The sequence below is a fragment of the Pseudomonas sp. C11 genome (genome assembly GCF_034683865.1).
GTDB lineage: Bacteria > Pseudomonadota > Gammaproteobacteria > Pseudomonadales > Pseudomonadaceae > Aquipseudomonas.
Genome location: NZ_JAWIIP010000008.1, coordinates 1 through 115343 on the forward strand (window position 1 = coordinate 1; position 115343 = coordinate 115343).

The window sequence follows — 115343 nt, forward strand, 5'->3', positions numbered from 1 at the left end:
GAGGAGTCCTCTGCCAGGTTAAAAACTGTTACCCATGTGCTTGAACCGATTTGTCACCTATGTGGGTGAGTCGTACCCAAAGCGTTTTTGCTTACTTTTTTGGCGTTTGAAAAAAGTGAGTCGCCGTAAGGGCGAAACCGTACTCTCAGGCGATAGAGAGGCGGCGTCGGAGTACGCGGCTCAATAAAAACAAAAGCACCCTCTCCCCTAGCCCCTCTCCCATAAATGGGAGAGGGGAATTGATCGTGATCCTTCGGCGATATCAGCGGGTCTTCGAGGCTGCCGAGATTTTCGCGGCTGAAGCCGCTCCTACAGATTTGGTTGGCTTCGGGTCGCGGCTCAAGCCCCTCCTACAAGACCGTGGCGATACCAGCGGCCTTGCCTTCACGTCCCCGCAATCAACCGCTCGACGATCTGCCGTAGCTCAGGATGCTCCGGCACCTGAATGCCAAATTCCTCGCGCAACACCCTCAGCACCTCATCGACACTCTGCAGCTGCACTCGCTCACTCGCCTGCCTTAGGCGGTGGATGGCGAAGCTCCCATTGTTCAGCGTCTTGCGCAGGCCGGGCCCGGTGCGGGCGGCGATCATCTGGCCGAGGAAGGGCGAATCCGGGTGGGTGCACACGTACCAGTTGCCCACCACGTAGTCGATATCCGCCACCTGCTGCAGGTCGAACACGTACATCGCCCGCCAGGTGTCAGCCACCAATGCACGCAGGGTGTAGGTGCCGTCCACCAAGGTCAGGCGATAGGGCTCGTGCGGTGTGGCCTGCTCCGCGTCGCTGTCGAGCAGCAGCGGGCCGGTCGGCACCATGCCGCCGAAGCCGACGTCGCTGATGTAGCGCACGCCATCGATGGTCACCAGCACCAGCATGTGGGTGCGCGCCGGCAGAGCATCTTCCGGGCCGCCCATGACCACGCGGCCGGTCAGCCCGCGCGCGTCGAAGCCCAGCGCCTGCAACAGCAGCAGATAAAGACGGTTGAGTTCGAAGCAGTAGCCGCCACGGCCCTGACGCAGCAGCTTGTCCTGGATCGCAGCGGGGTCGACCTCCACCGGCACGCGCAGCATGCAGGCCAAGGTTTCGAAGGGAAATTCGGCGGTGTGTCGCGCCTGCAGTTCACGCAGGGTATCGAGGGTCGCTGGCGGCGCCGACGAGTAACCCAGGCGTCCGAGGTAGGTGTGCAGGTCCAGCATGAATGGCTCGGTCATCGTGCTTCTCCCTTTCTCACTGCGGGCTTTTGTACCAGAGGTATAGGGATAGGCGATATGCAACGAGCCGCAGGGCGTGTTCGAATCAGCGCTTTCGGTTTGCGGCGGCCGGCACACACAAATCCGCGCAGATGCGCCAATCTATCGCTCACCGCCCGAGCTTGCCGAGGACTCCATGATGCACCTTCGCCTTTTCTGCACCTTCTCCCTGTTACTCACCCTGAGCGGCTGCGGCGCCGGTGAGACGGCCGCCACCGCCACACTCCAGGCGGAGCAGGCCAAACAGGCCCAGCAGCAGATGGAGCAGCTCAAGCAACAGATCGACCAGGCCAATGCGGCGAACACTCAGCGTCTGCAGGAGGCCATCGATCAGGCGCAGTAAACGGCGTCTCCAGCGGAGCGCTGCTTGCAACGAGCAACGCGCCACTGACAACAAAAAGGCCGATCTCTTGATCGGCCTTTTCGTTCAACGCAGCAGCTCACTCAGCCATTGCTGGGGAAGGCGAACTGCGCCGCCTCGTGGCTCTTGCGTGCCGGCCAGCGCTGGGTGATGGCCTTCTTGCGGGTGTAGAAGCGCACGCCATCCGGGCCGTAGGCATGCAGGTCGCCGAACAGCGAGCGCTTCCAGCCGCCGAAGCTGTGGTAGCTCACCGGCACCGGCAGCGGCACGTTGACGCCGACCATGCCCACTTCGATCTCGTCGCAGAACAGGCGCGCCGCTTCACCGTCGCGGGTGAAGATGCAGGTGCCGTTGCCGTACTCGTGATCGTTGATCAGTTGCATGGCTTCTTCCAGGCTGCCGACGCGGACGATGCACAGCACCGGGCCGAAGATTTCGTCGGTGTAGATGGTCATCTCCGGGGTCACCTTGTCGAACAGGGTGCCGCCGACGAAGAAGCCATTCTCGTTACCCGGTACCACCAGGCCGCGACCGTCGACCACCAGCTTTGCGCCCTGCGCCACGCCGGCGTCGATATAGCCCTTGACCTTGTCGCGCGCAGCAGCGGTGACCAGCGGGCCCATGTCCAGGCCGCAGGAGGTGCCGGCACCGATCTTCAGCGCCTGGATCTGCGGGACGATCTTCTCGACCAGCGCATCGGCGATCTGGTCGCCCACGCACACGGCAACCGAGATGGCCATGCAGCGCTCGCCGCAGGAGCCATAGGCCGCGCCCATCAGCGCGCTAACGGCGTTGTCCAGGTCGGCATCGGGCATCAGTACGGCGTGGTTCTTGGCGCCACCCAGGGCCTGCACACGTTTGCCGCGCTTGGTGCCTTCGCTGTAGATGTACTCGGCAATCGGCGTCGAGCCGACGAAGCTCAGGGCTTTGACCTCGGGCGCTTCGATCAGGCCGTCGACCGCGTCCTTGTCGCCGTTGACCACGTTCAGCACGCCCTTGGGCAGGCCGGCCTGGTTCAGCAGCTCGGCGATGAACAGGGTAGAGCTGGGGTCACGCTCGGACGGCTTGAGGATGAAGCAGTTGCCGCAGACGATGGCCAGCGGGTACATCCACAGCGGCACCATGGCCGGAAAGTTGAACGGGGTGATGCCGGCGACCACGCCGACCGGCTGCAGGTCAGTCCAGGCGTCGATGTTCGGGCCAACGTTGCGGCTGTATTCGCCCTTGAGAATTTCCGGGGCGGCGCAGGCGAACTCGACGTTCTCGATGCCGCGCTTGAGTTCGCCGATGGCGTCTTCGATGGTCTTGCCGTGCTCGGCGCTGATCAGCGCGGCGATTTCGTTCTCGTTCTGCTCCAGCAGTTGCTTGAAGCGGAACATGATCTGCGCGCGCTTGGCCGGCGGGGTGTTGCGCCAGGCCGGGAAAGCGGCCTTGGCGGCGTCGATGGCCAGTTGCAGGGTGGCGCGGTCGGCCAGGCCGACCTGGGTGGTGGAGTCGCCGGTGGACGGGTTGAATACCGGAGCGGTGCGGCCGGTGCCAGCAACCAGTTCGCCGTTGATCAGGTGCTTGATTGTGCTCATTAGGTGCTCTGCTCGCTAAAACGGAAAAGGGTTGGCGTTACCAGGGCCACCTGCGCGGCCCTGGGTTCATGATGTTTTCAACTCGATCTCGATGAAGGCCACTTCGTGATCGCATGGATTGATGACGTTGTGCTCGGTGCCGATCTGCCGGGTGTAGCTCTGGCCTAGCACCAGTGGCGCACGCCGCTCGCCTTCAGGCGTCTCCAGCAGCAGTTCGCCGTTGGTGACCGGCACCACGACGTACTCCATACCGTGGCGATGCCAGCCAGTCTCGGCACCGGGGGCGAAGCGCCACTCGGTGACGACGACCTTGTCGGTATCGAGCTGAACCGTGGCGACAGCCTTCGCGCGCTCGCTCATCAGGCGATCCCGTTGAGGGCGTCGCCAACGGCGTTGAACACGCGGTCGAGGTCTTCGATCTTGGCGTTGAAGGTCGGGCCGAACTGCAGGGTGTCGCCGCCGAAGCGCACGTAGAAGCCAGCCTTCCACAGGGCGATACCCGCCTCGTACGGGCGGATCACCGCATCGCCGTCACGCGGGGCGATTTGCAGCGCACCGGCCAGGCCGCAGTTGCGGATGTCGACGATGTGCTTGGCGCCTTTCAGGCCATGCAGCGCCGCTTCGAATTTCGGTGCCAGCTCGGCGGCCTGCTGGATCAGGTTCTCACGCTTGAGCAACTCCAGCGTCGCCAGGCCGGCGGCGCAGGCGACCGGGTGCGCCGAGTAGGTGTAGCCGTGGGTGAACTCGATCATGTGCTCCGGCGACGGCTGCTGCATGAAGGTGGTGTAGACCTCGCTGCTGGCGATCACTGCGCCCAACGGGATGGCGCCGTTGGTGATCTGCTTGGCGACGTTCATCAGATCCGGAGTGACGCCGAAGTATTCCGCACCGCTCCACTTGCCCATGCGGCCGAAGCCGGTGATCACTTCGTCGAAGATCAGCAGGATGTTGTGCTGGGTGCAGATTTCGCGCAGGCGCTGCAGGTAGCCCACCGGCGGCACGATGGCGCCCGCCGAGCCGGACATCGGCTCGACGATGACGGCAGCGATGTTGGACGCGTCGTGCAGTTCGATCAGCTTGAGCAGCTCGTTGGCCAGTTCCACGCCGCCGGTTTCGGCCATGCCCTTGGTGAAGGCCAGGTGCGGCTGCAGGGTGTGCGGCAGGTGGTCGGCGTCCATGAACTGGCCATACATCTTGCGGTTGCCACCAATGCCGCCGAGCGAGGTACCGGCGATGTTGACGCCGTGGTAGCCACGGGCGCGGCCGATGAACTTGGTCTTGGCCGGCTGGCCTTTGAGGCGCCAGTAGGCCTTGGCCATTTTCACGGCGGTGTCGGCGCACTCGGAGCCGGAGCCGGTGAAGAATACGTGGTTGAGTTCGCCCGGCATCAGGTCGGCGATCTGCTCGGCCAGCTTGAACGACAGCGGATGACCATGCTGGAAGCCCGGCGAGTAATCGAGGGTGCCGAGCTGCTTGGCCACGGCTTCCTGGATTTCCTTGCGTGAGTGGCCGGCGCCGCAGGTCCACAGGCCGGACAGGCTGTCGTAGACCTTGCGCCCGGTATCGTCGGTCAGCCAGTTGCCTTCGGCGGCCACGATCAAACGTGGGTCGCGCTGGAAGGCGCGGTTGGCGGAGAACGGCATCCAGTGCGCATCCAGCTTGAGCTGGCTGGCCAGGGACGGGGTTGCGGTCTGCGGCATGTTCATCGGGGTGGCCTCGGCAGTGGCGGCGTGATCGGGAGCTTTGTGGGAGGGGCTTTAGCCGCGACTGTCGCCGCTGAAGCGCCTCCCACAGATACAGCGTCTGTTGCCAGCAAAGGTGCCACGGGCATAGAGTCAGTAAAACAGTACTCTTCTTATCTTCAGTTCAAGGTTCACTAAACAAATGAGCAGCCGCCGTCCCGATCCGCTGGCCCAGGTCAGCGACTTTGAAATCCGCCTGCTCAAGCTGTTTCGCAGCGTGGTGGAATGCGGCGGTTTTTCCGCCGCCGAGAGCGCATTGGGGATCGGCCGCTCGGCCATCAGCCAGCAGATGAGCGATCTGGAGCAGCGCCTCGGCCTGCGCCTGTGCCAGCGTGGCCGCGCCGGTTTCGCCCTGACCGAGGAAGGCCGCGAGGTGTACCAGAGCACCCTGCAACTGCTGGCGGCGCTGGAGAGTTTTCGCACCGAGGTCAACGGCCTGCACCAGCACCTGCGCGGTGAGCTGAACATCGGCCTCACCGACAACCTGGTGACCATCCCGCACATGCGCATCACCAATGCCCTGGCGCGGCTCAAGGTGCAGGGGCCGGACGTGCGCATCAATATCCGCATGACGCCACCCTCGGAGGTGGAGCAAGGCGTGCTCGACGGCCGCCTGCACATCGGCGTGGTGCCGCAGGTCGGCGCCCTCTCCGGCCTGGAGTACCAGGCGCTGTACGATGAGCGCTCGTTGCTTTACTGCGCGGTCGGCCATCCACTGTTCTACGTCGACGACCAGCAGCTTGAAGACGAACGACTGAACGCCCAGGAGGCCATCGCCCCGACCTTCCGCCTGCCGCCCGAGGTGCAGAGCCACTATCAGGCGCTGAACTGCACGGCCAGCGCCTCGGATCGCGAAGGCATGGCCTTCCTTATCCTCACCGGGCGCTATATCGGCTACCTGCCCGATCATTACGCCCAGGCCTGGGTGCAGCAGGGGCGCCTGCGTGCACTCAAGGCCAGCAGCCGCTATTACGACATCAACCTGGCGGCGGTGACGCGCAAGGGGCGACGCGCACACCTGGTGCTAGAGAGCTTTCTCGAGACCTTGGCCGAGGCCTGACATGCGCACCAGCGCAGGGCAACGCGCTGCAAAAAAGTGCAGCGCGCCTGACAAGGCCGCTGCCGCATACAAAAGCGCGGTAGATCGTATCCAAAGCATCCCGCGCATTGCGCCGCATCGACAGAAAAACTGATCACCTGGACAGCTTCTTGCATTCCGCCGTCAGCCGCTGCCACCGGCAGCCCGACTCGACTCCCTGCCCCCTCCCGCAGGCCCACCACGAGAATGCCATGAGTACCCAAGACACTCCCCACTCCGACCTGATCTATGGCCTGGATGATCGCCCGGCGCCGCTGCCGGCGTTTTTCGCCGCGCTGCAGCATGTGCTGGCCTGCTTCGTCGGCATCGTCACGCCGACGCTGATCATCGGTGCCGTGCTCGGCCTGCAGGAGCAACTGCCCTACCTGATCAGCATGGGTTTGATGGTGTCCGGGGTCGGCACACTGATCCAGGCGCGCCGCCCCTTCGGCGTCGGCGCCGGGATGATCTGCGTGCAGGGCACCAGCTTCGCCTTCCTCAGTGCCGTGCTGGCGGCAGGCATGCTGGTCAAGGCTCGCGGCGGCAGCCCGGACGAGATTCTGGCGATGATTTTCGGCGTATGTTTCTTCGGCGCCTTCATCGAGATGGTGCTGAGCCGCTTCATTGGCCGCTTGCAGCGTATCGTCACGCCGCTGGTGACCGGCATCGTCATCACCATCATCGGCATCAGCCTGATCAAGGTCGGCATCACCGACCTCGGCGGCGGCGCCAAGGCCGAGCACTTTGGTGCGCCGGCCAATCTGGCGCTGGGCGCTTTGGTGCTGGTCAGCATCATCGTACTCAACCGCCTGAGCAATCCCTGGCTGCGCCTGTCGGCCATCATCATCGGCCTGCTGCTAGGCTCGCTGGTGGCCTGGCTGAGCGGCGTGCTGGTGCCCAAGGCGCTGCCGGAGCTGCCACTGATCAGCCTGCCGATCCCCTTTCGCTACGGTTTTGCCTTCGACTGGATGGCCTTCGTGCCGGTGGCGCTGATCTACCTGATCACCGCCATCGAAACCACAGGCGACCTGACCGCCAATTGCATGATCTCGCGCCAGCCGATCAAGGGCCCGCAGTACCTCGAACGCATCAAGGGCGGCGTGTTCGGCGATGGCGTCAGTTCGCTGATCGCCGCCGTGTTCAACACCTTCCCCAACACCACCTTCAGCCAGAACAACGGCGTGATCCAGCTCTCCGGCGTGGCCAGCCGGCATGTCGGCTACTACATCGGCGCGCTGCTGATCGTGCTCGGGTTGTTCCCCGTACTGGGCGCGGTACTGCAACAGATTCCCAAGCCGGTGCTGGGCGGCGCCACGCTGGTGATGTTCGGCACCGTGGCCGCCGCCGGCATCCGCATCCTCGCGCAGGCGCCGATGGATCGACGCAGCCTGCTGATCATGGCCACCAGCTTCGGCATTGGCCTGGGCATTTCCAGCCAGCCGAATCTGCTGAGCCAGATGCCCATCCTGGTGCAGAACGTGTTCGGCTCGGCCATCACCAGCGGCGGCCTGACCGCCATCCTGTTGAACCTGCTGCTGCCGCTGGAGCGCACCACAGCGCAGGCGTGATGGCGCCATGGTTGGTCAATCCAACGTCGCCGGATTAATGACGGCAAGCTTCTTGCTGGCAACTGGCCAGAGCGTCGTTCGCGGCGCTCGCCGTCATCCAGGCGGTGCCCGTCTCGTGGTCGGGCGCCGTCACGATTTCCCAGGTTTCCGAGGGGCCATGATGTTTTTCTTCAAACCGGTTCTGACCTTGATGAACCGCGCCCGCTACGCCCAGAAATTCCTGCTGATCTTCGCCGTGTTCATGTTGCCCTATTGCTGGCTGTCGACCAGCAAGCTGCTGGATGTCAGCCAGGTGCTGGAAGCCTCGCGCCATGAGCTGCAGGGCTTGCAGACACTGGAGCACTACCTGCCGGTCTACCGCCAGGCGCTGGAGATGGCCAGCATGCAGGTGGTCGGTTACGCCCGCATCAAGGACGACGCCAAGCAGGCCATCGAGCGCCAGACCCAAGCCTACCGGCAGCAGAGCCAGGCCCTCGACGCCTGGCTGCAGAACGGCCCGTTCGCCGACTTCGCCCTGGCCGACAGCGCCAACGGCGTAGAGCCGAACAAACAGATTTCGGTGCAGGGCCTGAGCTCGCAGATGATGGAGCATGGCCGCTTCCTCAACGTGCTGACCGCCAACATGCGTGAAATCGCCGCCGTTTCACGCCTGAGCCAGGACAGCGATCCGCGCGTCTACCGCAATCTCGACCTGCTGCTCAACGAGCTGCTGCCGTTGTACGAAACGCTCAATCAGACGCGCGCCTTCGCTGGCTACATGACGGCGTACGGCTTCCTCGAATCCTCATCGCGGCCGACCATCATCAATCAGCTCAGCAGCCTCTCGCTCTATGCCGACAAGGCCCAGGGCAAGGGCAATGCCCAGGCGCGCCAGCTGATCGGCGAGGCCGCCAGCGCCGCCGCCGAGCGCTACAAACGTGAGATCGTCGACACCTACACACGCAGCGGTTACTTCGACCAGAAAGCCGTCGAGCAATGGCTGCAGCGCTACGATGCCTATGCGCCACAGGCGGCCAGCCTCGACCAGGCCAGCCAGGTGCTGTTCGAGGAAACCACCGCGCTGCTGCAGGCCCGCGCCGACGCCAACCTGCGCGAGCTGCTGCTGTGGGCCGCCACCCTGACCCTGGTGGTGGCGCTGCTGCTGTACCTGTTCATCGGCTTCTACCTGTCGGTGCGCGGCGCCATCCGCGACCTGACCAGCGCCACCCGGCGCATGGCCGAAGGTGACCTACGCCAGCCGGTGAGCACCGCCGCCCGCGACGAACTGGGCGACTTGGCCAAGGACTTCAACGACATGCAGGCACGCATGCGCCAGCTCATCACCGAAGTGGTGCGCTTCTCGGAGACCACCCTGGGCAAGGCGCAGAGCGTTGCCGAAAGCGCCTCCACCAGCCAACGCAGTGTCGAACGACAGGCCAGCGAGCTGGAGCTGATCGCCACCTCGATGAGCGAGCTGGTGAGCAACGTGCAGGAGGTCAGCCAGAACTCCCACGTCACCGCCGACAAGGCCAACACCGCCGGCGAGAAGTGCCGCGAGGGTCGCGTGCAGGTCGATCACGCCGTGGCGCGGATCAACCAGCTATTCACCGAGATGGATGAATCCATCGGTGCCATCACCTCGGTGGAGAAGGAAAGCCTGGAGATCGTCAAGGCGGTCGACCTGATCAAGAGCGTCGCCGAGCAGACCAACCTGCTGGCGCTCAATGCCGCCATCGAGGCCGCGCGTGCCGGCGAGCAAGGCCGAGGTTTTGCCGTGGTCGCCGACGAGGTGCGCAGCCTGGCGATCCGCTCGCATGAGCTGACCGGCGAAATCGACCAGACCATCGGCCGCCTGCGCCAGCAGGTCGGCAATGCGGTGAAGACCATTCGCGGTAGCCACCAGAGCGCGGCGCAAAGCGTTGAGCAGGTGACGCTCACAGCGAATATCTTCGAAGCCATCACCGGTAGCATGGATCAGATCATCGATCACAATATCCAGATCGCGTCGGCCGCCGAGCAGCAGGCAGCGGTGGTACAGGGCGTGGAACAGAACACCCTGGAAATCAAGACGCTGAGCGAGAGCAACGCCCACGAGGCGCAGAGCACGGTACACGTCAGTGACGAGCTGAGCGGCATGACCCGTGACCTGCACGGGCTGATCGCTGCGTTCAGAGTCTGACGGCCGTAGAGTTTTCCTGCCCCAACGCTTGTCACCCATGCGGCGCTGGGGTATCAGTGCACTCGCACCGCCCCCTGATCAGTCCGGAAACGTCCATGACCTTTGAAGTCCACGCTCACACCGCCAACGGCAAACCTGCCGGTCGCATCCGCCAGAAGAACGAGGAGGCCATCATCAAGGCCGCCGAAGAAGAGTTCGCCCGGCACGGCTTCAAGGGCACCAGCATGAACACCATCGCGCAGAACGTCGGCCTGCCCAAGGCCAACCTGCACTACTACTTCAACAACAAGCTGGGGCTGTACCTGGCGGTGCTGAGCAACATCCTCGAACTGTGGGACAGCACCTTCAACAACCTGACCGCCGATGACGACCCGGCCGAAGCACTGGAGCGCTACATCCGCGCCAAGATGGAGTTCTCCCGCCGTCAGCCGAAGGCATCGCGCATCTTCGCCATGGAAGTGATCAGCGGCGGCGAATGCCTGTCGCAATACTTCAACCAGAACTACCTGGACTGGTTCCGTGGCCGCGCAGCCGTGTTCGAAGCCTGGATCGCCGCCGGCAAGATGGACGCCGTCGACCCCATGCACCTGATCTTCCTGCTGTGGAGCAGCACCCAGCACTACGCCGACTTCGCCTCGCAGATCTGCCGCGTCAAACAGTGCTCGCGCCTGACCAAGCAGGACTTCGAGGAAGCCGCCGACCAACTGGTGCACATCATCCTCAAGGGCTGCGGCCTGACGCCTGCAAACAAGGCTTCATAAGGGCGTCATATTCGCCCACTAGGCTGCCTCCACCTGTTGAGGAGAGCAGCCCTGATGGACAACAACCAAGAACTGACTGACCTGCAACGCCTGGTACTGAGCCGGCGTCGTTTCATCGGCACTGGCGCCCTGGCCGGCGCGGCCCTGTTCCTTGCCGGCAGCCCGCTGGGCCGCAGCGCCCTGGCCAATGCCATCAGCGCCAGCCCGCTGCTCGGCTTCGACAACATCGCCGCCAGCACCGCCGACACCATTACCCTGCCGCCAGGCTATCGCTTCGACGTGCTGATCAGTTGGGGCCAGCCGCTGCATGCCAACTCCACGCCCTATCGCGGCGACGGCAGCCATAACGCCAAGGAGCAACTCGGCCAGTTCGGCGAAAACAACGACGGCATGAGCTTCTTCCCCTGGCCCGGCGACACCAACCGCGCGCTGATGGCGATCAACAACGAATACTGCAACTACCAGTACCTGCTGCAGCACGGCAAACCGCCGCAGTCGCTGGAAGACGTGCGCAAGGCCCAGGCTGCCGTGGGCGTCACCGTCATCGAGGTCAAGCGCGACGCAAACGGCGCCTGGCACTTCGTCCAGGGCTCGCCGTACAACCGCCGCGTGCATGCCAACCTGGCCATGGAAATCAGCGGCCCGGCGCGTGGCCATGAGCTGATGAAGACCAAAGCCGATCCGTCCGGCATCGAAGTGCTCGGCACCTTCCAGAACTGCTCCAGCGGCATGACGCCCTGGGGCACCTACCTGACCTGTGAGGAGAACTTCACCGACTGCTTCGGCAGCACCGATGCCAAGCTGGCCCTGAGCCCGGCGCTCAAGCGCTACAGCGTCAACCTCGAAGGCGCCAGCGACAACCGTTGGCACCTGTTCGATGAGCGCTTCGACATCTCGCGCCATCCCAACGAGGTCAACCGCCACGGCTGGATCACCGAGATCGACCCGTTCGACCCGGACTCCAAGCCGATCAAGCGCACCGCGCTGGGCCGCTTCAAGCACGAGAACGCCGCCCTCACCGAGACCCGCGACGGTCGCGTAGTGGTCTACATGGGCGACGACGAGCGCGGCGAGTTCATCTACAAGTTCATCAGCCGTGACCGCCTCGACAAGCGCAACCCCAAAGCCAACCGCCACCTGCTCGACCATGGCGATCTGTACGTCGCCCACCTCGGCGGCGATGCCCAGCAGCCGCGTGGCGAAGGCAAATGGATCAAGCTCAGCTTCGGCGCCAACGGCCTGACCGCCGAGAACGGCTTCAGCGACCAGGGTGACGTGCTGATCCGCGCCCGCGCCGCCGGCAGCCATGTTGGCGCCACGCGCATGGATCGCCCGGAGTGGATCGCCATCAGCCCGAAAGATGGCCAGGTCTATTGCACCCTGACCAACAACGTCAAACGCGGCAACGAAGACCAGCCGGTGGACGGCGCCAACCCGCGCGCCAACAACGTCTACGGGCAAATCCTGCGCTGGCGTGAAGCCGGTGACGACGCCGCAGCCGAGCGCTTCACCTGGGATCTGTTCGTGGTCGCCGGCAACCCGGTGGTGCACCCCGGCACACCTAACGCCGGCTCGGCCAACGTCAACGCCGACAACATGTTCAACAGCCCCGATGGCCTCGGCTTCGACAAGGATGGCCGGCTGTGGGTGCTCACCGATGGCAACTACGGTGACAGCGGCGACTTCGCCGGCATGGGCAACAACCAGATGCTCTGCGCCGACCCGGTCAGCGGCGAGATCCGCCGCTTTCTGGTCGGCCCGCGCGGCTGCGAGATCACTGGCCTGGCCTTCAGCCCGGATCAACGCACGATGTTCGTCGGCGTGCAGCATCCAGGCGAAGACGGCAAGTCCAGCTTCCCGGATCACCGCGACGGCATGCGCCCGCGCTCCTCGGTGGTGATGATCCGCCGCGACGACGGTGGCGTGATCGGCGCCTGAAAGCGAGCGCAATGAATCAACGCCCGCCAGGCTTATACTGGCGGGCGTTTTCATTTGCAGACCCGGTTGCCATGCCCAGTACCCTGCTCGGCCCTTGCGAGTACCGCGAGGAAATCCGCAAGAGCCGCTTCCTCGCCCTCGCCGCCCCGGTGGCCAACGCCATCGGGGCTCAGGCCTTTATCGAACGTCACAGCGACCTGGCCGCCTCGCACAACTGCTGGGCGTGGAAGGTCGGCAACCAGTACCGCTTCAACGACGACGGCGAACCCGGCGGCACCGCAGGCCGGCCCATCCTCGCCGCCATCGAAGGGCAGGACTGCGACCAGGTGGCGGTGCTGGTGATCCGCTGGTACGGCGGCATCCAGCTCGGCACCGGCGGCCTGGCCCGCGCCTACGGCGGCAGCGCAGCCAAATGCCTGCAAGCCGGCGAGCGCCGCGAACTGATCGTGCGCCAGGCCTTCACCTGTCATTTGCAGTTCGCCGAACTGCCGCTGTTCAAGGCGCGCCTGCACGACTTCGACAGCCTGATCGAAGGCGAAGACTACGACGCCACCGGCGCCCGCCTGCACCTGGCCGTAGCGCCTACCGAGCGCGCAGAGCTGGAACGCTTGCTGGGCGATATCAGCCGTGGCCGCGAACAGTTGCACAGCCTATGAAGCGCCTCAGCCTCGTTCTGCTGCTGGCCCTGCCCCTGCTCGCACAGGCAGAGGTGGACGAACACCTGCAGTATCAGCACTACGACGTGCCGATTGCCTCTGATGACTCCCTGCGCCAGGCGATCAACCGGGCCTCGTCGATTCACCAGGCTGGACAGATCTACCACGCCTATAACGCCTGGAACGTACAGTGGCGGTTCTGGTGGTACGAAGAACGCGACGGACGCTGCCGTCTGACCCGCACGCACACCCAGCTCACGTCGCAAATCACCCTGCCCCGCCTCGCTGGCGGCGATGGGCAGCAGCGTCAGCGCTTCGCCCAATACCTGCAAGCCCTGCGCGAACACGAACTGGGCCATTACCGCATCGGCCAGGCCGCCGCTGCCGAAATCGACACAGCCCTGCTGGCAACGCCGGAGTACCCCAGTTGCGCCGAGCTGCAACGCCAGGCCAACCAACGCGCCAATACCATCCTGCAACAGCACATCGAACGGGAACGCCGCTACGACCGCGACACCGGCCACGGCCGCAGCCAAGGCGCCTGGCTGACGGAATGACACTGTAGGAGCGGCGCCCCGCCGCGAACCAGGGCTGGGGGCACTCGAAAAGCTTCGCCGCGACAGGGGATTGCCGTACCGGGCTTATCGGATCGTCATCCGCTATGCTCACCTGCTTTCTCACCCACCATGGAGCCCGACATGACTGCCTCCCGATCCATCCTGATCATTGGAGCCTCGCGCGGCCTCGGCCTTGGCCTGGCCAGTGAATTCGCCGCCCAGGGCTGGGCCGTGACCGCCACCGTGCGCAGCGCCGCGCAACAAGCGCCGCTGCAAGAACTCGGCGCGCGCGTGGAACAACTGGAAATGACCGACTCGGCCAGCCTGGAACAACTCGCCGGCCGCCTGAACGGTCAGTTATTCGACGTCATCTTCGTCAACGCCGGCGTCGCCGGCCCCGACCACCACAGCACCGCCCAGGCCACGGCCGAAGAAATGGGCCAGCTGTTCCTGACCAATGCCGTCGCCCCGCTGCGCGTGGCCGAACGCCTGCTACCGAACCTGAACGCCGAGCATGGGCTGATCGTGTTCATGAGCTCGATTCTCGGCAGCATCGAGACTGGCGCCGGCATGGGCATGCCGCTGTACGGCGCCAGCAAGGCCGCGCTGAACCACCTCGTGCAGTGCTTCGTGCGTGGCCAGGACAACCCGAAACTCGGTGTACTGCTGATGCACCCGGGCTGGGTACGCACCGACATGGGCGGCGCCAACGCCCCGCTGGATATCGACAGCAGCTGCAAGGGCATGGTGGAACAGATCAGCACCGCCGTCGGTCACCCGGGCCTGCGCTATCTCGACTACCAGGGCACTGCGCTGCCCTGGTAAGCATCGCCGCTCGATATCGGCCCGCGCCAGGCGGGCCGTACAGCTCTGCAGGAGAACAACAACGATGGAAGTAAATATCGGTAATGACCCGGAGTTGATCCGCTTGGCTCAAGGTATCCGCTATCAGGTCTTCACCTGTGAACAACGGATTCCCGAAGAGTTGGATCTTGATGGATTGGATGACACGTCCTTCCATGCGTTGGCAACAGAACAGGGTGAGCCTATTGCCACTGCCCGCCTAACGCTGAAAGAGAACGGGGCTTCTACCCTGGCCAGGGTGGCGGTCAGTGAGGCTTATCGGAGCGCAGGAGTTGCTTCGGCCGTTGTCCGGGCATTGATGCAGCATGCGCAAGAGATAGGCGCCACCTCCATTGAACTGCATGCCCACAGCCACCTGAAAAGCTATTACGAAAAGTTTGGGTTTGAGTTCATCAAGGAAGTTGAAATCGTCGGCGAACATCAACTCATTGAAATGCGGCGCCAACTCGCACGCACGTAGCGGCATAAGGCTATAGCTCCCAGGCACTAGTGTGAGGGCCATGCCGCCTCTCTACCGGGCCGGATAGGCTGTCGCCATTTCGCGCCAGCATGCGCAGCCAGAGAATCCGTATACTCTGCGTGCTTCAAACACTCGCCGGATGCGAGCCTCCCACCACCGTCAATCGGAACCAGGTCAATGGACAACCTGTATCAGCCTCCCAAAGCCGAACTGCTGGACGAACAATCGCCCTCCCGTAACGCCTTCTTCGTCACCTCAGAGAACAAACTCTACCTGCTGAATTTCGCCACCTTCGGCCTGTACTCCCTCTACTGGTTCTACAAGCAGTGGGACAGCCAACGCGCCGCGATGCTGCCGCAACACATCATGCCGGCGGCACGTTCGCTCTTTCAGATTTTCTACACCCACTCGCTGTGCCGCCTGATCAGCGAGCACCAGCGACGCCAGGGGCTGGGATCTTGGGATTATTCGGGCACTGCCTGGCTCTATGTCCTGTTGCTCTTCGTCACCAATGGCCTGTCACGGGTGGATATCCAGAACAGTGCTCTCGACCTGCTGCTATTGCTCGGCTGCGTAATGGCGCCAGCCTTTCCTCTGGCGCAGATCCAGCGACAGGCCAACCAGGCCAGCGGTGATGAGGATGGGCAGAGCAATGCACGGATCAGCGGCCAGAACCTGCTGTTCATCATTCCCTGCGCCTTGCTGTGGATACTGGCTGTGGTGGGCATCTTTATCTGACGCCCGAATACAGTCAGTGCAGTTTTAGGGTGGATTGAGCGCAGTAAAAACCCTCATGACCACACCACTTGGGTATCGCGGCGCTTAATCCAGGCGACCTGCCGCCGGAAGGTCAGTCGCCTGGCTGGGGCGTCGCGCACCACATAAGGCTTTAGAACTGCGAATCACGGCTGAAGCCGCGCCTACACGAGTGCCGCCCACAACGTAGTAGCCGCACGCGCAAATACGGTGCATCTGCCACTGCGCACGCAGGAGCGCGCACCAATGGTGGGCGCCAAAACACTCGTGGCCGTAGGCGAGCCTCGTGCCAGCGCATTTTCTGACTCCATGGCCAGGTTTTTGCTTTAGCCCCGCTCAGTTCTATTCATGAGCGTTTTCCATGTCTGCCTCACCCGACTCCCCACGCTTGCAGCTCACTGCCATCAGCAAGCAGTACCCCGGCTGCCTGGCCAACGACCGTATCGACCTGGCCATCGCCCCCGGCGAGATCCGCGCCCTGCTCGGCGAGAACGGCGCTGGCAAGAGCACGTTGATGAAGATCATCTACGGCGTCACGCAACCCAGCAGCGGCGAGATTCGCTGGCAGGGTCAGGCCTTGAAGATGCGTGACCCGGCCATGGCGCGCAGCCTGGGTATCGGCATGGTGTTCCAGCATTTCTCGCTGTTCGAGACGCTGACCGTGGCCGAGAACATCGCCCTGGCCATGGGCGCCGAGGCCGGTACGCCCAAGCAGCTTGAGCCGAAGATTCGCGAGGTGTCGCAGCGCTACGGCATGGCCCTGGAGCCAACCCGGTTGGTGCACAGCCTGTCCATCGGCGAACGCCAGCGGGTGGAGATCGTCCGTTGCCTGATGCAGGACATCCAACTGCTGATCCTCGACGAACCCACCTCGGTACTCACCCCGCAGGAGGCCGATGAGCTGTTCGTCACCCTGCGCCGCCTGGCCGCCGAGGGCTGCAGCATTCTGTTTATCAGCCACAAGCTGGGCGAGGTGCGCGCGCTGTGCCAGAGCGCCACGGTGCTGCGTGGCGGCCGGGTGTCCGGCCATTGCGTACCGGCCGAATGCTCGGATCTGGAGCTAGCGCGACTGATGGTCGGCGATGCCGAGGGGCTGGAGAGCACTTACCCGAAAGTCAGCGGCGGCCTGCCACGGCTGCGTGTCGATGACCTGAGTTGGCATAACCCCGATCCGTTCGGCTGCTCGCTGGAACGCATTCGTCTGGAGGTGCGCAGCGGCGAGATCGTCGGCATCGCCGGCGTGGCTGGCAATGGTCAGGACGAACTGCTCGCGCTGCTCAGCGGCGAAACGCGCCTGCCCCGTGGCGAGCGCGAGCGGGTCAGTCTGGATACCGCACCCGTGGCCAATCTGCACCCGGATGCGCGGCGTGGGCTGGGCCTGGCCTTCGTGCCCGCCGAACGCCTTGGCCATGGCGCGGTGCCGGAGATGAGCCTGGTGGACAACGCCCTGCTCACCGCCTTCGGCCAGGGCCTGGTCAAGGGTGGGCTGGTGCAACGCGGCAAGGTGCGGGCGCTGGCCGAGCAGATCATCCAGCGCTTCTCGGTAAAGACACCGGATGCCGACACCGCTGCACGCAGCCTGTCCGGCGGCAATCTGCAGAAATTTATCCTGGGCCGGGAAATCCTGCAGAACCCGAAACTGCTGGTGGCCGCGCACCCGACCTGGGGCGTGGACGTTGGCGCCGCTGCGGCCATCCACCGCGCGCTGATCGCCCTGCGCGATGCCGGCGCGGCGATTCTGGTGATCTCCGAAGACCTCGACGAGCTGTTCCAGATCAGCGACCGCATCGGCGCGCTGTGCAGCGGGCGGCTGTCGCCGCTGGCCGAGACCGCGCAGGTATCCACCGTGGAAGTCGGCCGCTGGATGGCCGGTGAATTCGATCAACCCGCCGCTGCTGCGGCCTGCTGACGGAGCCCGTCATGCTGTTATCCCTGGAACCGCGCGGCCAGGAGTCGCGCCCCATGCTCTGGCTGTCGCCGCTGTTGGCCGCCGTGCTGACGCTGCTCAGCGGCATGCTGCTGTTCACCCTGCTCGGCCATGACCCGCTGGAAACCCTGCACACCCTGCTCATCGCCCCGGTCAGTGACTGGTACGGTGTGTCCGAACTGCTGGTCAAGGCGCTGCCGATCCTGCTCTGCGCCCTGGGCCTGGCGGTCGCCTACCAGGCGCGTATCTGGAACATTGGCGCCGAAGGCCAACTGCTGATCGGCGCCCTGGCCGGCAGCGCCATGGCCCTACAACTGATCGACTGGGAAAGCCGCTGGGCGCTGGCCTGGGTAGTGCTGGCCGGCACCGCTGCCGGTGCGTCCTGGGCCGGGCTGACCGCCTGGCTGCGCACCCAATTCAATGCCAACGAAATCCTCACCAGCATCATGCTCAACTACATCGCGCTGAACCTGCTGCTGTTCTTCGTGCACGGCCCGCTGAAAGACCCCGCTGGTTTCAACTTCCCCGAGTCGGCGATGTTCGGCGATGCCAGCCGCCTGCCGCTGGTCAGCGAGGACGGGCGCCTGCACGGCGGTCTGTACCTGGCGCTGCTGGCCCTGGTGGCGGTGTGGGTGCTGCTGCACAAGAGCTTTCTCGGCTTCCAGATCAAGGTGTTGGGCCTGGACAGCCGCGCCGCTGGTTTCGTTGGTTTTCGCGAGAAGCGCCTGGTGTGGTTCGCCCTGCTGGTCAGCGGCGCGCTGGCCGGGCTGGCGGGTGTGGGCGAAGTGGCCGGGCCCATTGGCCAACTGGTGCCGCAGGTGTCGCCCGGCTACGGCTATGCGGCGATCACCGTGGCCTTTCTTGGCCGCCTCAATCCGCTCGGCATTGTCGCCGCAAGCCTGCTGATGGCGCTGCTCTACCTGGGCGGCGAGAACGCGCAGATGACGCTCAATCTGCCGCAGGCGATCACCCAACTGTTCCAGGGGATGATGCTGTTCTACCTGCTGGCCTGTGATGTGCTGATCCTGTATCGGCCACGGCTGAAGTGGAAATGGGCGAGGCGCGAGCGCCTCGCTGGAGCGACCACCTGACTGTGGGAGTGGCTGGGCGGTATTCCGCTGTAGCCGCGACAAAAGCTCGCCGCTGAAGCGCCTCCCACAAAGCGCATGAATGCAAAGGAATCCCTATGGATCTCGACCTGTTGACCAATATTTTCTACGCCATGGCCCGCACCGGCACGCCGCTGCTGCTGGTGGCCCTGGGCGAGCTGGTGTGCGAGAAGAGCGGCGTGCTCAACCTCGGCCAGGAGGGCATGATGCTGTTCGGCGCAGTGATCGGCTTTATCGTCGCCTTCAGCACCGGCAGCCTGTGGCTGGGCGTGCTGCTGGCGATTGTCGCCGGCATGCTGCTGTCGCTGCTGTTCGCCGCCGTGGCGCTGGGCTTCAATGCCAATCAGGTGGCCACCGGCCTGGCCCTGACCATCTTCGGCGTCGGCCTGTCCACCTTCGTCGGCGCCGCCTGGGTCGGCAAACCGCTGACCGGCTTCGAGCCCATCGTCATTCCGCTGCTGTCCGATATCCCGCTGATCGGGCGCATGCTGTTCGCCCAGGACGTGCTGATCTACCTGTCCTTCGCCCTGTTCGCCCTGATCGCCTGGGTGCTGCTGAAAAGCCGCATCGGCCTGATCATCCAGGCCGTTGGCGAGAACCCGGACGCCGCCAGCGCCATGGGTCTGCCGGTGCTGCGCGTGCGGACTCTGGCGGTGCTGTTCGGCGGCGCCATGGCGGGCCTGGCGGGCGGTTACCTGTCGCTGGCCTACACGCCGATGTGGGCGGAGAACATGACCGCCGGACGCGGCTGGATCGCCCTGGCGCTGGTGGTGTTCGCCAGTTGGCGCGTATTCCGTGTGCTGCTCGGCGCCTACCTGTTCGGCCTGGCCAGCATCCTCCACCTGGTGGCGCAGGGCATCGGCCTGTCGATTCCGTCGAACCTGCTGGCCATGCTGCCTTACGTCGCCACCATCGTGGTGCTGGTGCTGCTCTCGCGCGATGCGATCAAGACTCGGCTGTATGCACCGGTATCGCTGGGCCAGCCTTGGCAGCCGGGGCATTGAGAGAGAGGGACGGCGCCCTGACCGGCCACAACTGCGCCACGCCCCAGGACAATTCGAAGACCAGGAAGATCGCGATCAGTGGCGTTGCGCCGTGCATCAACGCGTAGATCTGCCAGGTGGAGAACAGCAGGCGACCGGCCGCGTCATAGCGACCGAACACTGCTTGCGGATCGCGAATACGCAGCACCGACCAGACGCAGATGATCGAGCCCATCAGGTTGCCCAGCAGCATATGCATCGGTTCGAAGGCCGGTAGCGCACCCGGCAGACCCAGGCCGTGGTGCAGGCTCTGCAACAGGCCATGCAGCGCCATGAAACTCCAAGGTGTGGCGAAGGGTGCGGCTACCAGCAGGTCGTACCAGCCACTGGCCCGTACCAGGCGGCGATAGTGTTCGGGGATCCACATGGGTGTTGCTCCAGTCATTGAAGGAGCGCCCAGGCTAAGGCCTGGAGTATGCTCCAAGGTCAACACCCCACCGAGCGAAAAGATGCGAATCGGAGAACTGGCCGAAGCCTGCGACGTGAGCCGCGACACCCTGCGCTTTTACGAGCAACGCGGATTGATCGCCGCACGGCGCACTGCCAACGGCTACCGCGACTACCCCGTCGAGATGGTGCAGCTGGTCACCTATATCAAGACCGCGCAGCGCCTGGGTTTCAGCCTCGGCGAGATCAGTCAGCATGTCGGCGACCTGTGGCAGACCAGCGACCCGGATCAGTCCGTGACCCAACTGCTGCAGGACAAGCTGGCACTGATCGAGCGCCGCATCGACGAACTGCAGCAATTGCGCAGCGAACTGCTGCAACGCCTGACCACCACCTGCCCGCTGCGCGCCTGACAGCGATTGCTTGCTGACCAAAAAGTCAGCTATCTTCCGCGCACGTCGATGCCGACGCACCTGGATCAGCAGACAGGGTCAACACTGAGCTGGCTTACCTGACATCAACCTCAGAGGAGCCTGCTCATGGCAGCTACCCGTATCTGGATCAAGACCCCCCTTGCCATCTTCACCGCCAATGACCTGGACGCTTCCGGCGGCGTGGTGATCGAGGATGGCCGCATCGTCGAAGTGCTCAGCAAAGGCCAGCAACCTGCCGCGCCCTGCCAGCAAGTATTCGACGCTCGCGAGCACGTGGTGCTGCCGGGCCTGATCAATACCCACCATCACTTCTACCAGACCCTCACCCGCGCCTGGGCACCGGTGGTCAACCAGCCGCTGTTCCCCTGGCTGAAGACGCTCTACCCGGTCTGGGCACGCCTCACCCCCGAGAAACTCGCCCTGGCCAGCAAGGTGGCGCTGGCCGAACTGTTGCTGTCCGGCTGCAGCACGGCCGCCGATCACCATTACCTGTTCCCCGGCGGCCTGGAGAACGCCATCGACGTGCAAGTCGAGGCGGTACGCGAACTGGGTATGCGCGCCATGCTCACCCGCGGTTCGATGAGCCTGGGCGAAGCGGACGGCGGCCTACCACCGCAGCAAACGGTGCAGCAGGGTGAGGTGATTCTGGCGGACAGCCAGCGCCTGATCGGCCAGTACCATGAACGTGGCGACGGCGCGCAGATCCAGATTGCCCTGGCGCCCTGCTCGCCCTTCTCGGTGACTCAGGAAATCATGCGCCAGAGCGCCGAACTGGCCGAGGCGCTGGACGTGCGCCTGCACACCCACCTGGCCGAAACCCTCGACGAGGAAGACTTCTGCCTGCAGCGCTTTGGCCTGCGCACCGTGGATTACCTGGACAGCGTCGGCTGGCTCGGCCCACGCACCTGGCTGGCCCATGGCATCCATTTCAACCCCGACGAGATCAACCGCCTGGGCGCTGCCGGCACCGGCATCTGTCATTGCCCCAGTTCCAACATGCGCCTGGCTTCGGGCATCTGCCCCAGTGTCGAACTGGAAGCCGCCGGTGCGCCGCTGGGCCTGGGCGTCGATGGCTCGGCCTCCAACGATGCCTCGAACATGATCCTCGAAGCGCGCCAGGCGCTGTATATCCAGCGCCTGCGCTACGGCGCCGAGCAGATTACCCCGCAGCGCGTGCTTGGCTGGGCCACGCGCGGTTCGGCGCGCCTCTTGGGGCGTAGCGATATCGGTGAGCTGGCGCTGGGCAAGCAGGCCGATCTGGCGCTGTTCAAGCTCGATGAGCTGCGCTTTTCCGGCAGTCACGACCCGCTTTCGGCGCTGCTGCTATGCGGTGCTGATCGTGCCGACCGGATGATGATTGGCGGCACCTGGCGCGTCATCGACGGGCAGATCGAAGGGCTGGACGTGGCAAAGCTGATCGCCGATCACCGGCAGGCGGCGCGCGAGCTGATCAACGGCTGACATCCGCTAACTGCCTGAGTCGCGGCTGAAGCCCCTCCCACAAAAGCCCATCCACCTATTGGCGCTGTTCTTGTAGGAGGGGCTTTAGCCACGACCGCCATTGACGAGTCTCTACGCACCACAACACGGCACGTCACAACACCACGCACCAATCCAGCTCCAGCATCGAGCCAGGCCATTAGCCAGAACGGCTGCAACACTCCTATCTGTCCTGTTGGTCAGCTTTTTGCAGTCATGGGGTCAGCCAACCAACAGCTACCCAAAACACAAGACTGGAGTTCCACCGACCATGTTCGAGAAGAGCAAGAAACCGCTGCTGCGCACCCTCGTCGCCGCCCTGGGCTTTGGCGCCATGCTCAGCGCCTCCGCCGCCGATCCGCTGAAGGTCGGCTTCGTCTATATCGGCCCCATCGGCGACCACGGCTGGACTTACCAGCACGAGCAGGGCCGGCAGATGCTGATCAAGGAAATGGGCGACAAGGTCAGCACCAGCTTCGTCGAGAACGTGCCGGAAGGCGCCGACGCCGAGCGGGTCATCCGCAACATGGCCAAGGGCGGTTTCGACCTGATCTTCACCACCTCCTTCGGCTACATGAACCCGACCATCAAGGTGGCCAAGCAATTCCCCAAGGTGACCTTCGAGCACGCCACCGGCTACAAGCAGGCCAAGAACGTCGGCACTTACCTGTCGCGCTCCTATGAAGGCCGCTACGTCGGCGGCTTCCTCGCGGCGAAGATGACCAAGACCAAGAAGGTCGGCTACATCGCCTCCTTCCCGATCCCCGAGGTGATCCGCGACATCAACGCCATCCAGCTCGCCTTGGATAAATACAACCCGGGCACCGAGATCAAGGTGGTGTGGGTCAACACCTGGTTCGATCCAGGCAAGGAATCCGACGCCGCCAACGCGCTGATCGACCAGGGCGTGGACGTGATGTTCCAGCACACCGACAGCCCGGCGCCAATCCAGACCGCCGAGCGCCGTGGTATCTATGCCGTGGGTTACGCCTCGGACATGGCCCACTTCGGGCCCAAGGCCGTGCTCACCTCCATCGTCAACGACTGGGGCCCGCACTACATCAAGTCCACCCAGGCGGTGCTCGACGGCACCTGGAAATCGCAGGACTTCTGGGGCGGCCTGGCCGAGGACACCATCGAACTGCCGATCAGCGATCTGGTACCGGCTGACGTGAAGAGCGAGGCAGAGCAGATCATCGCCGACATTCGCAGCGGCAAGTTCCACCCCTTCACCGGCCCGATCAAGGATCAGAGCGGCGCGGTGCGCATCGCCGATGGCGTGAGCGCGACCAATGCCGAGCTGGCCTCGATGAACTACTACGTGGAAAACGTGAAGGCCGAAATGCCGAAGTAAACGGTTGGCGGGTTGCACCCGCCCTACGGGCAGAACATTGTGGGAAGGGCTTTAGCCGCGATGATTTAGTCTGTAGGGCGGGTGCAACCCGCCACCAAGCCAATACCGATGCCGTCCCTGCTATTGGCAGAACCGCATCAAGGGGATCTCATCCGAGGTCTCTTTCCGCTGCCCTGGGTACGAGAAGACTCGCAGCAACGCCCACCCGAGGCTCAACATGAACGCATTACCCATCATCGATATAGCCCCGCTCTACAGTAACGACGCTTCGGCCTGGCCGGCCGTGGCCGAGCAGATCGACAACGCCTGCCGCACCTGGGGCTTTTTCTATATCGTCGGCCACCCCATCAGTGATGAGCGCATCGACGCCCTGCTCAGCGCCGCGAAAACCTTCTTCGCAATGCCCGCCGAGGAAAAACTCAAAATCGATATCACCCAGACCGCTCACCATCGCGGTTATGGTGCCATCGCCACCGAGCAGCTCGACCCGAGCAAGCCGAGCGACCTGAAGGAAACCTTCGACATGGGTTTCCATATGCCGGCTGATCACCCCGAGGTGCTGGCCGGCAAACCCTTGCGTGGGCCGAACCGTCACCCGGACACGCCCGGCTGGGCCGAGCTGATGGAAGCCCACTACGCCGACATGCAGGATCTGGCCAAGACTCTGCTGCGCGCCATGGCCATGGCGCTGGACATCGAGCACGATTTCTTCGACGCGCGCTTCCATGAGCCGATCAGCGTGCTGCGCATGATCCACTACCCGCCGCGCCACACCGCCAGCAGCAGTGATCAGCAAGGCGCTGGCGCGCACACCGATTATGGCTGCATCACCCTGCTCTATCAGGACGACGCCGGCGGCCTGCAAGTACGTGCGCGTAACGGCGAGTGGATCGACGCGCCGCCGATTGCCGGCAGCTTCGTGGTCAATATTGGCGACATGATGGCGCGCTGGAGCAACGACCGTTACACCTCAACGCCGCACCGGGTGATCAGTCCGCTGGGGGTGGATCGCTACTCCATGCCGTTCTTCGCCGAGCCGCATCCCGGCACCCTGATCGACTGCCTGCCGAACTGCTCCAGCGTCGACAACCCGGCCAAGTACACACCGGTGACCAGCGCCGAGTACCTGTTGTCGCGCTTCGCCGATACCTATGCCTATCGGCGCGAGGAGGCACAAGGCTGATTGCCGCGTAGGGTGGATGACGCCTTTTTCATCCACCGTTTCAGCATCGGAGCCTGCACATCGGTGGACATGAAAAGCGATGTCCACCCTACGCAGCCGGCCAGGTGGCGCAGCATGATCCTGTCCGAGCGGTTAAACTTTGCCGATCCCCAAGCCTGATAACGAGAACCCGACCATGCCCGAATGGCTCAACGCCCTGCCCAAGGCCGAACTGCACCTGCATCTGGAGGGCTCGCTGGAGCCCGAGCTGCTGTTCGCCCTGGCCGAACGCAACCAGATCGCCCTGCCCTGGGCTGACGTCGAGACCCTGCGCGCGGCCTATGCCTTCAACAACCTGCAGGAGTTTCTCGACCTGTATTACGCCGGCGCCAACGTGCTGCGTACCGAGCAGGATTTCTACGACCTGACCTGGGCCTACCTGCAACGTTGCAAGGCGCAGAACGTCATTCACGTCGAACCCTTCTTCGACCCACAAACCCACACCGACCGTGGCATTCCCTTCGAGGTGGTGCTGCGCGGCATCCAGCAGGCGCTGCGCGATGGCGAGCAGCAACTGGGCATCAGCCATGGGCTGATCCTCAGCTTCCTGCGCCACCTCCCCGAAGAAGAGGCATTCAAGACCCTGGAGCAGGCCATGCCGTTCCGCGATGCCTTCATCGGCGTCGGCCTCGACAGCTCGGAAAAGGGCTTCCCACCACGGCTGTTCGAGCGCGTGTTCGCCAAGGCGCGCAGCGAAGGCCTGCATTCCGTCGCGCATGCCGGTGAGGAAGGCCCGCCCGAGTACATCTGGGAAGCGCTGGATCTGCTCAAGATCGAGCGCATCGACCACGGCGTGCGCGCCATCGAGGACGAGCGGCTGATGCAACGCATCATCGACGAGCAGATTCCGCTGACCGTCTGCCCGCTGTCGAACATCAAGCTCTGCGTGTTCGAGCAGATGAGCCAGCACAACATCCTCGAAATGCTCGAGCGTGGCGTGAAGGTGACGGTGAACTCGGATGACCCGGCCTACTTCGGCGGCTATGTCGGCGAGAATTTCGCCGCCCTGCACGATCATCTGGGCATGACCGAAGCCCAGGCCAGGCGCCTGGCACAGAACAGCCTGGACGCACGCCTGGCCTGACCATCACCCGCGGCATACCACCGATCCATCTGTGGATTACAGAGGCATGCCGGCGGTGGCACAATAATGGCATCGACCACGCCGTTATCTGCCACTGCCGAGCAGCAGCATGCCTCCTAGCCTCACCCGTTTCACCCTCCTCTGGCTGTTTCTGCTGCCCTGCGCACTGTGCAGTGCGGAGCCTTTGCGCATCGTGACCGAGGAACTGCCGCCCTACAGCATGACAGTCAACGGCAAGCCGGGCGGCATGGCCACCGAAGTGGTGCAGGCCGTGCTCGATGAAATGGGCGAGCCCAGCAACATCCAGGTGATGCCCTGGGCAAGGGCCTATGACATCGCCCTCAACGGTCGCAACGTACTCATCTATTCACTGGCCCGCACGCCGGCTCGCGAACCGCTGTTCACCTGGGTGGAGCCCATCGCCTCGGGGCACTGGAAGCTCTACAGCCTGGATCCCAACCTGCGCCTGAATAGCCTCGACGAGGCACGCCGCTACCAGATCGCCACGGTGAAGGACGACGTCGGCGAGCAATTTCTTATCGATAACGGTTTCGAAATCGGCAAGAACCTGCAGTCGAGCAACCGCTACGACATCAACTACGAAAAGTTGCGCATGGGCCGGATCGACCTGTGGATCGTCAACGAAACCAACGCCAACTACATCGTCAAGCAACTGGGCCAGGATCCCGTCCAAACGCTGCACCCGGTACTCGATCTCGACAGCCTCGGCGGTAATGGCCTGAACATCGCCTTCAGCCGCAATACCGCGACCGAGACCGTCGCGCGCTTCCGCCAGGGGCTGGAGAAGGTGCGTGCCAGCGGCAAACTCCAGGCGATCTACGAGAAATGGCAATGAAGGAAGGCCTGATCGCTGCAGGGCAAGACTCGCTGGGTCGGCGCCTGGTGCTGGTCACCTTGCTGTTTTGCGTCCTGTTCATCCTGCTCAGCACCTCGCTGCGCACCTATCTGGCCTGGAACAGCAACCTGAACAGCATGCGCAGTGAGCTGCAACTGATCGATCAGGTCTTTCGCGCCACCCTGTCCAAGGCCATCTGGGAAATGGATCGCGACACCCTGCAGACTCAGCTCGACAGCGCGACCCGTGCCGAGGCCGTGGGGTTGATTGAGCTGCGCATCCTGCGCGAGGGGCGCCCGCCCGAGGTCATCCGTCACGAAGCACCGGGCTTCCGCGAGGATTCACGTGCCCCGGAACTGCAGCAAGTACTGACCTACTCCCCTTACCCCGGCGCCGAGGAACGTATCGGCGAGTTGTGCCTGGTCGGCCGCGAGTCCCGGCTGTGGGCGGAACTGATCGACGATGTCACCTCGATTCTGCTGGCCCAGTTGCTGCAAAGCCTGATGATCGCCGGGCTGATCACCTGGCTGTTCAATCGCTCGGTCACCGTCCACGTCCGTCATATCGCCCGGCATCTGAGCCAGCTTTCGCCCACCAGCCTGACGAAGCATCTGCGGCTGCTGCGCTCACCCCGTCATGCAGACGAACTGAGCATGCTGGAGAGCGGGATCAACGCACTGCAGGACAAGCTTGCCACCTACCTCGAACGGCAGAATCACGCCGAACAGGCGCTGGCCGCGCACCGCGACAGCCTGGCCGAGCAGGTCGAGGAACGTACCGCCGAACTGCGCGCCGCCAACGAGCGTCTGCACGACCTCAATCGTCGTGACCCGCTGACCGGCCTGGCCAACCGCCGTCACTTCGACGAAACCAAGGCGCTGGAACTGCGCCGCGCCCGTCGCCAGAGCCAGCCACTGTCCGTGCTGATGTGCGACGTCGACCACTTCAAGCTCTACAACGACAGCTATGGCCATGCCGCCGGTGATCGCTGCCTGTGCCAGATCGCCGACCTGCTCAGCAGCCTGTTCAGCCGCAGCGGCGAGCTGGTCACCCGCCTGGGGGGCGAGGAGTTCGTCATCCTGCTGCCCGGCGTCAACGCCGAACAGGCCCTGGAGTGTGCGCAGCGTCTGCAGGCAGCACTGGCCGAACTGCACATTGCCCACCGGGCATCCGAGACGGCGCAGCACGTGACCATGAGCATCGGCATCGCCCAGCTCGAGACCGAGCCGGATGACTTCGAAACGCTCATGCGCCGCGCCGACGACGCCCTCTACCGGGCCAAACGCCTGGGCCGCAACCGCATCATCTACTTCTGACCAAGGAGGCTGTCATGTCCCCATGCCGTGCCATCTGGATGACATTTGTGCTGGCGCTCAGCGCGACCGCGCAGGCGCAGGAAATACGCGCCGTCACCGAAGACAGCCGCTATGCGCAGATTGAGAATGGCCGGGTCGGCGGTCCGGCGACGGATGTGGTGGAGGCGACGCTGCAGGAGGCCGGGCTGGACTATCAGCTCTCGCTGTACCCCTGGGCGCGTGCCTATGACCTGGCGCAGCAGCAGCCCAATGTGCTGATCTACCTGATCGCCCGTACACCGGAACGCGAAGAGCGCTTCAAATGGGTCGGTGAGGTGATCCGCTACCAGTTCAACTTCTACAAGCTGCGCAGCCGCGAGGATATTCAGGTCAATTCGACGGACGATGCCCGACGCTATCTGGTCGGAGTGGTACGTGACGATGTGCGCCACGACCAGCTCATGGCTCAGGGTTTCACCAAGCTCGCGCTGGCGCCACAGAACCTCGACAACATGCGCCGTCTGGTCAATGGCCAGATCGAACTGCTGCCGTTGATCGAAGCCGACGCCCGGCGCTTGAGCGTGGAGGTCGGTAGCCAGTACAGCGACCTGGAAAAGCTCGCCACGCTGGATGTCGGCAGCGGCGGTTTGTACCTGGCCTACAGCCTGGCGACGGACGATGCCACCGTCGAGCGCACCCGCCAGGCTTTCGAACGCATCCGCAGCAGCGGTGAGCTGCAGCGCCTGATGGCGCCGGTTATGGCCTCGCCCGAAGCTCAGTGATCCAGTCGGCGGCGTTTGCCGGTGATCATCGACAACGGCAGGTTTTCACGTAGCCGGTGGCTCTCGTACAGGGCTGCAGCGATATGCAGGCCCACCAGGCCCATCAGGGCATTGGCGAAGAATGCGTGAATCTCTTGTGGCAGGTCGGCGCCCCAGAAGTAGTCGACCTCCTCCATCAGAAAGCCGGTCACGCCCAGGCCGAGCATCAACGCCATCATCAGGATCATCACCAGTGCGCCCAGGGGCGAATGGCCGAGGCGGTGGTAGGGCTCACCGGAAACCAGTGCGCGCAGGTGAGCCCCGACGCGCGTCGGAGTCGGCCAGAAATCCGCCCAGCGCGCTGCCGGCGTACCGACGAAGCCCCACACCAGACGAATCGCCAGCCAGGCCACGGCGTAGTAGCCGAACCAGCGATGCCAGTCCTCGCCTTCTTCGGTGAAGAAGTAGTTGGCCAGGAAAGCGCCGGCCAGGGACCAGTGGAACACACGCACCACTGGATCCCACAAGCGCACGGTCGAGGTGCTCATCAGCCTTCCACGTTGCTCTTGACCGGCTTGCCGCTGACCGGATCGAAGTAGATCTCGACCTTCTTGCCATCCTTGTCATGGCCGTAGATTTCGTAGCAGTTGCCGCCGGTGACCTTGAACTTCTTGATCTCGTAACCCTGGGCTTTCAGGTCAGCCTGGAACTTGTCCTGATCCTGCCACTGGGCCTTGTCGGCGGTGGTGCATTCGGTGGCGGCGAAGGTCAGTGGGCTGGCCAGGGCCAGAGACAGCAGAAGCAGTTTGCGCATGGTGGAGTCCTCTCGGGAGCAGGGAAAAGTGGGTCTGCGGGGACTACTTTCGCGCCGCAACCTTAAGGCCGTATTAGCACGCGAAAAAATCGTAGCCCGGATGCAATCCGGGGAGTTCCGCAGAGATCCCCTCTCCCCCAGCCCCTCTCCCATGAATGGGAGAGGGGAGCAACGGCACTGAAGCGTCAGAAGTCGAAATCGACCTTGGCCCAGAGCGTGCGGCCCGGCTCGTCGATGCGCGTGTCGGCGGGGAAGCCGAAGCCAGCGTCACCAGCCAGGTTGAGGTGCTCGGCGTAGTTCTTGTCGAGCAGGTTATCCACACCGGCACTGAGCTTGACCTGCTGGCTGACGCGGTAGGCAGCGTTGAGCGAGAGCACACCGAAGCCAGCGCTGTCACCGAAGTCCTGCCCCACCACGTTGCCGCGCCCTTCGGCGATGCGCCCCTGACCGTCGACCACACGCCACAGGGCGCCGACGCTCCAGTCATCGCGCGCATAGGTCAGGCCCAGGCGTGCTTCCAGCGGCGGCATCTGCGGCAAGGCTTCGCCATCGCTGCTGTTCTTGCCCCAGGCGTAGGCCAGGGTGGCGTCGGCCTTCCAGTTGGAAGCGAAGGCATAGGCCACACCCAACTCGCCACCCATGATGCGCGCGTCGACGTTGTCGGCCTGCGTGCTCATGCCACGGTAGTCGAACAGGATGTAATCGCGGATCTGCCCGGCATAGGCCGAGGCCCAGGCCTGCAGCTTGTCGTCCTGGTACTGGATGCCGATATCGAGCTGGGTGGTCTTCTCCGGCTCGATGCCAGCGAAGGCGTTATCCGCACCAGCCGGGCCATTGAGACCGGCGGAGAACAGTTCCCAGTAATCGGGGAAACGCTGCACATGGCCGATGCCGGCATAGACCGTGGTCGGCGAACCGGCCAGGTCATGCTCGTAACGCACGAAGCCGCTGGGCAGAGTATCGGCGCGGGTTTCATCTGCCGTCGGGTTGGCCGTGGTCATGCCCATCATGCTGGTGAAGCTTTGCCGGTAATCCTTGGCCGAAGAACGATCCAGGCGTGCACCGGAGACCAGCCGATCACGCTCGGCCAGGCTCCAGGTGGATTCGGCGAACACACCGTAGTTGTGCATCACCGCGTCCTTGTCCCAGGGGAAGCGATCCGCGTCGACATAGGGCATGCCCATCATGCCGCCGCTGGAGCTGCGCTGACGGTGTTCGCTGCGCTGCGCGTCGATGCCGGTGATCAATTCGACGTCGTCCCACTTCCAGGTCGCCGCCAGGCGTGCACCGAGGGTGCGACGGTCGACCTGCGCCGCCATCGGCCCGGCCATCATGCTGGTGGGATCCGGCACGCGCAGGCGGAAGTTGTCCATGATGTGGTCGGCGTAGTTGTAGTAGACCTTGGCCTCGAGCTTATCCAGCACGCCACCGAGGTTGCTGCGCTCGATGCGCAGGCCAAGGCTTTCGCGCTTGAACTGGGTGCCGTCCATACCACGGCCACCGTAGCGCGCTTCGCCATCGCCACGCCCAGCCGTAAGTTCGACCAGGGTATCGGCATCCGGCGTCCAGCCGAGGGCCACGTCGGTGTTCCACTTGTTCCAGCGTGAGGCGATGGTGTCGCCGTCACCGTTGTCGTAATCGTCCGACTGCGAGCGGTTGCCCATCACCCGCAGGTAGCCCTGCTCGCCGCCAACGGCGCCATCGATCAGGCGGTCGAAACGGCCGTTGGAGCCTGCCAGCACGCTGGCGTGCAGGCGCGCCCCCAGTTCGCCGAAGTGCTCCGGTTCGCGGTCGAAACGCACCACCCCAGCCGAGGCGCCAGGGCCCCAGATCACCGTCTGCGGGCCCTTGGTCACGGTCAGCCGATCATAGGTTTCCGGCGCGATGTAGGAACTGGGCGCATCCATCCGCCCGGGGCAGGCGCCGATCATCTGCCCACCATCGGTGAGCAGCAGCAGACGCGAACCGAACAGCCCGCGCAGCACCGGGTCGCTGTTGCTGCCACCGCTGCGGATGGCCGAGAAGCCAGGGATGGTCTTGAGATAGTCGGCCGCATCGCTGGCCGGCACCGGCTGGCGCGCGTCCTTGGGATCGGCCACCACGGTCAGCGGCGAGGCCTGCTGCACGGCGGTGATGACGGTGGGCGGCAGCTCGGCATCGGCCTCCTCGGCCATGACCGGTGCGATGACGCACAGACCACAGGCTACGGCGAAGGCCTGGCACCAGCGTAGGCGGTCAGCGGACAGGGTGAAACGAAACGATGCGGAGCCTTGGCCCCGGATAGCAGGAACGAACATGGCAATACCTGAAAGTTGGCAGTTGTTATGGGAGGAGAGCCAGGCCTTGAAGGCCATCTTTCAGGGATGCGGAGAGGCTCTTGGATTGAGCGAGGGCCAGAGCTGACGGCGATGAATGGTAAGTAGCAGGCCGGATAGCGGACGAAGCCCCTCCGCGCCCAGCAGTCCAAAGAGCCCGAAGAAGGCCGCCAGCAGGATGGCGCTGAAGCTGGAGGCGATGATGCAGCCGCCGCCCAGCAAGCTCATCACTACGGCAGCGCCGGTGTCGGACCGGGAGCCCGCGCTAGGCTCAGCGTCAAGGCCACAGAACGATGTATCCACCCCGCTGAGCTGCAGCCCGGCCATCTGCCCGTGGCCGATGGCACAGACGAGCGCGGCGAACAGCACGCTGAAATACAGCAGCCAGGCTGTGCAGACGCGTGGCGGACGCATCGTCATCAGCGCAACCGATCACGCTTCAGCAACGCCGGCAACACCTGCTGCAAGGCCTGCTCGCGCAATGGCCCGCGTACGAAAGCGACCTGCCGCCCCAACGGGTCGATCAACCCCAGGTTGCCGCTGTGATCGACGGTGTAATACTCGCGGCTGGTGTCGCCCGGGATGAACGGCAGACCGAGCGCCGACGAGGCTTTTTGCACCTGCGCCAGCTCGCCGGTCAGGCCGGTGAAAGTGGCATCGAAGTAGCCCAGGTATTGGCGCAGCCGCTCGGGGGTGTCGCGATCCGGGTCGACGCTGACCAGGGTCACCTGCAGGCGCTCACGCAGCGCCTCGGGTAGCGCCGCACGAATACGCTTGAGCTCGCTCAACGCGGTGGGGCAGATGTCCGGACAGAAGGTGTAGCCGAACAGCACCAGCGTCCATTTGCCCTGAAAGAAGGCCGGCGTGAACGGCTGCCCGCTAGCGGTCGTCAGGCTTACGTCCGGCAGCGCGCGGGGTGCCGGCAGCGGCACGATGCCTGCGGTGGTCAGCCGTGCGGCATCGTCTGCCGGGGCAAGCGACAGCGCAGCAGTGCCGCCGAGAGTCAGCATCAGCAGGCACAGCCCAGCCAGCATGGCACGACGGCTGACACGAAGAACGGCGAGAGCGTCTCGCCACGCGGCTGAGGCGCGCGAACCCTTTACTTGGACATCCACTCGATCACGGCCTTGTAGTCCTCTGCGGAGCAGTCCATGCACAGGCCGCGTGGCGGCATGGCGTTGAAGCCTTCGCTGACGTGCTTGACCAGGGTGTCACTGCCTTGCGCCAGGCGTGGTGCCCAGGCGGCGCTATCGCCTTTCTTTGGCGCTTGAGGCAACTGGCCGTTGTGGCACATGCCGCAAGCGCGGTTGAACACCGCCTCCGGTTCCTGAGCGGCCTGGGCCATGCCCACCAGACCGAGGGCAGCGACGAGCAGCGTAACTGTTTTCATGGTTCAGGCCTCGCGATCAAAACTGTTGTTCTTGTGTGGGCAGCCTGGCGCGCCAGGTGCAAGAAAACGGGCCCTCCCCTGCGGGAGAGCCGTCATCGAACGTGGTCGACAAAGTGGGCTTCGGGCTTAACCGTGGATGCCAGACGAAACTGCCCCAACCCGAAGTCCGCACATGCTATGGGGCCATCCCTGCCCTCTCAACTGCGACAACCCGCCACGCCGCGCCCGGGAAACCCGTGCTCATGGCGCCTGACTCAAGCTGTGGCGGTTTGTCGCAGCGTTTTATTCGGCAATCCGCAGCCAACGATGGAAACCCGCCACACCAGCGCGGCTCAGCGGCGACCAGGCGAAGTCGAAACGCGCCGGTGGCAGCACCTGAATGTCGTCATCCAGCACCGCGCCCGGATCCTTCCAGTCGATCAGCGTCAACGGCCGCACGCTGCAGGCCAGCAGGATGCCCTGCGCCAGGCTGGTGTCATGGGTGACCCAGCGCGCGGCGGCAGCCGACAGCAGGCTCTCCACCTGCGCGGTGGTGACGCGAGGCGCATAGTCGGAAGCCAGCAGCCAGCGGCAGACGCTGATGTGGAAGGTCCAGTCCTGCGCCGGCTGGTGACGGTAAGCCCAGATCATGAAGCTGCGGAACAGATTCAGCCCTTCCGGTGGGTCGAGCTTGAGCAGATTGGGGCACAGGTCGTAGAGCAGGTGCCAATAGGGCAACAGCCCGGAGTCCAGCGCGATGAAGGAGCGGGCGTTGCTCGGGTAATCGGGAAACAGCGCCTCGCCAGGTGCACGCCGACGCGGCGGCATGGCCTTGAGATGAGATGAACGCATGGGTTCAGCCTCCTGTTCATGTTCGGCCTCGATAGACGAGGCGACTGGAGCTCGACAAGCTCCGCCAGAGTTATCCGGCGAACAGGGGCGGTGCGCGTGATTGCACGGTGGGCAGGCGCAGCACAGGCGGCGCCTGCCAATGCAACAGCGGTGGCGCCACACCTGTGGCAGCCAAGGCGAACAGCGCCCAGTCCAGGCTGCCCAGCGCGGGGCTGTGGATCAGCAACGAGCAATAGGCGCAGGCATCCAGAGTGAAAGCCTGCGGCAGCGGCGCGGCAGGCGCATGCGTCTGCGCGGGGCCATCGTGGCAGGCCAGTTCAGCCAGCCACGACCAGTCCCGCGGCTCGGCGCGTAGCTGCGAAGCCAGCGGCGCCAGGGCGATCAGAACGAGTGCCAGCAACCCCAGTTGGGCGCCGAGCAATCGCCTACGTGCCGTGAAGGTCATCAGTGCTTGTGCGCGCCTTCGCCGTGTTCCATGCCGTGCTCATGCCCGGCTGGAGCTTCCTTCTGTACGGCCACTTGCACCTCCACAGTGCCGGCCTTCTCGAAGTTCAGGGTCATCGGGAAGCGCTCACCGTCCTTGGCCTGCTGCTTCAGGTTGAACAGCATGACGTGATAGCCCATGGGCTCGAACTTGACCTCGCCACCGGCGGGGATCACCACGTCCTGCACCTGCTGCATCTTCATCACGCCATCTGCGTGCACGTGCTCATGCAGCTCGGCCTTGCCGGCCACCGGCGTGCTGACGCCGAGCAGACGATCGGCCTCGCTGCCCTTGTTGTGCACCACGAAGTAAGCCGCAGCAGTCGGCGCCACAGGCGGCATCTCGCGCGACCAGGGGTGGTCGATATGCAGTTGGCCGACTTCATATTCATGCGCCTGGGCCAGCAGTGCCGGCAGCAGCAGGGTCAGGCCGAGCAGGGTTTTCTTCAGGGTCATGGGTGTTGCCTCCTTGTGGGAAAACGAAAACATCAGAAATCCAGGGTCAAACCGGCATACAGCGCACGGCCATCGCCGGGGGCGTGCAACGAATCATCGGCGCCGTCCGGGTCGTACCACACGTACTCGTAGTAGCGGTTGGTGACGTTCTTCATCTGCACGTCGACGCTGACCGTCTCGCTGACGCGGTATTCGGCGCCGAGGTTGAGCAGGGTGTAGCGACCATACTCGCCCTTGGTGTTGGTGCGTTCCAGGTAGTAGTCGCTTTGGCCGTTGACCCAGGCGCTCAGCTTGAGCTTGTCGCTGGCCTGATAATCGGCGCCCAGGGCGTAGAGATGATGGGGCACGTGATCCATCTCCTTGCCCTTGCTGGTGGGTAAGCGTGGTCCTGGCGTGAGGATTTCCGAGAACTGCCGCGAGTATGACAACCAGATGCGCGCTGGATCGCTCGGATACAGGTTGAGCTGCACGTCGTAACCACGTCGCAGGGTCTCGCCGACATTCTCCGTGTCGCCTGACGGAGCATTCAGACGGCGCTGCACTTCATCGGTCGCATGCTGTTCCCAGTAGGCTACACGGCCATCGAGCCAGGTTACCGGGTTGAACTTGATGCCGGTTTCCCACCCTTCGTTGATCGAAGGCTTGAGATCATCCTGCAGGCTGGCCAGTCGATAAGCCCCCGAACCGACACCTATCTGGAAGGTACGCCCCCAGTTGGCGTAGAAGCTGGCTTCCTTCCAGGGCGAGTAGACCAGGCTGAATTTCGGCTGTTTGATCGTGCCGAAGTCGTTGACGGTGGCGCGCTCACCGGAAAGCTGATCGTGGTAGTCGCCCTCGATACGGTCAACGCGATAGGCCGGGATCAGCTTGAGGCTTTCCCAGGGCTGAATCACGGTCTGCACATAAACACCGGTGGTGGTCAGGTCGAACACCTGATCACGTGTTTGCGCGGTGCGGACACGCTTATCCGTCAGGTAGCGCTCGCTGACCACCTCCTGACGCTGGATATCCGCACCACCTTCCAGGGCGAAGTCATACAGGCCCTTCACCTCGGGGCGCCAGGTCAGGCTGCTGATGGCACCGTACTGATCCTCGTCGTTGAAACGTTCCTGCTGGGACGAGGTGATCCAGTATTTAGTCCAGCGACGATCCTTGAAGTGGTTGTAGTAGGCCTTGCTCGACCAGGCCAGATCCTCGGCCACGTCCGTATCCAGGTGCAGACTGAGCTGATCCATGCTGCGCTCGCCCTTGTCGGTGGAGTTGTTGGCATAGGACTGGCGGGGATGATCATGCGCGTCGTCATGAGTCAGATAACCGGCCTCATCGGCATCGGTCTCGTAATGGCGGGCGATCAGCCCGGCGCGCCAGCCAGCATCGGCGGTGTAGAACCATTTGCCAGCGAAGCTCTGCCGCTCGGCATCGGCATGATCGCGATAGCCGCCGCTCTTCTGGTAGGCGACGAAGTAGTTCTGCGACCAGTTGCCCGACTCGATGCCCTTGACCGCCTGCAACTCCTGGGTGTCGAAGCTGCCGCTGCGCAAGCGCAGCTTGCCGTCGTTGCCACCGATGCGGGTGTTGATGCTGGCGTTACCGGCGATATTGTGCAGGCCGTAGCGCGGATCATTGGTGCCGCGCACCACCTCGATGTCCTCGATATCCAGCGGGAACACCATGTCGATGAACGGCATGTTGCCGTCATTGGTGTTGCTCGGGATGCCGTCGATCAACAGCTTCACCGCGTTGACCTCGCCCTCGCCGTTGAAGCCACGAAACGACAACTTGCCGGACGTGGTGCCCTGGTTGAACTGGGTCAGCATCACCCCCGGAACGCGGTTGAACAGCTCCCAGCTGTACTGCACGGGTTGTTTTTCCAGCACGTCGCTGCCGACGTAATCCACCGAACTGAGGATGCTCTGGCTCGACAGCGGGCCTTTTTCCTCACCGGAGATGGTCACGGTACCCAGCGCCAGGCCACTGTCGGCCAGAGCGGGAATGGCCTGCAGGCCGAGGGCCAGTGTGGCCAGATGAATCGAGCGTTGCAGCGTTTTTTTCGTCACTTGCATGTATTCAATTCCAGTTGCGGCCGCCCGCCTCGGCAGGCGCCGCCAAAATCGGTCACGGCCAGGTGTCCGAGTCGCACCCGGCCATATAAGAAGGTCAGGCCGACGGTGCGCTGGCTGTCGACTGGCGGCGCCACAGGCCGAGCAGCCCATCCAGCACCCAGACCAGCAGCAGCGAGGCGCCGACCAGGGGGAAGATCACGCCGAGCACGACCATCAGGCCGATGGCGGTCTTCCAGCGCGGCAGGTCGTGACGCAGCGGCGGCACGCCGAAGCGGCCAGCCGGGCGGCGTTTCCACCACAGCACCAGACCACTGATCGAGCTGAACAGGATCAGCAGGCAGATCGCCGCCATCAGCAACTGGTTGGGCAAGCCGAACATGCGCCCTTCATGGATCATCACGCCGGTCTCCACGGTTCTGGCGACCGGGCCGTAGTCCTTCCAGCGCACGTCGGCGAGCACCTCGCCGCTGTACTGATCGACATGCAGGGTGGCGTCGTTGCGTGGGTCGCTGGCGAACAGGGCGACGGTGTACACGCCCTGCTCACCCTTGGGCAGGGTGATGCTGTAGCCGGGCTGCACGCCCCGTGCCTCGGCGGTATCGACCACATGCTGCAGCAAGTGCCCGGTGCTGTTCATGGGCATCGCATGATCGCCATGACCAAGGTGCGCGGCATGCGCATCGGAAGCCGGTAGCGGCGCCGTTTCCACCGCCCAGGCCACGGTCTGCCGTGCGCTATTGTTGAGGCTACCGGTCAGTTGCCCGGACTTGGGCACGTCGTTCCACATGGCATCGGGAAACTTGTTCCACACCGCCGCGAACTGGTTGCCCCAGAAGCCGGTCCAGGTCATGCCGGTCATCAGCATCACCAGCAGAATGGCGCTGCCCCAGAAGCCGGTCACCGCGTGCAGGTCGCGCCACCACAGGCGCCCCCGCGCACTCAGGCGCGGCCAGAGGATGCCGGCGCCGCTGCGCCCTCGCGGCCACCACAGGTACAGACCGGAGATCACCAGGACGATGCCCCAGCCCGCCGCCAGCTCGATCAGGCGGTCACCGACGGTGCCGATCAGCAGGTCGCCGTGCAGCTTGCGCGTCGCCGCCTGCAGGTTCCACAGCGCATCCTGGGTGCCGAGCACGGTGCCGCGGTAGGGGTCGAGGAACAGGTTGAGTTCGCGGCCAGCCTCAGTGATGACGAACTGCGCACTGCGATCAGCGCCCTCCGGCGGCAGGTACTGCTTGATCGCGGCCTGCGGGTAAAGCTCGCGCACCCGCGCCAGTTGCTGGTCGGCGCTCAAACGCTGCTCGGCCACCGGTACCTGGCGCAGATCGGCGTACATCAGCTGGTCGAGCTGCGGCTTGAACAGGTAGATCAGCCCGGTGATCGACAACAGGATCAGGAACGGAATGACGAACAGCCCGGCATAGAAATGCCAGCGCCAGGCCAGGTTGTAGAACGAAGGTTGCGGGCGCACGGCTGCACCTGCGGGGGTGTCGGAACGCGACGACATGAAGCATCTCCCAAGTCGGCTGCGAATAGGCAGACGACGACTGCGCATGATGGAAACGCCCGCTTGCGGGCGAACGGATCAGGCAGTCAGCGGGGAAGCGCGAGGATTGGCAGGCGGCCAGCGATAGCGGGTAAGACGGGGAATGTGCAGCGTCGGCAGGGGCCGTACGCTGTCACTGGCGAGCAGGCCCAGCAGGCCGAAGAAGGCAGCGAGGATGATGGCGCTGAACAGGCTGCCCAGGGCGCAGCCGGTGCCGGTGGCCGGGTTCGGCGGGACGATGCCGGAACCATCGAGATCGGCGCCAGCACCGAAGTTGCCATCGAAGGAGCAGTACTGGCTATCCAGCCCGCTGAGCTGCATGCCGGCCATCTGGCCGTGGCTGATCGCACAGACGAACGCACTGAACAGGATGCTGAAGTACAGCAACCAGGCAGTCAGCGAGCGATGTGTGCGGGCCAGGTTCATGGGGCGCGACTCTAAACAGACGGTGGCGGCGCGACACTGCGGTCAATTGCCGCAGCGCTTCGAGACGGCAGTCTAGCAGAGCCCATCGGCCTTGCCTGCACAGCGCCATGGCGCCTCGGCCAGCAACACCTCACAGCGGCGCTGCAGGAACTCACGCAGCAGGTGCACCGCCTTGCTCAGTTGCGCCCGATGGGCACAGACCAGATACAACGGCGTCGGCTCGCCGAGCCAGTCCGGCAGCAGCACCTGCAGGCGCCCGGCGCGCACGTCCTCGGCCACGTCCAGCCAGGACTTGTACACCAGCCCCTGGCCTGCCACGGCCCAGCGCCGGGTCACATCGGCATCGTCGCAGACGCGGTTGCCCGCCGCCGTCACCAGCAGCTCGCGCTTGCCCTGACTGAAGCGCCAGCGCTCGTGCACGCGGCCGTGCAGCATGTAAAGCAGGCAGTTGTGCCGGGCCACCTCCTCCACCGTTTGCGGCGCACCATGCCGGGCCAGGTAATCGGGTGCGGCGCAGAGTACCCGGCGGTTGTCCGCCGCGACCGGCAACGCGACCAGGCTGGAATCCTCCGGGGCGCCGTAGCGCAGAGCGATGTCCACCGGCTCGCGAAACAGATCGGCCACGCGATCGGCCAGCAATAGGCGCAGGTGCAGTTGCGGGTGCGCCTCCTGAAAGGTGTCGAGCCACTGCAGCAGGGTGTTGCGGCCAAAATCCGAGGGGGCCGACAGTTGCAGGACGCCGCGAATGTCCTCCTGGCTGCCAGCCAGTTGCTGGCGCCCCTCTTCCAGGCTCTGCAGCGCGGCACGTGCATGCGCGAGGTACAGCTCGCCTTCCGGGGTCAGGCGCAGGCTGCGCGTCGAGCGCGCCAGCAGGCGCACCTGCAGTTGCTGCTCGAGGCGTTTGAGTGCGGCGCTGGCCACCGCAGGCGAGACGTCCAGCATCCGCGCTGCGGCAGAGAGGCTGCCGGATTCGGCGGTGCGAACGAAGAGTTGCAGGTCATCCAGGCGCAGCATGATTTTCAAATTCAAAGTGAAAGAGACTCTATTCCTACCCGCTTTTTCACCCTGGCGAAATAGCCGAGCATGGCCATACCTTACCTCCCTGGAGCTTTTGCCATGAAAGCCATCGCCTATTACCAGTCCCTGCCAGTCGATCATCCCGATGCCTTGCAGGACGTCCAATTGCCCGAACCCACGCCAGGCCCGCGCGATCTGCTGGTGGAGGTACACGCCATCTCGGTGAATCCGGTCGATACCAAGATCCGCCTGGGGGTCACTCCCGAGCCAGGCACGGCCAAGGTGCTGGGCTGGGACGCCGCCGGCGTGGTCAAGGCGGTCGGCAGCGAAGTCAGCCTGTTCAAGGCGGGTGATCGCGTGTTCTATGCCGGCGCCCTAGATCGCCCGGGCTCCAACAGCGAGCTGCATCTGGTCGATGAACGCATCGTCGGCAGCATGCCGCAGAGCCTGTCGTTCGCCGAAGCCGCTGCCCTGCCGCTGACCGCAATCACCGCCTGGGAGCTACTGTTCGAGCGCCTGCAAGTCCGCGAAGGCAACGCCAGCGCGGGTCAGAGCCTGCTGATCGTCGGCGCGGCCGGCGGCGTCGGCTCGATTCTCACGCAACTGGCACGACGCCTCACCGGCCTGACCGTGATCGGCACCGCCTCGCGCCCGGAAACCCAAGCCTGGGTACGCGAACTGGGCGCGCATCACGTGATCGACCACAGCAAGCCGCTGAGCGAGGAACTGGCGCGCATCGGCGTCGGCCAGGTGACCCATGTGGCCAGCCTGACCCAGACCGATCAGCACTTCGAGCAGTTGATCGAAGCCCTGCAGCCGCAGGGGCGCCTGGCCCTGATCGACGACCCGCTGCAGCCGCTGGATGTGATGAAGCTCAAGCGCAAGAGCCTGTCGCTGCACTGGGAGCTGATGTTCACCCGCTCGCTGTACCAGACCGCGGACATGATCGAGCAGAACCGCCTGTTGCAACGCGTGTCCAGCCTGGTCGACAGTGGCGTGCTGAAGACCACCCTGGGCGAACACTACGGGCGGATCGATGCGGCCAACCTGCGCCGTGCCCATGCGCTGCTGGAGAGTGGCAAGGCCAGGGGCAAGATCGTGCTGGAAGGTTTCTGAGAACCTATTCACGATCTGCTGCGCGTCGGCCATGCTGCGTTGAAACCAGCCTCAAAATGCTCATTTACAGCTCGTAAACTGTGCTTTTTCGCCTGATTTCGCCTTGCCTGGCTCTAGCTCGCGAGCTCGTGAACAGGTTCTGAGCCGCCAAACGCGGCGGACAGCGCCTACGCCGGTTCAAGCGAATGATCCGACCAGCGGTCGAGGCCGCAGCGGGCCTGGCGCTGCGGCGCATGGCGCGGTGCCTCTGGCGGCCACAAGTCGGCAAGGTTGATCCAGGTCAGGAAAGGGTCATCAACGCGATCTACCATGCAAGCTCTCCCAGCAGGCGCAGGAGCGCCTAGGAGGTTGCCAGCATGAACATCGTCATCGAACAGCGTAATCAGGGCAGCGAAGGCCGTTGGCAGGTCAAGCTCGATCAGCACTGCGTGAGCTTTCGCAGCGAAGCCGAAGCGCGGGCGTTCGTCGCCACTCTGGAAGCACGCCTGCGTGCACCGCACCCCCTGCCCTGGCGTGCACCGCAGCGCCAGGCGAGCTGATCAACCCAGGCGCAGCGCCGGGCTGGTACGCAGCATGTCCAGCAGGGCCTCGACCAGCGCCGGTGCCTGAGTCGTCAGATCATAGTTGGGCACCAGCAGCCAATTGGCCTCAAGGCCTTCAATGTAGGCATGCAGGCAGATGGCGGCACGCTGGCAATCCAGGTCGGCGGGCAACTGGCCCTTGCTCACGGCATTGCCGAGCGCCTTGGCGATGCGCTGGTCACACTCAATGCTCAGCGCCTGCATGCGTTCGCGCAGGCCCAGCAGCTCGCCGGTGTACTCGCATTTGTAGCGAAGAATGTCATGCGTGCGGCGGGTCTGCGGCTCGTTCGCCAGGCGCGTGAGGGCCATGATCAGCAGATCACGCATGCACCCCAGGGGGTCTGGCTCGTCCTCGTCTTCGCTGGCCCGCGCCAACTCTTCGAGCGGCAGGTGCAGACGTTCGAGCATTGCCTGAAACAGGTCTATCTTGTTCTCGAAGTGCCAGTAGATGGCGCCCCGGCTGACGCCAGCGGCCTTGGCTACCTCGGCCAGCGACGCACGGGAGACACCCTGAGCCTGAAACACCTGCTCGGCCGCGTCGAGAATCTGCACTCGCGTCGCTTGCGCCTCCTCTTTGGTTCGTCTGGCCATTTCGCACCATACTCCGTATTGCCTGAAACCCTTTGGGCAGTGCGTTCTCTAAGGCGGATCAAGTCGCCGAACGCACAGGCCCACGATGAAGCGGCATCCGCGCCGCGACTTTCCAGCATGCCGGGCATGCCTGGAAGCACCCGTCCAGCGGGAGCGGGCCAGAGTATGAAGGCAGTTTTAGGCATTTACAAACATTCACGTACGTAAGTATATTTCGCCATCGCTTTCCCCTGCCTTCGCCCCCTTCGCCCTCCGGGCATAGATTCAATTACAACGAGGTTCCTTCAGATGCACACGAGGCCAGCCTTCGCCATCTTGGTTTCCGCCGTCGCTCTGGCTCTGGTCAGCCTGACCGGCTGCAAGGAAGACAGCGCTCCGCCACCGCAACAAACACCTCAGGTCGGCGTGGTCACGCTCAAGGCACAGCCTTTTGCCCTGACCAGCGAGCTGCCCGGCCGCACCGCGGCCTATCGCATCGCCGAAGTACGGCCGCAGGTCGATGGCATCATCCAGAAGCGCCTGTTCACCGAAGGCAGCGAGGTCAAGGCCGGCCAGCAGCTATACCAGATCGACCCGGCAACCTACGAAGCCACCTACCAGAGCGCACAAGCCGCGCAGATTTCCGCCAGTGCCATGGCCGAGCGCTACAAGCTGCTGGTCGCTGACAAAGCCGTGAGTCAGCAGTCCTATGACGACGCGCGGGCCTCCGCCCTGCAGGCCCAGGCGACCCTGGAGCAAGCTCGCATCAACCTGCGCTACACCAAGGTTCTGGCACCGATCAGCGGGCGTATTGGCCGTTCGGCAGTGACCGAGGGCGCGCTGGTCACCAATGGTCAGGCCACGGCCCTGGCCACCATCCAGCAGCTTGATCCGATCTACGTCGACGTCACCCAGTCCAGCAAGGATCTGCTCAGCCTGCGTGCCGATCTGGCAGAAGGTCGCCTGCAGAAGGTCGGCGACAATTCGGCCAAGGTGCAGTTGGTGCTGGAAGACGGTAGCCACTATGCCCATGACGGCACCCTGGAGTTCTCCGAGGTGGCCGTTGACGAAGGCACCGGCTCGGTGACCCTGCGGGCCGTATTCCCCAACCCTGATCACCTGCTGCTGCCAGGCATGTTCGTGCACGCCGAGCTGCAGGCTGGGGTCAAACAGCAGGCCATTCTGGCGCCACAACAGGGCGTCACCCGTAATCAGCGTGGCGAACCCGTGGCCATGGTGGTCAACGCCGCGAACAAGGTCGAACCGCGTGTGCTCAAGGCCAGCCGCACCGTCGGCAGCGCCTGGCTGGTCGAGGACGGTCTCAACGAAGGCGACCGTCTGATCACCGAAGGCCTGCAGTTCGTCCAGCCGGGCATCGAGGTCAAGGCCGTACCGGCCGGCAACGTCAATAACGACGCGCCGGCAGCAGAGGCCAAGCCAGGCAACGGCCAGGGCTAACGGAGAATTACTGAATGTCCAGATTCTTTATCGACCGGCCTATCTTCGCCTGGGTGATCGCCCTGGTGATCATGCTGGCTGGCGGCTTGTCCATCCTCAAGCTGCCGATCAACCAGTACCCGAGCATCGCCCCGCCCGCCGTCAGCATCCAGGTCAGCTACCCGGGCGCCTCGGCGCAGACGGTGCAGGACACCGTGGTGCAAGTGATCGAGCAACAGCTCAACGGTATCGACGGACTGCGCTACGTCAGTTCGGCGAGCAACTCCGACGGCAGCATGGAAATCACCGTGACCTTCGAGCAGGGGGTGAACCCGGATATCGCTCAGGTACAGGTGCAGAACAAGCTGCAGTTGGCTACCCCGCTGCTGCCGCAAGAAGTGCAGCAGCAGGGCATCCGCGTGACCAAGGCGGTGAAGAACTTCCTCATGGTAATCGGTGTCGTCTCCAAGGACGGCAGCATGAGCCGCGAGGATCTGTCCGACTACATCGTCTCCAACCTGCAGGATCCGATCTCGCGGGCCAAGGGCGTGGGCGACTTCCAGGTGTTCGGTGCGCAGTATTCCATGCGTATCTGGCTGGATCCGGCCAAGCTCAACAGCTTCCAGCTGACTCCGGTGGACGTGAAGAGCGCCATCCAGGCGCAGAACGTGCAGATTTCCTCCGGTCAGTTCGGCGGTTTGCCGGCCGCGCCGGGCAACCAGCTCAACGCCACGATCATCGGCAAGACTCGCCTGCAGACCCCGGAAGAGTTCCGCAAGATCCTGCTCAAGGTACAGACCGACGGATCCCAGGTACGCCTGGGCGATGTCGCCACGGTCGAGTTGGGCGGCGAGAACTACTCGACCAACGCGCAGTACAACGGCATGCCGGCCTCCGGCCTGGCGATCAAGCTGGCCACCGGCGCCAACGCGCTGGATACCGCCAAGGCAGTACGCGAGACCATCGACAACCTCAAGCCGTTCTTCCCGGCCGGCATGGAAGTGGTCTTCCCCTATGACACCACGCCGGTAATCTCGGCCTCCATCGAAGGGGTGGTACACACCCTGTTCGAGGCCATCGTGCTGGTCTTCCTGGTCATGCTGGTGTTCCTGCAGAACCTGCGCGCCACCATCATCCCCACCCTGGCGGTGCCGGTGGTGCTGCTCGGTACCTTCGGCATCCTGGCGGCGTTCGGCTTCTCCATCAACACCCTGACCATGTTCGCCATGGTGCTGGCCATCGGCCTGCTGGTGGACGATGCCATCGTGGTGGTGGAAAACGTCGAGCGGGTGATGCGCGAGGACGGCCTGTCGCCCAAGGAGGCGACGCGCAAATCCATGGGCCAGATCCAGGGTGCGCTGGTCGGTATCGCCCTGGTGCTGTCGGCGGTGCTCCTGCCGATGGCCTTCTTCGGTGGTTCCACCGGGGTGATCTACCGGCAGTTCTCCATCACCATCGTCTCGGCCATGGCCCTGTCGGTGCTGGTGGCGCTGATCTTCACCCCGGCGCTGTGCGCCACCCTGCTCAAGCCCATCGATGGTGACCACCATGAAGCCAAACGGGGCTTCTTCGGCTGGTTCAACCGCAACTTCGACCGCACCAGCAACGCTTATCAGCGCGGCGTCAGCGCCATGCTCAAGCGCAAGGCGCCGTACCTGCTGCTGTATCTGGTGATCGTCGGCATCATGGTGTGGATGTTTACCCGCATCCCCACGGCCTTCCTCCCCGAGGAAGACCAGGGCGTACTGTTCGCCCAGGTGCAGACACCGGCCGGTTCCAGTGCCGAGCGCACTCAGGTGGTGGTCGACGAGATGCGTGAATACCTGCTCAAAGACGAGGCAAGCACGGTCAAATCGGTGTTCACCGTGACCGGCTTCAACTTCGCCGGCCGTGGCCAGAGTTCGGGTATGGCGTTCATCATGCTCAAACCCTGGGGCGAACGCCCAGGTGAGCAGAACGGTGTCGCGGCGCTGGCTCAGCGTGCACAGATGCACTTCTTCAGCTTCCGCGATGCCATGGTCTTCGCCTTCGCCCCGCCGGCGGTGATGGAGCTGGGTAACGCCACTGGCTTCAACCTGTTCCTGCAGGATCAGGCCGGCGTCGGTCACGAGGTGATGAACCAGGCCCGCGACAAGTTCCTGCAACTGGCCAACCAGCATCCGGTACTCAGCCAGGTGCGCGCCAACGGCCTGCGCGACGAGCCACAGTACCAACTGCTGATCGATGACGAACGCGCACGCGCCCTGGGCCTGTCGCTGTCGGACATCAACAACACCCTGTCGATCGCCTGGGGTGCCAGCTACGTCAACGACTTCATCGACCGGGGCCGGGTGAAGAAGGTGTACCTGCAAGGTGCCGCCGACTCGCGCATGAGCCCGGAAGACCTAAAGAAGTGGTACGTACGCAACGACCAGGGTCAGATGGTGCCGTTCAGTGCCTTCGCCAGCGGCGAGTGGACCTACGGTTCGCCCAAACTGGCGCGCTACAACGGCGTTTCGGCGGTGGAAATCCTCGGTGCCCCAGCCCCCGGCTATAGCTCCGGTGATGCCATGGCCGCCGTGGAGGAAATCGCCAAGCAGTTGCCGGAAGGCGTCGGCTACGCCTGGACCGGGTTGTCCTACGAGGAACGCCTGTCGGGGTCTCAGGCTCCGGCCCTGTATGCCATCTCGCTGCTGGTGGTATTCCTCTGCCTGGCTGCCCTGTACGAGAGCTGGTCGATCCCGTTCTCGGTGATGCTGGTCGTGCCACTGGGAATCATCGGTGCGCTGTTCTTCACCGAACTGCGTGGGCTGTCCAACGATGTGTTCTTCCAGGTCGGCCTGCTTACCACCATCGGCTTGTCGGCGCGGAACGCGATCCTTATCGTCGAGTTCGCCAAGGCGCAGTACGAACACGGTATGACGCTGACCGAGGCCGCCATCGAAGCCTGCCGCCTGCGTCTGCGGCCGATCATGATGACCTCGCTGGCGTTCATCCTCGGCTGCTTGCCGCTGGCCATCGCCAGTGGTGCCGGCGCCGGCAGCAAGCACGCCATCGGTACCGGTGTGATCGGCGGCATGCTCAGCGCCCTGATCCTGGCGATCTTCTGGATCCCGCTGTTCTACGTAGTGATCTGTTCGCTGTTCGAGAGAAAGAAAACCGACTCGGCCGGCGAAAACGACAAGGAGGCGCTGCAATGAGGCAGTCCCTGTTATCCCTGGCCGTCGCCACTGCTCTGCTCAGTGGCTGCAGCCTGATCCCTGACTACCAGCGCCCGGACGCCCCAGTGGCGGCCGACTGGCCGCAAGGTGCGGCTTACGGCGATGCCGCCCGCGAAGGCAACACGCCAGCCGCCGATCTGCAGTGGCAGGCGTTCTTCCGTGATCCTGCCCTGCGCCAGCTGGTGCAGACGGCACTGGAGAACAACCGCGATCTGCGCGTCGCCGCGCTGAATGTCGAGTCTTACCGGGCCCTCTACCGCGTCCAGCGCGCCGAGCAGTTCCCCTCGATTTCCGCAGACGGCAGCGGTACCCGCCAGCGTGTACCCGGCGACCTCAGCCAGGCCGGTAAGGCGACCACCAGCGGCCAGTACAGCGCCACCTTGGGCGTAAGCGCCTGGGAGCTGGACTTCTTCGGCCGCCTGCGCAGCCTCAGCGACCAGGCCCTGCAGCAGTACCTGGCCACCGAGCAGGCAGCTCGCAGCACGCAGATCAGCCTGGTGGCCAGCGTCGCCACGGCTTACCTGCAGTGGCAAGCCGACATGGCCTTGCTCAAGCTGACCCAGGACACCCTGGAAACCTACGAAGCCAGCTACCAGTTGACCCAGCGCAGCTTCGACGTCGGCGTCTCCGACGCGCTGTCGCTGAGCCAGGCGCGCACCTCCGTGGACAGTGCCCGTGTCAGCCTGGCGCAATACCAGCGCCAGGTCGCCCAGGATCGTAACGCGCTGATCCTGCTGCTCGGCACCAACCTGCCAGCCGACCTGCCGCAGGGGCTGGCACTCGACAGCGAACTGCTGGAAAGCGTACCGGCCGGCCTGCCCTCCGACCTGCTGCAACGCCGCCCCGACCTGTTGCAGGCCGAATACCAGCTCAAGGCCGCCAATGCCAACATCGGCGCTGCGCGCGCGGCATTCTTCCCCAGCATCAGCCTGACCGCCAATGCGGGCACCAGCAGCAGCCAGCTCTCCGGGCTGTTCGACAGTGGCTCCGGCTCCTGGCTGTTCCAGCCGCAGATCAGCATCCCGATCTTCAATGCCGGCAGCTTGCGCGCCAACCTCGACTACGCCGAGCTGCAAAAGGACGTGCAGGTCGCGCAGTACGAGAAGGCCATCCAGACCGCCTTCCAGGAGGTCGCCGACCAGCTGGCGGCACGCACCACCTATCGTGAGCAGCTCAATGCGCAGCGTGCCCTGCTGGAAAGTACCGAGAGCTACTACGAGCTGGCCGAGCGGCGCTACCGCACCGGCGTGGACAGCTACCTGACCCTGCTCGACTCCCAACGCCAACTGTTCAGCGTGCGCCAGCAACTGATCAGCGACCGCCTGGCGCAACTGACCAGCGAGGTCGAGCTGTACAAGGCACTCGGCGGCGGCTGGAGCGCCAGCGAGGCCACCCCCAACGAGAATTGATCGCGCGTAACCCGCATCAAGGAAGAATCTTATCTAACGCGCCGCCCCCGCAGTTTTTGCGGGGGCGTTTTTTTGTCCGCTCACAAGCCCTCGAGGGATGCGCCTCAGGCGCCGGCACATAAGACCTGGGATACCGCTCCCCTGTGCCTACACCACGAAGCGGCGGCTCCACCAGGCACAGCCTGTGGCAATGGCGCCACAGCAGGCGATCACCAGCGCCATGGGCAGTGCCGTTCCATCGTGCAGATAAGCCACCAGTGCCGACGCGGCAGCAGCCACGGTGAACTGCAGGCTGCCCAGAAAGCCTGAAGCACTGCCCGCGTGCGGGCCCTGCCCCGCCATCGCACAAGCAGTCGCGTTGGGCAGCACGCAGCCAAGGCTGGCCACGCAGATGAACATCGGAATCAGCAATGGCCAAAGGCTCGCCAGTTGCAGGGCAGCCAATACCAGCAGGCACACCCCACTGATCAGGTAGACCAGCACCATGCGCCGCAACCACAGGGCTGGCCCGCCTCTGCGCACCAGCCGCGCATTGACCTGCGCCATCAGCACGAAACCGGCGGCATTGCTGCCGAACAACCAACCGTAGTGTTCGGCCGGCACGCCATAGAGTTCGATGAAGACGAAGGGCGAGCCGGCGATATAGGCGAACATGCCCGCCATGGCCACCCCACCAGCCAGGCTGTAGCCCATGAAGGACGCATTGCCCAACAGCGCTCGATACTGGCCGAAGGCTCCGCTCAGGGGCGCCGGCTGCATATGCTGTGGGCGCGTCTCCGGCAGCCACAGCCAGACTGCGAGCAGGCACACCCCGGCAAACAGCGCCAGGCTGTGGAAGATCCAAGGCCAGCCCAGCGTATCCAGCAGAAGACCGCCGCCCAGAGGCGCCAGGATCGGCGCTAGTCCCATCACCAGAACCAGTTGCGAGAACACTTTGGCCGAGGCCAACGGATCGCACAGATCACGCACCACGGCGCGATTGATCACCATACCGGCACAGCCACCGAGCGCCTGCACGAAGCGCGCGGCAATCAGCCAGTCCAGGCTCGGCGCCAGGGCGCAGGCAAACGAAGCAGCAGTAAACAAGGCGACGCCGATCAGCAGCGGAATACGCCGCCCATAGCGGTCGGCGATCGGCCCATAGAACAGCTGCCCCAGGGAGATACCGATGAAATAGGCGGCCAGCGACAGCTGCACGTGCTCCACATCGGTGGCGAACTCACGCGCCAGCGTAGGGAAGCTGGGAAGGTAGAAATCGATGGCGAGCGGGCCGAACGCACTGAGCGCACCCAGAATGAGCAAAAAGCGTAAAGGCATGACGATTCCGAGGTTTTGTTAGCCGGCTAATCATCTCATTGCGCGGTACGCGCCATAAAGCCCAACACCACACTGTTCGCCTGTTACGCCTGGCGAATACCGCACGATTCAGCCAACGCCTGACTGCCTTTCGCCGAAGTAAACTCGGTAAAATGCCGGCATCGCAAACCAGACCCATCGGCCGCCATGCGCAGAACCAAAGAAGATGCGGAGAAAACCCGCATTGCCATCCTCGATGCCGCCGAGCACCTGTTCCTCGAGCGTGGCGTCGCCCACACCAGCCTTGACCAGATCGCCCGTCAGGCGGGCGTGACCCGTGGCGCGGTGTATTGGCACTTCCAGAACAAGGCGCACCTGTTCCACGAGATGCTCAACCAGGTACGCCTGCCGCTCGAGCCGCTGGCCGAGCAACTGGCAGCGGTCGACGACATGGCCTCGCTGCAACTGCTGCGCGACCTGTGCGTGGAAGCCATGGCCAATCTGGTGCTCGATGAAAAGCGCAGGCGCATCCTCACCGTCTTGCTGCGCCGCTGCGAATTTACCGAGGAGCTGCGTGAAGCCGAAGAACGCCACGAAGCCTTCGTCAATCAGTTCATCGCCCTGTGCGAACAGCAGTTCGCCTTGCCGGCGGTGCAGGCACAACTGCGCCCCGGCATCACCCCGCGCCTGGCCTCACGCGCCCTGCACGCGATGCTGGTGGGGCTGTTCAGCGACTGGCTGCGCGACCCCAAGCTGTTCGACGCGCAACACGACACGCCGGCCATTTTCGACAGCTGCCTGCGCGGCCTGCTGCAGCAATGGCCCTGAGAACCGGTTTACGATCTCGCGTGCTAGAGCCAGGCAACACCGATGGCGGCCCCGCAAAACCAGCTGAAAAACGCTCGGAGTCGCGTTCGACTTTACGAAGTGTAAATGAGCATTTTGAGGCTGGTTTCAACGCAGCATGGCCGACGCGCAGCAGATCGTGAATAGGTTCTGAGGCCAGTCGCTCAGGCCGGCTCGACAACGTAACCCTCCTCGCGAATCGTCGCCTGCACCTGCTCGCGGTCGAGCCCGTCGCTGACCTGTACCAAGCCACTGGCCAGATCCACCTCCACCTCGGCACTCGCATCCAGCGCCTTGATCGCCTGGGTGATGGCCCGTACACAGTGCCCGCATGACATACCGCTGACTTTGAACGCTTGCATGGCTGACTCCTTGATCCGTTGCTCGATGGGTGTAGTCTCGACCTTGCCACGGTGGCAAGGTCAAGTCCTTGCCACCGATCATCCCACTGCGTTCGAGGATGCCACCATGCGCCTGCCCCACCTGCTGCTCGTCGCCGCACTGACCGCTACCGCTCAGGCCCAGCCCCTGGCCCCGTTGGTGGACAGCGCACAGGGCGAGGGCTATGCGGTGCTGATCATTTCCCGCGAGCGCCTGGAAGTCGCCACCACCTGCGAGGTCGCCCTGTACCTGCACGACCAAATGGCCGCCCGGCTGTTCCAGGGGCAGTCGGTGTCGTTCAACCTGCCGCCGGGGGAAGTCTCGCTGCGCCTGGGCCTGACCGGTACCGGCTCGTGCCAGGATGGCATCGCCCAGTTGAGCAACCAGTCACTGCAACTGCAGGCCGGCGAGATACGCCGCTACCGCATCGCCATGGAGCCTGATGGTCTGCGACTGCGTGATGCGCCGCCGATGAACTGAAGGCTTGACCTTGCCACGGGGTCAAGGTTGATCCTGTGCCGCATCGAGCGACAGGAGTCCGATCATGACCACTTTCGACCTACCGATCCAGGGCATGACCTGCGCCAGTTGCGCTGGCCGTGTCGAACGCGCGCTACGCAAGGTGCCGGACGTGACCGACGCCAGCGTCAACCTGGCCAGCGAACGTGCGCGCATCGAGGCCCCGGCCAACAGCCTGGAACAACTGATCGGCGCCATCGAGAACGCCGGCTACAGCGTGCCCAGCCAGCCTCTGGAACTGGCAATCGAAGGCATGACCTGCGCCAGCTGCGTCGGGCGCATCGAGCGCGCCCTGACCAAGGTGCCCGGCATCAGCCAGGTCGCCGTCAACCTCGCCGATGAAAAAGCCCGCCTGCAGGTGGTCGCCGGCTTCGATCCGCAGCAGGCGCTCAAGGCCATCGCGAATGCCGGCTACAAGGCCTCCGTGCAGAGCGACTCAGCCCAGCACGACGACGCCCAGCAGCGGCTGAAGCGCGAGCGGCTGACCCTGCTCGCAGCCCTGGCTCTGAGCGTGCCACTGGTGCTGCCGATGCTGGTCGAACCCTTCGGCCTGCACTGGATGCTAGCGGCCTGGGTGCAGTTCGCGCTGGCCACACCGGTGCAGTTCATCTTCGGTGCACGCTTCTACCGCGCCGCCTGGCAGGCACTCAAGGCCCGCGCCGGCAACATGGATCAACTGGTGGCCATCGGCACCAGCGCTGGTTACGGCCTGAGCCTCTATCAGTGGGCGATGACGCCGACCGGGCAGATGCCGCACCTGTATTTCGAGGCCTCGGCGGTGATCGTCAGCCTGATCCTGCTCGGCAAGTACCTGGAAAGCCGCGCCAAGCGCCAGACCGCCAGCGCCATACGAGCCTTGCAGGCGCTGCGTCCGGATCACGCCACACGTCTGCTTGACGGCCGCGAGGAGCAGGTCGCCATCGACGCCCTGGCTCTGGGCGACCGCGTCGTGGTCAAGCCTGGCGAGCGCTTCCCGGTCGATGGCGAAGTGCTCGAAGGTCGCAGCCATGCCGATGAGGCGCTGATCAGCGGTGAGAGCCTGCCGGTGGCCAAGCAACCGGGCGACAAGGTCACGGCGGGCGCGATCAATGGCGAAGGTCGCCTGCTGGTCAGCACCACCGCGCTCGGCGCGGAAACCGTGCTGGCACGGATCATTCGCCTGGTGGAAGACGCTCAGGCAGCCAAGGCGCCGATCCAGAAGCTGGTGGACAAGGTCAGCCAGGTGTTCGTCCCTACCGTGCTGCTGCTGGCCCTGGCTACCCTGCTGGCCTGGTTGCTGCTCGGCGCCCCGCTGGAACACGCCCTGCTCAACGCCGTGGCCGTGCTGGTGATCGCCTGCCCCTGCGCCCTCGGCCTGGCCACGCCCACGGCGATCATGGCCGGCACCGGCGTGGCCGCGCGCCACGGCATTCTGATCAAGGACGCCGAGGCGCTGGAGGTAGCCCATGGCGTGCAGCACATCGCCTTCGACAAGACCGGCACGCTCACCGAGGGCAAACCACGCATCGTCCATATCGGCCTGGGCGAGGCCGGCGAAGAAGAATTGTTGCGCCTGGCCGGCGGCCTGCAACAGGGCAGCGAACATCCGCTGGCCAAGGCGGTACTGCAGCGCTGCAGCGAGCAGCACATCACCCTACCGGCGCTGAGCGAAAGCCGAGCACTGGCCGGACGAGGCATCGCCGGCGAGGTCGAAAGCCGCACCCTGCAACTGGGCAGCCGCCGCCTGCTGCAGGAGAACCACCTGCAGGCCGGCACACTGGCCGAATCGGCACGGGGCTGGGAAGCACAGGGGCGCACCCTGTCCTGGCTGATCGAAACCGGCGACGCCCCGCGCCTGCTCGGCCTGCTGGCCTTCGGTGATCAGCTCAAGGACGGCGCTGCTGACGCCATCGCCGAACTGCGCGCACAGGGCATCACCAGCCACCTGATCAGCGGCGACAACGCCGGCAGCGTGGCGGCAGTGGCCGACGCACTGGGCATCGACGAGCCGCACGCCCAGGTGCTGCCCGTCGACAAGGCGCGGCTGATCGGTGAATTGCGTGAACAAGGCAGCGTGGCCATGGTCGGCGACGGCATCAACGACGCGCCGGCCCTGGCCGCCGCCGATGTCGGTATCGCCATGGGCGGCGGCGCCGATGCCGCCATGCACGCCGCCGGCATCACCCTGATGCGCGGCGATCCGCGCCTGGTGCCCGCCGCGCTGGACATCAGCCGGCGCACTTACGCGAAGATCCGCCAGAATCTGTTCTGGGCCTTCGTCTACAACCTGATCGGCATTCCGCTGGCTGCCGCCGGCCTGCTCAACCCAATGTTCGCGGGCGCCGCCATGGCCCTGTCCAGCGTCAGCGTGGTGAGCAATGCCCTGCTGCTCAATCGCTGGAGACCACGCGCATGAATATCGGCCAGGCCGCCCGGCATACGGGGCTCAGCGCCAAGATGATTCGTTATTACGAGTCCATCGACCTGCTGCCCCAGGCGGGGCGTACAGAAAGCGGTTACCGCCAGTACAGCGAGCAGGATCTGCACCGCCTGGCGTTCATCAAGCGCGCGCGGGACCTGGGTTTCTCACTGGAGGAAGTGGGCCGGCTGCTGGCGCTGTGGCAGGACAAGCAGCGCGCCAGCGCCGATGTGAAGGCGCTGGCCGAGCAACATATCGCCGATCTGGAGCGCAAGATTGCCGAGATGAGTGCACTGCGCGACACCCTGGCGGAGCTGGCGGCCAGTTGCCAGGGCAACGACCGCCCAGACTGCCCGATCCTGCAGGGCCTGGAGCACGGCACCTGCTGCGCCGGCAGCCACTGAATTGCGGATTCAGCGCATCCAGGGCGGCGTCGGCTCGGCGTCCTTGGGTTCGTCCTCGGCATTGCGCAGGGCCTGCTTCTTCGCCTCTTCGGCCAGCGCCGCCTTGATCTCGCGCATCACCGCGTCGATGTCGGCGGGATCTTCCGGCTCGGCGAACTCGCCGGTGAGCTGGCTGTGCGGCTGCAGCTTGCCGGCCTCGTACAACGCCCACATTTCCTTGGCGTACTTGGTGTACTTCAGCTCCGGGGCGAACTGGCCGAAGTAGTCGGCCATGTTGCGCACGTCGCGCTCGAGCATGCTGAAGGCATGGTTGTTGGCCGCCGCATCCACCGCCTGCGGCAGGTCGATGATCACCGGGCCATCGGGGCCGAGCAGCACGTTGAATTCCGACAGGTCGCCATGCACCAGACCGGCGCAGAGCATCTTGACGATCTCCTGGATCATGAAGGCATGGAATTCACGCGCATCGTCCGGGTGCAGTTCGACATCGTTGAGGCGCGGCGCCACATCGCCTTCACCGTCGCCGACCAGCTCCATCAGCAACACGCCATCGAGAAAGTCGTAGGGCTTGGGCACCCGCACGCCGGCACTGGCGAGGCGGAACAGGGCCGCCACTTCGGCGTTCTGCCAGGCTTGCTCCTGCTCCTTGCGCCCGTACTTGCTGCCCTTGGCCATGGCCCGCGCCTGGCGGCTACCGCGCACCTTGCGGCCCTCCTGATACTCGGAGGCCTGGCGAAAGCTGCGCTTGTTGGCCTCCTTGTACACCTTGGCGCAGCGCAGCTCGTCGCCGCAGCGCACCACATAAACGGCCGCCTCCTTGCCACTCATCAGCGGTCGCAGCACCTCGTCCACCAGGCCGTCTTCGACCAGGGGTTCAATACGTTTGGGCGTCTTCATCGGTGTAAATGACGGATCCTGTCTAGCCGGGGATTGTCTTGAGGGCCCCATCCTCTCACAGCACGTCTTCGCTGCCGACAGTTGATCGGCCAAAACGCACGAAAGCGCTCGCTCAGCACAAACATCCGATCCTGGGACACTTCACCTGTCGAGGCAAAAGCCCAGCGCACGAACAAGAAATTGTCTCATTTACAAAATTTACACCTGCCTGCAGGCCAGGCACGACGGGAGCTGGACGCCTGCCGCAAAGTATTGCGAATGATTCGCGATTGAACCTTACATGCAAATCACTATCATCCCGCCCCTCGCAATGATCTTCCCGTAAATCATCGTCAGGAGTCGTCGATGTTTGCCCTTCGCCCTCGTTCCGCCCTTGCCAGCGCCATCGCGCTGGCCGCCAGTTTCGGTGTCCATGCCGATGAGCCCACCAGCCTGGGCGAAGTCGTCATCAGCGCCTCGGGTTTCGAGCAGAAAATCACCGAGGCGCCTGCCAGCATCAGCGTGATCAGCCGCGAGGAACTGCAGCAGAAGCGTTACAGCAACCTGGGGCAGGCACTGGAGGATGTGGAAGGCATCGATGTGCGCCAGGGCACCGGCAAGACCGGCGGCCTGAACATCAGCATCCGCGGCATGCCCAGCGACTACACCCTGATCCTGATCGACGGTCGTCGCCAGAACACCGCGGGTAACGTTACCCCCAACGGTTTCAACGAGACCGCCACCAGCTTCATGCCGCCCATGTCCGCCATCGAACGGATCGAGGTGATCCGTGGCCCGATGTCGACCCTCTATGGCTCCGATGCCATGGGCGGCGTGGTCAATATCATCACCCGCAAGGTGGCCAAGGAATGGGGCGCCAGCCTGAGCCTCGATCACACCTTCCAGGAGAACCGCGATTACGGCGAAGCCAGCAACACCAGCCTCTACGCCAGCGGCCCGCTGATCGAAGGCTTGCTCGGCCTGGCGGTACGCGGCAGCCTATATGACCGGGGAGAATCGGATCTGCAGTTCGACAACGACAGCACCGTCAGCAAGCGCGGCGCATCGCCGGTCGAAGGACGCAACAGCACGTTCGGCAGCCGACTGACCCTGACACCGAACGAAGACCATGATTTCGCGCTGGACTTCGAGCGTGGCCGTCAGGTCTATAACAACGATGACTGCCAGCTCGGCAACCTCGATGGCAAGAGCGGCGGCAGTGCCACCGATGGCTGCACCACCAACGCCCCGCTGCGGGCCAACGGCTACAGAGACGAACTGCGCTTCGAGCGCGATCAATTCGCCCTCAGCCACACCGGTCGCTTCAGCCTGGGCACCCTGGAAAGCAGCATCACCCACAACACCACGGAAACCTTCGGTCGAACCATTCCAGGCACCCCCATCGGCAATGCCTATACCGGTTTCCCCTCGATCGTGATTGGCGATGATCGCAAGCTGAAATCCACCGACCTGGTCGTCGACAGCAAATTCATCGCCCCGCTGGGTGAGTCGCACATCGCGACCGTCGGCGCCCAGTGGTGGGACGCCAAGGTGAGCGACGGCATCGCCGATGAAGATTTCCAGCAAACCTCCTGGGCGCTTTTCGCCGAAGACGAGTGGCGTCTGCGTGACGATCTGGCGCTGACCCTGGGCACTCGCTACGAGGATCACGACGCCTTCGGCGGTCATGTCAGCCCGCGGGCCTATCTGGTCTGGAACACCAGCGACACCTGGACACTCAAGGGTGGTGTAAGCCGTGGCTACAAGACGCCGACACTCAACCAACTGCACGATGGCATCAATGGCGTGACGGGCCAGGGCTCGACCATCACTATCGGCAGCCCTGACCTCGATCCGGAGATCACCACCAACACCGAAATCGGTGCGTACTACGACAACCTCTCGGACTTCAACGCCAACGTCACCCTGTTCCATAACAAGTTCAAGGACAAGATCGACGACGGCACGCCACTGGCCAACTGCTTCTACACCGCCAACCCGAACCAGCCGGGCTGCGTCAGCTATGGCCCGGGCTTCACTCAGGAGAGCTTCGCCCAGAGCGTCAACATTGGCGAAGCCGTCACCCAGGGTGTGGAAGTCGCGGGACGCTGGGAATTCGCGCCGGCCTGGGCATTGGCTCTCAACTACACCTACACCGATAGCGAGCAGAAGAGCGGCATCAACAAGGGCGCCCCGCTGACCAATACCCCGGAGCACATGGCTCACGCACGCCTGAGCTGGGCTGCCAATAGTCGCCTCACCCTGTGGTTCAAGGGTGAGTACCGCGGTGAGCGTGCCCGCTTCACCGACCGCTACGAAAACCTGACGGCCGCCAACAAGGCGCTGTTCGACGCAGCCGGTGATCTGAAAGCCTATGAAGTGTTCCACCTTGGCGGTTCGTTCAAGGTCTCGAAGAACGTGACGCTCAACGCCACGATCTACAACCTGTTCGACAAGGACTTCACCAGCGGCAGCTACTACACCACCAATACAGGCACCACTGGCTGGGCCTCCGACTACACCCAGATCGGGCAATCCACCACCGGCACCCTGGAAGAAGGCCGCCGCCTCTGGCTGTCGACGGTGATCGAGTTCTGATCCACAGGCAAAAGAAAAGCCGCCACCCCGAAAGGGCTGGCGGCTTTTTTTACGCCCGCGCGAGGCGGACGTTCTGGGCAGGCTTACAGGTAGTAGGACTTCAGCGGCGGGAAGCCATTGAATTCCACGGCGCTGTAGCTGGTGGTGTAGGCACCGGTGGACAGCCAGTACAGGCGGTCACCGCTGGCCAGGTTCAGCGGCAGGCCGTACTTGTAGTGTTCGTACATGATGTCGGCGCTGTCGCAGGTTGGGCCGGCGATGACGACTTCTTCCATCTCGCCCTTCTTCTCGGTCCAGATGGGGAACTTGATCGACTCGTCCATGGTTTCGATCAGGCCGCTGAACTTGCCCACGTCGGCATACACCCAACGCTCCACGGCGGTACGCGATTTACGCGCCACCAGCACCACTTCCGACACCAGCACGCCGGCGTTGGCGATCAGCGAGCGGCCTGGCTCGAGGATGATTTCCGGCAGGTCGTCACCGAAGTCTTCCTTGAGGAAGCGGGTGATTTCCTCGGCGTAGGTTTCCAGGTCATTGGTGCGCTGGATGTAGTTGGCCGGGAAGCCGCCACCCATGTTGATCATCTGCAGGGTGATGCCGTCTTCTTCTTTCAGACGCTCGAAGATCACCTTGACCTTGGCGATGGCCGCGTCCCAGACGTCGATGTCACGCTGCTGCGAACCCACGTGGAAGGAGATGCCGTACGGCACCAGGCCCAGTTGCTTGGCCAGGATCAGCAGATCCAAGGCCATGTCCGGCTGGCAGCCGAACTTGCGGCTCAGCGGCCAGTCGGCGCTGGTGGAACCTTCGGTGAGGATGCGCACATAGACCTTGGCGCCCGGAGCGGCCTTGGCGATGTTGCGCAGGTCGGCTTCGGAGTCGGTGGCGAACAAGCGCACGCCCTTTTCATAGAAGTAGCGAACGTCGCGCGCCTTCTTGATGGTGTTGCCGTAGCTGATGCGCTCGGGGCCGACACCGGCGCCCATGACCTTGTCCAGCTCGTAGATCGAGGCGATGTCGAAGTTCGAGCCCTTGTCGCGCAGCAGCTCGATGATCTCGATGGCGGGGTTGGCCTTGACCGCGTAATAGGTCTTGGCGAACGGGAAGCAGTTGCCCAGTTGATCGTAGGCGTCGGCAATGATCTGCCGGTCGATCACCACGAAGGGGGTTTCGTGCTGATCGGCGAATGCCTTCATGCGCTGGAAAGTGGCGGGTGCGTAGTAGTCTTCGACCTTGATCGACATGCTGGGGACTCCAATGGCAAAACCAGGAACACATGGATTCGGGCAGCGAAACGCCTGACAGGTTCCGCTACGTGTAGGGGGTGGCCGCGCACGGAGCACTGGCCTGAACGTCTGACAGTTTCCCCACTTTGGTTCGCCTACTTCCCAAGGCATGTCGCCGAGCATCACTGATCGCGGTGGGCCACCAGCGATCTCTCGTCGTCAGTACTTGAGCCGGATGGATCGTTTCCAGCATGGACGTTCGGGCGCGGACTTTAAGACCATGCGCCCGTCAGATCAACCGGAAATTACCCCTAATTTCACCTCGACCGGTGAACGTTCCGGATATCGCACAAAACGGCCTGAAATGCTGAACGGGCGTGGCTTTCAGCCAGTCTGCAACAGGCAGATTACAGCGCCATTTCAGTCGATTTTTCAGTACACGTCGCGGCGGTAGCGCCCGGCTTCGATCAGCCCCTGCACCTCGTCCTCGCCGAGCAGTTCACGCAGGGCGGCATCGACCCCGCCCGCCATGCCCTGCAGACTGCCGCAGACATAAAGAGCAGCGCCGTCGCTCAGCCAGTCATGCAGACGCAGGTGCTGCTCGCGCAGCAGATCCTGCACGTAGCGTTTCTCGGCCTGATCGCGGGAGAAGGCCAGATCCAGATGCTGCAGCTCGCCAGCGGCCAGCGCGGCCTGCAACTCGTCGCCGCAGAAGAAGTCCTGCGCGCGGTTGCGCTCGCCGAACAGCAGCCAGTTGCGCGACTGCCCGGCCAGGGTGCGCGCACGCAGCAACGAACGCAGGCCGGCCAGGCCGGTGCCGTTGCCAATCAGGATCAGCGGGCGGTCATCGTCCGGCAGGTGGAAACCGCTGTTGCGCCGCACCCGCGCCTGCACCTGAGCCCCCTCGGGCAAATGCTGCGTCAGCCAGCCGGAGCCCAGGCCCAGACTGCCATCGGCCTGCACGGCCTGGCGCACGATCAGCGTCAGTACGCCATCGGCGGCGACCGAGGCAATCGAGTATTCGCGCGCGCCCAGTGGCGCCAGCGCCTCGACCAAGGCTTGCCCATGCAGGCCGACCAGATGGGCGAAGCTGTCCGGCAACTGGCGTTCGCTCAGCGCATCGGCAAGGCTGCAGGCGCGCCCGTCGAGCTTCACCGGCTCATCACCAACGAGCCCGTAGTGCTGCAACCAGGCCCGTACCCGTGCCTGCGCATGGCGCGGCTGAATTTCCAGGATATCGCCCGCCAGCCAGGTGCACGCTGGCGGTGGCAGCAGGTCGAGCCGATAGACCGGCGCGCCCTGGCTATCCGGGTTGAGCAACGTGCGCTGCTGCAGCGCCCAGTTCTGCCAGGGGGCGGCCTCAAAGCGAATCGGCGCGGCGCCGGTCAGGTCGCTCAGGTGCTGCTGCCAGCGCTGCAGTGCGGCCTGGTCGTCACCATCCACCTCAACCGGGGCGAACAGCGAGCGCGCGCCCTGACGGCCCAGCCAGTCGTTGACCCGCCGAGCGAAACCACAGAAGTGCTGGTACTGCCGGTCGCCCAAGGCCAGCACGGCATAACTGAGCTGATCGAGTGCGACGGCACCGCCAAGCACCTTGCGCTCGAAGCCCTGCGCGGCGTCCGGCGCCTCGCCATCACCGAAGGTGCTGACCACGAACAGCGCCTTCTGCGTACGGCTCAGGCTGTCGGCGTCGAGGCGCGACAAAGGCTCGACGCGCACCGCAATGCCGGCGGCCTGCAATTGCCCGGCACTCTGCCAGGCCAGTTGCTCGGCAAAGCCACTCTGGCTGGCAAAGCCCACCAGCCAGCCCTCGCCCTCGGCCGTGTGCCCCAGCGCACCACGGGCAGCTTGCACCGCGCGCTTCTTGCGCCGGCGATCCAGATACAGCAGCCAGCCGGTGATGAAGAACAACGGCATGGCGGCACTGGCCAGCATCATCAGGATGCGTCCCGGCAGGCCGAAGTATTCACCGACATGCAACGAGTAGATGCTGGCGAGCAACTGCGCCTTGAACGACTTGTCGGCATAACGCTGGTCGCTGAGCAGCGCCCCGCTCTTCGGATCGATGCGCATCTCATTGAACGCACGCACGTGCTCGGCGTCGTCCAGCAGGTAGAACACTGTCGCTGGCTGACCCGCCACCGGCGGCAGGCGCAGGTTCCAGGAAACCAGCCGAGGCCCGGCGGTGCGTTCGAGAGTTTGCCAGAGGGCCACGTAATCCACCTCGGGCAGCGGGCCGGCCGGTGCTGCGCGACCGCCACGGCCACCGCGACCTTCGCCACGCTGTTCGGCAGGGGCGTCAGAGAGCAGGTGGGTCAGGCCGTCGCGGTACCAGCCGTAAGACCAATACAACGCCGTCAGCGCGGCGCATAAATAGAACAACAGCGCCCAGGTGCCCGCGACCGCATGCAGATCCCAGTTGAAGCTACGACCTTTCTTCTTCCAGTCCAGAGTCAGCCAGGTACGCCAGTTCAACGCCTGGCGCGGCCAGCGCAGGTACAGGCCGGAGAGGCAGAAGAAGATCAGCGCCAGGGTACTGGCAGCGGTGATCTGCTTGCCCACCTCACCCATGGCCAGGAACCGGTGCAACTGCAGCATCAGCATGAAGAAGCCCTGCCCCACCGGGTTGCCAAGCACCTCGCCGGTATACGGGTCGAAGACGATTCGCGGGCCACGCCGCTCGCCCGGCTTGGGTGCCAGGAACGCCATACCCGGCCCTTCATGACGGCTGTCGAGCCACAGGCCGGAAACGCGATCACCTGTGCTCGATTCGATCTTCGCCACCAGCTCCACCGGGGCAAGCGGCCCCTGCTCGACTGGCTGAATCTGCCAACGCTCGGCATTCAGCGCCCGCAGGATCTCCCCTTCGAAGCTGTAGAGAGCACCGGTCAAGCCGACGATGGCCAACACCAGGCCAGCAGTGATGCCGAGCAACCAGTGCAATTGGAATAGGACTTTCTTGAACACGTCGATCACTCTTGCATCACGATTAAGAACGCCGCCCTAGGCAGACGAGAGCGGATTCTATTTGAGAGTTATTTTCAAGGAATAGCCTTTACATCTTTTTTACCCGCTTGCGGACGCACGAAATCCCCGGCACAGGCGAGCTGCACCGGGGATTCGGCAATGGGTCAGAAGCTGTAATCGGCCGTCAGGATCGCAGCCCGCGCATCGCCGGGAGTCGCCCAGCCGTTGTTGCGAATGCGCGTCAGGTACTGCTTGTCGAACAGGTTGTTGACGTTCAGACGCAGGTTCAGGTTGCGGTTGACCTTGTAGCCGAGCATCGCCCGGTGCACGGTGTATCCGGCAGCAGTCGGCGCGTTGTCGGCACTGGCCAGGTACTGCTTGCTCTGGGTGGTCAGGCCATAACCGACCTGCAGGTTGTAAGGCAGGTCATAGGTGGTCCAGATGCTCGCCGCATGCTTGGGCGTGAAGGTCAGCGGTTTGCCCTTCTGCGCATCGACGCCAGTGTTCTGCAGGGTGTAATCGCTGACACTCTGCAGCACTTCGGTGTGCAGGTAGGTGTAGTTGGCGAAGACCTTCCAGCGGTCGGTGATCGCCCCCATCGCCCCTAGCGCCACACCATCGACACGAGCCTGGCCATCGAGCGTCTGCTCGCCGGACAGGTTGCTCGGGTCGTTGCTGGCCACCTTGTAGTTGGTGCGGTCGTTGCGGAACACCGCTGCGGTCAGCGACAGGCGCTCATCGAGCAGATCCCACTTGGTGCCGATTTCATAGCTGACGGACTTCTCCGGCTCGGCATCGCAGTTATTGCTGCTCGGGTTGCTGCCGCGCCCGGCACTGAAGCAACTGCCATTGACGGTGGCCTGCGAGGCGGTCTGGCTGTTGCCATAGGCCACGTAGATGCTGCCGTTCTCGGCCGGCTTGTAGACCACACCCAGACGATAGGAAAGCAAGTCATCGCTGTTGTGGTAACGCGCCCCGCGCGTTACGGCACCGCTGACGGCATTGATCGCATCGGTCGCCGAGCTGCCTTCATTGCGCTCGTAGCGCAGGCCGCCGTTGAGCTCCCACTGCTCGTTGAACTTCAGGGTGTCGAAGGCATACACGGCGCGGTTGTTCAGCTCACCGTCGATTTTCGCCGTCTTGATGAAGTTCACCGGGCCATCCCAGTGCGAATCAGGATCGCTGATGCTCACCGGCGGCGGCGTCACCAGTGCACCCGCGGCGTTGTAACGCCAGTTACCGGTGCTCGCCTCGTACTCCTCGCGGGTCAGCGCGACGCCGGTGACCAGGGTGTGGTCGATGAAACCGGTGGAGAAGCGGCTGGTCAGGTCGGTCTGGTTGGTAAAGATGCGGTTCTCGGTGTCGCGCGCATTGCCCAGCGAACCACCGCTGGGCCGGAAGAAGCCCGGCGTCAGACCAGCGGCGCAGGCGGCACCGGTCGGCGTCACGCCGCTGGCCAAACAGGCCGTGGAAGCCCCTTCCGGCCCGGACACCCAGGTTTCCTGACGCACGCGCGCCACCCGGCTGAAGTTGCGCAGTGACAGCGCATCATTGAGCTCATGCTCCAGCTTCAGGCTGAAGGCATCGGTGGTGATTTCCTGCTTGTTGACGTTGTGATAGCCGTAATAGTTATCCCAGTCCGCACCCGGCAGCAGCTTGCCGTCGTAGATCGGCACACCGAACTGCGGCAGGTTGTCGTCTTCCTGATGCTCGAAGGCGAGGGTCACGCGGGTCGGCGTGCCCAGGCCGAAAGCGATCGACGGGGCGATGCCCCAGCGCTCGTAATCCTCGTAATCGCGCCCAGGCGCATCGTTGCCGTGGGCCATCAGGTTGAGGCGCGCCGCCGTGGTGTCGTTGAGCTTCTGGTTGGTGTCCAGGGTGATGCGCTTGTAGTTGTCGGTGCCGACCGCCGTGCTGATCTTGGTGAAATCACGCATCTGCGGCGCCTTGGTCACCAGGTTGATGGTGCCACCGATCGAACCGCCGCCGGAGTACACCGAACTGGCGCCGTTGACGACTTCCACCTGCTCCAGGTTGAACGGGTCGGTGCGGCTGTACTGCGCGCTGTCACGCACGCCGTCGACCTGGATGTCGTTGCTGGCCGAGAAGCCCCGCAGGTTGATGCTGTCGCCATAACCACCGCCGCCCTCCCCGGCGCCGAAGGTGATGCCCGGTACGGTGCTGAGGATGTCGCGCATGGTCAGCAGGTTCTGATCTTCGATGACCTGCTTCGGCACCACGGTGATGGTTTGCGGGGTATCACGCAGCAGCTCGGTGTATTTCGGCGAGGACGGCGCCTGCGGCTGATAACCGTCGGTTTCGGCAGAACCGCTCACCGACAGGCTTTCGAGCTCGAGTGGCGAGGTCTTTTGAGTATCGGACTCGGCAGCGACCACTGCGCCACCGTGAGAAACGATGGCAAGACCAATGGCGGATACCAGCAGCGATTTTTGCGACAGCGCGGCAGACAGTGTTGGCTCGTTGTTATGCATGGAAAGGCGTCCAGAAAAAATGCGAGCGAATCTTATTTGCTACAAATTGTATTTTTCAATACAAATGCGAATAATTAGCAAATATTTTCTCAACTGCGCATGACAACCCTGACTCGCGGGTTATCCGCTAGGCAGAGACGCCCCGATTCCGCTGCGCAACCAACCGGACGCCCACATGCTGCTGCACATCCCCCAGCTCTTCACGCGCGAAGAAGTCCTCAACATCCGTCAGGCCCTGGAGGCCACCGAATGGATGGACGGCAAGGCCACCGCCGGCTACCAGTCGGCCAAGGCCAAGCACAACCTGCAGTTGGCCGACGACAACCCGCTGGCGGTGGAATTGCGCGAAGCCATAGTCCAGCGCCTTCAGCGCAATGCCCTGTTCATGTCGGCGGCGCTGCCACGCAAGATCTTCCCGCCGCTGTTCAACTGCTACCGCAACGGCGATGCCTTCGGCTACCACATCGACAACGCCGTACGGGCGGTGCGCGACAGTGGCGAACGCATCCGCACCGACCTGTCCTCGACCCTGTTCTTCAGCGACCCGGAGGATTACGACGGTGGCGAACTGGTGATCCAGGACACCTACGGCACCCGCGAGATCAAGCTGCCGGCCGGTGACCTGGTGCTGTATCCGGCCACCAGCCTGCACCGCGTGCAGCCGATCACCCGTGGCAGGCGCCTGGCCTCGTTCTTCTGGACACAGAGCCTGGTGCGCGAAGACAGCCAGCGCGCCCTGCTGTTCGAGATGGACGTGGCGATCCAGACCCTGACCCGCGACGTACCCGACCACCCGTCGCTGATCCAGCTCACCGGCACCTACCACAACCTGCTGCGCCGCTGGGTGGACGTGTGAGCACGGACAATCCGCGCGCCACTGCCAGCCTGCTGCTCGCCGCTGCGGGCCGCGGCGAGGTGGAGGCGCAAACGATGCTCGGGCAGATTCTGCTCGAAGGTCACGGCATCGCCCGCGATGCCAAACTGGCCTTCACCTGGTTCGGCATCGCCGCACGCCAGGGCCATGCGATGGCGCTGAACATGCTCGGTCGCTGCCTGGAACATGGCTGGGGCTGCCACCTGGATCTGCTGGCCGCCGCCCATCACTATCAACGCGCGGCGGCGCTCGGCCTGGACTGGGGCATGTACAACCTGGCCAACCTGCTGGGCGCCGGTCGCGGCGTGGCGCAGAATCATGCGGGCGCCTTCGCCCTGTACCAGCGCGCGGCGCAGTTGGGGCATGCCAAGTCGATGAACCTGCTGGGACGCTACCTCGATGAAGGCGTGCTGGCAGCGCCAGATCGCCAAGCGGCGCTGCATTGGTTCGAGCGCTCGGCGCAGGCCGGCGACTTTCGCGGCCAGTTCAGTTATGCCCTGCGTCTGCTGGAGCTGGGCGAACCGGACACGGCCCGCCTGTGGCTGGAGCGGGCGCTGGCGGGCGGCAACCTGAACTTCCTGCGCGCCACACGTGCCCGCGTTATGGCGCTGCCGGGCTGCGCCGACCTGGGGCTGGCCTACCATCAGCGCGCCGCCGAGCTGGGTGACGACGAGGATCAGGCAGCCCTGGCCGCCCTGCCAGCATAAAGCGCATGCCAGGCGGCCAACGCCTCGTTGCGTTTTGCCGGTATAATCGCGGCTTTTTTCCGACAGCTCGACCGATCGTCGACAGGACCTCTCCGCCATGACCACCCAGGCCGCCGAAGTCGCCAAGCGCCGTACCTTCGCCATCATCTCCCACCCGGACGCCGGTAAGACCACCATCACCGAGAAGCTGCTGCTGATGGGCAAGGCCATCGAAGTGGCCGGCACGGTGAAGTCGCGTAAGTCCGACCGCCATGCTACCTCCGACTGGATGGAGATGGAGAAGCAGCGCGGCATCTCCATCACCACCTCGGTGATGCAGTTCCCTTACCGCGAGCACATCGTCAACCTGCTCGACACGCCCGGCCACGAAGACTTCTCCGAAGACACCTACCGCACCCTGACCGCCGTGGACAGCGCGCTGATGGTGCTCGACGGCGGTAAGGGCGTCGAGCCGCGTACCATCGCCCTGATGGACGTGTGCCGCCTGCGCGACACGCCCATCGTCAGCTTCATCAACAAACTCGACCGCGACATCCGCGACCCCATCGAACTGCTCGACGAGATCGAAGCCGTCCTGAAGATCAAGGCCGCGCCCATCACCTGGCCGATCGGCTGCTACAAGGACTTCAAGGGCGTCTACCACCTGAGCGGCGACTACATCATCGTCTACACCCCGGGCCATGGCCACGAGCGCACCGAAGCCAAGATCATCCAGAAGCTGGACTCCGACGAGGCGCGCAATCATCTGGGCGACATGTACGAGCGCTTCGTCGAGGAGCTGGAGCTGGTGCAGGGCGCCTGCCATGAGTTCGAGCCCGACGCCTTCCTCAAGGGCGAGATGACCCCGGTTTTCTTCGGCACCGCGCTGGGCAACTTCGGCGTCGACCACGTACTCGACGCCGTGGTCGACTGGGCGCCGCGCCCGCTGCCGCGCGCCGCCAACGAGCGCACTGTGGAGCCGACCGAGGAGAAGTTCTCCGGCTTCGTGTTCAAGATCCAGGCGAACATGGATCCGAAACACCGCGACCGCATCGCCTTCATGCGCATCTGCTCGGGCAAGTACACCCAGGGCATGAAGATGCGCCACGCGCGCCTGGGCAAGGACGTGCGCGTCGGCGACGCGCTGACCTTCTTCTCCAGCGAGCGTGAGCACCTGGAAGAAGCCTATGCCGGCGACATCATCGGCCTGCACAACCACGGCACCATCCAGATCGGCGACACCTTCACCGAAGGCGAGAACCTGGGCTTCACCGGCATCCCGCACTTCGCCCCGGAACTGTTCCGCCGTGTGCGTCTGAAAGACCCGCTGAAGTCCAAGCAGCTGCGCCAGGGCCTGCAGGAACTGGCCGAAGAAGGCGCCACCCAGGTGTTCTTCCCCGAGCGCAACAACGACATCATCCTCGGCGCGGTCGGTGTGCTGCAGTTCGACGTGGTCGCCAGCCGCCTGAAGGAGGAATACAAGGTGGAATGCGCTTACGAGGCGATCAACGTCTGGTCGGCGCGCTGGATCGAATGCAGCGACGAGAAGAAGCTCAAGGAATTCAAGGACAAGGCCTACGAGAACCTCGCCGTCGACGGCGGTGGCCACCTCACCTACCTGGCGCCGACCCGCGTCAACCTGAGCCTGATGGAAGAGCGTTGGCCGGAAGTGAAATTCCGCGCCACCCGCGAACACCACTGATGGAAAAACGGCCCGCCAAGCGGGCCGTTCTTTTTAGTAGCGAAAGCGCCCGACGATGCCGCGCAAGCGCTGCGAGTTCTCACCGGCATGGCGCCCGCGCTGCAAGGTGTTCTCAGCCAGCGCCACGCTACGCCCGGCCTCCACGCCCAGATTCGCCACCCGCTGATTGATCTCGTCACTGACCTGCGACTGCTCGCGCGCCGCCTCGGCGATCTGCAGGCTGCTGCGCGATACGGTTTCCACCAGACCACCGATGCTACCCAGCGCTTTGCCGGCGGCCTCGGCCTGGGCAACCCCGTTGTCCGCGTGTTTCTGGCTGGCCTGCATGGCGTCCACGGCCTGGCGAGAAGTGCCCTGCAAACGCTGGATCATGCTGTCGATTTCCGCGGTGGAAGCCTGAGTACGGCTGGCCAAGGTACGCACCTCGTCGGCGACCACGGCAAAGCCACGCCCCTGCTCGCCGGCACGTGCGGCTTCGATGGCGGCATTGAGCGCCAGCAGATTGGTCTGCTCGGCGATGGTGCGGATCACCTCCAGCACGCCGCCGATTTCCTGAGAGTGGGTTTCCAGTTGGCTGATCACCTGCGCTGCGCTGCCCACTTCACTGGCCAACTGGCGGATGTCGCTGATGGTGCCGTCGATCACCTTGAGCGCCGAACGCACTTCGCGGTCGGCTTCGGCGGTCTGCTCCGAGCTGCCACGGGCATGCTCGGCAACACCCTGCACGGTCACCGTCATCTGGTGCACGGCGGTGACCACCTGATCGATCTCTTCACGCAAGACGCCGGCACTGCGCTCGGAGGCCTGGGCATCGCTGACCAATTGCCCGGAAGAATGCTCCAGGGTGCCGGCCACCTCGCCAACACTGGCAATCTGCTCGCGTAGGTTGCGGCTGAACTGGTTGAAGGCATCGACCACCGCGCCGATCTCGTCCTCGGCCTCGCGATTGATCATCCGGGTCAGATCGCCGGAGCCGGACGCCAGATCCTGCAACGAGTGGTGAAGCCGACGGATTGGGGGCAACACGCGGCGGTTGATCAGCAGCAGCGCGCCAAACACCACCACCGCGATGACCGCCAGCGCCCCCAAGGTCACCCAATGCAGCTCGTTCATCAACTGATCGATACCCGAGCGCACCTGGGCGAACTCCTCGCTCAACGGCTGCTGCAATTCATTGAAACGCGCGATCACCGTGGCCGATTGCTCGTCGAACGCCTCCATCACCTCATCGCCGGCCTGTTTGCCCTGCTGGCTGTAGGCCTGGAACATGCGCTGCCCGGTCTGCTCGAGGCGATCCACCGGCTCGTTGAGCGCCGCGAGCTGGCTGGTGTAGGACGGCAGCAAGCCGCGTAGCTCATCCACCAGTTGCTTGGCCTCACGGTAATGCTGCGCGGCCTCGACGGCGGGTTCGTTCTCCTGGGTGAGGCTGGCATCGGTGTAGAACTGCTGCACCTGAGCCAAGTGGTAACGCAGCTCCTGGGTGCTCTCGCGCGCCTCAGTCAGCTGCACGGCACGCGCCTCTCTGAGCTCCAGCGCATCGATTTCCAGCGTGATCCAGGTTCCCACGCCCAAGGCTGTCAACAGAATGAACAGCGCACTGCCCCACATCAAACGCGTAATACTGACGTTCACCTTGACTCTCCGGAGATTAGAACCACGCAGGATATCGGCCGGCATTGCACCGGCCTGAGCGTGCGTACTCAGTATTACTCAGCCCCGTGTCGAGAAGTCAAATCCGCTACTAAAGAAGTAGGCCCGCCGCAGGATCGGCGGGCCAGCGTTCGCTGCGCCACAAGACTCATTTGGGCGCATCGTCCTCCAGTGTCCAGGCCACCAGCGAGTCGCCCATGCGCGTACCGAACGAGCCATGCCCGCCAGCCATCACCACCACATACTGCTTGCCGGTCTTGCTCGATACGTAGCTGATCGGCGTAGCCTGGCCGCCGGCCGGCAGGCGGTCTTTCCACAGTTCCTCGCCCGTGCGCAGGTCGTAGGCACGCAGGTAGTAGTCCAGCGTGCCACTGAGAAAGCCCAGTCCGCTGGCGGTGACCAACGGGCCGCCGAGGTTCGGCACACCAACGGTCAGGGGAATGCCCAGCGGTGCACTGTCACGGCTGGTGCCGTTCTTGTGCTGCCAGACCTTCTCCATGCTGCGCAGATCCACCGCTGTCACATAACCCCATGGCGGCGCCTGACACGGCAAACCGAGGAGCGACAGGAACGGCTTCAGGCTGACCAGGTAAGGCGCGCCGCGATTGGGCTGCAGACCGGTTTCGCTACCGCCGCTGAGGGTGTCCTGCACGTCCTCGCGCCTGACCAGGCGCGACACGAACGCCAGGTAGTTGGGCGCGCCGAAGAGAATCTGCCGCTGCGGATCGACCGCCACCGACGGCCAGTTGAACACCCCGACGTTACCCGGATAGATCAGCGATCCCTGCTCCGACGGCGGGGTAAAATCGCCCTCGTAGCGCAGGCGGTGGAACTGGATGCGACAGGCCAGTTGATCCAGTGGCGAGCCGCCCCACATGTCGCGCTCGCGCAGCGGCTCCTGCGGGGCATAGCTGAGCGTTGATGCCGGCTGGGTCGGCGCGGTGAAGTCGCCCTCCACCGTGCCCTGCGGCACCGGATGTTCAGTGACCGGCACCACGGGTTTGCCGGTGCGCCGGTCGAGCACGTAGAGATCGCCGCGCTTGGTCGGCTGGATCAGCGCCGGCACCGGCCCATCGGCGCCGTCGATCTCCACCAGCGTTGGCTGCGACGGCAGGTCGCGATCCCAGAGGTCATGGTTGACCGTACGGAACTCCCAGCGCACCTTGCCGGTGGCCAGGTCGAGCGCCACCAAAGCTGCGGTGAAACGTTCGGCCTCGGGGCTGCGCTGCACCGCCCATTGATCAGGCGTCTGGTTGCCCATGGGGATGTACACCAGGCCCAGCGCCTCGTCCGCCGTGGCGATAGTCCAGGAGTTGGGCGTGCTACGCACGTAGGTTTCACCGGCCGGCAGCGGCTCGGTGGCGTCAGGACGGCCGGGGTCGAAGTTCCACACCAGCTTGCCGCTGTTCACGTCGTAGGCGCGGATCACCCCACCGGGCGAATCCACCGAGCCATTATCGGTGACCGCACCGCCGATGATCACCAGATGCTCGGTGACCACCGGCGGCGACGTGGGCAGGTATACACCCAGCGCACCGTCGCCCAGCCCCACCTTGAGGTCGACCTTGCCGCCTTCACCGAAATCCTCGCAGGGTTTGCCGTCGCGCAGATCCAGGGCATACAGGGTGGCGTCGGCGGTCGGCAGGAACAGGCGCCGGGTACAGCGCGGCTCGCCGTCGGCAGGCACAGCTGCGCCATCGTCCGAAGACGGCTGGGCGTAGGCCGTGGCGTCGTGATAGGCCAGGCCTCGGCAGGTCATGTGTTGGTAATACTCGGCGTCGCGATTGATCTTCGGATCGAAGCGCCAGCGCTCCTTGCCAGTGTCGGCATCCACGGCGATGGCGATGCTGTGCGGCGTGCAGATGAACAGGTTGTCACCGATCTTCAACGGCGTGACCTGATTGGTCAGCTCGCCAGGGTCGCCCTCGCCCGGCAGGTCGCCGGTATGAAATTCCCAGGCCTTTTTCAGGCGCCCCACGTTCTCGGCATTGATCTGTTGCCCTGCGGCGTAACGCTCGCCACGCCGTGTGCCGCCATAGGCGGGCCACTCATCGGCCGGCTGCGGCGCGGTGGCGGCCATGCGCTCGGCATCGAAACTGCCGGGCAGACGGTGGTAATCCTGGGTCAGCGAATAAGCGGCCATGGCGGCGCCGAGCACCAACCCCAGCGCCAGCAGACCGCTGGCGCCATCGCGCCACTGGCCACTCGCGCCGATATGCCGATTGACGAAAGGCAGCAGCAGCCAGAGGCCGAACACGCACCACAGGTCGATGCGCGGCGCCAGTTGCCACCAGTCGAAGCGCACCTCGTACACGGCCCAGGCCAGGCTGGCCAGCAGCAACACGGCATACAGCCACAGCGCCGAACGCTGGCGCCGCAGCATGAGGATTGCCACCAGGCCCAGGCCGAGCCCCATCAGCAGGTAGTACCACGAGCCGCCTAGCCAGAGCAGATAGCCTCCGCCCCCGATCAGCAGCACAGCCAGCACAGCCGCCAGCCATGCGCTCAGCACCACGCGCAGCGGTTGCGCAGTCACTCCCTCACTCATCGTTCGTTCTCCTGACCATCGTCCCGGCGAGCCCGGCAACCTGATCAGTGGATAAGAACTGAGCGCGAGAGTTCAGCACGATTGGGCGAAGAGCGTTATGCGGTCTCCACGGCCATTGGCTGGGCCTCGGGCTGCTTGATCAAGGCGTAGACCACGCCGGTTACCAGGCTGCCGGCGACGATGGCCAGCAGATACAGCAGCGCATGGTTGATGGCGTTGGGGATCAGCAGCACGAACAGGCCGCCATGCGGCGCCATCAGCTTGCAACCGAAGTACATCGACAGCGCGCCGGTCAGGGCACCGCCAGCGATGCTGGCCGGGATCACCCGCAGAGGATCCTTGGCGGCGAAGGGAATCGCCCCCTCGGAGATGAAACACAGACCCAGCACGCCAGCGGCCTTGCCCGCCTGGCGCTCGCTGTCGGCGAATTTGCGCCGCGCCAGCACGGTGGCGATGGCCATGCCGATGGGCGGCACCATGCCGGCGGCCATGGTCGCGGCCATCGGCGCGTAGCTGCTCGACGCCAGCAGGCCGACGGAGAAGGCGTAGGCCGCCTTGTTGATCGGCCCGCCGAGATCGACGCACATCATGCCGCCGAGCAGCACACCCAGCAGGATGGCATTGGTGCTGCCCATGCCGTCGAGGAAGGTGGTCAGCGACTGCAACACACCGGCCACCGGCGTGCCGACTACGTAGATCATCACCAGGCCGGTGAACAGGCTGGCCAGCAGCGGGATGATCAGAATCGGCTTGAGCGCCTCGACACTGGCCGGCAGGCGCACCCAGTGCGCCAATGCCTTGGCCGAGTAACCGGCGAGAAAGCCGGCGACGATGCCGCCAATGAAGCCGGCACCCAGCGAACTGGCCAGCAACCCGCCTATCATCCCAGGCGCCAGGCCGGGACGGTCGGCAATCGAGTAGGCGATATAGCCGGCCAGCACCGGCACCATCAGCTTGAATGCGGAGTCGCCGCCGATCTTCATCAGGGCCGCAGCAAGGGTGCCCTCCGCCTCGTACGCCTTGATGCCGAAGACGAACGACAGGGCGATCAGCAGACCACCGGCCACCACCATCGGCAGCATATAGGACACACCGGTGAGCAAGTGCTTGTAAGGCCCGCTCTTTTCACCGCTCTTGGTCGGTGCGCTGCCTTCCACAGGCGCTGCCTCGGCCAACGGGCGCGCCTCGCTCAGGGCACGCTCCAGGGTTTGCTGCGGCTGCTTGAGCGCAACGCCGGTGCCACAGCGGTAAACCTTCTTGCCGGCAAAGCGGCTGGTGTCCACCTCGATGTCGGTGGCCAGCAGCACGGCATCGGCGGCGGCAATGGCGGCCTCATCAAGCAGGTTGCGCGCGCCCACCGAGCCGCGGGTTTCCACCTGCAGTTCGATACCCATGCGCGCGGCGGCCTGCTGCAGCGCCTCGGCGGCCATGAAGGTGTGCGCCACGCCGGTCGGGCAGGCGGTGATGGCGACCAGGCGACGCGTACCGCTACTCGCGGGCGCTGCGCTGGCCTGATACGGCTCGGCACGTTCGGCCGCTTCACGCAGAAAGCGCTGCGGATCGGCCAGTGCCTCGGCCGGCGTGGATTGCACCAGGCGCTTGCCGGCAAAGCGGCTCAGCGGCAGGTCGCCGGTCTTGACCACCAGCACCCAGTCGGCGGCAGCGATATCGGCCTCGCTCAGCGGCGAGCCGATGGCGCGGGCGTCATGCACCTCGACCTTGGCTTTCCAGCCCAGGCGCTCAGCGGCGGCCTGCAGCAGGCGCGAACAGAGCACGCTGGTGACCTGGCCATTGGGACAGGCGGTGACGATCAACAGATTCATGGTCGGGGCCTCTTATTCTTGCAAGGGCTGTAGCTGGACGCCGGCCTGTAGCCGCGCCAGTTGGTCGATGTCGTGGATGCCGAAGCCGATCTGGGTGACCGCCTGCGCGGCTACCGCCGTGGCCAGGCGCAGGGTGCGCTCGGCCGGCCAGCCTTCGAGCAGGCCGTGCAGGCTGGCGGCCAGCAGCGAATCGCCGGCGCCCACCGTGCTGGCCACCTCGACCCGTGGCGGCAGCGCGCGCAGGGCGATGTTCGGGCCGTGCCAGTCGACGCCCTCGGCGCCGCGCGACAGCAAAATGTGCTCGATGCCCTGCCCGCGCAGATGCGTCACCGCCGCCTGCAGGTCGGCACCGCAGGCCTCGGCCAGCTCTTCTTCATTGGGTTTGATCAGCCAGGGCGTAGTGCCCAGCGCCGCGCTCAGCGCCGCGCCACTGCTGTCCACGGCCAGCGGCACACCGGCGGCCTTGATCCGCTTGAGCAGGCTGGCGAACCATTCGGGCGATACGCCACGCGGCAGGCTGCCGGCCACCACTACGGCGTCATGCCCGGCCAGCAGCGGATCGAGGGTTTCCAACAACTGCTGCAGATGACTTTCCTCGATCTGCGGGCCAGGGCCGTTGAGGTCGGTGATGCGTCCGTCGGCTTCGGCCAGCTTGATATTGCTACGCGTCTCGCCCGGCACCCGGACGAACAGATCGCGAAAACCGCGCTTGTGCATCAGCGTCTCGAACGGTGCGGCATTGGCGCGGCCGAGAAAACCGCTGACGCTCAACGTATGGCCGAGGTCGGCCAGTACCTGGGCGACGTTCAGCCCCTTGCCGGCGGCATGGCTGGCAAAATCCCGGCAGCGGTTGACCGCGCCGGGCTGCAATTGGTCGAGGCGCAGGGTCAGATCCAGCGCCGGGTTCAGGGTCAGGGTGAGAATCCGTGCCATCAGTGCAGCCCTCCGGCCAGGGCACGCACGGCGGCGGCGCTCTCCAGGTCGAGCGCCTGCTGCGCCAGGGTGCGTACCTCACGGCTGTCCAGCTCACGCACACGCGCTTTGACCAGGCCGATGCTGCGCGGCGATACGCTCAGTTCGTCCACACCCAGGCCCACCAGCAGCGGCACGGCCAGACGGTCGCTAGCCAGCTCGCCGCAGACACCGACCCATTTGCCGTGGGCGTGCGCGGCCTCCACGGTAATGGCGATCAGGCGCAGCACCGCCGGGTGAAGACCATCGGCCTGGGCCGAGAGTTGCGGGTGGCCACGGTCGATGGCCAGGCAGTATTGCGTCAGGTCGTTGGTGCCGATGCTGAAGAAGTCCACTTCGCGCGCCAGCAGCGGCGCCAGCAGCGCAGCCGAGGGCACTTCGATCATGATGCCCAGTTGCAGATCCTGCACCGGGATTTCCTCACGCAGGCGCTGCGCCAGGTCGCGTGCGGCGCGCCACTCCTCCACCGTGCCGACCATGGGGAACATGATGCGCAGCGGGCGCCCCTCGGCTGACGTCAGCAGGGCACGCAACTGGGTTTCGAGAATCTCCGGGCGCTGCAGGCTGAGGCGAATGCCGCGCACGCCGAGGAAGGGGTTCTCCTCGGCCGGCATCGGCCAGTACGGCAGCGGCTTGTCACCGCCGACATCCAGGGTACGCACCACCAGCGGTCGCCCGGCCAGGGCATCGAGTACGCGGCGGTATTCGAGTTCCTGAGCAGCCTGGCTCGGCGCCTGGGCGTGCTCCATGAACACCAGTTCGGTGCGCAGCAGGCCCACGGCTTCGGCGCCTAGTTCGACGGCATCGAGGGTTTCGCCGGCCGCACCGATATTGGCAGCGACCTCCACCTGCACGCCGTCGCGGGTCAGCGCCGGTTCGAGACGCGTGGCATGCGCCAGCTCGCGGCGTTGCTGCGCCGCCTCGCGCTCGCGCAAGGCCTGCTGGCGGGTGGCGGCGTCCGGGTCGATGCGCACCAGGCCGCTGTCGCCATCGAGCAGCAGCGGCGTGCCCTGCGCCAACGCCAGGATCGCTTCGCCGGCGCCGACCACCGCCGGGATGCCCAGGGCACGGGCGATGATCGCGCTGTGCGCAGTGGCGCCGCCGTTGGCGGTGAGGATGCCGGCCACGCGCTGGCGATCCAGCCCGGCGACGTCCGACGGCGCCACCTCGCTCATCACCAGCACATAGGGTTCGTTGGGCTCGCTGGGCAGCTCGATGCCGCACAGGTGCGCCAGCACACGGCGGCCGATATCACGCAAGTCGGCAGCACGCTCGGCCAGCAGCGCGTCGTGCAGGGCTTCCTGGCGCTGCGCGGCGGCTTCGATTTCCTGCTGCCAGGCGGCTTCGGCGCTGGCACCACTCTCCAGGCGGGCGTCGACATCCTCGCGCAGGGCCGGGTCGTCGAGCATGGCCAGGTGCGCGCTGAAGATCTCGCGAATGCTGGCCACGCCGGCGCCGTCTACCAGGCGCTGGATCTGCGCGGCAATGGCGGCCAGCGACGCGTCCAGGCGCTGCCGCTCGGCCGCTGCCCCGGCGCCCTGCTCGGCAAACTCGAACGTCGGCATCACGCGCACCAGCGCCGGCCCCATGGCGATGCCGGGCGATGCCGCCACTGCCTGCAGTTTGCTGCCCGCGGGCGGCGCCAGTACCGGCGCTTCGGTCAGCATGGCGGGCGCGGCGGAAACTTCGTTCAGTAGCGGCTCGACCGCTTCCCCCAGGCCACTTTCCACGGCAGCACGCAACGCTGGCAGGGCATCGTCAGCAATCTCTGGCGCGGCACTGAACTCCAGCACCTGCCCACGGCGTGCGCCGAGGGCCAGCAGACGGCTAAGGCTCTTGGCGGACACTCCCGCACCTTCGTCACCGAGCAGGCGCACGCGTACCTCGCCGGCGAAGCGCTGCGCCAGCTCGCTCAGCGCCTTGGCCGGCCGCGCGTGCAGACCATGGGCATTGAGCAGCGGCACCGACACGCTGGGCCAGTCCGGCGCGACCTCGCCACCGAGGGCTTCGATCACTCGGCGGCTGTCATTGGCCTCGCTCAGCTCGGCCGCACGACCGCCGATCAACACATCGCACAAACGCTCCAGCGCCTGGCGATGGGCCTCGCCCTGGCTGGCCAGGCAGAACAGGCCCTTGAGCGGCTCCCCGCGAAAGCTCAGGGCTTGCGCCGGGGTAACGAAAGCCAGACCGGGACGCTGCACGCTCTGCTCGCTGTGCAGCCACCACAAGCCATCGCCCAGCGGCAGTGCCTCGCTGCGCGCCAGACCCAGGGCAAAGCCACTGCTGGCGCAACCGGCCTGGCGCAGCAGGCGCGCGCCCTGCCACAGCAATTCGTCGAAATCTTCGGCGGCCAGGCCCAGGCTGACCAGTTGCCCGTCCAGCGCCAGCGCCTGCGGCGCCCCTTGCAGCAGCTCGACGATCTGCTCGGGCTCGCGCGCCTCGCGCAGCGCCTGGCTCAGGTCACCTTCGCCGAGGGCACGGGTAAGCAGTTGCAGCAGGTGCAGGTGTTCGTCCGACTGCGCGGCGATGGCAATGGCCAGGTAGACCTGCTGACCGTTGCCCCAATCCACGCCCTCGGGGAACTGGATCAGGCGCACGCCGGTGTTGAGCACCTGGTCGCGGGTTTGCGGCGTGCCATGGGGAATGGCGATGCCCTGGCCGAGGTAGGTCGAGCCCTGCGCTTCACGCGCCTGCAGGCCACCGAGGTAGGCAGCAGTGGCCAGGCCACCAGCGGTCAGGGCCTCGCCCAGCAGGGCCAGCGCCGCTGCCTTGTCCACCGCCTGGCGGCCCATCTGGATCTGGCTGGCATCGAGTTCGAGCATGAAAACCTACCTCCGGCAGCATCGGCCAGCGGCGACTCGGTCGCACACCGGCAAGGGCATCTTGTTATGGATGGGCTAACGATCCGATAAGACTAGGCGCTGTGGGCAGAAAAACCCGCAGCGTGCAGCAGACAGACAAATCTCCTGCTGAATCGTTTCACCTAAGACTTGGCACCTTAGCCGATAATGAGTGATCCTTGAAGCCTGACACGTCGTGCTGCGTCGAGCGGCATGCTTATCCACCTGCAGGACTTGCCCGTGAAACTCAGCGATATCGCCCGCCTGGCCCAGGTTTCGGTGACCACCGCCAGCTACGTGATCAATGGTCAGGCAACACAGCGCCGCATCAGCCAGGCCACTATCGAGCGCGTGCTGGCGGTGGTCGAGGAACATGGCTATCGCCCGGATCAGCAGGCCGCCGGCTTGCGTCGCGGGCAGAGCCGCTGCCTCGGGTTCATCCTTCCGGATCTGGAAAACCCCAGTTACGCGCGGCTAGCCAAGCTGCTGGAGCAGAAGGCGCGGGCCGCCGGTTACCAGATGCTGATCGCCAGCTCCGACGACGATCCGCACAGCGAGCGGCAGTTGCTCGATCTGTTCCGCTCGCGCCGCTGCGATGCGCTGATCGTCGCCAGTTGCCTGCCCCAGGATGATCCGCTCTACGCCGAGCTGGTCGCCGGCGGCCTGCCGATCATCGCGGTGGATCGCGCGTTGTCGCCACAGCACGTCCGTTCGGTGGTCAGCGATGACGAAGGCGCCGGCTACCAGCTCGCCAGCAGCCTGCTGCACGGCAAGCCCAAGCACATTGCCCTACTCTCGGCACGCCCGGAGCTGGTCATCAGCCAGGCCCGTGAGCGTGGCTTTCGCCGGGCGCTGGAGGGCTTCGACGGGCGCGTGAGCATCTGCTACGGTGAACAGTTCAACCGCCGCAGCGGCTATGAGCAGATGCAGGCCCTGCTTGCCGAAGCCGGTTCGCCCGACGCGCTGGTTACCACCGCCTATGTGTTGCTCGAAGGCGTGTTCGACCGCCTGCAGCAGCAACCGCAATCGAGCTGGAATACGCTGCGCCTGGCCACCTTCGGCGACACGCAGTTGCTGGATTTCCTGCCCCTGCGGGTCAACGCCATGAGCCAGCAGCACGAACGCATCGCCGAGCGCGTGCTGGCCTGGGCGCTGCTGGCGGTGGAACAGAACGATTACCGCCCCGGTATCGAGGCCATCGACCGCAGCTTCAAGGCCCGCGCCTGATCAACGCCCCTGGATCTGCCGCAGCAATGGCGCGCACTGATCCGGCTCGTCACCGGTACTCGGCGCCACCAACGCCAGCAGCCCGGCGGCGGGTGCCACCGCCACGCCCAAGGCCACCAGGCCAAGGCCGCGCAGCGCCAGCGGCGTGGCCTCCACGCCCGGCGCCGGCTGCTTGAAGGTGCCGCGCACGTAGAGCGGCGAACGCAGGGAGAGGATGCGAAAGCCCTTGGTGGACGGGGTGACGGTGAAATTCAACCGCTCGCTGGCGAAGTTGGCGCTGCCATCGACCTTGATCACCGCGTTGTCGGTATCGATGACGAACAACCGCGTGCTCATCAGCCCCTGCTTGATGCCGAGATCAGCCGCTGCGCAGTGGATCTTCACGTCTTCGTCGCCGAACAGTTGCCCGACCAGATAGTTGCCGACGTTCAGCCCGGCGATCTCCATCAGGCTGCGGCTGACAGCGCCATCGTTGATCAGCATCTTCAGCTCGCCATCGGCGCTGCCCAGCAGCGCCGCCACGGAATTGCCACGGCCGCTTAGCTGGGTGTCGCCGTTGAGCGCACCGAGGCTGGTCTGCATCGGCGCGAAGGTCGGGAACAACTGCTTGAGCTTGAGTTCACGCGCCCGCACACGCATCTGCCCCTGCAATGGCGTGGTCGCGCCATTCAGGCGTATCTGCGCATCGAGGGCACCACCTGCCATGCCGAAGCGCAGAGGCTCCAGGCTGAGCTGGCCGTCGTTGAGCACCACATGGGTGTCCAGATCGGTGATCGGCAGGCGCTCGCTGTGCACGATGCGCTGGCCGATGAAGCGCACGTCGGCATCCATCGCCCGCCAGCGCTCGGTGCGAAACTCGGAGACGGGCAGCACCTTGTTCGCCGGCTGCGCGTCACGCTCGCCGCGCTCACGCTTGTCCGCGCTGGAATCGGCGCCGATCAACGGCGCCAGATCGCTGAAGCGTAATTGCTCGGAGGTCAGTTGGCCGGACAGCTTCGGCCGCGGCTGGCGCGCGACGAAAGTCAGGTCGCCATGAATGTCGCTGGCGCCGATGCGGCCGTTGAAACCCTGGTAGCGGAAGATCGCCCCATCGGCATCGCGCAGGTTCGCCTGCAAGCGGCCGTCGGTGCTGTAGGGCGGCGTGTCCGGCAGGGTCACGCCGGTCAGCGGATACAGCTGGCCCAGACTGGTACCGGACAGACGCAGGCGCAGATCCAGCGCGCCCAGGTTCTGTGGATCGGTCAGGCTACCGGCCAGCACGATGCGGGTCGCGCCAATACGCAGATCGGCCTGTAACGGGAAGGGTTGCGTGGCATCCTGCAGCGCCAGCAGGCCACCGACCTTGCCACTGCCGCTCAACGGCTGGCCACGGAAGCTGCCCTTGGCCTGCCAGGCGAAGGCGTAATCCTGCGCACCGGCATTGCGCTCGGCAGCCCCCTTGCCAACGATCTCGGCGAAAGGAATCGGCTCGCCCAGCGGCTCGATGACGGCCTCCAGGCGGGTCTTACCGGGTTGGTCATCCAGCTTCACCTGGCCTTTGTCGAAGCCGATGGTGCCGATATCCAGCGTCCAGGGGCTGGGCTGTTCGGCTTCATCCGCCGGCGGCTGGCCTAGATCGAACACCCAGTTGGCCCGTCCATCGGCCAGGCGCTGCAGATCGACCTGCGGCGCGCCGAGCTCGATGCTCGGAATGCTGACGGTCTTCCACAGCAGCGGCAGGGGCGACAGGCGAAAGCTCACCCGTTCGAGGCGGACGAAGGTATCGCCCTGCGCCCAGTCGGGGTTGCCCAGGAGCAGCGTCTCGGCGACGAAGTGCGGCCAGGGCACCCAGGCTCCCATACCCCGCTCGCCCGCCTCACGTTGCCAGGCAACACGCAGGTCGCCCTCGATGGCGAACGGCCGGTTCAGCGCCGCCGACACCTGCTCGTTGATCAGCGGCCTGGCCCGATTCCAGTCGAACAGGGCGAGAAACAGCATGAGCGCTGCCACCAGCAGCAATACCAGGCCGAGTGACCAGGCCAGGAAACGGCGAAGGATGAGCAAACGGTGTATCTCCCTTCAGGTATTCGGTGCATAGAGTCTAGGACTGAAAAAATCCGTCAACGCTCCCCGGCGTTGGCAGTAAGCTGAGCCTTCGCTCTCAAGCTCCGTTCCCCATGCGCCTGATCGATACCCACACCCACCTGGATTTTCCCGAGTTCGACGCAGACCGCACCGAAGTGCTGGCACGCAGCCGCGCTCAAGGCGTCGAGCGCCTGGTGGTACTCGGCGTCTACCAGGCCAACTGGCAGCGCCTGTGGCAACTGGTGGAGAACGATGAAGGGCTGTACGCGGCGTTCGGCCTGCATCCGGTGTACCTGGACGACCATCGCCCCGAGCACCTCGACGAGTTGCGCGACTGGCTCGCCAGGCTGGCCGGGCATCGCAAGCTGTGCGCGGTGGGCGAGTTTGGCCTGGACTATTACCTCGAACAGCTGGATCGCCAACGCCAGCAGGCGCTGTTCGAAGCACAACTGCACCTGGCGGCGGAGTTCGATTTGCCGGCCCTGCTCCACGTACGCCGCGCCCATGCCGCCACCATCGCTACGCTCAAGCGCATCCGCCTGACGCGTGGCGGCATCATTCACGCCTTTGCCGGCAGCTACGAGGAAGCCCGCGAGTACATCAAGCTGGGCTTTCGCCTGGGCCTGGGCGGCGCAGCCACGTGGCCGCAGGCCAATCGCCTGCGCCAGGTGGTGGCAAAGCTGCCACTGGAGGCCATCGTGTTGGAAACCGACTCTCCGGACATGGCGCCCGCCATGCATCCTTACCAGCGCAACAGCCCGGAATACCTGGCGGACATCTGCCGCGAACTGGCCCAGCTACGCGGCATCAGCGCCGAGGAACTGGCGAGCGTCAGCAGCCGTAATGCCCGTGAGCTGTTCGGCTGGGCATAAGCCAGCTATACGCGAAACGCGCCGATCAACTGCCGCAAACGCCCTACCAGCACACTCAGCTCGCGGCTGGCCTGCTCGGTCTGGCCTGCGCCCTCGGCCGTGCGCTCCCCGGCCTGGTTGATCTGCACGATGTTGTGGTCGATGTCATGTGCCACCGCCGTTTGTTGCTCGGCAGCGGCAGCGATCTGCTGGTTCTGATCGACGATCATGCCCACCGCGCCGAGAATGTTCTCCAGCGCCTGCTGCACCTTGCCCGATTCGCTGACGGTACTGTCCGCCTTGGCGTGGCTGGCATTCATGGCTTTCACCGCCGCCCCCACGCCACTTTGCAGACGGGCGATCATCGCCTCGATCTCTTCGGTGGACTGCTGGGTACGCTTGGCCAGGTTGCGCACCTCGTCCGCCACCACGGCAAAGCCCCGCCCCTGCTCACCGGCACGTGCCGCCTCGATGGCTGCGTTGAGCGCCAGCAGGTTGGTCTGTTCGGCGATGCCCTTGATCACGTCGAGCACCTGGCTGATCGACGCGCTGTCGCTGGCCAGTTGGTTGATCACACCGACCGACTGATCGATCTCGTCGGCCAGGCGCTGGATATTGCCGACCTGCGCCTCGACCAGGGCACGGCCACTTACCGTTTCCTGGTTGACGCTCTGCGCGCTGCCCACCGCAGCCGCCGCACTGCGCGCGACCTCCTGCGCAGTCGCCGACATCTGATTCATCGCCGTGGCCACCTGCTCGATCTGCCCGCGCTGACTGGCAACAGCCTGGTTGCTCTGCCCCGAAACCAGCTCGACACGATCAGCCTGACCTTCCACCTCACCCACCGTATGGCCAACGCGCTCGATCAGGTCATGGATGCGCGCCACGGTCTGATTGAACACCTGGCCCAGCTCACCCAGTTCGTCACGGCTCTGCGCCTGGAAGCTCACCGTCATGTCACCGGCGGCGACACGATCCATGACCTGTCCCAGATCCTTCAGCGTGGTGCGCGTCGATACATAGAAGCCGCTGTACAGATAGACGATCGCCAGGAATACCACCACCAGAGCGACCACCAGCAGCACCATCTGAGCGCGATTGGCCTGCAGACGCTCGACCAGTTGCGCATCGAGGAAAGCCAGCAAGCCATCGTTGAACGCATAGGTCTTGGCCATCTGCTGGCTGACTTCATCGAAGAACTGTGCCCAGGGCGTGTCCAGGCTATCGGCAATGATCACCTTGTCCTCGAACAGCGCCGCGCTGTCCTTGAGCGTCTGCTGGCTGGCCGACGCGAGGTTACCCAGGCCATTCTGTGCAGAGAGGTTGCCTGCCAGCGCTTCCTGCAGGTTGAGCCCATATTCGGCATGCAGCTTTTCCATCTGCTGCAGCAACTCATCGAAGCGGGTACTGGCCGACGAGTTGAGAAAACCCTGCCCCAGCGAGTAGGCCCCGATGGCCCGTCCCTGGCTCAGCACGCTGGTAACCTGCGGCGTGACAGACGTGACCAGCTCGGTGATCTGCCGCACTTCGCGCTGCGGATCCTGGCTGAGCCCAGCCTGGCTGGCGATCAATTTGGTGAACACCTGGGAGCCGTTGAGCAGCTTCTCGACCATCACGGCCTTGCTCTGCAGTGAGGTCTCGGCTTCGGCATGCTTGAGGTCGGCCAACAGCTTGTCACGCATGGTGACGAACTCGTTGGCCTGCTCGGCGTCGCGAGCCGCCGGCTGAAAGCCCTGCAACAGGCCGGCGACACTCGTCTGCAGCGCACCGATGCGCGTCTCCAGATCACCGGCCTGGCCGGACTGACCGATCATGGCATTGATCTGCACCAGATCGTTGAGGCTTTCCAGATCGCGGCGCAACCCCAGGCTGCTACCGAGCAGTTCGAGGCTCTCCAGCGCGCTCTGGGTTCCGTTGAACTGGCGATAGGAGTCGCGCACCAGAAAGAAGTTGGTGACCAGCATGGGCAGGAAAAACAGAACGCTGATCAGGCTGAACTTCATGCCGAAACTGAGGCGATTCATCAGCGCGATGGCTGGATACAACACAGTCTTCACTCGACGTCTCCATTGGCCATTATTCTTATTCGAATCATAGAAGGCGCTCGGCCTCCATCGGCAGAGCGTCGCATCCCATGTAGCGCCCGCGCCGGCCTGGCATCTAGCAGGCAGCCAGCCGATGACCGTAACGGGTAACGCCTTTATAGCCGTTATCGACGATGTTCTCTGTAACTTAAGGTTAAGCGAGCGCCCGTGGTCAAGCGGGCGCGGCTTGCGGTCAAGGCAGGACGCCTCGACTCAGACGAACAGCACCCACACCGCGTAGCCCGCGTACCAGACCACAGCGGCGCGGATCAGCAACTGCCAGAGCTGATCCAGCGTCGCGACGCCCAGCTCGCCCAGTACCGGCTCCGATACTTCCCCTGCAGCGCGCCCAGCCTTGCTCACCAGTTGTGCAGCGGAGATGTCCCAGCTCAGCAGTTCATGCAACAACGCACGACTGACAGCAACGAAATTCCCCACCAAGGCGAAGCTCGATGCCAGCACGCGCGCCGGCAGCCAGTCGAAGGCATGCCGCAGTTGCCCGGCGCGCTCACGCAAGGCCGGCAATTCGGCGTGCTCGGCGACCAGCGCGAGCAGACGATAGGCGAGCGCCGCAACCGGCCCCAGCAGCAGGTACCAGAAGATCACCGCGAAAAAGCTCTGGTACGCCTGCCACAGCAGATAGCCCTGCACCTGGCTGAGCAGCTCCGTACCTTCCTCGGGCTGCAGACCGAGATCCCGCTCCACCACGTGGTAAGCGGCTTGGCCGTCTTCACGGCGCCAGGCATCGCGAAATGGCCCGAGCGCCTGCAGCAGATCGCCACGCCCGAGGCTGTAGATCACCACCAGCAGATGGATGGGCAGCGCCAGCAGGCCGTACAGCACAGGCTCCACCAACAGCAGAAGCAGACCGACGGCGACCACAGGCAGCAGCACCATCAGCGTCAGAATCAGCCAGGGCGATTGGCGCAAATTACCGCGCTGCATTGCCTGCAACTGCGCCAGCCAGGTCGTATCGCGCTGGATGCGCTGGCGCAGCGCGGAAAATTTCTCCACCCAGAGCACCAGCAGGATCACCAGAAAACTCATGCGTTCACTCCTTCACAACCGCGTAGTTCGGCATGCAGCCGCGCCCAGTCGAAAGCGCGGCCCGGATCGGTCTTGCGCCCGGGTGCGATATCGCAGTGCCCGGTAATGCGCGCGTCAGTCAGGGCCGGATAAGCAGCCATGAGCTGCCGCGTCAGTTCGCCCAGGCAAGCATATTGCGCATCGCTGTATGGCAACTCGTCGGTGCCTTCGAGCTCAACGCCCAGCGAAAAGTCGTTGCAGTTATCCCGCCCCTCGAAGCACGAAACCCCGGCATGCCAGGCTCGCTGCAGACAGGAGACGAACTGAGTCAGGGCGCCATCGCGCTCGATGAAGAAATGCGCGGACACGCGCATCTCGGCAATCTCGGCGAAAAAGGGATGCTCGTCAGGAGCGAGCCGATTCTGGAAGAACTCCAGCACCTTGCCCGTACCGAACTGCCCCGGTGGCAAGCTGATGTTGTGCACCACCAGCAGCGAAATTTCGCCGCACGGGCGTTCATTGAAATTGGCCGAGGGGCAGTGGCGAATACCCTGGAACCAGCCAGTTGCGGGATCAAGCTGCATGAGGCGCTCCTGAACGAGTCACCACTCTAGAGCAGCCGAGCGAGACGGCCAAGGGCAACGGCTATATCGATGCTCTGGGCACGGATGCAGAATGCAAAACCCTTGAGGCTGGAAAGGCCGCTTGCGCGGTCCTTCCCTTCGCAGGCTTCTACTGGCGCATCTGAGTCGATCAGGCGTTCTTCAGGCGCCTGAGGTTGCCAATCACCGACTCCAGCGCGCGATCGAACAGCAACGCGTCATCCAGCAGGCGAATGCTGTTACGGCGGAACTCCACGGCCAGCCCGGTGCGGGTCTTTTCCAGTACCTTCATGCCAGTGCGATTGACGAACACGTACTTGCCGGTCGGTTTGATGATCGCCGCCAGCTTGCAGCGCAGCTTGTGCTCCTCGTCCTCCTGGAACTCGACCCAACTGCCGACACGCAGGTTGTCGACTTGCTGAACGGCCTCATCATCCAGATCGAGAGCCGCTTCAGGCTCTTGCGGACGACTTTGCCCTGGCGCCAGCAGGACGATCTCCTCGACCACCTCGACCATAGCCAGCTCGCCACTGGCAGGCTCAGGCTCGATCTCCAACAGCGGCGCATCGAGCAAGGACTCGACTGCTGACTCATCGGCAGGCACATCTTGCACCGGCTCCGGCGCCGGACGCTTGAAGCGCTGGAAGGCCTGCACATGCAGCACCTCCAACTGACTGAAGAATTCACTGGTGGAGAACGGATCGAAGGCGGCACTGCTCATGCCTTCACGCAAGGCCTTGAGCAAGCTCGGCACCAGCTCCAGCAGACGCTGGCGATCTTCCGGCTCCTCGTGCGGCTCTACGCTCCACACCAGTTCATCCATGGTCTGCAGGGCAGCCTGCCACTCGGGCGAATTCACTCCATGCTTGAGGCAGGTGAGCATCAGCACCTTGCTCCAGGCCTCCTGCAGCAAACGCACCACCACTTCGGGCAGGGTCTTGCCCAGCAGGCGATCATTCAGCGCCTGCTCCACCTCACGGCGCGCCAGCTCGGCCTTGGCACTGCCCTCTTCGGCATCACGAGTGCGCTGTTCGAGCAACTCACTACGACGACGCTCATCGCCGGTGAAAGCCATGAAATCGGCCAGCAACTCGGAGAAGATAGACGGGTCATCGACGAAATCATTGAGCAGACGCTGCACCACCTGCTCGATACGCTGATACAGGCTGTCGCGCTGCACATCGTCCTGATCGACCCAGCCCAGAGCCGCCGAAGCGATCTCGTTGAGCAGGCGCCGCGCGGGGTGGCTGCCGCGACTGAAGAAGGTCTTGTCCAGTACCGCGACCTTGAGCATCGGGATCTGCAGGCGACCGATCAGTGCCTTGAGCGAATCCGGCAGCGTGCGGTCGTCGAGGATGAACTCGAAGAGCATCGACACCAGGTTGATCACGTCCTCGTCGACTTCGCCGACCACACGGGTCTTGCCAGTCTTGGCACTGGCCCGCGCGAGCAACTGTTCGAGCTGGGGACGAAGATCGAAGTCGTCCACGTCGACCTGAGCGGGAGCACGCTGCTGCATATGGGAAAGCAGACGCATCAGGTCGTTGCTGGAAATCGGCAGCGCGTCGCCAGCGACAGCACGACGGGGCATTGCGCTGCCACGAACCTCTGCCAGCAGTTCCTGCAGCACGCCGAACACTTCCTGTACGCCCTCGTCAGCACCGGCCAGCAGCGGCATGCCGCCGTCACCAGCCGACTGCGCCACGGAGCTTGCAGGACGGGGCTGGCGACGCGGCGGAGCGGATTTGAGCTCAGGCAGCACGCCCACACTCACCAGCACCTGATTGGCTTCGGCGTAGAGGTTCTCGCAACTGCCGAGCACATACTTCTCGAACAGCTTGAGGATGATCAGCTTGACCTTGATCTCGACGCCCAGACCGCTGCAGGCGTCGAGGAAATACTCACAGAGCAGACTTGGACCGAGCGGGTTGCTCTTGTCGTCGAGCTTGCGGCTGATCACCGCATTGAGACGAGTGGTCAGGTGCCCGAGGGCAACGCCATCACGACTCATGACCCGCGCCACCATGGCATCCATGGCCACGGTTTCTTCCAGTTCGTCGTTCTGAACCAGGCTCAGGCTGTCAAAGGAAACGGCATCGAGCGTCGGCTGCGGTTTGCCGATTTCGTACTGGTTGAGCGTGGCGAATGCCTCGAAAACCTTCTGCAGGAAACCGCGCTCGATGCTCTTGCGCTTGAGGCGCAGGTCGCGCATGGCTTCGAAGAAGGCATTCTGCTCGGCATTGCTGGTCGCCCGATCCGCCATCTCGAAGAGGGTGTCGTCGGCGTTGTCGAACAGGCTCTGCAAGCTCTGCTTGAGCTGCTGCGCCGCTTTGTCACGCACCTGTATCAACGCCACGGGCAATCTTCCTACCGGCGAGGTTGGCGATAGCTCAGCGGTGGCCTTGTTCAAAGGCACCACGTTCGCGTCGGTCTTCATTCTAGTCTCCCGCAGACTGCCCGAAACTCGGGCTTCCTGGTCTGCACAGCGTCAACCGAGCGTCATCCCTAACGTCAAAGGCCTGGCGTCAATAATGAAAAAAGTAAAGCCATTATAGGGAGCCTGTGTGACATACCAAGCCCATTTTTCCTGCATCCATGAAGCAGATCACAGATAGTTGGCTGACATCCCGACGCCCGGATAGTGCCGCTGCCGCGACCAGGGGCTGCATTTCCTCGCCATCTCGACGAGAAGGCTGCACCGACGCCCAATACCCCACTTATAATCGGCGGCAATTCATTCCGGAGGCGCCCATGCCCAACCTGATCCTCGCCGACCTGCACAGCGAAATCGAAGCCAACGTCCGCCGCGCCCTGGCCGAGGACATTGGCAGCGGCGACATTACTGCCCAGTTGATTCCTGCCGAACGCCTGGCCAGCGCCCGGATCATCACGCGCGAGGCGGCTGTCGTGTGCGGCACCGCCTGGGTGGATGCCGTTTTCCGTCAGGTCGACCCGCGCGTGACCGTGCATTGGCAGGTGCAGGATGGTGATCGCGTGAGCGCCGACCAGACCCTGTTCACCCTGGAAGGCCCGGCCCGTGCCCTGCTCACCGGCGAGCGCAGCGCGCTCAACTTCCTGCAGACCTTATCCGCCGTCGCCACCCGCTGCCGCCACTACGCCGACCTGGTCGTCGGCACCCAGGTGAAACTGCTGGACACCCGCAAGACCCTGCCCGGCCTGCGCCTGGCGCAGAAATACGCTGTCACCTGCGGCGGCTGCCACAACCACCGCATCGGCCTGTACGACGCCTTCCTGATCAAGGAAAACCATATCGCCGCCTGCGGCGGCATCGCCCAAGCCATCGCTGCCGCTCACAACATTGCCCCCGGCAAACCGGTGGAAGTAGAAGTGGAAAGCCTGGAAGAACTGCGCGAAGCCCTGGAAGCTGGCGCCGATATCGTCATGCTCGACGAACTGTCACTGGAGGACATGCGCGAAGCCGTACGTCTGAACGCAGGCCGCGCCAAACTGGAAGCCTCGGGCGGCATCAACGACAGCACGCTGCGCGTGATTGCCGGGACGGGCGTGGACTATATCTCGCTGGGGACACTGACCAAGGATGTGAAGGCGGTGGATTTGTCGATGCGTTTGGCGCTTTGAAAAAATATGAGCGCTAATCAAAAGCACTAGTGCGATGGATACCCGCGCCCATTGCTGCGCAGCCAATTACAAAAAATGCCGCGGATGTCCCATGATAAAAAACACCGTCGACTAGCGATAACAAAAATAGTGCCCCCCCCAGACCAAGACCCAACACCAGCAATGGTTCGCTTTTTGTACGAAGTTGTACGTAGCGCAAACTACATACACTAAACAGCCAAGCACACCCCCCCATAATCAAACTTGTCGCAATAACGCCCCACTCTGATAAAAGCTGCAGAAAGCTATTATGAGGCTGAACAAGAGATACATTCCCCCCCAGCGCACGAAAAGCTTCCCCTCCCCAACCAAACCAGGGACGCTCCATGATAAACCCTAGTAGAGAACCCCATATATAGATGCGACTCGAACTGACCTGATCAATGGATTGCGCACCCAAGGTGCGAGAGAACATATTCAACCACCCCATCGAGCGGTTACCCACATCGAAATATGCAGCCAAAACGAGCGCAGAACAAGTAACCAGAGCCAACGCAACCCAAGAACGCCTGTACATTCTGTATGGATAACGCAGTAAGATCAGAAGAAAACCGCAAACAAATGCCACCATAGCACCACGCCCACCGCTCCACAACAAAACAGAGAGAGCAAGCATGTATAGCCCCAAGAAAACAAAGCGCCTAGAATCTACAAAATAAAAAAAAGCAAACCCTAGAATCACCGAAGCCGCACAAAAAAAACCACCCAAATTTCTAACATGCGTGAATAATGGAGGGCTCGATACCCATGGATATGTATACGGATTTTCCGCACTAATCCAGACCTGCACCACAAACAATAGAACTAGAAAAACAGAAAATCCGACCCCCCATAAAATAGACGACAAGGCATCAGCGCTCAGAATGAACAACAAAAACATGGCAACAAAAAGAGCCATGTGCGCGAACAACTCAAAAACACGTCGCCAATCGGCAAAAGCCACCCCATTATGAGCAGCAAGCGTATTAGCCAATAAAACAGAAAGCACAACCCCCGAAAAGAGGTATGCAACATGCCTGTAACCACCCAAGACAGACAACCCTGTACGCCACAAAATACAAACAGACAGACAAAAAAAGACCTCCAGCATTGCGACATGCAAATTATTCACAAGACTGGAAGCCGTATTAATCACACCTAAAGTAGCAATAAAGAAAAAGATAAGCAGTGAGCGAACCCAATGCCCCGCCACCGCATCGAAAGATTGATTCACTTCAGATACACCCAAGGCACACGCCCAGAAACGAAATATTTATTCTTTTCTGCCACATTCATAATAACCGGTTCATGATCACCTACAACAATAACTTGAACATCCCGCATCATTTCCTGATCTAGAGCGCTCGCCAACCCTTCAAAAAACTGAGCCTGCAACTTTAAATTTCGACAAACCTCTGACGAAGATTCTATTTCAAACTCAGCACAGTCAAAGCGATCATTTCTTATGTCTCGCACGTCATAAGGCGCATGACTATTCAATGTCAGCCAGTACAAAAAACGCTTGCCAGGCTCCTGAAAGAACGAATGCAACTCATCAAACATATCGGCATCACACCCACCAGGAAAGGAGTAGCAGCGACGCGGCCAAAAGCGCGACTCAAAAAATACACTCCGATCAAAGCCCACCCGTGGATACCAGTAAATCCTGTCGTACATCATTCCTGTTGCCGCATGCAGCGACAAAGTCTCATAGCCAGCAGTACGTAATTGATTAGGCAAGCACCGTTCAAACCCTTTTTCCACAGGCTTTAGATTGTAATGCGTCGGCACCAGATGGCATAACTCACGAAGCTCCCCCGCCAACGTCATACCGGTCGGCTTAACTTCGCCCTGCTCAAGCCTACGCCCAGACAAAACCGTGAGAGGCTCCAGCAACTTGTCTCTAACCCGGGGATCAATAGACTGCCCCCAAGATTCAGCAACCACTAACATCATGCGCTCGGCACGAACCTCAGAACCGAGCAACGACCAGAACGGAACAGAAGCGCTAGAGCTTTTGAGAGGAAGCAAGGACAAACCGTCATCACTAAAAAGTGCAAGAAACAAATCACCACGCGCACGAAATAAAAGCTGTGTTTGACTCTTGACCCACCACGAAGAAGAAAACCTGTAAAAACGCTCTAAACCGCCACCTGAAGAAGCTGGCTGCAGCACACTCACGAGCGCCATTAAACTCAAGAAACAAAGCGCAACCAACAAATCCAAGCGCCGACCAGTGACATACATGCCCCACCCAAGAATTGACAGCAAAGCCACCACAAAAAACAACAACGCAAGATGGTAATAGGATGCCACCAAAGCAAAACTTAAGAGATAAAAAATATCACCGAAACGCACAAAAGGCATAACCTGACCAAACAACGCCAGAAAATCAACAACTAGAAAAAACACACTAAAAACAAGGGCAAGTCGCCACCAACCAAACGCAAAAACGACTGCCACGACAGCGTAATCAATATTCAGTAGCGGCCGCTCCACTCCTAGCAACCGAGCAACCAGAAAAAAAATTATATTAGGCAGAAGGCATGAACCCAAAAACATCAAACTCTGACGAAGCAATTTCGATTTCAAATCAAATTCCAATCTTCTACACGACACAAAAAGCCCCGGCCTATAGCCGGGGCTTTTGAGGTTACAAAACCGCTAGGATCAAGAACCTGCAGAACAGGTGGTGGTAGACCAGTCGCAAGAAATCGTAGAACTGTCAGCGTCTTTAGCCGTGAAATCGCCCTCACCGGTCAACCCAGCGAGATCAGAAGGAATCGCAGCTGGGCCACTTTGACATGCTGCAGCCGTGTATGTCGGCAGAGGATCAATGTCTGCCACGATAGCAGCGGCCAGCCCCTTGGTGAACGCAGCTGCTTCACCCAAGCAAGCATTGACATTGCTCTTATTAACGTAATCGCGATACGCCGGGATGGCGATAGCAGCAAGAATACCGATGATCGCAACAACGATCATCAATTCGATCAAGGTAAAACCCTTTTGAGCTTTCATAAAGCATCTCCTGAAACTGGTTACAGGCTCTAAGACCTGACACACCAAAAGCACTTTACATGCCAACTCCATCCAGCCCATTGCTCAGAGCTAAAAGCCAACCCACAACGCCTGCCTGCTAGCGCTAGCAGGCAATACCTGCCCTTTTTTGTCACCCGCAAAAACCATATTTGGCAGTAGTCAACGACTAGGCTATAAGGGCTTGCTACAGAATTCCGAGGTATACCATGAACGATGCAGCCTACCTTTCCGGTCTCGCTAGACAAATCGTGGCAGCGCAGTTACTGGATGAGAAACAGGCGCAGCAAGCTCAAAGCCAAGCCAAACGCAATCAGCTACCACTAGTGACCTATCTGGTACAAAACAAGCTGGTCAAAAGCCGTGCTCTGGCAGAGTTAGCCTGCGAGCAGTTCGGCGTTGCGTTCATCGATCTGCATACGTTAGACAAAGAGAGCCAACCCAAAGACCTGATCAGCGAGAAGCTGATTCGCCAACATCGTGCGCTCCCTCTTTGGCGGCGAGGCAATAAGCTGTTTATCGGTGTTTCCGACCCCACCAACCATCAGGTCATTACCGACATCCAGTTCAGTACGGGCCTGAATACCGAAGCCATCCTGGTTGAGGACGACAAACTCGGCGATGCCATCGACAAATTCTTCGAGTCAGCCAATAGCGGCATGGAGGATCTGGCCGATGTCGATCTAGATGGTCTGGATGTCGAGGCGGTCGATGATGACAAGCCTATCGGAGAGGCCGGCGCCGATGCCGACGACGCCCCAGTAGTACGCTTCGTCAACAAAATGCTGCTGGACGCCATCAAGGGCGGATCCTCCGACCTGCACTTCGAGCCCTACGAGAAGACCTATCGCGTACGCTTTCGCACCGACGGCATCCTCCACGAGGTAGCACGCCCCCCTATCCAGTTGGCGCCACGTATTTCTGCTCGCCTCAAGGTGATGGCAGCACTGGATATTTCCGAGCGGCGCAAACCGCAGGATGGCCGGATCAAGATGCGTGTATCGAAGAACAAGGCCATCGACTTTCGCGTCAACACCCTACCCACCCTCTGGGGCGAGAAGATCGTCATGCGGATTCTCGACCCCACCAGCGCGCAAATGGGCATCGACGCCCTGGGTTACGAGGAAGAGCAGAAAGAGCTTTATATGAATGCCCTCAAACAACCACAAGGCATGATTCTGGTCACCGGCCCTACCGGGTCCGGCAAGACGGTGTCGCTCTACACCGGCCTGAACATTCTCAACACACCTGACGTGAACATTTCCACCGCCGAAGACCCGGTGGAGATCAACCTCGAAGGCATCAACCAGGTCAACGTCAACCCAAAGCAGGGCATGGATTTCACCCAGGCGCTACGCGCCTTCCTGCGTCAGGATCCGGACATCATCATGGTCGGCGAGATCCGCGACCTGGATACCGCATCCATCGCAGTCAAGGCTGCCCAGACCGGCCATATGGTGATGTCTACCCTGCACACCAACAGTGCTGCGGAGACCCTCACACGCCTGCGCAATATGGGTGTTCCGTCCTTCAATATCGCCACCTCGGTGAACCTGATCATCGCTCAGCGCCTGGCACGCAAGCTGTGCAGCACCTGCAAGAAGGAGGTGGACGTACCGCGTGAAACCCTGCTGGCCGAAGGTTTCCCCGAAGACAAGATCGGCACCTTCAAGATTTACGGCCCGGTTGGCTGTGACAACTGCAAGGGCGGCTACAAGGGCCGTGTCGGTATTTATGAAGTGGTTAAAAACACGCCCAACCTGCAGCGCATTATCATGGAGGAAGGCAATTCCATCGATATCGCCACACAGATGCGTAAAGACGGCTTTAATGATCTACGCACCTCCGCTTTGCTCAAGGCTATGCAAGGGGTTACCAGCCTTGAGGAAGTCAACCGCGTAACCAAGGATTAACCATGGCGGCAAAGGCTCTGAAAACCAGCGTATTTACCTGGGAAGGCAAGAATAGAAGCGGCTCGGTCGTCAAGGGCGAGATCAGTGGGCAAAACCCGTCTTTGGTCAAGGCTCAGTTGCGCAAGCAGGGTATAAATCCGACCAAGGTGCGCAAGAAATCGAGTTTTTCGCTCGGAGGCAAAGGCAAGAAAATCAAGCCCATGGACATTGCCCTGTTCACCCGACAGATGGCAACCATGATGAAGGCAGGCGTTCCATTGTTGCAGTCCTTCGACATCATTACCGAAGGTTTCGAAAACCCCAACATGCGCAAGCTGGTCGAAGAGCTCAAGCAGGAAGTAGCTGCAGGCAATAGCTTCGCCTCGGCGCTACGCAAACAGCCACAATATTTTGATGATCTTTATTGCAACCTTGTAGATTCCGGCGAACAGTCTGGAGCCTTGGAGACCCTGCTTGATCGGGTAGCAACTTATAAGGAAAAAACCGAGGCACTCAAGGCCAAGATAAAAAAAGCAATGACCTATCCGATAGCAGTTATCGTGGTGGCACTCATTGTCTCCGCTATTCTTTTGATCAAAGTCGTGCCGGCCTTCGAGTCAGTATTTGCTGGCTTTGGTGCCGAGCTCCCGGCATTCACCCAGATGGTCGTCGGACTGTCAGTCTTACTGAGGGAATGGTGGATCATCGTACTGCCCGGGCTTTTTTTACTGGCTTTTGCCCTGAAGGAAATCAACAGGCGATCTGAAAAATTCAGAGACGGCAAAGATAAACTATTGCTCAAAGTCCCGATTGTTGGCGACATTCTTTATAAGTCAGCTGTCGCAAGGTTCGCACGTACGCTTGCGACTACATTCGCAGCGGGTGTTCCGCTGGTAGATGCCTTGGACTCGGTAGCAGGCGCCACGGGTAACGTCGTTTTCCGCACAGCCGTGAACAAGATTAAAACGGACGTATCCAGCGGCACCCAGCTCAACTTCTCCATGCGAACAACGGGGGTTTTCCCGACATTGGCTGTGCAGATGACGGCTATTGGCGAAGAGTCCGGCGCCCTTGATGAAATGCTGGGCAAAGTCGCTACCTTTTATGAGGAGGAAGTCGACAATATGGTCGATAATCTGACCAGCCTGATGGAGCCCATGATCATGGCTGTCCTGGGTGTAGTAGTTGGGGGCTTGGTTATCGCCATGTACCTACCAATATTCCAGCTTGGCAATGTAGTCGGCTAACAATTAATGGATCTCTTTAACTACCTGGCCAGCAACCCGCTAGCCTTTGTTCTCTGTACTGCCTTGATCGGCTTGCTGGTTGGCAGCTTCCTCAACGTCGTCATCTACCGCCTCCCCCTGATGCTTCAGCGTGACTGGCAATGCCAGGCACGCGAGGTGCTGGAGCTGCCGGCCGAGCCCAAGAAGACCACTTTCAACCTGATTCTGCCGAACTCGAGCTGCCCTCACTGCGGCCATGAAATTCGCCCCTGGGAGAATGTTCCGGTCGTCAGCTACCTGTTCCTGCGGGGCAAATGCGCAAGCTGCCAGGCGCCCATCAGCAAGCGCTACCCGTTGGTGGAACTGACCTGCGGGCTGCTCTCGAGCTATATCGCCTGGCATTTCGGCTTTACCTGGCAAGCCGGTGCCATGCTGGTGTTGAGCTGGGGCCTGCTGGCGATGAGCCTGATCGATGCGGATCACCAGATCCTGCCGGATGTATTGGTGCTGCCGTTGCTGTGGCTGGGGCTGATCGTCAATGACTTCGGGCTGTTCACCAGCCTCGAAGAGGCCCTGTGGGGGGCGATTGCCGGTTACCTGAGCCTGTGGTCGGTGTACTGGCTGTTCAAGCTGATCACCGGTAAGGAAGGCATGGGTTATGGCGACTTCAAGCTGCTGGCCATGCTCGGTGCCTGGGGCGGCTGGCAGGTGCTGCCGCTGACCATCCTGCTGTCGTCACTGGTGGGCGCTGTGCTCGGGGTGATCATGCTGCGTATGCGTGGCAGCGCCACCAGCACGCCGATTCCCTTCGGCCCTTACCTGGCCATTGCCGGCTGGATCGCCCTGCTCTGGGGTGACGACATTACCACCCGCTACCTGCAATTCGCCGGGTTTTGACTGCTGCGGCTCGGATCTGTCCGAGCCGTCATACTTTCAGTCTGCGTCCGTGCAGACTTTCCCCGCGCCGCGATCCGCTCTACCCTTGCGCCACTTCAATCCCCAGGATGCTTCCATGCCGCAATGGATAACCCGCCCGGGCTGGCCCGGCCATCTGCTCGCGATGGCGGGAGGTGCGCTCACCACGCTGGCGCTGGCGCCACTCGATATCTGGCCGCTAGCCGTCATTTCTATCGCCTTGCTCTACTTCGGCCTACGTGAACTGCGCCCTGGCCAGGCAGCGTTGCGCAGTTGGAGCTATGGCTTCGGCCTGTTCGCATCCGGCACCAGTTGGGTGTACGTCAGCATTCATGACTATGGCGCGGCCTCGCCAGCACTGGCCGGCCTGCTGACGCTGGGTTTCGTTGCTGGGCTTGGCTTGTTCTTCGCCCTACCCGGCGCGCTATGGGCACGCTGGTTCAGGCGCAGCGAAGCACCACTGCCGGATGCCCTTGCCTTCGCTGCGCTGTGGGTCGCTCAGGAGGTATTCCGCGGCTGGTTCCTGACCGGGTTCCCCTGGCTCTACGCGGGCTACAGTCAACTCAGTGGCCCGCTGGCTGGCCTGGCGCCGGTGGGCGGGGTCTGGCTGCTGTCGTTCGTGCTGGCATTGTCGGCGGCGCTGATCGTCAACCTCAACGCCCTGCGCCCGAAAAAGCCGTTCTACGTCGCAGCCGTGATCCTTCTGCTTGCCCCCTGGGGTGCAGGGCTGGCGCTGCAGGATCACGCCTGGACGAGCGCCAAGGATCAGCCGCTCAAGGTGGCCGCCATCCAAGGCAACGTCGCGCAGAACCTCAAGTGGGATCCCGCACAACTCAATGCTCAGCTGGCGCTTTATCGCGACCTCAGCTTCAGCTCCAAACCGGTGGATCTGCTGATCTGGCCGGAAACCGCCATCCCGATCCTCAAGGATCAGGCACAGGGTTACATCGGCGTGATGGATCGTTTCGCCCGCGAACGCAACATGGCGCTGATCACTGGTGTACCGGTACGCCAACCCAACGCACAAGGCGAAATGCGTTACTACAACGCCATCACCAGCTTCGGTGAGGGCCAGGGCACCTACCTCAAACAGAAGCTGGTGCCTTTCGGCGAGTACGTACCGCTGCAGGAAGTCCTGCGCGGCTTGATCGCCTTCTTCGACCTGCCGATGTCCGACTTCGCGCCAGGCCCTTCGGATCAGCCTCCGCTCTTGGCCAAGGGTTACCGAATAGCGCCCTATATCTGCTACGAGGTGGTGTATCCGGACTTTGCAGCACAGCTCGCCGCGCAGAGCGACATCCTGCTGACCGTGAGCAACGACGCCTGGTTCGGCACCTCCATCGGCCCTTTGCAGCACCTGCAGATGGCACAGATGCGCGCTCTGGAAGCCGGTCGCTGGATGATCCGCGCCACCAATAACGGTGTGACCGTGCTGATCGACCCGCACGGCCGCGTAAAGGAATGGCTGCCACAGTTCGAGCAGGCCGTGCTCTATGGCGAAGTACAGGCCATGCAGGGGCTGACGCCTTATCTGCAATGGCGCAACTGGCCGCTAGCGATCCTGTGTACATTGCTGCTGGGCTGGGCGCTGCTGGCCAGCCGCATGGCCAAGACGGTATAGGGACGGCTTCAGTCGTCGCACCACGGCTCCCGGATTACATCCGGGCTACTCGCTCGGGACGCAAAATCCGCAGGCGTACCGCCTGCGGCGAGTAGGCCCTACTGCTTCCCGTAGACGATGGGATACGCCATCAAGCCGATGGCTTCATTGAGCAGCATGCTGCTCTGCCAGATCGCCCGCGACTCCGGCAACCAGCCGCCCAGCGGGCGCTCGTAGCTGGTGCTGAAGTAGCCCATCGGCGCTGTGATCACTTCGAACCCGGCCTGCTCGAAGCTCCAGCGCGCCCGCGGCATGTGCCAGGCCTGAGTGACCAGCACCACGCGCTTTACACCTTGAGGCTGCAGCAGCCTGGCGCTGAATTGCGCGTTTTCCCAGGTGGTTCGGCTCTCCTCCTCCAGCCAGCGAATGGGCAGACCATAATCTTGGCTCATGCTTTCGGCCATCAACGCGGCCTCGCTGGGTGGCTGGCCGTAATGCAAACCGCCCGTCGCGGCCAAGGGCAAGCCCGAGGCACGCGCCAGGCGTGCGGCATAACGCAAACGCTCGAGCGACCAGATGCCGGGCTGATCCGTTCGGCCCCAGCCCGGATCGTTCTGTTCCCGTCCGGCGCCCAGGATGACGATGGCATCGGCTCGCTGCACCAATGTCGACCATTGCTCTGGCGCCAGCACGGGCTCACGCTCCAGCCATTGCGCACTCAACTGCGTCACAGCCGGCAAACTCATCAACCACAGGCCGCCCAGACCAGTGACGAAGCACACCGCAGACAACCGGGGAAAACGGCGGCGCAGCCACCAGGCCAGCACAATCAGGATCAGCAGGATGCCGGGCGGCATCAGCAACTGCTTGAAGATGAAGCGAATCGGCATCAGGCACCTCCAGGGCGCCCAAGCCTAGCGGGGATTGCCGCTGCGGAACAACTTCGACCCGCAGGCCTGGCATGCCTGCGCATCCTGGCCACGGTGCCAGCTCACGGAGGTACCACAGAGTGCACAGCACAATGCCTGGCGCCGCTTCATCACGGGTTTGACCTTGCTGACTCGGCGACTCGCCGCCGGCTTCACACCGCGCAATGGCTGCCGCTGAATCAGCGCCAGCTCTTCGGCCGCCGCGTGCCAGCCGCGCAACCAGTGCAAATCACGATTGAGATAAGCATGGATGAGTTCCAACTCGGCCTGGCTCAACCCATCCAGCTCGAGCTCACGCCTGGGCTCGGCATGCAGACGACTGGCGGTATCGGCCTCCTCGAGCGCCAGGGCAAGCCGCTGCAGCAACCGCTCGTACAAGCCACTGCGTTCCCCTTGCTGTACATCGACCATCGAACACCTCGTGAGCCCCAATTGCGCAGGGGCTTCGAGTAAAGAGTAGCGGAGGCACTGCGGGCGGCCTGGCACCGCGACAAACGGCGGGCCCGGCGTAATCTGGGTTTCCCTCGATAGACGGCGCTCATGTATGCTACGACGTTTTCCGCAAGCCCCATTCCTTCAGCGCCAGAGCCATGCACGAACAGTACTCGCCCCGTGAAATAGAAGCCGCCGCGCAGTCCCACTGGGACGCGCAGAAATCCTTCGTCGTCAGCGAACAGCCCGGCAAGGACACCTTCTACTGCCTGTCGATGTTCCCCTACCCCAGCGGCAAGCTACACATGGGGCACGTGCGCAACTACACCATCGGTGACGTGATCGCCCGCTACCAGCGTATGCAGGGCAAGAACGTGCTGCAGCCGATGGGCTGGGACGCCTTCGGCATGCCGGCGGAAAACGCCGCGATGAAGAACCAGGTGGCACCGGCCAAGTGGACCTACGAGAACATCGCCTACATGAAGTCCCAGCTCAAATCGCTGGGCCTGGCCATCGACTGGACGCGCGAAGTCACCACCTGCAAGCCGGATTACTACCGCTGGGAGCAGTGGCTGTTCACCCGCCTGTTCGAGAAGGGCGTGATCTACCGTAAGAACGGCACCGTCAACTGGGATCCGGTCGACCAGACCGTACTGGCCAACGAGCAGGTCATCGACGGCCGCGGCTGGCGTTCGGGCGCGCTGATCGAGAAGCGCGAAATCCCGATGTACTACTTCAAGATCACCGCTTATGCCGAAGAGCTGCTGAGCAGCCTGGATGAGCTGGATGGCTGGCCCGAGCAGGTCAAGACCATGCAGCGCAACTGGATCGGCAAGAGCTTCGGTGCCGACATCGTGTTCGACTACGACGTCGCCAGCATCGGCATCGACGGCCAACTGAAGGTCTACTCGACCCGCCCCGACACCCTGATGGGCGCCACCTACGTGGCCGTGGCCGCCGAGCACCCGCTGGCCCAGCGCGCCGCCGAATCCAACCCGGCTATCGCCGCCTTCATCGCCGAGTGCAAGGCCGGCTCCGTGGCCGAGGCCGATATGGCCACCATGGAGAAAAAGGGCCTGGCCACCGGCCAGTTCGTCATTCATCCGCTGACTGGCGACAAGCTGCCGGTGTTCGTCGCAAACTACGTGCTGTGGGGCTACGGCGAAGGCGCGGTGATGGCCGTGCCGGCGCATGACGAACGCGACTTCGAGTTCGCCAACAAGTACGACCTGCCAATCCAGCAGGTCTACACCGGCGAGGGCAAGGACTACGACGCCAGCACCTGGCAGGACTGGTACGGCGACAAGGCCGGCCTGACCACCATCAATTCCGGCAAGTACGATGGCCTGGACTTCAGCGCCGCCTTCGACGCCATCGTCGGCGACCTCGAAGCCAGCGAGCACGGCGCGCGCAAGACCCAGTTCCGCCTGCGCGACTGGGGCATCAGCCGCCAGCGCTACTGGGGCTGCCCGATCCCGATCATCCACTGCGAAAACTGCGGCGACGTGCCGGTGCCGGAAGACCAACTGCCGGTGGTGCTGCCCGAAGACGTGGTGCCGGACGGTGCTGGCAGCCCGCTGGCGAAAATGCCCGAGTTCTACGAGTGCAGTTGCCCGAAATGTGGCGCACCGGCCAAGCGCGAAACCGACACCATGGACACCTTCGTCGAGTCGTCCTGGTACTTCGCCCGCTACGCCAGCCCGAATTACGACAAGGGCATGGTCGACCCAGCTGCGGCCAACCACTGGCTGCCGGTGGATCAGTACATCGGTGGTATCGAACACGCCATCCTGCACCTGCTCTACGCGCGCTTCTTCCACAAGCTGATGCGCGACGAGGGCCTGGTGTCCTCCAACGAGCCGTTCAAGAACCTGCTGACCCAGGGCATGGTTGTCGCCGAGACCTATTACCGCACCCTGGAAAACGGCGGCAAGGACTGGTTCAACCCGGCCGACGTGGAAGTCGAACGTGACGCCAAGGCCAAGGTCATCGGCGCCAAGCTGAAGAGCGACGGCCTGCCGGTGGAAATCGGCGGCACCGAGAAGATGTCCAAGTCGAAGAATAACGGTGTCGACCCGCAGGACATGATCGACGCTTACGGCGCCGATACCTGCCGCCTGTTCATGATGTTCGCCTCGCCGCCCGATCAGAGCTGCGAATGGTCGGATGCCGGCGTCGAGGGTGCCAACCGCTTCCTGCGCCGCGTCTGGCGTCTGGCTCACGGTCATGTTGCTGCGGGTCTGCCGGGCAAGCTGGATGTCGCCAGCCTCAACGACGAGCAGAAGGCCGTGCGCCGCGCCATCCATCTGGCGATCAAGCAGGCCAGCAACGATATCGGCCAGCACCACAAGTTCAACACCGCCGTCGCCCAGGTGATGACGCTGATGAACGTGCTGGAAAAGGCCGCCACCGCGACCGAGCAGGATCGCGCCCTGCTGCACGAAGGCCTGGAGATCGTCACCCTGCTGCTGGCGCCGATCACCCCGCATATCAGCCACGAGCTGTGGCAACGCCTGGGTCACAGCGATGCAGTGATCGACGCGCAATGGCCGCAGGTCGATGAAACCGCCCTGGTGCAGGACAGCCTGACCCTGGTGGTGCAGGTCAACGGCAAGCTGCGTGGGCAGATCGAAGTGCCGGCCTCCGCTTCCCGCGAAGAAGTCGAGGCTGCAGCCCGCGCCAACGAGAACGTGCTGCGCTTCACCGAAGGCCTGAGCATCCGCAAGGTCATCGTGGTACCGGGCAAGCTGGTCAACATAGTCGCCAACTGATGTAAGCTCGGCGCCACCGTCGTGTGGCGCCGTGATCCGCCAAGGGGATTTGATAATGATGAAACGGAATCTGCTGGTCATCGGCCTGGCCGTACTGCTCAGCGCCTGTGGTTTTCAATTGCGTGGCACGGGCAGCAACCAGTTCGCCCTGACCGAACTGAGCGTCAGCGGCCGCGATACTTATGGGGAAAGCGTCCAGCAAGTGCGTGAGGCGTTGGAAAACAACGGCGTCAAGGTATACCCCGGCGCCCCGTACAAGCTGGTTCTCGCCCGAGAAAGCGAAAAGCGTCGCTCCGCCAGCTACACCAGCAACGGGCGCAATGCCGAGTACGAGCTGACCATGGGCATCGAGTATGAGATCCGTGGCGCGAACAACCTGCTGCTGACCAGCAATGAACTCGAAGTTCAGAACTATTACCAGCAGGACAGCAACAACCTGATCGGCTCCGACCAACAAGCTACGCAACTGCGCAGCGAAATGCGCAGTGATCTGATTCAGCAACTGGTCATGCGCCTGAGCCTGATCACCCCGGAGCAGCTCGACCAACTGGAGCAGACCGCCGTCGCCCGCGCGAGGGCTGAAGCCGACGCAGAAGAAGCCGCGCGCAAGGCACGCGAAGCGCAGGTCGCGCCGCAGCAATCGCCCATCGAACTGCCGCGTCAGTGATGCAAACGGGCCGCTCAGCGCGGCCCGACTCCCTCGCCCATGAAACTGTCTCCCGCCCAGCTCGGCAAACATCTGCAAGGTGCGCTCGCACCGGTCTACGTCATCAGCGGTGACGAGCCCCTCCTCTGTCAGGAGGCTGCCGATGCGCTGCGTAACGCCTGCCGCCAGCAGGGTTTCGCCGAGCGCCAGGTGTTCAACGCCGAAGCCAACTTCGACTGGGGCAACCTGCTGCAAGCCGGGGCCAGCCTGTCGCTGTTCGCCGAGAAGCGGCTGATCGAACTTCGCCTGCCCTCAGGCAAGCCGGGCGACAAGGGCGCAGCGGCCCTGCTCGAGTACCTTGGCCGCCCGCCGGAAGACACCGTGCTGCTGCTCAGCCTGCCCAAGCTCGATGGCAGCACGCAGAAAACCAAGTGGGCCAAGGCCCTGATCGAAGGCGCCAGCTCGCAGTTCATCCAGATCTGGCCGGTCGATGCCCATCAGTTGCCGCAGTGGATTCGCCAGCGGCTCGCCCAGGCAGGACTGAGCGCCAGCCCTGATGCGGTGGACATGATCGCCGCACGCGTCGAAGGCAACCTGCTGGCGGCCGCCCAGGAAGTGGAAAAGCTCAAGCTGTTGGCAGAAGGCAACCAGGTGGATGCCGAGACTGTCCAGGCGGCAGTGGCCGACAGTGCGCGCTTCGATGTCTTTGGCCTGATCGATGCGGCCCTCAATGGCGAAGCCGCGCATGCCCTGCGCATGCTCGAGGGGCTGCGCGGCGAAGGCGTGGAAACGCCGGTGATACTCTGGGCCCTGGCGCGCGAACTGCGCCTGTTGGCCAGCCTGGCGCACCAGCATGCCCAGGGTGTGCCCCTGGAAAAGGCCTTTGCCAGCGCGCGCCCCCCGGTCTGGGACAAGCGCCGCCCGCTCGTGTCCAAAGCCCTGCAACGGCATAGCAGCAAACGCTGGGGACAGCTATTGCTGCAGGCGCAACAGATCGATGCACAGATCAAGGGCCAGGCACCCGGCAATCCCTGGAGCGAGCTGGCCCTGCTGACCCTGCAACTCGCCGGGCAACGCCTGCGTCTCACCCAGTAGGGCGGGTGCAACCCGCCATTAATCAGACGGCGGGTTACACCCGCCCTACGGCCTGGACATTTTCTGTACAGCGGCGCATAGTCCGCGCCGCCTGCATCAGCGCAGGCAGCCTGCATGAGGACACGCCATGAGCAAGAAAACCGGCAAACGGCCGAACAAGGCCAAATCCATCGTCGCCCAGCCACTGTTCCGCTGCCGCCAGGAGCGACCACAGAAAGGCAAAGGCAGCTACCGCCGCGAAGCCTCCCACAACTGGGAGGCTTCTTGCTTTATGCGTCCTGCGATTTCGCTGATGGCCCTGTACCAGGCCCGAGCATGCTAAGGTAACCGCCTGCTTAGATCCCCTGAGATAGACATGCCATCCCAGTTTTCCCGTTCGCCCCTGGCCCTGCTTCCCCTCCTCCTGCTGGCAGCCTGCGCCCAGGCGCCTGCCGAGAATCTGCCGACCACGACCAGCGTGCCGACGGCTCAGGTCAGCGACGTACCGACCCTTCTCAGTTTCGCCGACTGGCGCCAGGCGCTGCGCGCCGAAGCACTGCAGAAAGGTATCGATGCCGCCGTCTTCGACCATGCCTTCAGCGGCATCATCCCTGACCCTGCGGTGATGAAAGCCGACAGCAGCCAACCGGAATTCACCCGCCCCGTCTGGGAATACCTCGACGGCGCCGTCTCGGCCAGCCGCATCGGCCGTGGTCGCGTGTTGCTGGCGCAGCACAACGTCATGCTGCGCCAGATCGAACAGCGCTATGGCGTCGATGCACCGATCCTGGTGGCGGTCTGGGGGCTGGAGAGCAACTTCGGCAACAACATCGGCAGCAACAGCGTAATCCGCTCACTGGCCACGCTGGCCTTTGAAGGGCGTCGCCAGGGCTTCTGGCGCAACCAGTTGCTGGCTGCATTGCAAATCCTGCAGCACGGCGACATCCCCAGCGAGCGCATGGTCGGCTCCTGGGCCGGGGCGATGGGGCAGACGCAGTTCATGCCCACCACCTACAACGAACACGCCGTGGACTTCGACGGCGACGGCAAGCGTGACCTGTGGACATCCTCGGGCGATGCCCTGGCTTCGGCGGCGCACTACCTGCAATCCTCGGGCTGGCAACGCGGTCAGCCCTGGGGCTTCGAGGTGCGCCTGCCCAAGCAGTTCGACTACTTCCACGCCGATCCGGATCAACGTCGCACCCTGGCCGAGTGGCAGGCACTCGGGGTGACGCCAGCCAGCAGCAGCAAAGGCGCAAGCCCGGACAGCCGCGCCACGCTGGTACTACCAGCCGGCCATCGCGGCCCGGCCTTCCTGCTGCTGGATAACTTCCGCAGCATCCTGCGCTACAACAACTCCACCTCGTACGCCCTGGCCATTGGCTTGCTCGCCGACAACTTCCTCAAGCCCAGCGAGATCCAGGCCAGCTGGCCGCGCGACGAACGCCAACTGGGCCGCAGCGAACGCATCGAGCTGCAGGAGCTACTGGCCAAGAACGGCTTCGATCCAGGCCCGGCCGACGGCATCATCGGTGCCAACACACGCAAGGCCATCCGCCTGCTGCAACTACAACAGGGCGAAGCCGCTGACGGCTATCCGAACCTGGAATTGCTGGAACTGCTGCGCACGCGCTGATCGTCGCCGCACGCAGCGTGGCAGTGCAGCGACGATCAGCCGGCATCGGCCTTCCTGCCGCTGTGGTAAACTCCCCGGCGGCCAAAAGCCGCCCGCCCCATGGAGCCTCTACCGGAGCCCTGATTTCCGATGTCCGACACCTCCTCGTCCAAACCCGTCGCCAGCGGCGAAAAATTCCGCACCGCCCAAGGTATTACCGCGATCAAGGATGGTCAGAAACGCCGTGGCTCGGCCGAGCCTCAGGTGTTCGAGCCCAAGCCCAAATGGCTGCGGGTCAAGGCGCCGGGGGGCAGCCGCTTCGAGGCGGTCAAGCGTAACGTCGGCGAGCATCGCCTGAGCACCGTGTGCCAGGAGTCGCACTGCCCGAACATGGGCGAGTGCTGGTCCAACGGCACGGCCACCATCATGCTGATGGGCTCGGTGTGCACCCGCGCCTGCCGCTTCTGCGCCGTCGACACCGGCAACCCCAATGGCTGGCTGGATCTGGAAGAACCACAGAACACCGCCAAGTCGGTGGAACTGATGGCGCTGCGCTACATCGTGCTGACCTCGGTGGATCGTGACGACCTCGACGACGGCGGCGCCAGCCATTACGCGGCCTGCGTGCGCGCGATCAAGGAAAACACCCCGCACATGGTGGTCGAGGCCCTGACGCCCGACTTCGACGGCGACCATCAGGCCATCGAACGCGTCGTGGATTCCGGCCTGGAAGTCTTCGCGCAAAACGTCGAGACGGTGAAACGTCTGACCCACGTGGTTCGTGACCCGCGCGCCGGCTACGAGAAGACCCTCAAGGTACTAGAACACGCCAAGAAGCATCGGCCCGACGTGCTGACCAAGACCAGCCTGATGCTGGGTCTGGGTGAAACCGACGAAGAAATCATCGAGACCATGGATGACTTGCGCGCCATTGGCGTGGACATCCTGACTCTTGGCCAGTACCTGCAGCCCACCCGCAATCACCTCAAGGTGCAGCGCTGGGTCAGCCCGGAAGAGTTCAATCGTTTCCGTGACATCGGCCTGGAAAAGGGCTTCATGGAAGTCGCCGCCGGCCCGCTGGTACGCTCCAGCTACCGCGCTGATCGGGTGTTCGAGAAGAACAACCTGGGCCTTGCCGCACCGGTACCGGTGCCCGGCCAGGACGTCGATACCAGCCTGATTCCGGCGCTGAATCTGAATTGACAGCTATCACGGGATAAACGAAAGGGGGCGCCATGGCGCCCCCTTTCTATTCTGCTGCTTAGCGATACCCCAGCCTGCCCCGCAGCGCCTGTTCCAGCCGTTTAGCCACCTCGCCGAAAGCTGGCGGTGCTTGCAGCAGGTCGCGCATCTGCACCATCTTCAGCCCGGCGTAACCGCAGGGGTTGATGCGCTGGAACGGAGTCATATCCATATCCACGTTGAGCGCCAGGCCATGGAACGAGCAGCCGCGGCTGACGCGCAGGCCGAGCGAGGCGATCTTGTCGCCCGCCACGTAGACACCCGGCGCATCCGCCTTGGGCGCCGCCTCGATGCCATAGCCGGCCAGCAGGTCGACCAGGCTCTGTTCCATGGCGGTGACCAGCTCACGCACGCCCAGATCGAGACGACGCAGATCCAGCATCAGGTAGACCACCAGTTGTCCTGGGCCGTGATAGGTCACCTGGCCGCCACGCTCGACCTGCACCACCGGAATGTCACCCGGTGCCAGCAGGTGCTCGGCCTTGCCAGCCTGACCCTGAGTGAACACCTGGGGATGCTGCAGCAGCCAGATTTCATCCGGCGACTGCTCATCGCGCTCACGGGTCAGCTGACGCATCGCATCCAGCGTGGGCTGATACTCGACCAACCCCAGGTGGCGCACGATGAGTTCGGGCATGCTCGTCACAGCACCATGTGCACGCGGCCGGTGGCGCGCAGGTCGACGTGAATCGCCTGCAGCTGCTCGACGCTGGTGGCGGTGATCAGCACCTGCACGGAGAGGAAGTTGCCGTTGCGGCTATCGCGCAGCACCAGCGTCGAGGCATCGAGATCCGGCGCATGGCGCTGGATCACCTCGATCACCAGATCGGAGAAACCTTCACCTGCAGTACCGATCACCTTGATCGGGTAACGCTCGCAGGGAAATTCGATTTTTGGAGCTTGAACGTCGGTATCGGTCATGGCATCAGCGGGCTCGAAGCCCGTCCAGAAAGGGGCCGCTCCAGCTAAGAGCGGCCCGCTGTATCAATTGAAGAAGCCGAAGAAGAACAGCTTGATGCTGTCCCACAGGCGCCGCAGGAAACCACCCTCTTCAACCGGCTCCAGGGCAACCAGATCGGCGCTGTGCACCACTTCGTCACCCAGCTTGACCTCGACCTTGCCGATCACGTCACCCTGAGCGATAGGCGCGATCAGTTGCGGGTTGAGGGTCATGCCGGCCTGCAGTTTTTCCAGTTGGCCCTTGGGCATGGTCAGCGCCAGATCCTGCGCCAGACCGGCCTTGACCACACTCTTCTGGCCTTTCCAGACGGTCGCCTGGGCCAGTTCGGTGCCCTTCTGGTAGAAGGTGCGGCTCTCGAAGAAGCGGAAGCCATAGGTCAGCAGCTTCTGGGTTTCGGCGGCACGGGCCTGCTCGCTGTTGGTGCCGAACACGGCAGTGATCATGCGCGCGCCGTCACGTACGGCAGAGGCCACCAGGCAGTAACCGGCTTCCTGGGTGTGGCCGGTCTTCAGACCGTCGACGGTCTTGTCGCGCCACAGCAGCAGGTTGCGGTTGGGCTGCTTGATGTTGTTCCAGAGGAAGTCCTTCTGCGAGTAGATGGCGTAATGGTCGGCATCTTCGTTGATGATCGCGCGCGCCAGGATGGCCATGTCATGAGCACTGGAATAGTGCTGCGGATCAGGCAGGCCGGTGGCGTTCATGAAGTGGGTATTCTTCATGCCCAGGCGCTCGGCAGTCGTGTTCATCATGTCGGCGAAGGCGTCTTCGCTACCGGCGATGTATTCGGCCAGGGCGATGCTCGCGTCGTTGCCGGACTGAATGATCACGCCATGCAGCAGGTCGCCGACGCTGGCCTGGCTATTGACCGGCAGGAACATGGTCGAACCGCCCGAACCGGCACCGCCGGTGCGCCAGGCATGCTCGCTGATGGTGACCATGTCTTTCTCGCCGATCTTGCCGGTTTGAATTTCCAGCGTGGCGATGTAGGCCGTCATCAGTTTGGTCAGGCTGGCGGGCGGCAGGCGCTCGTCGGCTTTCTCGCCCACCAGCACCTGGCCGGTGGCGGCGTCCATCAGCACGTAGGCGGTAGCCGCCAGTTGCGGCGGTGCCGGTACGACCTGCGGGGTGGCCCAGACCAGTGGCGAAGCCAACAGGGTCAGGAAGAGGAAGGCACGTTGCGCGAAGCTGGTGATGTTCATCCGTCTCTCGAAAGTCGTTGCGTGGATTGTGAAGCGGCTCCGAAGGAGCCTTACCCGGCCGCCAAGCATGGTGACCCGTGGGTTAGTCCGGCCAATACCGGTTTAGTGCCATCAGCCCCGAGAAGAAGTTCAAACCACCTTCATCGGGACTGGTGGGATCGAGTCAGTCCGCACGCACCAGCGTCGGCTGCCCAAGGTTGGCGAGGCGTACATTGCTTTGCAGCTTTTCAGCCTCGCCCTGGCTGCTGATCGGCCCCAGGCGCACCCGATGCAGTATCTGCTGGTCGCGCACCACTGAGCTGATGAACACCGGCACACTGGTCGTCTGGCTCAACTTGTCCTTCAACAGCTCCGCAGCGTCCGGATTGGCGAAGGCTCCCACTTGGAGATACAGGCCAGAAGCTGCGAGTGAATCGTTTTTTTTTGCGTCGATCTGCACCGGCACCACGGCCGCAGCGTGCTGCTCAGGCGGCGGCGAATACTGCTCGATGGCTTGTGGCATGGCCTGAGCCACCGGTTGCGAGGTGATGGCCTTGGCCGGCTGGTTGTTGGCCAGCACCAGCGGCACCGGACGGCCCTGCTGAGCCCACCATTCGTGAGGATCGATCCCTTCGACCTTGACCCGAGCGGTGCCCTTCTCGGCATAGCCGAGCTTCTTCGCCGCGGCGAAGGACAGGTCGATGATGCGATCGGAATAGAACGGCCCGCGGTCATTGACCCGCAGGATCACGCTCTTGCCGTTTTCCAGATTGGTCACCCGAACGTAGCTGGGCAGGGGCAGGGTCTTGTGCGCGGCGGTCATGCCGTACAGGTCGTAGGTCTCGCCATTGGCAGTGGCCTGACCGTGGAATTTGGTGCCGTACCACGAAGCCGGGCCGACTGCCGAGTAGCGGCGTGCATCCTGGATCGGGAAATACTGCTTGCCCAGCACGGTGTAGGGCGCGGCCTTGACCGGGCCGTAGTGCGGCATCGGGATCGCGTCCTGGATCTTCGAGACGTCGACGTCCCACCAGGGCGCGCCATCGCGGTGCGGGCGGTTGAAATCATCCGGCCCGGAGAGGCCTGCGTCCGACTGCACCACCGGTTGCGTCGAGCGATGGGACGAGCAACTGGCCACCAGCAACGCGGCGGCGATGCATGCCCCCAATGGCAGCAGCTTCCTGGAACGGCTCATTGTTTACCCCGCGCTTGCACCAGCAGTTCGGCCAGTTGGTTGACGGCCATGGCGTACATGACGCTGCGATTGTAGCGGGTGATGACGTAAAAGTTGGGCAAACCGAGCCAATACTCGTCGCCTTCGGCACCTTCCAGACGAAACGCGGTGACCGGTACGTCGTCAGCCAGCACGTCGGCACTGTGCCAGCCGAGCGCACGCAGTTCACCCACGCTCTTCACCGGATCGAGGCCTTCGGTCAGGCCCTCGTCGACGCGCTCGCCACTGACCTGGGCGCGGCTAGCCACCTGGCCGCCGGCCTGCCAGCCATGACGCTGGAAGTAGCTGGCGACGCTGCCAATGGCATCGGTCGGGTTGTTCCAGATGTTGATATGGCCATCGCCATCGAAGTCCACGGCGTAGGCACGGAAGCTGCTCGGCATGAACTGCGGCAGGCCCATGGCGCCGGCGTAGGAGCCCTTGAGCGAAAGCGGATCGACCTGCTCCTCGCGCGTCAGCATGAGGAACTCGCGCAGCTCCTTGCGGAAGAACGGCGCACGCGGCGGGTAGTCGAAGGCCAGGGTCGACAGCGCATCCATCACCCGGTAGCTGCCGGTATTGCCACCGTAGAAGGTTTCCACGCCGATGATGGCAACGATGAACTGAGCGGGCACGCCATAGTCAGCCTCAGCCTTCTCCAGGGCTGCCTGGTTTTTCCGCCAGAAGTCCACGCCCTGGGCGATACGCTTGTCGGTGATGAAGATTGGCCGGTATTCCTTCCACGGCTTGACCCGTTCAGCCGGTCGCGAAATCGCGTCGAGGATGGCCTGCTTGCGCTGCACCTCGGCGAACAGGTTGACCAGTTGCTCGCTGGCAAAACCATAGTCACGGGTCATTTCCGTGATGAACTCGGTCACCTGCGGCGAACCGTCGTAGTCGGCTGCCAACACCTGGGCGCCGCTGCCGAGCAGACCGGTCAGGCCGATCCCCATGAACGTCCTGGCCGCCCAGTTGCGCAATGCATGCATTAACTCAAAACCCCCAAATCAAACCTGAGCGATCCACTTCCTGTGGGTATGGATCGCCATCAATATCCCGAAGCCTGACAACAGCGTCACCAGATGGGTTCCGCCGTAACTAATGAACGGCAAGGGCACTCCCACCACGGGAAGCAAGCCACTGACCATGCCGATGTTGACGAAGACATAGACGAAGAAGGTCATCGTCAGAGCGCCCGCCAGCAGCTTGCCGAACAGTGTCTGCGCCTGCGCGGTGATCACCAGGCCGCGCGCGATCAGCAGCAGGTACAACAGCAGCAACAGGCAGACGCCCACCAGGCCGAACTCTTCGGCGAGCACGGCAATGATAAAGTCCGTATGGCTTTCCGGCAAAAAATCCAGGTGCGACTGAGTGCCCAGCAGCCAGCCCTTGCCCAGCACACCGCCGGAGCCGATGGCGGCCTTGGACTGGATGATGTTCCAGCCAGAGCCCAGCGGATCGCTTTCCGGATTGAGGAAGGTCAGCACGCGACGCTTCTGGTAGTCGTGCATGAGGAAAAACCACATGCCCACGGCAATCGGCACCACGGCCGCCGCCGCCCCGAGAATCCAGCGCCACTGCAGCCCCGCCATGAACACGACGAAACCACCCGAGGCGAGAATCAGCAGCGAGGTGCCCAGATCCGGCTGCTTGGCGATCAGCACCACCGGCACGATGATCATGGCCAGACTGACGACGATGTGCTTGAAGCGCGGCGGCAGGTTGTGCCGCGCCAGGTACCAGGCGATGGTCATGGGCATGATGATCTTCATGAACTCCGCCGGCTGGAAGCGAATCACCCCGGGGATGTTGATCCAGCGCGTGGCGCCCATCGCGGTGTGCCCCATCACCTCGACCACCATCAACAGAGAGACGCCGACCAGATAACCCAGCGGCACCCAGCGCGCCATGAAACGCGGGTCGAACTGGGCGATGGCGATCACCGCGACGATGCCGATACCGAAGGAGGATGCCTGCTTGATCAGCAGGTCGACGTTCTTGCCGCTGGCCGAATAGAGCACGAACAGGCTGCCGGCACCGAGCAGCAGCAGGAGCAACAGCAGCCAGCCGTCGATGTGCATGCGCTGCAGCAACGTGGCGCGACGGCGCAGCACGTCATCATCGGACAGGGTTCTGTCGAAATTGCCCTTCATCGCTGGCTGACCTCGGTTTTCTGCGGGGTGGCGTATTCCGCCTTGAGCTGGCCGTTCTCGTCCAGCAGCCAGGCATCCATCACCTCCTTGACCACAGGCGCCGCGACGCCGGAACCGGATTCGCCGTTCTCCACCATCACCGATACGGCGATCTGCGGATTGTCGACCGGGGCGAAGCCGATGAACAGGGCATGGTCACGATGCCGCTCCTGCAGTTTTTCGCGGTTGTATTTCTCGCCCTGGCGGATGGCAACCACCTGGGCCGTACCGCTCTTGCCGGCGATGCGGTAGACCGCGCTATCACCCACCTTGCGCGCGGTACCACGCGGGCCGTTCACCACCTGTTCCATGCCGTGGATACCGTAGTCCCAGTATTTGGGATCACGCAGCACGATGTCCGGCATCGGGCTGGGGTCGATGGGCTGCTGGCCATCAATGGTCTTGGCCAGGTGCGGGCGAATCCACTTGCCATGGGTCGCCATCAGCGTGGTGGCTTGCGCGAGCTGCAGCGGCGTGGTCTGCATGTAGCCCTGGCCGATCCCCAGAATCAGGGTTTCGCCGGGATACCAGGGTTGGCGATAGCGGGCTCGCTTCCAGTCACGCGACGGCATCAGGCCGGAGGTTTCCTCGAACATGTCCAGCGCCACGCGCTGGCCGAAGCCGAAGCGGCTCATGTAGGCATGCAGGCGATCGATGCCCATCTTGTGCGCCAGATCGTAGAAATAGGTGTCGTTGGAACGGGCGATGGCCAGGTCGAGATCGATCCAGCCGTCACCGGTGCGGTTCCAGTTGCGGTATTTGTGGCTGTTGTTCGGCAACTGATAGAAGCCGGGATCGAACACCCGCGTCTGAGGGGTGACCACGCCGGCATCGAGGCCGGACACCGCCACCATCGGCTTGACCGTCGAGCCCGGCGGATACAGGCCGCGCAGCACGCGGTTGTACAGCGGCTGGTCGATGGAATCGCGCAGCTCGCCATAGGCCTTGAAGCTGATGCCGGTGACGAAGGGATTGGGGTCGAAGCTGGGCTGACTGACCATGGCCAGCACTTCGCCGGTCTTCGGCTGAATCGCCACCACGGCGCCACGGCGCCCGCCGAGCGCTTTCTCGGCGGCTTCCTGCAGGCGCGCATCGAGGGTCAGGACGATGTCCTTGCCCGGTTTGGGATCGATACGGTTGAGCACGCGCAGCACGCGACCGCGCGCGTTGGTCTCGACCTCTTCGTAGCCCACCTCGCCGTGCAGCTCATCCTCGTAGAAGCGCTCGATACCAGTCTTGCCGATATGGTGGGTACCGGCGTATTCGGTCGGGTCGAGGCGCTTGAGCTCCTGCTCGTTGATGCGCCCGACATAACCGACGGAATGAGCGAAGTGCTCTTTCTGCGGGTAATGCCGCACCAGTTGCGCGGCCACCTCCACGCCGGGCAGGCGGAACTGGTTCACCGCCACACGAGCGATCTGTTCTTCGGACAGCTCGAACAGGATCGGCACCGGTTCGAACGGGCGGCGGCCCTGGCGCACACGGCGCTCGAACAGCGCACGGTCGTCCTCGGTCAGTTCCAGCACCTCGACCACGGTATCCAGTACCTGCTGCCAGTCACCCGCGCGTTCGCGGGTCACGGTCAGGCTGAAGCTGGGTCGGTTGTCGGCGATGATCACCCCATTGCGGTCGTAGATCAGCCCACGTGTAGGCGGTATCGGCTGCACGTGGATGCGGTTGTTCTCCGCCAGGGTGGAGTGATAGTCGAACTGCACCACCTGCAGGTAGTACATGCGGGCGATCAGCACACAGGTCAGCAGCAGCACCACCACGCCGCCGATGATCACCCGGCGCTTGACCAGGCGAGCGTCCTTTTCGTGATCCTTGAGGCGAATCGGCTGCGGCATGACTACTTGATCACTTGTGGTACGGGTGGCCGGACAGCACGGTCCAGGCACGATAGATCTGCTCACCGATGAGGATGCGCACCAGCGGATGCGGCAAGGTCAACGGCGACAACGACCAGCGCTGCTCGCTGCGCGCGCACACCTCCGGCGCCAGCCCTTCCGGGCCGCCGACCATGAGGTTGACGGTACGCGCATCCAGACGCCAGCGCTCCAGCTCGGCCGCCAGTTGCTCGGTGCTCCATGGCTTGCCATGGACTTCCAGGGTGACGATACGTTCCCCCGGCTGCACCTTGGCCAGCATTGCCTCGCCCTCCTGACGAATCAGGCGGTTGACGTCGGCGTTCTTGCCCCGAGTGTTCAACGGAATCTCGAGCAGATCCAGCGGCAACTCGGCCGGCAGGCGCTTGACGTACTCCTGCCAGCCCTCCTCGACCCAACGCGGCATGCGCGAACCGACGGCGATCAGCTTGATCCGCATTACTCGGCGCTGTGCTGGGCGCGGCTCTGCTCGGCACCCTGCCACAGGCGCTCGAGGTCGTAGAACTGGCGAGCGGTCGGCAGCATGACGTGGACGACGATATCGCCCAGGTCGAGCAGTGCCCATTCGCCGCTGTCCAGGCCTTCGCTGCCGATGGCGCGGACGCCCTGCTCCTTGACCTTCTCCAGCACGTTGTCCACCAGCGCCTTGACCTGACGGCTGGAGCTACCGCTGGCGATCACCATGAAATCGGTGATGCTGGTCTTTTCCTTGACGTCGATGACGGTGATGTCGGTGGCCTTGATTTCTTCCAGCGCGGCGACGGTGATCTTGACCAGCTCTTCGCTGGGCATGTTCTGACTCTTCATAGGTAACTCGTTTGCCTCATGTAATGGATGCGCGCTCGCGCGACATCTCAAGCGTTCGGCGCACCATAAAGCTGGTACGCCTGGATATAGGCCAGTACCGCGTCCGGCAGCAGATAACGCGCCGATTTACCGCTGGCCAGCAATTGCCGGATCTGCGTGGCAGACACCGCCAGCGGCGTCTGCCAGATGAAACTGATCTGCCCGCCAGCCCCGGTCAGGCTCAGCGGGTCGCTGACGCTACGCGCCGCCAGCAGATCGCGCAGCGCCTCGGGCGCCTCGCTATCGGCATCCGGCCGCTGCAGCACCAGCAGGTGGCAGTGTTCGAGCAGTTCCTGCCAGCGATGCCAGCTGGGCAGGCTGCAGAAAGCGTCCCAGCCAACCAGAAGAAACAGCTGATCGTCTGCCGCCAGTTCGCTGCGCACCGACTCCAGGGTGTCGACCGTGTAGGACGGGCGATCCCGGCGCAACTCGCGGTCATCGACCGACAGCCTCGGTTCGCCGGCCACGGCCAACTCGACCATGGCCAGACGCTGTTCGGCGCTGGCCTGCGGCGCCTGCCGGTGTGGCGGACGGGCGCTGGGGATCAGCCTTAGCTCGTCGAGCAGCATGAACTCGGCCACTTCCAGCGCCGCACGCAGATGCCCGATGTGCACCGGGTTGAAAGTACCGCCGAGCAGGCCGATACGTCGGGCGCCGAGTCCGTTCATTTATATGCGAATGTGTCCGTCGCCGAAGACCACGTACTTCTGACTGGTCAGCCCGTCCAGACCAACCGGGCCACGCGCATGCAGCTTGTCGGTGGAAATGCCGATCTCAGCGC

Annotated in this window: 97 protein-coding genes and 5 pseudogenes (1 of these 102 running past the window's edge); 49 read left to right on the forward strand and 53 right to left on the reverse strand. The window is 63.6% G+C overall.

Annotated features, from left to right (window positions below):
* Positions 1-384 precede the first annotated feature (384 nt).
* Entirely contained in the window at positions 385-1212 is an 828-nt protein-coding gene (locus tag VC352_RS13800) for an arylamine N-acetyltransferase (RefSeq protein ID WP_322980131.1), read from the reverse strand.
* A gap of 178 nt (positions 1213-1390) precedes the next feature.
* Here VC352_RS13800 and VC352_RS13805 point away from each other — a divergent pair, with 178 nt between their 5' ends.
* Positions 1391-1594 carry a hypothetical protein gene (locus VC352_RS13805; protein ID WP_239692321.1) on the forward strand — a complete coding sequence of 68 codons (204 nt, stop codon included), beginning with the start codon at positions 1391-1393 and terminating at the stop codon, positions 1592-1594.
* A gap of 101 nt (positions 1595-1695) precedes the next feature.
* On the opposite strand, the gene VC352_RS13810 is transcribed toward VC352_RS13805, so the two are convergent.
* The 3 genes from VC352_RS13810 to VC352_RS13820 all read right to left on the reverse strand — a co-directional run bounded on the left by VC352_RS13810 (position 1696) and on the right by VC352_RS13820 (position 4898).
* Positions 1696-3192: a CoA-acylating methylmalonate-semialdehyde dehydrogenase gene (locus VC352_RS13810; protein ID WP_322980132.1), complete on the reverse strand. Its 1497-nt coding sequence runs from the start codon at positions 3190-3192 to the stop codon at positions 1696-1698.
* A 66-nt stretch (positions 3193-3258) separates the two neighbouring features.
* Entirely contained in the window at positions 3259-3552 is a 294-nt protein-coding gene (locus VC352_RS13815; protein WP_322980133.1) for a cupin domain-containing protein, read from the reverse strand.
* Complete coding sequence (locus VC352_RS13820) at positions 3552-4898, reverse strand: aspartate aminotransferase family protein (protein WP_322980134.1); 1347 nt, start codon at positions 4896-4898, stop codon at positions 3552-3554. The genes VC352_RS13815 and VC352_RS13820 overlap by 1 nt, the downstream gene beginning before the upstream one ends.
* A 178-nt stretch (positions 4899-5076) precedes the next feature.
* On the opposite strand from VC352_RS13820, the gene VC352_RS13825 reads away from it, so the two are divergent.
* The 14 genes and pseudogenes from VC352_RS13825 to VC352_RS13885 all read left to right on the forward strand — a co-directional run bounded on the left by VC352_RS13825 (position 5077) and on the right by VC352_RS13885 (position 19770).
* Entirely contained in the window at positions 5077-5994 is a 918-nt protein-coding gene (locus VC352_RS13825; RefSeq protein ID WP_322980135.1) for a LysR family transcriptional regulator, read from the forward strand.
* A 230-nt stretch (positions 5995-6224) separates the two neighbouring features.
* The gene (locus tag VC352_RS13830) at positions 6225-7580 is read left to right on the forward strand and encodes a nucleobase:cation symporter-2 family protein (protein WP_322980136.1); all 1356 of its coding nucleotides are present in this window, start codon (positions 6225-6227) and stop codon (positions 7578-7580) included.
* A gap of 757 nt (positions 7581-8337) precedes the next feature.
* Positions 8338-8883: pseudogene (locus VC352_RS25460) on the forward strand (HAMP domain-containing protein); the annotation flags it as partial.
* A gap of 141 nt (positions 8884-9024) precedes the next feature.
* On the forward strand, positions 9025-9738 hold the full coding sequence (locus VC352_RS25465) for a methyl-accepting chemotaxis protein (protein ID WP_416340183.1): 714 nt from the start codon (positions 9025-9027) through the stop codon (positions 9736-9738).
* A gap of 95 nt (positions 9739-9833) precedes the next feature.
* On the forward strand, positions 9834-10499 hold the full coding sequence (locus VC352_RS13840; protein ID WP_322980138.1) for a TetR/AcrR family transcriptional regulator: 666 nt from the start codon (positions 9834-9836) through the stop codon (positions 10497-10499).
* A gap of 54 nt (positions 10500-10553) precedes the next feature.
* The gene (locus VC352_RS13845) at positions 10554-12437 is read left to right on the forward strand and encodes a PhoX family phosphatase (RefSeq protein ID WP_322980139.1); all 1884 of its coding nucleotides are present in this window, start codon (positions 10554-10556) and stop codon (positions 12435-12437) included.
* A 71-nt stretch (positions 12438-12508) separates the two neighbouring features.
* A complete protein-coding gene (locus tag VC352_RS13850; protein WP_322980140.1) occupies positions 12509-13093 on the forward strand; it encodes a YigZ family protein in 585 nt (194 codons plus the stop codon).
* Positions 13090-13650, forward strand: a complete 561-nt coding sequence (locus VC352_RS13855) for a DUF922 domain-containing protein (protein ID WP_322980141.1) — start codon at positions 13090-13092, stop codon at positions 13648-13650. Before VC352_RS13850 ends, VC352_RS13855 begins: the two co-directional genes overlap by 4 nt.
* Before the next feature lie 141 nt (positions 13651-13791).
* Entirely contained in the window at positions 13792-14475 is a 684-nt protein-coding gene (locus VC352_RS13860; RefSeq protein WP_322980142.1) for an SDR family oxidoreductase, read from the forward strand.
* 64 nt (positions 14476-14539) lie between these two features.
* On the forward strand, positions 14540-14974 hold the full coding sequence (locus VC352_RS13865) for a GNAT family N-acetyltransferase (protein ID WP_322980143.1): 435 nt from the start codon (positions 14540-14542) through the stop codon (positions 14972-14974).
* A 177-nt stretch (positions 14975-15151) separates the two neighbouring features.
* Positions 15152-15712 carry an MFS transporter permease gene (locus VC352_RS13870; protein ID WP_322980144.1) on the forward strand — a complete coding sequence of 187 codons (561 nt, stop codon included), beginning with the start codon at positions 15152-15154 and terminating at the stop codon, positions 15710-15712.
* A gap of 379 nt (positions 15713-16091) precedes the next feature.
* The gene (locus VC352_RS13875; protein WP_322980145.1) at positions 16092-17639 is read left to right on the forward strand and encodes an ABC transporter ATP-binding protein; all 1548 of its coding nucleotides are present in this window, start codon (positions 16092-16094) and stop codon (positions 17637-17639) included.
* A gap of 11 nt (positions 17640-17650) precedes the next feature.
* Positions 17651-18748: an ABC transporter permease gene (locus VC352_RS13880; RefSeq protein ID WP_322980146.1), complete on the forward strand. Its 1098-nt coding sequence runs from the start codon at positions 17651-17653 to the stop codon at positions 18746-18748.
* Positions 18749-18843: 95 nt separating this feature from the next.
* A complete protein-coding gene (locus tag VC352_RS13885) occupies positions 18844-19770 on the forward strand; it encodes an ABC transporter permease (RefSeq protein ID WP_322980147.1) in 927 nt (308 codons plus the stop codon).
* Here the strand turns inward: VC352_RS13885 and VC352_RS13890 are convergent.
* Positions 19712-20176 carry a hypothetical protein gene (locus tag VC352_RS13890; protein WP_322980148.1) on the reverse strand — a complete coding sequence of 155 codons (465 nt, stop codon included), beginning with the start codon at positions 20174-20176 and terminating at the stop codon, positions 19712-19714. The genes VC352_RS13885 and VC352_RS13890 overlap by 59 nt on opposite strands.
* Positions 20177-20258: 82 nt before the next feature.
* On the opposite strand from VC352_RS13890, the gene VC352_RS13895 reads away from it, so the two are divergent.
* From VC352_RS13895 to VC352_RS13930, 8 genes are all read left to right on the forward strand, one after another.
* Positions 20259-20609 carry a MerR family DNA-binding transcriptional regulator gene (locus VC352_RS13895; RefSeq protein WP_322980149.1) on the forward strand — a complete coding sequence of 117 codons (351 nt, stop codon included), beginning with the start codon at positions 20259-20261 and terminating at the stop codon, positions 20607-20609.
* A 126-nt stretch (positions 20610-20735) separates the two neighbouring features.
* The gene (locus tag VC352_RS13900; RefSeq protein WP_322980150.1) at positions 20736-22091 is read left to right on the forward strand and encodes an 8-oxoguanine deaminase; all 1356 of its coding nucleotides are present in this window, start codon (positions 20736-20738) and stop codon (positions 22089-22091) included.
* 289 nt (positions 22092-22380) lie between these two features.
* Positions 22381-23463, forward strand: coding sequence for a BMP family ABC transporter substrate-binding protein (locus tag VC352_RS13905; RefSeq protein ID WP_322980151.1), 1083 nt, complete (start codon positions 22381-22383; stop codon positions 23461-23463).
* 217 nt (positions 23464-23680) lie between these two features.
* Positions 23681-24646 (forward strand): 2-oxoglutarate and iron-dependent oxygenase domain-containing protein, encoded by a 966-nt coding sequence (locus tag VC352_RS13910; RefSeq protein ID WP_322980152.1) that lies wholly within the window; start codon positions 23681-23683, stop codon positions 24644-24646.
* A gap of 175 nt (positions 24647-24821) precedes the next feature.
* Positions 24822-25769, forward strand: coding sequence for an adenosine deaminase (locus VC352_RS13915; protein ID WP_322980153.1), 948 nt, complete (start codon positions 24822-24824; stop codon positions 25767-25769).
* 109 nt (positions 25770-25878) lie between these two features.
* Complete coding sequence (locus VC352_RS13920) at positions 25879-26625, forward strand: substrate-binding periplasmic protein (protein WP_322980154.1); 747 nt, start codon at positions 25879-25881, stop codon at positions 26623-26625.
* The gene (locus VC352_RS13925; protein ID WP_322980155.1) at positions 26622-27941 is read left to right on the forward strand and encodes a sensor domain-containing diguanylate cyclase; all 1320 of its coding nucleotides are present in this window, start codon (positions 26622-26624) and stop codon (positions 27939-27941) included. The genes VC352_RS13920 and VC352_RS13925 overlap by 4 nt, the downstream gene beginning before the upstream one ends.
* A gap of 14 nt (positions 27942-27955) precedes the next feature.
* Positions 27956-28702, forward strand: coding sequence for a transporter substrate-binding domain-containing protein (locus VC352_RS13930; protein ID WP_322980156.1), 747 nt, complete (start codon positions 27956-27958; stop codon positions 28700-28702).
* Here the strand turns inward: VC352_RS13930 and VC352_RS13935 are convergent.
* The 13 genes from VC352_RS13935 to VC352_RS13995 all read right to left on the reverse strand — a co-directional run bounded on the left by VC352_RS13935 (position 28696) and on the right by VC352_RS13995 (position 40019).
* Positions 28696-29229 (reverse strand): cytochrome b/b6 domain-containing protein, encoded by a 534-nt coding sequence (locus VC352_RS13935; protein ID WP_322980157.1) that lies wholly within the window; start codon positions 29227-29229, stop codon positions 28696-28698. The genes VC352_RS13930 and VC352_RS13935 overlap by 7 nt on opposite strands.
* Positions 29229-29495, reverse strand: a complete 267-nt coding sequence (locus VC352_RS13940; RefSeq protein WP_322980158.1) for a PepSY domain-containing protein — start codon at positions 29493-29495, stop codon at positions 29229-29231. Before VC352_RS13940 ends, VC352_RS13935 begins: the two co-directional genes overlap by 1 nt.
* A 185-nt stretch (positions 29496-29680) precedes the next feature.
* Positions 29681-31792 (reverse strand): TonB-dependent copper receptor, encoded by a 2112-nt coding sequence (locus tag VC352_RS13945; RefSeq protein WP_322980159.1) that lies wholly within the window; start codon positions 31790-31792, stop codon positions 29681-29683.
* Between the two features lie 60 nt (positions 31793-31852).
* Positions 31853-32230 (reverse strand): DUF2946 family protein, encoded by a 378-nt coding sequence (locus VC352_RS13950; RefSeq protein WP_322980160.1) that lies wholly within the window; start codon positions 32228-32230, stop codon positions 31853-31855.
* Entirely contained in the window at positions 32230-32844 is a 615-nt protein-coding gene (locus tag VC352_RS13955) for an SCO family protein (RefSeq protein ID WP_322980161.1), read from the reverse strand. The genes VC352_RS13950 and VC352_RS13955 overlap by 1 nt, the downstream gene beginning before the upstream one ends.
* Positions 32845-32909: 65 nt before the next feature.
* Positions 32910-33200 (reverse strand): c-type cytochrome, encoded by a 291-nt coding sequence (locus VC352_RS13960; RefSeq protein ID WP_322980162.1) that lies wholly within the window; start codon positions 33198-33200, stop codon positions 32910-32912.
* Between the two features lie 282 nt (positions 33201-33482).
* Positions 33483-34031, reverse strand: coding sequence for a putative natural product biosynthesis protein (locus tag VC352_RS13965; protein ID WP_322980163.1), 549 nt, complete (start codon positions 34029-34031; stop codon positions 33483-33485).
* Positions 34032-34101: 70 nt separating this feature from the next.
* Complete coding sequence (locus VC352_RS13970; RefSeq protein WP_322980164.1) at positions 34102-34476, reverse strand: DUF2946 family protein; 375 nt, start codon at positions 34474-34476, stop codon at positions 34102-34104.
* Positions 34476-34970 carry a copper chaperone PCu(A)C gene (locus VC352_RS13975; protein WP_322980165.1) on the reverse strand — a complete coding sequence of 165 codons (495 nt, stop codon included), beginning with the start codon at positions 34968-34970 and terminating at the stop codon, positions 34476-34478. The genes VC352_RS13970 and VC352_RS13975 overlap by 1 nt, the downstream gene beginning before the upstream one ends.
* Before the next feature lie 32 nt (positions 34971-35002).
* Positions 35003-37033 (reverse strand): TonB-dependent receptor, encoded by a 2031-nt coding sequence (locus VC352_RS13980; protein WP_322980166.1) that lies wholly within the window; start codon positions 37031-37033, stop codon positions 35003-35005.
* A gap of 94 nt (positions 37034-37127) precedes the next feature.
* Positions 37128-38540, reverse strand: coding sequence for a PepSY domain-containing protein (locus VC352_RS13985; protein WP_322980167.1), 1413 nt, complete (start codon positions 38538-38540; stop codon positions 37128-37130).
* A gap of 78 nt (positions 38541-38618) precedes the next feature.
* On the reverse strand, positions 38619-39005 hold the full coding sequence (locus VC352_RS13990) for a DUF2946 domain-containing protein (RefSeq protein WP_322980168.1): 387 nt from the start codon (positions 39003-39005) through the stop codon (positions 38619-38621).
* A 72-nt stretch (positions 39006-39077) separates the two neighbouring features.
* Entirely contained in the window at positions 39078-40019 is a 942-nt protein-coding gene (locus VC352_RS13995; protein ID WP_322980363.1) for a LysR family transcriptional regulator, read from the reverse strand.
* A gap of 102 nt (positions 40020-40121) precedes the next feature.
* Between VC352_RS13995 and VC352_RS14000 the strand changes: the two genes are divergently transcribed.
* On the forward strand, positions 40122-41138 hold the full coding sequence (locus VC352_RS14000; RefSeq protein ID WP_322980169.1) for a zinc-binding alcohol dehydrogenase family protein: 1017 nt from the start codon (positions 40122-40124) through the stop codon (positions 41136-41138).
* Between the two features lie 356 nt (positions 41139-41494).
* Positions 41495-41677, forward strand: coding sequence for a hypothetical protein (locus VC352_RS14005; protein ID WP_322980170.1), 183 nt, complete (start codon positions 41495-41497; stop codon positions 41675-41677).
* On the opposite strand, the gene VC352_RS14010 is transcribed toward VC352_RS14005, so the two are convergent.
* Positions 41678-42310 carry a TetR family transcriptional regulator gene (locus VC352_RS14010; RefSeq protein ID WP_322980171.1) on the reverse strand — a complete coding sequence of 211 codons (633 nt, stop codon included), beginning with the start codon at positions 42308-42310 and terminating at the stop codon, positions 41678-41680.
* A 288-nt stretch (positions 42311-42598) separates the two neighbouring features.
* Between VC352_RS14010 and VC352_RS14015 the strand changes: the two genes are divergently transcribed.
* The 3 genes from VC352_RS14015 to adeC are packed head-to-tail and all read left to right on the forward strand — an operon-like array spanning position 42599 to position 48335.
* On the forward strand, positions 42599-43747 hold the full coding sequence (locus tag VC352_RS14015; protein WP_322980172.1) for an efflux RND transporter periplasmic adaptor subunit: 1149 nt from the start codon (positions 42599-42601) through the stop codon (positions 43745-43747).
* A gap of 14 nt (positions 43748-43761) precedes the next feature.
* Positions 43762-46905, forward strand: a complete 3144-nt coding sequence (locus VC352_RS14020) for an efflux RND transporter permease subunit (protein WP_322980173.1) — start codon at positions 43762-43764, stop codon at positions 46903-46905.
* Complete coding sequence (adeC, locus tag VC352_RS14025) at positions 46902-48335, forward strand: AdeC/AdeK/OprM family multidrug efflux complex outer membrane factor (protein WP_322980174.1); 1434 nt, start codon at positions 46902-46904, stop codon at positions 48333-48335. Before VC352_RS14020 ends, adeC begins: the two co-directional genes overlap by 4 nt.
* A gap of 147 nt (positions 48336-48482) precedes the next feature.
* On the opposite strand, the gene VC352_RS14030 is transcribed toward adeC, so the two are convergent.
* The gene (locus tag VC352_RS14030; protein WP_322980175.1) at positions 48483-49652 is read right to left on the reverse strand and encodes a Bcr/CflA family multidrug efflux MFS transporter; all 1170 of its coding nucleotides are present in this window, start codon (positions 49650-49652) and stop codon (positions 48483-48485) included.
* A gap of 186 nt (positions 49653-49838) precedes the next feature.
* On the opposite strand from VC352_RS14030, the gene VC352_RS14035 reads away from it, so the two are divergent.
* On the forward strand, positions 49839-50459 hold the full coding sequence (locus VC352_RS14035; protein WP_322980176.1) for a TetR family transcriptional regulator: 621 nt from the start codon (positions 49839-49841) through the stop codon (positions 50457-50459).
* Between the two features lie 182 nt (positions 50460-50641).
* Here VC352_RS14035 and VC352_RS14040 read toward each other — a convergent pair whose 3' ends face one another.
* The gene (locus tag VC352_RS14040; RefSeq protein ID WP_322980177.1) at positions 50642-50839 is read right to left on the reverse strand and encodes a heavy-metal-associated domain-containing protein; all 198 of its coding nucleotides are present in this window, start codon (positions 50837-50839) and stop codon (positions 50642-50644) included.
* Positions 50840-50945: 106 nt separating this feature from the next.
* Between VC352_RS14040 and VC352_RS14045 the strand changes: the two genes are divergently transcribed.
* The 3 genes from VC352_RS14045 to cueR all read left to right on the forward strand — a co-directional run bounded on the left by VC352_RS14045 (position 50946) and on the right by cueR (position 54179).
* Positions 50946-51338, forward strand: coding sequence for a hypothetical protein (locus VC352_RS14045; protein ID WP_322980178.1), 393 nt, complete (start codon positions 50946-50948; stop codon positions 51336-51338).
* Between the two features lie 64 nt (positions 51339-51402).
* The gene (locus VC352_RS14050) at positions 51403-53772 is read left to right on the forward strand and encodes a heavy metal translocating P-type ATPase (protein WP_322980179.1); all 2370 of its coding nucleotides are present in this window, start codon (positions 51403-51405) and stop codon (positions 53770-53772) included.
* Positions 53769-54179, forward strand: a complete 411-nt coding sequence (cueR, locus tag VC352_RS14055) for a Cu(I)-responsive transcriptional regulator (protein ID WP_322980180.1) — start codon at positions 53769-53771, stop codon at positions 54177-54179. The genes VC352_RS14050 and cueR overlap by 4 nt, the downstream gene beginning before the upstream one ends.
* A 9-nt stretch (positions 54180-54188) precedes the next feature.
* On the opposite strand, the gene VC352_RS14060 is transcribed toward cueR, so the two are convergent.
* The gene (locus VC352_RS14060) at positions 54189-55076 is read right to left on the reverse strand and encodes a PA4780 family RIO1-like protein kinase (RefSeq protein ID WP_322980181.1); all 888 of its coding nucleotides are present in this window, start codon (positions 55074-55076) and stop codon (positions 54189-54191) included.
* 345 nt (positions 55077-55421) lie between these two features.
* Between VC352_RS14060 and VC352_RS14065 the strand changes: the two genes are divergently transcribed.
* Positions 55422-57653, forward strand: a complete 2232-nt coding sequence (locus tag VC352_RS14065) for a TonB-dependent receptor domain-containing protein (protein ID WP_322980182.1) — start codon at positions 55422-55424, stop codon at positions 57651-57653.
* An 83-nt stretch (positions 57654-57736) separates the two neighbouring features.
* Here VC352_RS14065 and VC352_RS14070 read toward each other — a convergent pair whose 3' ends face one another.
* The 3 genes from VC352_RS14070 to VC352_RS14080 form a co-directional block, all read right to left on the reverse strand.
* Positions 57737-58900: a type III PLP-dependent enzyme gene (locus VC352_RS14070; RefSeq protein WP_322980183.1), complete on the reverse strand. Its 1164-nt coding sequence runs from the start codon at positions 58898-58900 to the stop codon at positions 57737-57739.
* 414 nt (positions 58901-59314) lie between these two features.
* Positions 59315-61849: a sulfite reductase flavoprotein subunit alpha gene (locus VC352_RS14075; RefSeq protein ID WP_322980184.1), complete on the reverse strand. Its 2535-nt coding sequence runs from the start codon at positions 61847-61849 to the stop codon at positions 59315-59317.
* A 164-nt stretch (positions 61850-62013) separates the two neighbouring features.
* Positions 62014-64341 carry a TonB-dependent siderophore receptor gene (locus VC352_RS14080; protein WP_322980185.1) on the reverse strand — a complete coding sequence of 776 codons (2328 nt, stop codon included), beginning with the start codon at positions 64339-64341 and terminating at the stop codon, positions 62014-62016.
* 175 nt (positions 64342-64516) lie between these two features.
* Between VC352_RS14080 and VC352_RS14085 the strand changes: the two genes are divergently transcribed.
* From VC352_RS14085 to VC352_RS14095, 3 genes are all read left to right on the forward strand, one after another.
* On the forward strand, positions 64517-65197 hold the full coding sequence (locus VC352_RS14085) for a Fe2+-dependent dioxygenase (protein WP_322980186.1): 681 nt from the start codon (positions 64517-64519) through the stop codon (positions 65195-65197).
* Entirely contained in the window at positions 65194-65922 is a 729-nt protein-coding gene (locus VC352_RS14090; RefSeq protein ID WP_322980187.1) for a tetratricopeptide repeat protein, read from the forward strand. Before VC352_RS14085 ends, VC352_RS14090 begins: the two co-directional genes overlap by 4 nt.
* A gap of 97 nt (positions 65923-66019) precedes the next feature.
* A complete protein-coding gene (locus VC352_RS14095; protein ID WP_322980188.1) occupies positions 66020-67603 on the forward strand; it encodes a peptide chain release factor 3 in 1584 nt (527 codons plus the stop codon).
* Between the two features lie 33 nt (positions 67604-67636).
* On the opposite strand, the gene VC352_RS25470 is transcribed toward VC352_RS14095, so the two are convergent.
* The 6 genes and pseudogenes from VC352_RS25470 to ptsP form a co-directional block, all read right to left on the reverse strand.
* On the reverse strand, positions 67637-68341 hold the full coding sequence (locus tag VC352_RS25470; protein ID WP_416340184.1) for a methyl-accepting chemotaxis protein: 705 nt from the start codon (positions 68339-68341) through the stop codon (positions 67637-67639).
* A gap of 150 nt (positions 68342-68491) precedes the next feature.
* A pseudogene (locus tag VC352_RS25475) lies at positions 68492-69280 on the reverse strand (HAMP domain-containing protein); the annotation flags it as partial.
* 121 nt (positions 69281-69401) lie between these two features.
* Positions 69402-71801: a membrane-bound PQQ-dependent dehydrogenase, glucose/quinate/shikimate family gene (locus tag VC352_RS14105; RefSeq protein WP_322980190.1), complete on the reverse strand. Its 2400-nt coding sequence runs from the start codon at positions 71799-71801 to the stop codon at positions 69402-69404.
* 95 nt (positions 71802-71896) lie between these two features.
* On the reverse strand, positions 71897-73624 hold the full coding sequence (locus tag VC352_RS14110) for a fructose-specific PTS transporter subunit EIIC (protein WP_322980191.1): 1728 nt from the start codon (positions 73622-73624) through the stop codon (positions 71897-71899).
* A gap of 12 nt (positions 73625-73636) precedes the next feature.
* A complete protein-coding gene (gene pfkB / locus VC352_RS14115; protein WP_322980192.1) occupies positions 73637-74557 on the reverse strand; it encodes a 1-phosphofructokinase in 921 nt (306 codons plus the stop codon).
* Positions 74557-77418, reverse strand: coding sequence for a phosphoenolpyruvate--protein phosphotransferase (gene ptsP, locus VC352_RS14120; RefSeq protein ID WP_322980193.1), 2862 nt, complete (start codon positions 77416-77418; stop codon positions 74557-74559). The genes pfkB and ptsP overlap by 1 nt, the downstream gene beginning before the upstream one ends.
* A gap of 258 nt (positions 77419-77676) precedes the next feature.
* Here ptsP and cra point away from each other — a divergent pair, with 258 nt between their 5' ends.
* Complete coding sequence (gene cra / locus VC352_RS14125; RefSeq protein WP_322980194.1) at positions 77677-78663, forward strand: catabolite repressor/activator; 987 nt, start codon at positions 77677-77679, stop codon at positions 78661-78663.
* Here the strand turns inward: cra and VC352_RS14130 are convergent, their stop codons facing one another.
* On the reverse strand, positions 78664-80706 hold the full coding sequence (locus VC352_RS14130) for an AsmA family protein (RefSeq protein ID WP_322980195.1): 2043 nt from the start codon (positions 80704-80706) through the stop codon (positions 78664-78666).
* Positions 80707-80819: 113 nt separating this feature from the next.
* Here VC352_RS14130 and VC352_RS14135 point away from each other — a divergent pair, with 113 nt between their 5' ends.
* The gene (locus VC352_RS14135; RefSeq protein ID WP_322980196.1) at positions 80820-81599 is read left to right on the forward strand and encodes a TatD family hydrolase; all 780 of its coding nucleotides are present in this window, start codon (positions 80820-80822) and stop codon (positions 81597-81599) included.
* Positions 81600-81604: 5 nt separating this feature from the next.
* Here VC352_RS14135 and VC352_RS25480 read toward each other — a convergent pair whose 3' ends face one another.
* The 5 genes and pseudogenes from VC352_RS25480 to VC352_RS14155 form a co-directional block, all read right to left on the reverse strand.
* Positions 81605-82318 carry a methyl-accepting chemotaxis protein gene (locus tag VC352_RS25480; protein WP_416340185.1) on the reverse strand — a complete coding sequence of 238 codons (714 nt, stop codon included), beginning with the start codon at positions 82316-82318 and terminating at the stop codon, positions 81605-81607.
* Between the two features lie 141 nt (positions 82319-82459).
* Positions 82460-83602 (reverse strand): annotated as a pseudogene (locus VC352_RS25485) (HAMP domain-containing protein); the annotation flags it as partial.
* A 273-nt stretch (positions 83603-83875) separates the two neighbouring features.
* On the reverse strand, positions 83876-84709 hold the full coding sequence (ampE, locus tag VC352_RS14145; RefSeq protein WP_322980198.1) for a regulatory signaling modulator protein AmpE: 834 nt from the start codon (positions 84707-84709) through the stop codon (positions 83876-83878).
* A complete protein-coding gene (gene ampD, locus VC352_RS14150) occupies positions 84706-85272 on the reverse strand; it encodes a 1,6-anhydro-N-acetylmuramyl-L-alanine amidase AmpD (protein WP_322980199.1) in 567 nt (188 codons plus the stop codon). The genes ampE and ampD overlap by 4 nt, the downstream gene beginning before the upstream one ends.
* Before the next feature lie 169 nt (positions 85273-85441).
* Complete coding sequence (locus tag VC352_RS14155; RefSeq protein WP_322980200.1) at positions 85442-87727, reverse strand: DUF1631 domain-containing protein; 2286 nt, start codon at positions 87725-87727, stop codon at positions 85442-85444.
* A 314-nt stretch (positions 87728-88041) separates the two neighbouring features.
* Here VC352_RS14155 and nadC point away from each other — a divergent pair, with 314 nt between their 5' ends.
* On the forward strand, positions 88042-88890 hold the full coding sequence (gene nadC / locus VC352_RS14160) for a carboxylating nicotinate-nucleotide diphosphorylase (protein WP_322980201.1): 849 nt from the start codon (positions 88042-88044) through the stop codon (positions 88888-88890).
* Between the two features lie 13 nt (positions 88891-88903).
* Here nadC and VC352_RS14165 read toward each other — a convergent pair whose 3' ends face one another.
* The 3 genes from VC352_RS14165 to VC352_RS14175 form a co-directional block, all read right to left on the reverse strand.
* Positions 88904-90142 carry an O-antigen ligase family protein gene (locus VC352_RS14165; RefSeq protein ID WP_322980202.1) on the reverse strand — a complete coding sequence of 413 codons (1239 nt, stop codon included), beginning with the start codon at positions 90140-90142 and terminating at the stop codon, positions 88904-88906.
* On the reverse strand, positions 90139-91512 hold the full coding sequence (locus VC352_RS14170; protein ID WP_322980203.1) for a sulfatase-like hydrolase/transferase: 1374 nt from the start codon (positions 91510-91512) through the stop codon (positions 90139-90141). The genes VC352_RS14165 and VC352_RS14170 overlap by 4 nt, the downstream gene beginning before the upstream one ends.
* 66 nt (positions 91513-91578) lie before the next feature.
* Positions 91579-91926, reverse strand: coding sequence for a prepilin-type N-terminal cleavage/methylation domain-containing protein (locus VC352_RS14175; RefSeq protein WP_322980204.1), 348 nt, complete (start codon positions 91924-91926; stop codon positions 91579-91581).
* 227 nt (positions 91927-92153) lie between these two features.
* On the opposite strand from VC352_RS14175, the gene pilB reads away from it, so the two are divergent.
* The 4 genes from pilB to lnt all read left to right on the forward strand — a co-directional run bounded on the left by pilB (position 92154) and on the right by lnt (position 97598).
* Entirely contained in the window at positions 92154-93857 is a 1704-nt protein-coding gene (gene pilB, locus VC352_RS14180; protein ID WP_322980205.1) for a type IV-A pilus assembly ATPase PilB, read from the forward strand.
* A gap of 2 nt (positions 93858-93859) precedes the next feature.
* A complete protein-coding gene (locus tag VC352_RS14185; protein ID WP_322980206.1) occupies positions 93860-95083 on the forward strand; it encodes a type II secretion system F family protein in 1224 nt (407 codons plus the stop codon).
* A 6-nt stretch (positions 95084-95089) separates the two neighbouring features.
* Entirely contained in the window at positions 95090-95959 is an 870-nt protein-coding gene (locus VC352_RS14190; RefSeq protein ID WP_322980207.1) for an A24 family peptidase, read from the forward strand.
* A 115-nt stretch (positions 95960-96074) separates the two neighbouring features.
* On the forward strand, positions 96075-97598 hold the full coding sequence (gene lnt / locus VC352_RS14195; RefSeq protein WP_322980208.1) for an apolipoprotein N-acyltransferase: 1524 nt from the start codon (positions 96075-96077) through the stop codon (positions 97596-97598).
* Positions 97599-97696: 98 nt separating this feature from the next.
* On the opposite strand, the gene VC352_RS14200 is transcribed toward lnt, so the two are convergent.
* Together VC352_RS14200 and VC352_RS14205 are read right to left on the reverse strand one after the other, a co-directional pair.
* Positions 97697-98467 carry a YdcF family protein gene (locus VC352_RS14200; protein ID WP_322980209.1) on the reverse strand — a complete coding sequence of 257 codons (771 nt, stop codon included), beginning with the start codon at positions 98465-98467 and terminating at the stop codon, positions 97697-97699.
* Between the two features lie 24 nt (positions 98468-98491).
* On the reverse strand, positions 98492-98917 hold the full coding sequence (locus tag VC352_RS14205) for a hypothetical protein (RefSeq protein ID WP_322980210.1): 426 nt from the start codon (positions 98915-98917) through the stop codon (positions 98492-98494).
* Between the two features lie 179 nt (positions 98918-99096).
* On the opposite strand from VC352_RS14205, the gene leuS reads away from it, so the two are divergent.
* The 6 genes and pseudogenes from leuS to lipA all read left to right on the forward strand — a co-directional run bounded on the left by leuS (position 99097) and on the right by lipA (position 106247).
* Positions 99097-101709 carry a leucine--tRNA ligase gene (leuS, locus tag VC352_RS14210; protein ID WP_322980211.1) on the forward strand — a complete coding sequence of 871 codons (2613 nt, stop codon included), beginning with the start codon at positions 99097-99099 and terminating at the stop codon, positions 101707-101709.
* Between the two features lie 55 nt (positions 101710-101764).
* On the forward strand, positions 101765-102376 hold the full coding sequence (gene lptE / locus VC352_RS14215; RefSeq protein WP_322980212.1) for an LPS assembly lipoprotein LptE: 612 nt from the start codon (positions 101765-101767) through the stop codon (positions 102374-102376).
* A 39-nt stretch (positions 102377-102415) separates the two neighbouring features.
* Complete coding sequence (gene holA / locus VC352_RS14220) at positions 102416-103450, forward strand: DNA polymerase III subunit delta (protein WP_322980213.1); 1035 nt, start codon at positions 102416-102418, stop codon at positions 103448-103450.
* A 127-nt stretch (positions 103451-103577) separates the two neighbouring features.
* Positions 103578-103724 (forward strand): annotated as a pseudogene (arfA, locus tag VC352_RS14225) (alternative ribosome rescue factor ArfA); the annotation flags it as partial.
* A gap of 81 nt (positions 103725-103805) precedes the next feature.
* A complete protein-coding gene (locus VC352_RS14230) occupies positions 103806-105065 on the forward strand; it encodes a lytic murein transglycosylase (RefSeq protein WP_322980214.1) in 1260 nt (419 codons plus the stop codon).
* A gap of 129 nt (positions 105066-105194) precedes the next feature.
* Complete coding sequence (gene lipA / locus VC352_RS14235) at positions 105195-106247, forward strand: lipoyl synthase (RefSeq protein ID WP_322980215.1); 1053 nt, start codon at positions 105195-105197, stop codon at positions 106245-106247.
* A 58-nt stretch (positions 106248-106305) separates the two neighbouring features.
* Here the strand turns inward: lipA and lipB are convergent, their stop codons facing one another.
* The 11 genes and pseudogenes from lipB to VC352_RS14290 form a co-directional block, all read right to left on the reverse strand.
* Positions 106306-106923: a lipoyl(octanoyl) transferase LipB gene (gene lipB, locus VC352_RS14240; RefSeq protein ID WP_322980216.1), complete on the reverse strand. Its 618-nt coding sequence runs from the start codon at positions 106921-106923 to the stop codon at positions 106306-106308.
* Positions 106924-106928: 5 nt separating this feature from the next.
* Positions 106929-107207 (reverse strand): DUF493 domain-containing protein, encoded by a 279-nt coding sequence (locus VC352_RS14245; RefSeq protein WP_159973647.1) that lies wholly within the window; start codon positions 107205-107207, stop codon positions 106929-106931.
* 63 nt (positions 107208-107270) lie between these two features.
* Entirely contained in the window at positions 107271-108446 is a 1176-nt protein-coding gene (locus VC352_RS14250) for a D-alanyl-D-alanine carboxypeptidase family protein (protein WP_322980217.1), read from the reverse strand.
* Positions 108447-108609: 163 nt separating this feature from the next.
* The gene (locus tag VC352_RS14255; RefSeq protein WP_322980218.1) at positions 108610-109620 is read right to left on the reverse strand and encodes a septal ring lytic transglycosylase RlpA family protein; all 1011 of its coding nucleotides are present in this window, start codon (positions 109618-109620) and stop codon (positions 108610-108612) included.
* Entirely contained in the window at positions 109617-110627 is a 1011-nt protein-coding gene (mltB, locus tag VC352_RS14260; protein WP_322980219.1) for a lytic murein transglycosylase B, read from the reverse strand. Before mltB ends, VC352_RS14255 begins: the two co-directional genes overlap by 4 nt.
* A gap of 18 nt (positions 110628-110645) precedes the next feature.
* Positions 110646-111749, reverse strand: coding sequence for a rod shape-determining protein RodA (gene rodA, locus VC352_RS14265; RefSeq protein WP_322980364.1), 1104 nt, complete (start codon positions 111747-111749; stop codon positions 110646-110648).
* A gap of 38 nt (positions 111750-111787) precedes the next feature.
* Positions 111788-113677 carry a penicillin-binding protein 2 gene (mrdA, locus tag VC352_RS14270; RefSeq protein WP_322980220.1) on the reverse strand — a complete coding sequence of 630 codons (1890 nt, stop codon included), beginning with the start codon at positions 113675-113677 and terminating at the stop codon, positions 111788-111790.
* A gap of 10 nt (positions 113678-113687) precedes the next feature.
* Entirely contained in the window at positions 113688-114155 is a 468-nt protein-coding gene (rlmH, locus tag VC352_RS14275; RefSeq protein ID WP_322980221.1) for a 23S rRNA (pseudouridine(1915)-N(3))-methyltransferase RlmH, read from the reverse strand.
* A complete protein-coding gene (gene rsfS, locus VC352_RS14280; protein WP_322980365.1) occupies positions 114155-114508 on the reverse strand; it encodes a ribosome silencing factor in 354 nt (117 codons plus the stop codon). The genes rlmH and rsfS overlap by 1 nt, the downstream gene beginning before the upstream one ends.
* A gap of 62 nt (positions 114509-114570) precedes the next feature.
* On the reverse strand, positions 114571-115230 hold the full coding sequence (gene nadD / locus VC352_RS14285; protein WP_322980222.1) for a nicotinate-nucleotide adenylyltransferase: 660 nt from the start codon (positions 115228-115230) through the stop codon (positions 114571-114573).
* Positions 115231-115343, reverse strand: a pseudogene (locus tag VC352_RS14290) (glutamate-5-semialdehyde dehydrogenase); its annotated part runs 1162 nt beyond the window's last position; the annotation flags it as partial.

Excerpts from the sequence above, each read along its gene's own strand:
- VC352_RS13800 (WP_322980131.1), bottom strand. The coding sequence starts at position 1,212 with ATGACCGAGCCATTCATGCTGGACCTGCACACCTACCTCGGACGCCTG.
- VC352_RS13805 (WP_239692321.1), top strand. The coding sequence starts at position 1,391 with ATGCACCTTCGCCTTTTCTGCACCTTCTCCCTGTTACTCACCCTGAGC.
- VC352_RS13810 (WP_322980132.1), bottom strand. The coding sequence starts at position 3,192 with ATGAGCACAATCAAGCACCTGATCAACGGCGAACTGGTTGCTGGCACC.
- VC352_RS13815 (WP_322980133.1), bottom strand. The coding sequence starts at position 3,552 with ATGAGCGAGCGCGCGAAGGCTGTCGCCACGGTTCAGCTCGATACCGAC.
- VC352_RS13820 (WP_322980134.1), bottom strand. The coding sequence starts at position 4,898 with ATGAACATGCCGCAGACCGCAACCCCGTCCCTGGCCAGCCAGCTCAAG.
- VC352_RS13825 (WP_322980135.1), top strand. The coding sequence starts at position 5,077 with ATGAGCAGCCGCCGTCCCGATCCGCTGGCCCAGGTCAGCGACTTTGAA.
- VC352_RS13830 (WP_322980136.1), top strand. The coding sequence starts at position 6,225 with ATGAGTACCCAAGACACTCCCCACTCCGACCTGATCTATGGCCTGGAT.
- VC352_RS25465 (WP_416340183.1), top strand. The coding sequence starts at position 9,025 with ATGAGCGAGCTGGTGAGCAACGTGCAGGAGGTCAGCCAGAACTCCCAC.
- VC352_RS13840 (WP_322980138.1), top strand. The coding sequence starts at position 9,834 with ATGACCTTTGAAGTCCACGCTCACACCGCCAACGGCAAACCTGCCGGT.
- VC352_RS13845 (WP_322980139.1), top strand. The coding sequence starts at position 10,554 with ATGGACAACAACCAAGAACTGACTGACCTGCAACGCCTGGTACTGAGC.
- VC352_RS13850 (WP_322980140.1), top strand. The coding sequence starts at position 12,509 with ATGCCCAGTACCCTGCTCGGCCCTTGCGAGTACCGCGAGGAAATCCGC.
- VC352_RS13855 (WP_322980141.1), top strand. The coding sequence starts at position 13,090 with ATGAAGCGCCTCAGCCTCGTTCTGCTGCTGGCCCTGCCCCTGCTCGCA.
- VC352_RS13860 (WP_322980142.1), top strand. The coding sequence starts at position 13,792 with ATGACTGCCTCCCGATCCATCCTGATCATTGGAGCCTCGCGCGGCCTC.
- VC352_RS13865 (WP_322980143.1), top strand. The coding sequence starts at position 14,540 with ATGGAAGTAAATATCGGTAATGACCCGGAGTTGATCCGCTTGGCTCAA.
- VC352_RS13870 (WP_322980144.1), top strand. The coding sequence starts at position 15,152 with ATGGACAACCTGTATCAGCCTCCCAAAGCCGAACTGCTGGACGAACAA.
- VC352_RS13875 (WP_322980145.1), top strand. The coding sequence starts at position 16,092 with ATGTCTGCCTCACCCGACTCCCCACGCTTGCAGCTCACTGCCATCAGC.
- VC352_RS13880 (WP_322980146.1), top strand. The coding sequence starts at position 17,651 with ATGCTGTTATCCCTGGAACCGCGCGGCCAGGAGTCGCGCCCCATGCTC.
- VC352_RS13885 (WP_322980147.1), top strand. The coding sequence starts at position 18,844 with ATGGATCTCGACCTGTTGACCAATATTTTCTACGCCATGGCCCGCACC.
- VC352_RS13890 (WP_322980148.1), bottom strand. The coding sequence starts at position 20,176 with ATGTGGATCCCCGAACACTATCGCCGCCTGGTACGGGCCAGTGGCTGG.
- VC352_RS13895 (WP_322980149.1), top strand. The coding sequence starts at position 20,259 with ATGCGAATCGGAGAACTGGCCGAAGCCTGCGACGTGAGCCGCGACACC.
- VC352_RS13900 (WP_322980150.1), top strand. The coding sequence starts at position 20,736 with ATGGCAGCTACCCGTATCTGGATCAAGACCCCCCTTGCCATCTTCACC.
- VC352_RS13905 (WP_322980151.1), top strand. The coding sequence starts at position 22,381 with ATGTTCGAGAAGAGCAAGAAACCGCTGCTGCGCACCCTCGTCGCCGCC.
- VC352_RS13910 (WP_322980152.1), top strand. The coding sequence starts at position 23,681 with ATGAACGCATTACCCATCATCGATATAGCCCCGCTCTACAGTAACGAC.
- VC352_RS13915 (WP_322980153.1), top strand. The coding sequence starts at position 24,822 with ATGCCCGAATGGCTCAACGCCCTGCCCAAGGCCGAACTGCACCTGCAT.
- VC352_RS13920 (WP_322980154.1), top strand. The coding sequence starts at position 25,879 with ATGCCTCCTAGCCTCACCCGTTTCACCCTCCTCTGGCTGTTTCTGCTG.
- VC352_RS13925 (WP_322980155.1), top strand. The coding sequence starts at position 26,622 with ATGAAGGAAGGCCTGATCGCTGCAGGGCAAGACTCGCTGGGTCGGCGC.
- VC352_RS13930 (WP_322980156.1), top strand. The coding sequence starts at position 27,956 with ATGTCCCCATGCCGTGCCATCTGGATGACATTTGTGCTGGCGCTCAGC.
- VC352_RS13935 (WP_322980157.1), bottom strand. The coding sequence starts at position 29,229 with ATGAGCACCTCGACCGTGCGCTTGTGGGATCCAGTGGTGCGTGTGTTC.
- VC352_RS13940 (WP_322980158.1), bottom strand. The coding sequence starts at position 29,495 with ATGCGCAAACTGCTTCTGCTGTCTCTGGCCCTGGCCAGCCCACTGACC.
- VC352_RS13945 (WP_322980159.1), bottom strand. The coding sequence starts at position 31,792 with ATGTTCGTTCCTGCTATCCGGGGCCAAGGCTCCGCATCGTTTCGTTTC.
- VC352_RS13950 (WP_322980160.1), bottom strand. The coding sequence starts at position 32,230 with ATGACGATGCGTCCGCCACGCGTCTGCACAGCCTGGCTGCTGTATTTC.
- VC352_RS13955 (WP_322980161.1), bottom strand. The coding sequence starts at position 32,844 with ATGCTGGCTGGGCTGTGCCTGCTGATGCTGACTCTCGGCGGCACTGCT.
- VC352_RS13960 (WP_322980162.1), bottom strand. The coding sequence starts at position 33,200 with ATGAAAACAGTTACGCTGCTCGTCGCTGCCCTCGGTCTGGTGGGCATG.
- VC352_RS13965 (WP_322980163.1), bottom strand. The coding sequence starts at position 34,031 with ATGCGTTCATCTCATCTCAAGGCCATGCCGCCGCGTCGGCGTGCACCT.
- VC352_RS13970 (WP_322980164.1), bottom strand. The coding sequence starts at position 34,476 with ATGACCTTCACGGCACGTAGGCGATTGCTCGGCGCCCAACTGGGGTTG.
- VC352_RS13975 (WP_322980165.1), bottom strand. The coding sequence starts at position 34,970 with ATGACCCTGAAGAAAACCCTGCTCGGCCTGACCCTGCTGCTGCCGGCA.
- VC352_RS13980 (WP_322980166.1), bottom strand. The coding sequence starts at position 37,033 with ATGCAAGTGACGAAAAAAACGCTGCAACGCTCGATTCATCTGGCCACA.
- VC352_RS13985 (WP_322980167.1), bottom strand. The coding sequence starts at position 38,540 with ATGTCGTCGCGTTCCGACACCCCCGCAGGTGCAGCCGTGCGCCCGCAA.
- VC352_RS13990 (WP_322980168.1), bottom strand. The coding sequence starts at position 39,005 with ATGAACCTGGCCCGCACACATCGCTCGCTGACTGCCTGGTTGCTGTAC.
- VC352_RS13995 (WP_322980363.1), bottom strand. The coding sequence starts at position 40,019 with ATGCTGCGCCTGGATGACCTGCAACTCTTCGTTCGCACCGCCGAATCC.
- VC352_RS14000 (WP_322980169.1), top strand. The coding sequence starts at position 40,122 with ATGAAAGCCATCGCCTATTACCAGTCCCTGCCAGTCGATCATCCCGAT.
- VC352_RS14005 (WP_322980170.1), top strand. The coding sequence starts at position 41,495 with ATGAACATCGTCATCGAACAGCGTAATCAGGGCAGCGAAGGCCGTTGG.
- VC352_RS14010 (WP_322980171.1), bottom strand. The coding sequence starts at position 42,310 with ATGGCCAGACGAACCAAAGAGGAGGCGCAAGCGACGCGAGTGCAGATT.
- VC352_RS14015 (WP_322980172.1), top strand. The coding sequence starts at position 42,599 with ATGCACACGAGGCCAGCCTTCGCCATCTTGGTTTCCGCCGTCGCTCTG.
- VC352_RS14020 (WP_322980173.1), top strand. The coding sequence starts at position 43,762 with ATGTCCAGATTCTTTATCGACCGGCCTATCTTCGCCTGGGTGATCGCC.
- adeC (WP_322980174.1), top strand. The coding sequence starts at position 46,902 with ATGAGGCAGTCCCTGTTATCCCTGGCCGTCGCCACTGCTCTGCTCAGT.
- VC352_RS14030 (WP_322980175.1), bottom strand. The coding sequence starts at position 49,652 with ATGCCTTTACGCTTTTTGCTCATTCTGGGTGCGCTCAGTGCGTTCGGC.
- VC352_RS14035 (WP_322980176.1), top strand. The coding sequence starts at position 49,839 with ATGCGCAGAACCAAAGAAGATGCGGAGAAAACCCGCATTGCCATCCTC.
- VC352_RS14040 (WP_322980177.1), bottom strand. The coding sequence starts at position 50,839 with ATGCAAGCGTTCAAAGTCAGCGGTATGTCATGCGGGCACTGTGTACGG.
- VC352_RS14045 (WP_322980178.1), top strand. The coding sequence starts at position 50,946 with ATGCGCCTGCCCCACCTGCTGCTCGTCGCCGCACTGACCGCTACCGCT.
- VC352_RS14050 (WP_322980179.1), top strand. The coding sequence starts at position 51,403 with ATGACCACTTTCGACCTACCGATCCAGGGCATGACCTGCGCCAGTTGC.
- cueR (WP_322980180.1), top strand. The coding sequence starts at position 53,769 with ATGAATATCGGCCAGGCCGCCCGGCATACGGGGCTCAGCGCCAAGATG.
- VC352_RS14060 (WP_322980181.1), bottom strand. The coding sequence starts at position 55,076 with ATGAAGACGCCCAAACGTATTGAACCCCTGGTCGAAGACGGCCTGGTG.
- VC352_RS14065 (WP_322980182.1), top strand. The coding sequence starts at position 55,422 with ATGTTTGCCCTTCGCCCTCGTTCCGCCCTTGCCAGCGCCATCGCGCTG.
- VC352_RS14070 (WP_322980183.1), bottom strand. The coding sequence starts at position 58,900 with ATGTCGATCAAGGTCGAAGACTACTACGCACCCGCCACTTTCCAGCGC.
- VC352_RS14080 (WP_322980185.1), bottom strand. The coding sequence starts at position 64,341 with ATGCATAACAACGAGCCAACACTGTCTGCCGCGCTGTCGCAAAAATCG.
- VC352_RS14085 (WP_322980186.1), top strand. The coding sequence starts at position 64,517 with ATGCTGCTGCACATCCCCCAGCTCTTCACGCGCGAAGAAGTCCTCAAC.
- VC352_RS14095 (WP_322980188.1), top strand. The coding sequence starts at position 66,020 with ATGACCACCCAGGCCGCCGAAGTCGCCAAGCGCCGTACCTTCGCCATC.
- VC352_RS25470 (WP_416340184.1), bottom strand. The coding sequence starts at position 68,341 with ATGACGGTGACCGTGCAGGGTGTTGCCGAGCATGCCCGTGGCAGCTCG.
- VC352_RS14105 (WP_322980190.1), bottom strand. The coding sequence starts at position 71,801 with ATGAGTGAGGGAGTGACTGCGCAACCGCTGCGCGTGGTGCTGAGCGCA.
- VC352_RS14110 (WP_322980191.1), bottom strand. The coding sequence starts at position 73,624 with ATGAATCTGTTGATCGTCACCGCCTGTCCCAATGGCCAGGTCACCAGC.
- pfkB (WP_322980192.1), bottom strand. The coding sequence starts at position 74,557 with ATGGCACGGATTCTCACCCTGACCCTGAACCCGGCGCTGGATCTGACC.
- ptsP (WP_322980193.1), bottom strand. The coding sequence starts at position 77,418 with ATGCTCGAACTCGATGCCAGCCAGATCCAGATGGGCCGCCAGGCGGTG.
- VC352_RS14135 (WP_322980196.1), top strand. The coding sequence starts at position 80,820 with ATGCGCCTGATCGATACCCACACCCACCTGGATTTTCCCGAGTTCGAC.
- VC352_RS25480 (WP_416340185.1), bottom strand. The coding sequence starts at position 82,318 with ATGAATCAGATGTCGGCGACTGCGCAGGAGGTCGCGCGCAGTGCGGCG.
- ampE (WP_322980198.1), bottom strand. The coding sequence starts at position 84,709 with ATGAGTTTTCTGGTGATCCTGCTGGTGCTCTGGGTGGAGAAATTTTCC.
- ampD (WP_322980199.1), bottom strand. The coding sequence starts at position 85,272 with ATGCAGCTTGATCCCGCAACTGGCTGGTTCCAGGGTATTCGCCACTGC.
- VC352_RS14155 (WP_322980200.1), bottom strand. The coding sequence starts at position 87,727 with ATGAAGACCGACGCGAACGTGGTGCCTTTGAACAAGGCCACCGCTGAG.
- nadC (WP_322980201.1), top strand. The coding sequence starts at position 88,042 with ATGCCCAACCTGATCCTCGCCGACCTGCACAGCGAAATCGAAGCCAAC.
- VC352_RS14175 (WP_322980204.1), bottom strand. The coding sequence starts at position 91,926 with ATGAAAGCTCAAAAGGGTTTTACCTTGATCGAATTGATGATCGTTGTT.
- pilB (WP_322980205.1), top strand. The coding sequence starts at position 92,154 with ATGAACGATGCAGCCTACCTTTCCGGTCTCGCTAGACAAATCGTGGCA.
- VC352_RS14185 (WP_322980206.1), top strand. The coding sequence starts at position 93,860 with ATGGCGGCAAAGGCTCTGAAAACCAGCGTATTTACCTGGGAAGGCAAG.
- VC352_RS14190 (WP_322980207.1), top strand. The coding sequence starts at position 95,090 with ATGGATCTCTTTAACTACCTGGCCAGCAACCCGCTAGCCTTTGTTCTC.
- lnt (WP_322980208.1), top strand. The coding sequence starts at position 96,075 with ATGCCGCAATGGATAACCCGCCCGGGCTGGCCCGGCCATCTGCTCGCG.
- VC352_RS14200 (WP_322980209.1), bottom strand. The coding sequence starts at position 98,467 with ATGCCGATTCGCTTCATCTTCAAGCAGTTGCTGATGCCGCCCGGCATC.
- VC352_RS14205 (WP_322980210.1), bottom strand. The coding sequence starts at position 98,917 with ATGGTCGATGTACAGCAAGGGGAACGCAGTGGCTTGTACGAGCGGTTG.
- leuS (WP_322980211.1), top strand. The coding sequence starts at position 99,097 with ATGCACGAACAGTACTCGCCCCGTGAAATAGAAGCCGCCGCGCAGTCC.
- lptE (WP_322980212.1), top strand. The coding sequence starts at position 101,765 with ATGATGAAACGGAATCTGCTGGTCATCGGCCTGGCCGTACTGCTCAGC.
- holA (WP_322980213.1), top strand. The coding sequence starts at position 102,416 with ATGAAACTGTCTCCCGCCCAGCTCGGCAAACATCTGCAAGGTGCGCTC.
- VC352_RS14230 (WP_322980214.1), top strand. The coding sequence starts at position 103,806 with ATGCCATCCCAGTTTTCCCGTTCGCCCCTGGCCCTGCTTCCCCTCCTC.
- lipA (WP_322980215.1), top strand. The coding sequence starts at position 105,195 with ATGTCCGACACCTCCTCGTCCAAACCCGTCGCCAGCGGCGAAAAATTC.
- lipB (WP_322980216.1), bottom strand. The coding sequence starts at position 106,923 with ATGCCCGAACTCATCGTGCGCCACCTGGGGTTGGTCGAGTATCAGCCC.
- VC352_RS14245 (WP_159973647.1), bottom strand. The coding sequence starts at position 107,207 with ATGACCGATACCGACGTTCAAGCTCCAAAAATCGAATTTCCCTGCGAG.
- VC352_RS14250 (WP_322980217.1), bottom strand. The coding sequence starts at position 108,446 with ATGAACATCACCAGCTTCGCGCAACGTGCCTTCCTCTTCCTGACCCTG.
- VC352_RS14255 (WP_322980218.1), bottom strand. The coding sequence starts at position 109,620 with ATGAGCCGTTCCAGGAAGCTGCTGCCATTGGGGGCATGCATCGCCGCC.
- mltB (WP_322980219.1), bottom strand. The coding sequence starts at position 110,627 with ATGCATGCATTGCGCAACTGGGCGGCCAGGACGTTCATGGGGATCGGC.
- mrdA (WP_322980220.1), bottom strand. The coding sequence starts at position 113,677 with ATGCCGCAGCCGATTCGCCTCAAGGATCACGAAAAGGACGCTCGCCTG.
- rlmH (WP_322980221.1), bottom strand. The coding sequence starts at position 114,155 with ATGCGGATCAAGCTGATCGCCGTCGGTTCGCGCATGCCGCGTTGGGTC.
- rsfS (WP_322980365.1), bottom strand. The coding sequence starts at position 114,508 with ATGCCCAGCGAAGAGCTGGTCAAGATCACCGTCGCCGCGCTGGAAGAA.
- nadD (WP_322980222.1), bottom strand. The coding sequence starts at position 115,230 with ATGAACGGACTCGGCGCCCGACGTATCGGCCTGCTCGGCGGTACTTTC.